At 63.7% G+C, this 114,577-nt stretch carries 99 protein-coding genes, 1 tRNA gene and 2 riboswitches (1 of these 102 cut by a window edge); of the genes, 45 read left to right on the top strand and 55 right to left on the bottom strand.

Annotated features, from left to right (window positions below; all coding sequences use genetic code 11):
- Positions 1-1,382 (bottom strand): FecR domain-containing protein (locus BUA05_RS14550; protein ID WP_143150297.1); only part of this gene is annotated, 1,382 nt, incomplete at its 3' end.
- 174 nt (positions 1,383-1,556) lie between these two features.
- On the opposite strand from BUA05_RS14550, the gene BUA05_RS09880 reads away from it, so the two are divergent.
- Positions 1,557-3,167 carry a ShlB/FhaC/HecB family hemolysin secretion/activation protein gene (locus BUA05_RS09880; RefSeq protein WP_072674703.1) on the top strand — a complete coding sequence of 537 codons (1,611 nt, stop codon included), beginning with the start codon at positions 1,557-1,559 and terminating at the stop codon, positions 3,165-3,167.
- 33 nt (positions 3,168-3,200) lie between these two features.
- Here BUA05_RS09880 and BUA05_RS09885 read toward each other — a convergent pair whose 3' ends face one another.
- The 3 genes from BUA05_RS09885 to BUA05_RS09895 form a co-directional block, all read right to left on the bottom strand.
- Positions 3,201-4,010, bottom strand: coding sequence for an SDR family oxidoreductase (locus BUA05_RS09885; RefSeq protein WP_072674705.1), 810 nt, complete (start codon positions 4,008-4,010; stop codon positions 3,201-3,203).
- Between the two features lie 3 nt (positions 4,011-4,013).
- Entirely contained in the window at positions 4,014-5,153 is a 1,140-nt protein-coding gene (locus BUA05_RS09890; RefSeq protein WP_072674706.1) for an acyl-CoA dehydrogenase family protein, read from the bottom strand.
- Positions 5,154-5,304: 151 nt separating this feature from the next.
- On the bottom strand, positions 5,305-6,513 hold the full coding sequence (locus tag BUA05_RS09895; RefSeq protein ID WP_072674707.1) for an acyl-CoA dehydrogenase family protein: 1,209 nt from the start codon (positions 6,511-6,513) through the stop codon (positions 5,305-5,307).
- 214 nt (positions 6,514-6,727) lie between these two features.
- Between BUA05_RS09895 and BUA05_RS09900 the strand changes: the two genes are divergently transcribed.
- The 6 genes from BUA05_RS09900 to BUA05_RS14785 all read left to right on the top strand — a co-directional run bounded on the left by BUA05_RS09900 (position 6,728) and on the right by BUA05_RS14785 (position 13,113).
- On the top strand, positions 6,728-8,224 hold the full coding sequence (locus tag BUA05_RS09900) for an MFS transporter (RefSeq protein ID WP_245790163.1): 1,497 nt from the start codon (positions 6,728-6,730) through the stop codon (positions 8,222-8,224).
- Positions 8,225-8,315: 91 nt separating this feature from the next.
- Entirely contained in the window at positions 8,316-9,650 is a 1,335-nt protein-coding gene (locus BUA05_RS09905; RefSeq protein WP_072674708.1) for an acyl-CoA dehydrogenase family protein, read from the top strand.
- Between the two features lie 132 nt (positions 9,651-9,782).
- Positions 9,783-10,871, top strand: a complete 1,089-nt coding sequence (locus BUA05_RS09910; protein ID WP_072674709.1) for a Zn-dependent alcohol dehydrogenase — start codon at positions 9,783-9,785, stop codon at positions 10,869-10,871.
- Positions 10,872-10,886: 15 nt separating this feature from the next.
- On the top strand, positions 10,887-11,957 hold the full coding sequence (locus BUA05_RS09915; RefSeq protein ID WP_072674710.1) for a phosphotransferase family protein: 1,071 nt from the start codon (positions 10,887-10,889) through the stop codon (positions 11,955-11,957).
- A gap of 115 nt (positions 11,958-12,072) precedes the next feature.
- A complete protein-coding gene (dapD, locus tag BUA05_RS09920) occupies positions 12,073-12,909 on the top strand; it encodes a 2,3,4,5-tetrahydropyridine-2,6-dicarboxylate N-succinyltransferase (protein ID WP_072674711.1) in 837 nt (278 codons plus the stop codon).
- 51 nt (positions 12,910-12,960) lie between these two features.
- A complete protein-coding gene (locus BUA05_RS14785; protein ID WP_169711464.1) occupies positions 12,961-13,113 on the top strand; it encodes a hypothetical protein in 153 nt (50 codons plus the stop codon).
- On the opposite strand, the gene BUA05_RS09925 is transcribed toward BUA05_RS14785, so the two are convergent.
- A complete protein-coding gene (locus tag BUA05_RS09925; protein WP_072674712.1) occupies positions 13,114-14,406 on the bottom strand; it encodes a dipeptidase in 1,293 nt (430 codons plus the stop codon). It abuts the gene before it with no gap.
- Positions 14,407-14,471: 65 nt separating this feature from the next.
- Here BUA05_RS09925 and BUA05_RS09930 point away from each other — a divergent pair, with 65 nt between their 5' ends.
- Together BUA05_RS09930 and BUA05_RS09935 are read left to right on the top strand one after the other, a co-directional pair.
- Positions 14,472-14,939 (top strand): cupin domain-containing protein, encoded by a 468-nt coding sequence (locus tag BUA05_RS09930; RefSeq protein ID WP_072674713.1) that lies wholly within the window; start codon positions 14,472-14,474, stop codon positions 14,937-14,939.
- Positions 14,936-15,322 (top strand): DoxX family protein, encoded by a 387-nt coding sequence (locus BUA05_RS09935; RefSeq protein WP_072674714.1) that lies wholly within the window; start codon positions 14,936-14,938, stop codon positions 15,320-15,322. The genes BUA05_RS09930 and BUA05_RS09935 overlap by 4 nt, the downstream gene beginning before the upstream one ends.
- 97 nt (positions 15,323-15,419) lie before the next feature.
- Here BUA05_RS09935 and BUA05_RS09940 read toward each other — a convergent pair whose 3' ends face one another.
- Genes BUA05_RS09940 through BUA05_RS14555 form a run of 3 tightly spaced genes read right to left on the bottom strand, consistent with a single transcriptional unit; the run spans position 15,420 to position 16,541 of the window.
- Positions 15,420-15,671: an SWIB/MDM2 domain-containing protein gene (locus tag BUA05_RS09940; protein WP_072674870.1), complete on the bottom strand. Its 252-nt coding sequence runs from the start codon at positions 15,669-15,671 to the stop codon at positions 15,420-15,422.
- A 32-nt stretch (positions 15,672-15,703) separates the two neighbouring features.
- Complete coding sequence (locus BUA05_RS09945) at positions 15,704-16,291, bottom strand: YbhB/YbcL family Raf kinase inhibitor-like protein (RefSeq protein WP_072674715.1); 588 nt, start codon at positions 16,289-16,291, stop codon at positions 15,704-15,706.
- Positions 16,284-16,541 carry a hypothetical protein gene (locus tag BUA05_RS14555; RefSeq protein WP_143150298.1) on the bottom strand — a complete coding sequence of 86 codons (258 nt, stop codon included), beginning with the start codon at positions 16,539-16,541 and terminating at the stop codon, positions 16,284-16,286. Before BUA05_RS14555 ends, BUA05_RS09945 begins: the two co-directional genes overlap by 8 nt.
- On the opposite strand from BUA05_RS14555, the gene BUA05_RS09950 reads away from it, so the two are divergent.
- Positions 16,540-18,021: a S41 family peptidase gene (locus tag BUA05_RS09950; protein WP_072674717.1), complete on the top strand. Its 1,482-nt coding sequence runs from the start codon at positions 16,540-16,542 to the stop codon at positions 18,019-18,021. The two genes, BUA05_RS14555 and BUA05_RS09950, sit on opposite strands and share 2 nt — an antisense overlap.
- A gap of 10 nt (positions 18,022-18,031) precedes the next feature.
- On the opposite strand, the gene BUA05_RS09955 is transcribed toward BUA05_RS09950, so the two are convergent.
- The 3 genes from BUA05_RS09955 to BUA05_RS09965 all read right to left on the bottom strand — a co-directional run bounded on the left by BUA05_RS09955 (position 18,032) and on the right by BUA05_RS09965 (position 19,600).
- On the bottom strand, positions 18,032-18,439 hold the full coding sequence (locus BUA05_RS09955) for a GFA family protein (RefSeq protein ID WP_072674872.1): 408 nt from the start codon (positions 18,437-18,439) through the stop codon (positions 18,032-18,034).
- A gap of 29 nt (positions 18,440-18,468) precedes the next feature.
- A complete protein-coding gene (locus BUA05_RS09960) occupies positions 18,469-18,909 on the bottom strand; it encodes a COG3650 family protein (RefSeq protein ID WP_072674721.1) in 441 nt (146 codons plus the stop codon).
- A 121-nt stretch (positions 18,910-19,030) separates the two neighbouring features.
- Positions 19,031-19,600: a fasciclin domain-containing protein gene (locus tag BUA05_RS09965; RefSeq protein ID WP_072674723.1), complete on the bottom strand. Its 570-nt coding sequence runs from the start codon at positions 19,598-19,600 to the stop codon at positions 19,031-19,033.
- Positions 19,601-19,808: 208 nt separating this feature from the next.
- Between BUA05_RS09965 and BUA05_RS09970 the strand changes: the two genes are divergently transcribed.
- Positions 19,809-21,041, top strand: coding sequence for an FAD-binding domain-containing protein (locus BUA05_RS09970; protein WP_072674725.1), 1,233 nt, complete (start codon positions 19,809-19,811; stop codon positions 21,039-21,041).
- Positions 21,042-21,056: 15 nt separating this feature from the next.
- On the opposite strand, the gene BUA05_RS09975 is transcribed toward BUA05_RS09970, so the two are convergent.
- The 3 genes from BUA05_RS09975 to BUA05_RS09985 all read right to left on the bottom strand — a co-directional run bounded on the left by BUA05_RS09975 (position 21,057) and on the right by BUA05_RS09985 (position 22,041).
- Positions 21,057-21,407, bottom strand: a complete 351-nt coding sequence (locus BUA05_RS09975) for an HPF/RaiA family ribosome-associated protein (protein ID WP_245790164.1) — start codon at positions 21,405-21,407, stop codon at positions 21,057-21,059.
- A gap of 91 nt (positions 21,408-21,498) precedes the next feature.
- A complete protein-coding gene (locus BUA05_RS09980) occupies positions 21,499-21,744 on the bottom strand; it encodes a hypothetical protein (protein WP_072674727.1) in 246 nt (81 codons plus the stop codon).
- 84 nt (positions 21,745-21,828) lie between these two features.
- Positions 21,829-22,041, bottom strand: a complete 213-nt coding sequence (locus BUA05_RS09985; protein ID WP_072674728.1) for a cold-shock protein — start codon at positions 22,039-22,041, stop codon at positions 21,829-21,831.
- Positions 22,042-22,660: 619 nt separating this feature from the next.
- Here BUA05_RS09985 and BUA05_RS09990 point away from each other — a divergent pair.
- The 4 genes from BUA05_RS09990 to BUA05_RS15030 all read left to right on the top strand — a co-directional run bounded on the left by BUA05_RS09990 (position 22,661) and on the right by BUA05_RS15030 (position 24,776).
- Positions 22,661-23,143: a YaiI/YqxD family protein gene (locus tag BUA05_RS09990; protein ID WP_072674730.1), complete on the top strand. Its 483-nt coding sequence runs from the start codon at positions 22,661-22,663 to the stop codon at positions 23,141-23,143.
- 68 nt (positions 23,144-23,211) lie between these two features.
- Positions 23,212-23,901, top strand: a complete 690-nt coding sequence (locus BUA05_RS14560) for a DUF5343 domain-containing protein (RefSeq protein ID WP_072674732.1) — start codon at positions 23,212-23,214, stop codon at positions 23,899-23,901.
- Positions 23,888-24,364: a TIGR02391 family protein gene (locus tag BUA05_RS10000; RefSeq protein ID WP_072674734.1), complete on the top strand. Its 477-nt coding sequence runs from the start codon at positions 23,888-23,890 to the stop codon at positions 24,362-24,364. The genes BUA05_RS14560 and BUA05_RS10000 overlap by 14 nt, the downstream gene beginning before the upstream one ends.
- Before the next feature lie 277 nt (positions 24,365-24,641).
- Complete coding sequence (locus BUA05_RS15030; protein ID WP_281247021.1) at positions 24,642-24,776, top strand: hypothetical protein; 135 nt, start codon at positions 24,642-24,644, stop codon at positions 24,774-24,776.
- A gap of 81 nt (positions 24,777-24,857) precedes the next feature.
- Here BUA05_RS15030 and BUA05_RS10005 read toward each other — a convergent pair whose 3' ends face one another.
- From BUA05_RS10005 to BUA05_RS10030, 6 genes are all read right to left on the bottom strand, one after another.
- Complete coding sequence (locus tag BUA05_RS10005; RefSeq protein WP_072674736.1) at positions 24,858-25,415, bottom strand: DUF3833 family protein; 558 nt, start codon at positions 25,413-25,415, stop codon at positions 24,858-24,860.
- Positions 25,412-26,008, bottom strand: a complete 597-nt coding sequence (locus BUA05_RS10010; RefSeq protein ID WP_084662584.1) for a c-type heme family protein — start codon at positions 26,006-26,008, stop codon at positions 25,412-25,414. The genes BUA05_RS10005 and BUA05_RS10010 overlap by 4 nt, the downstream gene beginning before the upstream one ends.
- Positions 26,009-26,030: 22 nt before the next feature.
- Positions 26,031-27,935 carry a phosphomethylpyrimidine synthase ThiC gene (gene thiC / locus BUA05_RS10015; RefSeq protein ID WP_072674738.1) on the bottom strand — a complete coding sequence of 635 codons (1,905 nt, stop codon included), beginning with the start codon at positions 27,933-27,935 and terminating at the stop codon, positions 26,031-26,033.
- Between the two features lie 236 nt (positions 27,936-28,171).
- A complete protein-coding gene (locus BUA05_RS10020; protein ID WP_072674740.1) occupies positions 28,172-29,128 on the bottom strand; it encodes an MBL fold metallo-hydrolase in 957 nt (318 codons plus the stop codon).
- Positions 29,129-29,160: 32 nt separating this feature from the next.
- The gene (locus BUA05_RS10025) at positions 29,161-30,453 is read right to left on the bottom strand and encodes a metal-dependent hydrolase family protein (RefSeq protein ID WP_084662597.1); all 1,293 of its coding nucleotides are present in this window, start codon (positions 30,451-30,453) and stop codon (positions 29,161-29,163) included.
- 111 nt (positions 30,454-30,564) lie between these two features.
- Complete coding sequence (locus BUA05_RS10030; RefSeq protein WP_084662585.1) at positions 30,565-31,575, bottom strand: MipA/OmpV family protein; 1,011 nt, start codon at positions 31,573-31,575, stop codon at positions 30,565-30,567.
- 194 nt (positions 31,576-31,769) lie between these two features.
- Between BUA05_RS10030 and crtY the strand changes: the two genes are divergently transcribed.
- From crtY to BUA05_RS10065, 7 genes are all read left to right on the top strand, one after another.
- Positions 31,770-33,047, top strand: coding sequence for a lycopene beta-cyclase CrtY (gene crtY, locus BUA05_RS10035; RefSeq protein ID WP_084662586.1), 1,278 nt, complete (start codon positions 31,770-31,772; stop codon positions 33,045-33,047).
- Positions 33,044-34,612, top strand: coding sequence for a phytoene desaturase (locus tag BUA05_RS10040; RefSeq protein ID WP_072674741.1), 1,569 nt, complete (start codon positions 33,044-33,046; stop codon positions 34,610-34,612). The genes crtY and BUA05_RS10040 overlap by 4 nt, the downstream gene beginning before the upstream one ends.
- Positions 34,613-34,665: 53 nt before the next feature.
- A complete protein-coding gene (locus tag BUA05_RS10045; RefSeq protein ID WP_072674743.1) occupies positions 34,666-35,094 on the top strand; it encodes an endonuclease domain-containing protein in 429 nt (142 codons plus the stop codon).
- Positions 35,091-35,672 carry an LOG family protein gene (locus BUA05_RS10050; RefSeq protein WP_072674745.1) on the top strand — a complete coding sequence of 194 codons (582 nt, stop codon included), beginning with the start codon at positions 35,091-35,093 and terminating at the stop codon, positions 35,670-35,672. The genes BUA05_RS10045 and BUA05_RS10050 overlap by 4 nt, the downstream gene beginning before the upstream one ends.
- Positions 35,673-35,680: 8 nt before the next feature.
- Positions 35,681-36,631, top strand: a complete 951-nt coding sequence (locus BUA05_RS10055) for a phytoene/squalene synthase family protein (RefSeq protein WP_072674747.1) — start codon at positions 35,681-35,683, stop codon at positions 36,629-36,631.
- A 94-nt stretch (positions 36,632-36,725) separates the two neighbouring features.
- Positions 36,726-38,669, top strand: coding sequence for an acetyl-CoA carboxylase biotin carboxylase subunit (locus tag BUA05_RS10060; RefSeq protein WP_072674749.1), 1,944 nt, complete (start codon positions 36,726-36,728; stop codon positions 38,667-38,669).
- Between the two features lie 99 nt (positions 38,670-38,768).
- Positions 38,769-40,322, top strand: coding sequence for an acyl-CoA carboxylase subunit beta (locus BUA05_RS10065; RefSeq protein WP_072674751.1), 1,554 nt, complete (start codon positions 38,769-38,771; stop codon positions 40,320-40,322).
- 82 nt (positions 40,323-40,404) lie between these two features.
- On the opposite strand, the gene BUA05_RS10070 is transcribed toward BUA05_RS10065, so the two are convergent.
- The gene (locus BUA05_RS10070) at positions 40,405-41,667 is read right to left on the bottom strand and encodes a multidrug effflux MFS transporter (RefSeq protein ID WP_072674891.1); all 1,263 of its coding nucleotides are present in this window, start codon (positions 41,665-41,667) and stop codon (positions 40,405-40,407) included.
- A gap of 127 nt (positions 41,668-41,794) precedes the next feature.
- On the opposite strand from BUA05_RS10070, the gene dinB reads away from it, so the two are divergent.
- Positions 41,795-42,943 carry a DNA polymerase IV gene (dinB, locus tag BUA05_RS10075; protein WP_072674753.1) on the top strand — a complete coding sequence of 383 codons (1,149 nt, stop codon included), beginning with the start codon at positions 41,795-41,797 and terminating at the stop codon, positions 42,941-42,943.
- Here the strand turns inward: dinB and BUA05_RS10080 are convergent.
- The 7 genes from BUA05_RS10080 to BUA05_RS10110 form a co-directional block, all read right to left on the bottom strand.
- Positions 42,940-43,413: an NUDIX hydrolase gene (locus BUA05_RS10080; protein ID WP_072674755.1), complete on the bottom strand. Its 474-nt coding sequence runs from the start codon at positions 43,411-43,413 to the stop codon at positions 42,940-42,942. The two genes, dinB and BUA05_RS10080, sit on opposite strands and share 4 nt — an antisense overlap.
- On the bottom strand, positions 43,413-44,051 hold the full coding sequence (locus tag BUA05_RS10085) for a 6-phosphogluconolactonase (protein ID WP_072674757.1): 639 nt from the start codon (positions 44,049-44,051) through the stop codon (positions 43,413-43,415). The genes BUA05_RS10080 and BUA05_RS10085 overlap by 1 nt, the downstream gene beginning before the upstream one ends.
- An 88-nt stretch (positions 44,052-44,139) precedes the next feature.
- Positions 44,140-44,601 (bottom strand): Dps family protein, encoded by a 462-nt coding sequence (locus tag BUA05_RS10090; protein ID WP_072674758.1) that lies wholly within the window; start codon positions 44,599-44,601, stop codon positions 44,140-44,142.
- Positions 44,602-44,722: 121 nt separating this feature from the next.
- A complete protein-coding gene (locus tag BUA05_RS10095; RefSeq protein WP_072674760.1) occupies positions 44,723-45,286 on the bottom strand; it encodes a hypothetical protein in 564 nt (187 codons plus the stop codon).
- A 16-nt stretch (positions 45,287-45,302) separates the two neighbouring features.
- Entirely contained in the window at positions 45,303-46,658 is a 1,356-nt protein-coding gene (locus BUA05_RS10100; RefSeq protein WP_072674762.1) for an alkaline phosphatase PhoX, read from the bottom strand.
- Positions 46,659-46,668: 10 nt separating this feature from the next.
- Positions 46,669-47,724, bottom strand: a complete 1,056-nt coding sequence (locus tag BUA05_RS10105) for a phytase (protein ID WP_072674764.1) — start codon at positions 47,722-47,724, stop codon at positions 46,669-46,671.
- 13 nt (positions 47,725-47,737) lie between these two features.
- On the bottom strand, positions 47,738-50,569 hold the full coding sequence (locus tag BUA05_RS10110) for a TonB-dependent receptor (RefSeq protein WP_072674765.1): 2,832 nt from the start codon (positions 50,567-50,569) through the stop codon (positions 47,738-47,740).
- A 194-nt stretch (positions 50,570-50,763) separates the two neighbouring features.
- On the opposite strand from BUA05_RS10110, the gene BUA05_RS10115 reads away from it, so the two are divergent.
- From BUA05_RS10115 to BUA05_RS10135, 5 genes are all read left to right on the top strand, one after another.
- Positions 50,764-51,558 (top strand): SDR family oxidoreductase, encoded by a 795-nt coding sequence (locus BUA05_RS10115; RefSeq protein WP_072674766.1) that lies wholly within the window; start codon positions 50,764-50,766, stop codon positions 51,556-51,558.
- A gap of 126 nt (positions 51,559-51,684) precedes the next feature.
- Positions 51,685-52,758 carry an NAD(P)-dependent alcohol dehydrogenase gene (locus BUA05_RS10120; protein ID WP_072674768.1) on the top strand — a complete coding sequence of 358 codons (1,074 nt, stop codon included), beginning with the start codon at positions 51,685-51,687 and terminating at the stop codon, positions 52,756-52,758.
- A 256-nt stretch (positions 52,759-53,014) separates the two neighbouring features.
- Entirely contained in the window at positions 53,015-54,025 is a 1,011-nt protein-coding gene (locus BUA05_RS10125) for a DUF6733 family protein (protein ID WP_072674770.1), read from the top strand.
- A 312-nt stretch (positions 54,026-54,337) separates the two neighbouring features.
- Positions 54,338-55,303, top strand: coding sequence for a TorF family putative porin (locus BUA05_RS10130; protein ID WP_084662587.1), 966 nt, complete (start codon positions 54,338-54,340; stop codon positions 55,301-55,303).
- A gap of 127 nt (positions 55,304-55,430) precedes the next feature.
- Positions 55,431-57,704, top strand: a complete 2,274-nt coding sequence (locus BUA05_RS10135) for a penicillin acylase family protein (protein ID WP_084662588.1) — start codon at positions 55,431-55,433, stop codon at positions 57,702-57,704.
- Positions 57,705-58,213: 509 nt separating this feature from the next.
- On the opposite strand, the gene BUA05_RS10140 is transcribed toward BUA05_RS10135, so the two are convergent.
- On the bottom strand, positions 58,214-59,626 hold the full coding sequence (locus BUA05_RS10140) for a helix-turn-helix domain-containing protein (protein WP_072674773.1): 1,413 nt from the start codon (positions 59,624-59,626) through the stop codon (positions 58,214-58,216).
- 195 nt (positions 59,627-59,821) lie between these two features.
- Here BUA05_RS10140 and BUA05_RS10145 point away from each other — a divergent pair, with 195 nt between their 5' ends.
- The 5 genes from BUA05_RS10145 to BUA05_RS10165 all read left to right on the top strand — a co-directional run bounded on the left by BUA05_RS10145 (position 59,822) and on the right by BUA05_RS10165 (position 65,944).
- The gene (locus BUA05_RS10145; RefSeq protein ID WP_084662589.1) at positions 59,822-60,664 is read left to right on the top strand and encodes a helix-turn-helix transcriptional regulator; all 843 of its coding nucleotides are present in this window, start codon (positions 59,822-59,824) and stop codon (positions 60,662-60,664) included.
- Between the two features lie 898 nt (positions 60,665-61,562).
- Entirely contained in the window at positions 61,563-63,026 is a 1,464-nt protein-coding gene (locus BUA05_RS10150) for an MFS transporter (RefSeq protein WP_084662590.1), read from the top strand.
- A gap of 25 nt (positions 63,027-63,051) precedes the next feature.
- Positions 63,052-63,828, top strand: coding sequence for an acetoacetate decarboxylase family protein (locus BUA05_RS10155; protein ID WP_072674905.1), 777 nt, complete (start codon positions 63,052-63,054; stop codon positions 63,826-63,828).
- On the top strand, positions 63,825-65,087 hold the full coding sequence (locus BUA05_RS10160; RefSeq protein ID WP_072674774.1) for a 3-hydroxyacyl-CoA dehydrogenase NAD-binding domain-containing protein: 1,263 nt from the start codon (positions 63,825-63,827) through the stop codon (positions 65,085-65,087). The genes BUA05_RS10155 and BUA05_RS10160 overlap by 4 nt, the downstream gene beginning before the upstream one ends.
- Positions 65,084-65,944 carry a TauD/TfdA dioxygenase family protein gene (locus BUA05_RS10165; RefSeq protein WP_072674776.1) on the top strand — a complete coding sequence of 287 codons (861 nt, stop codon included), beginning with the start codon at positions 65,084-65,086 and terminating at the stop codon, positions 65,942-65,944. Before BUA05_RS10160 ends, BUA05_RS10165 begins: the two co-directional genes overlap by 4 nt.
- A 4-nt stretch (positions 65,945-65,948) precedes the next feature.
- Here the strand turns inward: BUA05_RS10165 and BUA05_RS10170 are convergent, their stop codons facing one another.
- Together BUA05_RS10170 and BUA05_RS10175 are read right to left on the bottom strand one after the other, a co-directional pair.
- Positions 65,949-66,197 (bottom strand): wax ester/triacylglycerol synthase domain-containing protein, encoded by a 249-nt coding sequence (locus BUA05_RS10170; RefSeq protein WP_143150299.1) that lies wholly within the window; start codon positions 66,195-66,197, stop codon positions 65,949-65,951.
- A 1-nt stretch (position 66,198) separates the two neighbouring features.
- Positions 66,199-68,700 carry a TonB-dependent receptor gene (locus BUA05_RS10175; protein ID WP_084662591.1) on the bottom strand — a complete coding sequence of 834 codons (2,502 nt, stop codon included), beginning with the start codon at positions 68,698-68,700 and terminating at the stop codon, positions 66,199-66,201.
- Positions 68,701-68,830: 130 nt separating this feature from the next.
- Between BUA05_RS10175 and BUA05_RS10180 the strand changes: the two genes are divergently transcribed.
- Positions 68,831-69,820 carry a LysR family transcriptional regulator gene (locus tag BUA05_RS10180; protein WP_072674780.1) on the top strand — a complete coding sequence of 330 codons (990 nt, stop codon included), beginning with the start codon at positions 68,831-68,833 and terminating at the stop codon, positions 69,818-69,820.
- A gap of 368 nt (positions 69,821-70,188) precedes the next feature.
- Here BUA05_RS10180 and BUA05_RS10185 read toward each other — a convergent pair whose 3' ends face one another.
- The 3 genes from BUA05_RS10185 to BUA05_RS10195 form a co-directional block, all read right to left on the bottom strand.
- On the bottom strand, positions 70,189-71,418 hold the full coding sequence (locus BUA05_RS10185; protein ID WP_072674782.1) for a tyrosine-type recombinase/integrase: 1,230 nt from the start codon (positions 71,416-71,418) through the stop codon (positions 70,189-70,191).
- A 202-nt stretch (positions 71,419-71,620) separates the two neighbouring features.
- Positions 71,621-71,694: transfer RNA gene (locus BUA05_RS10190), tRNA-Gly, on the bottom strand.
- A gap of 186 nt (positions 71,695-71,880) precedes the next feature.
- Positions 71,881-73,842 carry a hypothetical protein gene (locus BUA05_RS10195; RefSeq protein ID WP_245790165.1) on the bottom strand — a complete coding sequence of 654 codons (1,962 nt, stop codon included), beginning with the start codon at positions 73,840-73,842 and terminating at the stop codon, positions 71,881-71,883.
- 174 nt (positions 73,843-74,016) lie between these two features.
- Between BUA05_RS10195 and BUA05_RS10200 the strand changes: the two genes are divergently transcribed.
- Positions 74,017-76,155 carry a trypsin-like serine protease gene (locus BUA05_RS10200; protein ID WP_086616489.1) on the top strand — a complete coding sequence of 713 codons (2,139 nt, stop codon included), beginning with the start codon at positions 74,017-74,019 and terminating at the stop codon, positions 76,153-76,155.
- A gap of 67 nt (positions 76,156-76,222) precedes the next feature.
- Here the strand turns inward: BUA05_RS10200 and BUA05_RS10205 are convergent, their stop codons facing one another.
- Positions 76,223-76,459, bottom strand: a complete 237-nt coding sequence (locus tag BUA05_RS10205) for a hypothetical protein (protein WP_072674787.1) — start codon at positions 76,457-76,459, stop codon at positions 76,223-76,225.
- Between the two features lie 44 nt (positions 76,460-76,503).
- The gene (locus BUA05_RS10210) at positions 76,504-78,489 is read right to left on the bottom strand and encodes a TIR domain-containing protein (protein ID WP_158093677.1); all 1,986 of its coding nucleotides are present in this window, start codon (positions 78,487-78,489) and stop codon (positions 76,504-76,506) included.
- A gap of 194 nt (positions 78,490-78,683) precedes the next feature.
- Between BUA05_RS10210 and BUA05_RS10215 the strand changes: the two genes are divergently transcribed.
- Positions 78,684-80,063: a M24 family metallopeptidase gene (locus BUA05_RS10215; RefSeq protein ID WP_245790166.1), complete on the top strand. Its 1,380-nt coding sequence runs from the start codon at positions 78,684-78,686 to the stop codon at positions 80,061-80,063.
- On the opposite strand, the gene BUA05_RS10220 is transcribed toward BUA05_RS10215, so the two are convergent.
- A complete protein-coding gene (locus BUA05_RS10220; RefSeq protein ID WP_158093676.1) occupies positions 80,060-81,019 on the bottom strand; it encodes an SMP-30/gluconolactonase/LRE family protein in 960 nt (319 codons plus the stop codon). The genes BUA05_RS10215 and BUA05_RS10220 overlap by 4 nt on opposite strands.
- Before the next feature lie 153 nt (positions 81,020-81,172).
- Here BUA05_RS10220 and BUA05_RS10225 point away from each other — a divergent pair, with 153 nt between their 5' ends.
- The 3 genes from BUA05_RS10225 to BUA05_RS10235 all read left to right on the top strand — a co-directional run bounded on the left by BUA05_RS10225 (position 81,173) and on the right by BUA05_RS10235 (position 84,957).
- Positions 81,173-82,666: a CoA-acylating methylmalonate-semialdehyde dehydrogenase gene (locus tag BUA05_RS10225; RefSeq protein WP_072674790.1), complete on the top strand. Its 1,494-nt coding sequence runs from the start codon at positions 81,173-81,175 to the stop codon at positions 82,664-82,666.
- A 92-nt stretch (positions 82,667-82,758) separates the two neighbouring features.
- Complete coding sequence (locus BUA05_RS10230) at positions 82,759-83,601, top strand: NTP transferase domain-containing protein (protein WP_072674792.1); 843 nt, start codon at positions 82,759-82,761, stop codon at positions 83,599-83,601.
- A gap of 24 nt (positions 83,602-83,625) precedes the next feature.
- The gene (locus BUA05_RS10235) at positions 83,626-84,957 is read left to right on the top strand and encodes a lipopolysaccharide biosynthesis protein (protein ID WP_072674794.1); all 1,332 of its coding nucleotides are present in this window, start codon (positions 83,626-83,628) and stop codon (positions 84,955-84,957) included.
- Here the strand turns inward: BUA05_RS10235 and gcvPB are convergent.
- The 14 genes from gcvPB to BUA05_RS10305 form a co-directional block, all read right to left on the bottom strand.
- Positions 84,954-86,510, bottom strand: a complete 1,557-nt coding sequence (gcvPB, locus tag BUA05_RS10240) for an aminomethyl-transferring glycine dehydrogenase subunit GcvPB (protein ID WP_072674796.1) — start codon at positions 86,508-86,510, stop codon at positions 84,954-84,956. The genes BUA05_RS10235 and gcvPB overlap by 4 nt on opposite strands.
- Complete coding sequence (gene gcvPA / locus BUA05_RS10245) at positions 86,507-87,883, bottom strand: aminomethyl-transferring glycine dehydrogenase subunit GcvPA (RefSeq protein WP_072674798.1); 1,377 nt, start codon at positions 87,881-87,883, stop codon at positions 86,507-86,509. Before gcvPA ends, gcvPB begins: the two co-directional genes overlap by 4 nt.
- 53 nt (positions 87,884-87,936) lie before the next feature.
- Positions 87,937-88,764: a Cut8/STS1 family protein gene (locus tag BUA05_RS10250; protein WP_072674800.1), complete on the bottom strand. Its 828-nt coding sequence runs from the start codon at positions 88,762-88,764 to the stop codon at positions 87,937-87,939.
- The gene (gene gcvH / locus BUA05_RS10255) at positions 88,761-89,132 is read right to left on the bottom strand and encodes a glycine cleavage system protein GcvH (protein ID WP_072674802.1); all 372 of its coding nucleotides are present in this window, start codon (positions 89,130-89,132) and stop codon (positions 88,761-88,763) included. Before gcvH ends, BUA05_RS10250 begins: the two co-directional genes overlap by 4 nt.
- Positions 89,133-89,136: 4 nt before the next feature.
- Positions 89,137-90,294 (bottom strand): glycine cleavage system aminomethyltransferase GcvT, encoded by a 1,158-nt coding sequence (gene gcvT / locus BUA05_RS10260; RefSeq protein ID WP_072674804.1) that lies wholly within the window; start codon positions 90,292-90,294, stop codon positions 89,137-89,139.
- 64 nt (positions 90,295-90,358) lie between these two features.
- A riboswitch (glycine riboswitch) is annotated at positions 90,359-90,472 on the bottom strand.
- Positions 90,473-90,570: riboswitch (glycine riboswitch) on the bottom strand.
- A 78-nt stretch (positions 90,571-90,648) separates the two neighbouring features.
- Complete coding sequence (locus BUA05_RS10265; RefSeq protein ID WP_072674805.1) at positions 90,649-91,599, bottom strand: sulfite exporter TauE/SafE family protein; 951 nt, start codon at positions 91,597-91,599, stop codon at positions 90,649-90,651.
- Positions 91,600-91,602: 3 nt separating this feature from the next.
- A complete protein-coding gene (locus BUA05_RS10270; protein WP_072674807.1) occupies positions 91,603-92,796 on the bottom strand; it encodes a serine hydrolase domain-containing protein in 1,194 nt (397 codons plus the stop codon).
- Positions 92,797-92,827: 31 nt separating this feature from the next.
- Entirely contained in the window at positions 92,828-95,509 is a 2,682-nt protein-coding gene (metH, locus tag BUA05_RS10275; RefSeq protein ID WP_072674809.1) for a methionine synthase, read from the bottom strand.
- Positions 95,510-95,628: 119 nt separating this feature from the next.
- On the bottom strand, positions 95,629-96,675 hold the full coding sequence (locus BUA05_RS10280; protein ID WP_072674811.1) for a homocysteine S-methyltransferase family protein: 1,047 nt from the start codon (positions 96,673-96,675) through the stop codon (positions 95,629-95,631).
- Positions 96,672-97,601 (bottom strand): methylenetetrahydrofolate reductase [NAD(P)H], encoded by a 930-nt coding sequence (gene metF / locus BUA05_RS10285; protein ID WP_072674812.1) that lies wholly within the window; start codon positions 97,599-97,601, stop codon positions 96,672-96,674. The genes BUA05_RS10280 and metF overlap by 4 nt, the downstream gene beginning before the upstream one ends.
- Positions 97,598-98,581: an ArsR/SmtB family transcription factor gene (locus BUA05_RS10290; RefSeq protein ID WP_178139174.1), complete on the bottom strand. Its 984-nt coding sequence runs from the start codon at positions 98,579-98,581 to the stop codon at positions 97,598-97,600. Before BUA05_RS10290 ends, metF begins: the two co-directional genes overlap by 4 nt.
- A 114-nt stretch (positions 98,582-98,695) precedes the next feature.
- Complete coding sequence (galK, locus tag BUA05_RS10295) at positions 98,696-99,859, bottom strand: galactokinase (protein WP_072674814.1); 1,164 nt, start codon at positions 99,857-99,859, stop codon at positions 98,696-98,698.
- Complete coding sequence (locus tag BUA05_RS10300; protein ID WP_072674816.1) at positions 99,856-100,890, bottom strand: UDP-glucose--hexose-1-phosphate uridylyltransferase; 1,035 nt, start codon at positions 100,888-100,890, stop codon at positions 99,856-99,858. The genes galK and BUA05_RS10300 overlap by 4 nt, the downstream gene beginning before the upstream one ends.
- On the bottom strand, positions 100,890-102,377 hold the full coding sequence (locus BUA05_RS10305) for a sodium:solute symporter family transporter (protein ID WP_245790167.1): 1,488 nt from the start codon (positions 102,375-102,377) through the stop codon (positions 100,890-100,892). Before BUA05_RS10305 ends, BUA05_RS10300 begins: the two co-directional genes overlap by 1 nt.
- A gap of 105 nt (positions 102,378-102,482) precedes the next feature.
- Between BUA05_RS10305 and BUA05_RS10310 the strand changes: the two genes are divergently transcribed.
- Positions 102,483-104,588: an alpha-galactosidase gene (locus BUA05_RS10310; RefSeq protein WP_158093675.1), complete on the top strand. Its 2,106-nt coding sequence runs from the start codon at positions 102,483-102,485 to the stop codon at positions 104,586-104,588.
- Positions 104,585-106,498: a beta-galactosidase gene (locus BUA05_RS10315; RefSeq protein WP_072674819.1), complete on the top strand. Its 1,914-nt coding sequence runs from the start codon at positions 104,585-104,587 to the stop codon at positions 106,496-106,498. The genes BUA05_RS10310 and BUA05_RS10315 overlap by 4 nt, the downstream gene beginning before the upstream one ends.
- Here the strand turns inward: BUA05_RS10315 and BUA05_RS10320 are convergent.
- Positions 106,495-107,445 (bottom strand): NAD(P)H-binding protein, encoded by a 951-nt coding sequence (locus BUA05_RS10320; protein ID WP_072674821.1) that lies wholly within the window; start codon positions 107,443-107,445, stop codon positions 106,495-106,497. The genes BUA05_RS10315 and BUA05_RS10320 overlap by 4 nt on opposite strands.
- Positions 107,446-107,625: 180 nt before the next feature.
- Here BUA05_RS10320 and BUA05_RS10325 point away from each other — a divergent pair, with 180 nt between their 5' ends.
- The gene (locus tag BUA05_RS10325) at positions 107,626-108,444 is read left to right on the top strand and encodes a sulfite exporter TauE/SafE family protein (RefSeq protein ID WP_072674823.1); all 819 of its coding nucleotides are present in this window, start codon (positions 107,626-107,628) and stop codon (positions 108,442-108,444) included.
- A 32-nt stretch (positions 108,445-108,476) separates the two neighbouring features.
- Positions 108,477-109,607: a pyridoxal phosphate-dependent aminotransferase gene (locus BUA05_RS10330; RefSeq protein ID WP_072674825.1), complete on the top strand. Its 1,131-nt coding sequence runs from the start codon at positions 108,477-108,479 to the stop codon at positions 109,605-109,607.
- A gap of 22 nt (positions 109,608-109,629) precedes the next feature.
- Here BUA05_RS10330 and BUA05_RS10335 read toward each other — a convergent pair whose 3' ends face one another.
- On the bottom strand, positions 109,630-110,682 hold the full coding sequence (locus tag BUA05_RS10335; RefSeq protein WP_072674827.1) for a BLUF domain-containing protein: 1,053 nt from the start codon (positions 110,680-110,682) through the stop codon (positions 109,630-109,632).
- Positions 110,683-111,069: 387 nt separating this feature from the next.
- A complete protein-coding gene (gene glmM, locus BUA05_RS10340) occupies positions 111,070-112,407 on the bottom strand; it encodes a phosphoglucosamine mutase (protein ID WP_072674829.1) in 1,338 nt (445 codons plus the stop codon).
- 98 nt (positions 112,408-112,505) lie between these two features.
- Here glmM and BUA05_RS10345 point away from each other — a divergent pair, with 98 nt between their 5' ends.
- Positions 112,506-113,789, top strand: coding sequence for a dicarboxylate/amino acid:cation symporter (locus tag BUA05_RS10345; protein WP_072674831.1), 1,284 nt, complete (start codon positions 112,506-112,508; stop codon positions 113,787-113,789).
- Positions 113,790-113,863: 74 nt separating this feature from the next.
- Positions 113,864-114,472: a superoxide dismutase gene (locus BUA05_RS10350; protein ID WP_072674833.1), complete on the top strand. Its 609-nt coding sequence runs from the start codon at positions 113,864-113,866 to the stop codon at positions 114,470-114,472.
- Positions 114,473-114,553: 81 nt separating this feature from the next.
- Here BUA05_RS10350 and BUA05_RS10355 read toward each other — a convergent pair whose 3' ends face one another.
- On the bottom strand, positions 114,554-114,577 hold the end of the coding sequence (locus BUA05_RS10355) for a sigma-70 family RNA polymerase sigma factor (RefSeq protein ID WP_072674835.1). 606 nt of this gene lie beyond the right edge of the window; the window shows 24 of its 630 coding nt (coding positions 607-630); the start codon falls outside the window, past its right edge; its stop codon occupies positions 114,554-114,556.

Raw genomic sequence — 114,577 nt, forward strand, 5'->3', positions numbered from 1 at the left:
CCGTTGCCATTGCCGCCGCCATTGCCATTGCCGTTGCCACCGCGGCCGTCATCATCATCGCGGTCATCATCGCGGTCATCATCGCGGTCGTCGTCGCGGTCGTCGTCGCGATCATCGTCACGGCCATCGTCGCCGTTATCATTGCCGCCGCCGTTGCCGTTGCCGTTGCCGTTGCCGTTGCCGCCGCCGTTGCCGTTGCCGTTGCCGTTGCCGTTGCCGTTGCCGTTGCCGTTGCCGTTGCCGTTGCCGTTGCCGTTGCCGTTGCCGCCGCCGTTACCGTTACCGTTACCGTTACCGTTACCGTTACCGTTACCGTTACCGTTACCGTTACCGTTGCCGTTGCCGTTGCCGCCACCGTTATTATTCGCGTTGCCTTGGCCGTTCACGTTGCTCTCGCCCTGGCTCTCGCCATTGACCTGAGCATCACCATTGCCATTGCCATTGCCATTGCCATTGCCATTGCCATTGCCATTGCCACCGCCGTTATCGGCCGACGCGCAATTGCCGCGGAAACAGGCATTGTCATCCCCGCCACCTTCTTCCGGATTGCTGAAAGGAGGAGCCGATCCGCGTGCGGTGTTGTCGGCTGCCACCGCCGCCGCGAGGACAGCCACCTCGCCCGAAACGAACCCGTTCGAATAGCCTCTCAGGTCTCCTGGCGTGCTGGCAATAGTCTGCTCGATCCGCGATCCGCCACGTTCAGGCAGGGCGGCTGGCTCTGGTTGCATGGTCGCGCGGGCAGGCGCCGCTGCCGGAGCGGCTGCCGCAGGAGCAGCGGCCGGAGCGGCGGCCGGACGCGCAGGAGAATCGATCACCCTGCGTCCCTCACCCTCGACCACCAGCCGCATCGTGTCGGCCGCGGCCACCATCGCCACCGCGCCCGGCAGCACCAGTTCGCGCGCGCCGCCATCGGGGGTCGACGCTTCGACCGCGCCCTCTGTCACCTGCAAAGTCGCACCATCCTCGCCGACGGCAATGATGAAAGTCGTGCCCTTCACCACCGCCGCAAGATAGGGGGTTTGCACGCCGAAATGCGGATCGGCCTGCTTGCCGATGTTGAACAGCGCGCTGCCATAGTCCTGAATCACCTGGATGATCGAACGGCTGCGCGCTTCCTCGGGTATGCGGATCTGCGCGTTCTGCCGCAGCGTCACGAATTCGCGCCCGCGCACCAGCACCGCCGATGAACGAGCCTGTGTGCGCACCTTGGCGCCAGCAGCGATGGCCTGACCATTGGTAGCCGGACGCTCTCCGCGAGTGTCGATGACCAGCACCGTTCCCGTGGTCTCGCTAATCGTCCACGCACCCCTTTCGGCGAGCGCAGGCGTGCCAGCGAACAGCATTACAACCAATGGCAAAAACAGGCGCGACAACAAGCGCATAACGATCTCCTTGCCTGCCCGTTACTACCAGACTTACTCTAATGATCTTTACGTGGTTGGTGAATAAAACGTTAAGCTGACTATTGATTAACTTTTGTAACCTAAGCCGTGGCGTCGTTGCATGGGAGCGCCCGGTTCTTGCGTTGGGTTAAGATTGCTGCATTTGGACCACTTTTGCTCGCCGGTCATGGACTGGCGGCGCAGGATGCGTTCGACCGCACCAATCCATCGCAGCAGGTCACGCGTGAGCGCCCCGTGGATACCATCGAGCAACCGATCCGGATCGAGATGCAGCCGGTGCTCCGAATCCCGGAATCGAATCGGACCGGCGCTGATCTTGCGGTTGGCGCGATTGTGATCGATGGGCTTGAAGTGCTTGAACGCGCCGATTTCGCCACCGTAATTGAACCTTTTGCCGGGCGGATGCTCGACGACCGCGAACTGCGCCGTCTCGCGGATGCCATCGCCGGCCACGCCCGCGAGCGTGGCTTTATCCTGGCGACCGCATGGATCCCCGAACAGGCGCTGGCCGGCGGGATGCTGCGCATCCGGGTGGACGAGGGCACGATTGACGATATCCGGGTCGAAGGGTCGGATGATCCTGTCATCCGCGGCCAGTTGCAGAACCTGTTGAATGGCAGGCCCGTCACCCTCGCAGCGCTGCAACGCGAAATTCTGCTGGCCGACGATCTGCCGGGCGTCTGGATCCGCGCAACCCGGTTTGAACGCGACGGTGATAGCCGCATTCTCGTGGTCGATGCCCGACGCGAGAGCTTTGCCGGCTCGGCGCTGCTGGCGACTGACGGGACCAAACCGGTCGGCCCGATCCGGACACGGATCGATCTTGATGCCAATGGCCTGATCTCGCCGCGCGACCGGGTCGATCTCAGCTTTTCGACCACCCCGCTCGATCCGGAAGAACTGGCCTTTTTCAGCGCCCGCTACAGCGTGGTGGTCAATGATAGCGGCACCAGCGTTGGGCTGTTCGGCTCCTATTCACGCACCGAGCCGGGTGCCTATCTCGCCAACCGCGAACTGCAGGGCGAATCGTGGCGGGGCGGCGTGAGGATGCGCCATCCGCTGATGCGCTCCGTAGAACGCAGCCTGTGGCTGGAGACGAGCGCGGAGCTGCAGAATTTGCGTCAGGACAGTTTCGGCCTGCTTGCCCGACAAGACCGGATCGCCCTTGCGCGGGTGGGCCTTTACGGCTTCGGCCCCGTGGCCGGAGGAACATTGCAAGGCCGCGCCACCATTACGCAGGGTCTCGACATCCTTGGCGCCACGGCGCTGGGCGATCCGCTCGCCTCGCGCGGCGATGCTCCGCCCGACTTCACGACCCTTTCATGGTGGCTGAACTGGCGGCGCGGACTGGCCGCGCGGGTCAGCCTTTCACTGGCGGCGAGCGGGCAATTCTCGACCGAACCATTGCTGATCGGAGAAAACTTCGCGCTGGGCGGCAATGCCTTCCTGCGCGGCTATGATTTTGCCCAGCGCATCGGCGATCAGGGCATCGCCGGAGTGGGTGAGCTGCGTTACGACTGGCCCGACGCGCTCGGCACGCTGAGGCGCCTGCAGCTCTATGCCTTTGCCGATGGCGGCACGGTGACAAACCTTGCAGACGGGCGCGGCAGCGGCACGCTCGCTTCCAGCGGCGCGGGATTCCGGGCCGATGTCACCCGCAGTCTCGACTTCGATCTCGAAATCGCCGTGCCACTGACCGAGGATCGCTACGATACCGACGACAGATCGCCGCGCATCAACCTGCGCGTGAGCCAGTCGTTCTGATATTGCTGCCCGCCGGACGGCAGGTAAACAGGTTCAGCCCTTGCCGCCCGGATCGGCAAAGTGGCTGGGAAGGTGCGCGTTGACGACACCGCCATCCACCGTCAGCGTTTCGCCCACCACATAATCGCCTGCGCGGCTGCACAGATAGATCGCGGCCGCCGCCATGTCTTCCGCCGTGCCGATACGCTTGGCCGGGATGCCCGAAGCCGATGCATCGGGCGCGTCCTTGGCGGCCTTGTTCATCTCGGACGGGAAGGCGCCCGGAGCGATCGAGGTGACGATGATATTGTCCTCGACCAGCCGCGCCGCCATGCGCCGGGTCAGCTGGATCACCGCCGCCTTGGAGGCCTGATAAGCATAGGTCTCCCACGGATTGATCCGCTGCCCGTCGATCGAGGAAACATGGATCACCTTGGCCGGATGGCCTTGCTTGCCGCCTTCGACCAGCAAGTCGTGGAGCTTCTGGGTCAGAAAGAACGGAGTCTTGACGTTCAAGTCCATCGTCCGGTGCCATCCCGCCTCATTGAATTCGAGGTAAGGCTGGCCCCAGGCGGCACCCGCATTGTTGATCAGGATATCAAGCCGGGTCTCGCGTGATTTCAGCGCGTTGGCAAGCCCGACCATGCCATCCATCTGGGAGAGATCGGCCGGGATGCCGATGACGCGATCGGCACCGAATTCGTCGATCGTCTCCTGCATCTGCTCGACCTTGCGGGCCGAGATGTAGACCCGCGCGCAACCGGCGGCGAGCAGGCCTTCGACGAACATCTTGCCGATGCCGCGCGAACCGCCAGTGACCAGCGCGATGCGCCCTTCGAGGCTGAAAAGTGATTGAATATCCATGTGTCAGTATCCACTCAAGGTCGCCACGCGGCCCGCGTGGAAATAGGCATCGCCCAGGAATTCGGCCAAGGCGCGATCGCGCTTCATGTAAAGGCCGATGTCGTATTCGTCGGTCATGCCGATGCCGCCATGCATCTGCACGCCTTCCTGCACCGCGAGACGCGCTGTTCTGGCGACCTTGGCCTTGGCGACGCTGGTCATCAGATCGGCCTGTTCGCTTCCGGCATCGAGCAATTGCTGTGCCTTGATGGTGACAGCACGGGCAATCTCAACTTCGGAATAGAGGTGGCTGGCGCGGTGCTGGAGCGCCTGAAATTCGCCGATCAGCTTGCCGAACTGCTTGCGCTGCTTGAGGTAATCGACGGTCATGTCCATCGCCCCGCTGGCAACGCCCACGCCCTCTGCCGCTGCGCCGATACGGCCGGCCAGCAGCATTGCATCAAGGACATCGCGCCCGCCGTCGATCTCGCCGATCACGGCATCGCCATCGAGCTCGACACCGTCAAATCTGGTGTGGGTCGCCATGGAAGAATCGAGCAGCCGCACCGCATCATGGCTCATGCCGCTGGCATCCTTGGGCACGGCGAACAAGGTGATGCCATCCGCATCCTCGTCCGAGCCCGATGTCCGCGCGGCGACCACGATCATGTCGGAGCTGCTGCCATGGATGACGAAGCTCTTGGCGCCGGACAGCTTGAACCCGTTGCCCGATTTTTCTGCGCGGGTGGCGATGCGGCCGGGGCGGTGCTTGGCGGTTTCGTCGATGGCGACGGCAAACACGCTATCGCCCGCGATCAGGCCCGGCAGGTAGCGGCCCTTCAAGTCATCCGAACCATGCTTGAGCGCAGTCGCAGCCATCACCGAAGATGTGAGGAACGGCGAAGGGGTAAGGTTGCGCCCGATTTCTTCGAGCACGATCCCGGCTTCGACATGGCCCATGCCCAGCCCGCCGTCGGCCTCGTCCACCAGCATCCCGGTAAAGCCCATTTCGGCCATCTGCTTCCACAAGCCGTGGCCGAAGCCGTCCTTGCAATTGCGGTCGCGCCAATGGCGCAGCTGTTTGGCGATGTTGCCTTCTTCGGCCATGAAGCTGCTGGCGGTATCGGCCAGCATGGCCTGATCGTCATTGTGATACAGGGGCATTTACGTTCTTCTCCCAATTCTCCCCTCCCGCCTGCGGGAGGGGCAGCGAGACTTGCCAGCTTGCTGGCTAGTCGCAGCGGGGTGGGCTTTCGAGCGGTTGCGCCTGCCCACCCCAGACCCCTCCCGCAAGCGGGAGGGGAGAATGACGTGCTCAGGCTCCCGGCAGATCGAGAATGCGCTTGGAAATCACGTTGAGCATGACTTCCGAAGTGCCGCCCTCGATCGAGTTCGCCTTGGTGCGCAGCCAGCCGCGGGCAGGCTTGCCGCCGCCGGTATCCTCGCTCTCCCATTCAAGGCTGCGCGAACCGCCGACCGCCATCATCAATTCGTGGCGGCGCTTGTTCAATTCGGTGCCGACATATTTCATCATGTTGGGCTGCGCGGGATGCGCCTTGCCGACCTTGATTTCGTCCAGGAACTTCTCGCCCATCGCGGTGTAGGCCAGCGCATCGACATCGAACAACGCCAGTTCGGCGCGCAGCACCGGGTCGATCTCGTCACCGAGTTTCGCCGCGTGGCGCTTCATCATCGCGCCGATTGCCGCGGTGCGATCCCCGCCGCCCGCGCCCGAAATCATCTCGCGTTCGTGGCCGAGCAGATACTTGGCCACATCCCAACCGCGATTGACCTCGCCGACATAGGCCGGGCAATCCTCACCATAGGATTTGGGCACCGCGACATTGTCGAAGAAGGTTTCGCAGAAGGGCGAATTGCCGCTGATCAGCAGAATCGGCTTGGTCGTCACCCCTTCGCTTGCCATGTCGAACAGCATGAAGGTGATGCCCTTGTACTTGTCTTCCTTGTTGGTGCGGACAAGGCAGAAAATCCAGTCGGCCTGATCGGCATAGGACGTCCAGATCTTCTGGCCGTTCACGACCCAGTGATCGCCCCCCGCCGGATCAACAACTTCTTCGCCAAAGGTCTGCAAGGAAACCAGATCGCTGCCTGAACCGGGTTCCGAATAGCCCTGGCACCAGCGGATTTCGCCGCGGGCGATTTCATTCAGGAAACGCTGCTTCTGCCCTTCGGTGCCGAAATGCAGGAGCGCGGGGCCAAGCATCCAGATGCCGAAGCTGCTGAGCGGCGGGCGCGCATTGATGCGGCTCATTTCCTCGCGCAGCACCTTGGCTTCGGCAGCCGAAAGGCCAGCGCCGCCATAGGCCTTGGGCCAGGCGGGCACGGTGTAGCCCTTGGCCAGACAGGCGTCGAACCACGCCTTTTGCGCAACATTCTTGAAGGTCGCGCGGCGGCCGCCCCAATAGACGTCGTCCTCGTCGCGCACCGGCTCGCGCATTTCGGCCGGGCAGTTGGCTTCCAGCCACGCGCGCGTTTCGCTGCGGAATGTTTCCAGATCGGACATTGCGCCGATTCTCCTCTCGATTGGCTCCCACTTGACGCTTACGTTATCGGCATTTGGATGGCCGCTGCAAGCGATCTTCGTCGGCGCGGCGATGCCGTAACGTCAGCAGTGATGCGATTGACGAGCCGCGCAATCAGTCTAGGTTCGAAACCGAAAACGGGAGAGAGACATTGCCGGGAATCACCGGGCTTGCTGCTGCAAGAGACCGCTGCGCGTGAGCAGTGGCGCAGGCATCATAGCGGGCAAGCTGCCGATGCGGCTGAAGCTGATTCAGGGCTTTGGCGCGGTGGCGTTCGGCGTCAAGGACAACGGCTTTTCGTTCTTCCTGCTGATCTTCTACAATCAAGTGCTGGGCATGGATGCCAGCCTTGTCAGTCTGGCGCTGCTGATCGCGCTGCTGGTGGATGCGGTGGTCGATCCGATCCTCGGCAACCTGTCCGATCGCACTTACACCCGCTGGGGCCGCCGCCTACCGTGGCTTTATGCCGCCCCCATCCCGCTCGCCTTTGCGTGGGTCATGATGTGGAGCCCACCCACAGGCGAAGCACCGAGTTTCGGCGGACTGGTGATGATTGCCATTGCGGTGCGCGTGCTGCTGTCGGCGTGCGAAGTGCCTTCGGTCAGCCTCGTGCCGGAAATCACCGCCGATTACGATGAACGCACGACACTCTTCCGCTATCGGGCTATGGGCGGGTGGATTGGCGGACTTGGCATGATGGTGCTGGCCTACACTGTGTTCATGCCGGGGCCGGAAGGCCTGCTGCAGCGCGAGGGCTATTATGCCTTTGGCATCTTCGGCGCGATATTGATGGCGGTTTCGGTGATCGGCTCGGCAATCGGTCAGCACAGTCTGGTGGCCCGCCTGCCGGACGCCAAGCCTGCTCCCTTCACCATCAAGGGCGCCTTCGCCGAAATCCGCGAGGCATTTTCCGAACGCGCCTTCCTGATCTTTGCTGCAGGGGGCCTGGCGGCCTATATCCATCAAGGTCTCAATTTCTCGATCACCAATTATATCAATCTGTTCGTCCTACAGCTGACCCGCGGTCAGCTGATGTTCTTCCCGCTGGTGCTGTTTGGCGCAGTGGTGCTGATGTTCGTGACCATCGGGCCGCTGCACCGGCGCTTCGGCAAGGCAAAGGCCGCCGGGCTCGGCATGATTACCGGCACAGTGCTGGGGATTATGCCTTACACGCTGCTGCTGCTGGGGTTCTGGCCCCTGCCCGGCACCACGGCTTCGGCAGCCGCGTTTTTCGCGTTTGCGATGATGGCAACGGGTCTCGGCATCATTTCGCTGGTGTCGGCCACATCGATGATCGCCGAGATTGTCGAATCCTTCGAGGAACGCACCGGCAGGCGCGCGGAAGGATCGTTCTATTCGGGTAACTGGCTGGTGCAGAAATGCGCGACCGGAGCGGGGATTTTCCTTTCCGGGCAGATCATCGCATTTTCGCAGCTTGCCACCGATGCCGTTCCCGGCACCGTGCCGCAAAATGTGCTCACCAGTCTGATCCTGTCCTATGGCAGCGCCATGCTGGTGCTGGCGGTGATTTCTGCATGGTGGTTGGCGCGCTTTCCGATCACCCGTGAGGAGCACGAGGAGCGGGTCAACCGGCTGGCGGAACGCAGGGCGCGGGACAATCGCGATGCCGTAACGACAACCACCGATGGGCTATTTCTGGCCGCGGACGGAGTGCCCGCGCCCCATAAATGAGAGCTTGGCGCGGCCTCCACGCTCTGCCACGGTCACCCGCAGATTCGCCAGACATTTGGTTGCATTTAAGGACGAGAGAGGAACTACTCCCATGGATTTCGAACCCACCGAACGGCAGGTTTACTGGCGCGACCGCGTGCGCGATTTCATCGCAGCCCATGTGCGCCCCAACATGGCAGTCTATGACCAGCAGGACCACGAGGGCGACCGCTGGAAGGTGCTTCCCATCGTCGAAGAAACCAAGGCCAAGGCCAAGGAAGCCGGCATCTGGAACCTGTTCATGCCGCCGCGCAACGACAGCCATCACCATGTCGATGATACCTTCGAATTCGAAGGGCCGGGCCTCACCAACCTCGAATATGCGCTCTGCGCCGAGGAAATGGGCCGCATCGGCTGGGCGAGCGAGGTGTTCAACTGCTCCGCGCCCGACACCGGCAACATGGAAGTGTTCCACCGCTACGGCACCCGCGAACATAAGGAAGCCTGGCTGCGCCCGTTGATGAACGGCGAAATCCGTTCCGCCTTCCTGATGACCGAGCCGTTTACCGCATCGTCAGATGCCACGAACATCGAGACCCGGATCGAGCGTGACGGCGACGAATACGTCATTAACGGCCGCAAGTGGTGGTCTTCAGGCCTCGGCGATCCGCGTTGCAAGATCGCAATCGTGATGGGCAAGACCAATCCCGATGCGCAGCGTCACGCGCAGCAATCGCAGATCCTGATGCCGATCGACAGCCCCGGAGTGAACATCCTGCGCCACCTGCCGGTGTTCGGTTATGACGATGCCCCGCATGGCCATATGGAAGTCGAGATGGTGAACGTCCGCGTCCCCGCCTCGAACATCCTGCTGGGCGAGGGCCGCGGGTTCGAGATCGCACAAGGGCGCCTCGGGCCGGGCCGCATCCACCACTGCATGCGCACGATCGGCGCAGCGGAAGAAGCGCTGGAAAAGATGTGCCGCCGCCTGCAGGAACGTGAAGCCTTCGGCAAGCCGGTGTACAAGCATTCGGTCTGGGAAGAACGCGTCGCACGCGCCCGCATCGATATCGACATGACCCGTCTGCTCTGCCTCAAGGCCGCTGACATGATGGACAAGGTCGGCAACAAGGCGGCCAAGCAGGAAATCGCGATGATCAAGGTGCAGGCCCCGAACATGGCGCTGCGGATCATCGACGATGCGATCCAGGCCCATGGCGGCGGCGGCGTGTCGGAAGATTACGGTCTTGCCCGGAGCTACGCCAACCAGCGCACCCTGAGGCTGGCCGACGGCCCGGACGAAGTCCATGCGCGTTCGATTGCACATATCGAATTCGCCAAGCACGCTCCCCGTCCCGGCCCCACCGCCAATGCCTTGCGCGGCGATCATGGCCGGGCCGCTGAGCCGCAGAGCTTCAGCTCTGGTGACATGGGCGTGGCGCGGTAGACGCACCACCTCCAACACCGTTCGTGTCGAGCGCAGTCGAGACGCCTTGGCACGAACGGTTCTCGAACGCCCTGGCCTAACCGCCCGCCTGATCGGCGGGCGGGGGCTCGAACCGAATGGAGATTTGGATTAATGGCAAAAGCCGCGATCCTTGAACGCCCTGGCGAAAGCCTGACCATCGCCGAGGTCACCTATGCCGAACCCGGCCCGCATGAAGTGCTGATCGACACAAAGGCCTGCGGCCTTTGCCATTCGGACCTGCATTTCATTGACGGGCATTATCCCCACGCCCTGCCCTGCATTCCGGGGCACGAGGCGGCAGGTGTGGTGCGTGCGGTGGGCAGCGAGGTGCGCACGGTCAAGCCTGGGGACCACGTCGTCAGTTGCCTTTCCGCGTTCTGCGGGCATTGCGAATTCTGCGTCACCGGCCGCATGGCATTGTGCCTTGGCGGCGACACCCGCCGGGCCAAGGGTGATGCTCCGCGCATCGCCTTCGCCGATGGCACGCCGGTGGCCCAGATGCTCAACCTTTCGGCCCTGTCGGAACAGATGCTGATCCATGAACACGCCTGCGTCGCGATTGACAAGGACATGCCGTTCGATCGCGCGGCGGTGCTCGGCTGCGCGGTCACCACGGGGGCAGGCACGATCTTCAACGCCTGCAACGTCACGCCCGGCGAAACCGTGCTGGTGGTCGGCTGCGGCGGGGTGGGCCTTGCCGCGATCAACGCAGCGAAAATCGCAGGTGCGGGCAAGATCATCGCCGCCGATCCGCTCCCCGAAAAGCGCGCGCTCGCAGAAGTTCTGGGCGCGACGCACACGGTGGATGCGCTCGATCCCGACGCTGCGAAGCAGATCATCGCAATCTCCAATGGCGGGGTTGACTGGGGGATCGAGGCGGTCGGCCGGCAGGCCTCGGCTGATCTCGCGGTGGCAGCGCTCCGCCGGGGCGGTACAGCGGTCATCCTCGGCATGATGCCGCTTGATTGCAAGGTCGGTCTGTCGGCGTTCGATCTGCTCGGCGGCAAGAAGCTGATGGGGGCGTTGATGGGGATGAATCACTTCCCGGTCGATTTGCCGCGCCTTGTTGATTTCTACCTGCGCGGGCTGCTTGATCTCGACACGATCATCGCAGAGCGCATCCCGCTCGATCAGGTCAATGAAGGCTTCAACACGATGCGCGCCGGCCATTCGGCCCGCAGCATCGTGGTGTTCGACTGATGGGTATCGATTTCGATGGATATTGATTTTGACAAGGAAATGGTCGGCACAGTCGCAGTGACCGAAAAGGACGCGCTCGATCTGGGGGCGCTGACCGATTGGTTCGAAGCCAACGTCGAAGGCTTCACCGGCCCGATCAGCTACACCAAGTTCAAGGGCGGGCAATCCAACCCGACCTACCGGATCGACACCCCCGGCGCGTCTTACGTGCTGCGCCGCCAGCCCTTCGGCAAGCTGTTGCCATCGGCCCATGCAGTCGACCGCGAATATGCCGCGATGACGGGCCTGCATCCCACCGGCTTCCCCGTCCCGCGCACCTATGGCCTGTGCGAAGATCCGGCGGTGATCGGGTCGAAATTCTTCGTGATGAGCATGGCCGATGGCCGCAGCCTGTGGAACGGCGCGCTGCCCGGCATGTCCGCGGACGAGCGCCGCGCGCATTATCATGCGCTGATCGATACCATGGCCGACCTCCACCTCAACCAGCCCGAGCGCATCGGGATGGGCGATTATGGCAAGCCGACCGATTATTGCGCGCGCCAGATCGCCCGCTGGACCAAGCAGTACAAGCTTTCCGAAACCGAGCTGATGCCGGAAATGGAGCGGCTGATCGAATGGCTGCCCCAGACCATCCCGCCGCAGCACGGTTCCAGCGTGGTGCACGGCGATTACCGGCTCGATAACGTCATCTTCCACAAGACCGAGCCGCGCATCATCGCGGTGCTCGACTGGGAGCTTTCGACGCTGGGCGATCCGATTGCCGATTTCAGCTACCTGATGCTCAACTGGTTCCAGCCCGCCGATGGTCGTGCGGGGCTGATGGGGCTGGAACTTGAGGCGCTGGGCATCCCCACGGTCGAGCAAGCGGTCGAACGCTATGTCGCGCGCACCGGCTATCCCGTGCCGCCGATGGACTGGTATTTCGCCTATAACCTGTTCCGCCTCGCCGGGATCATGCAGGGCATCAAGAAGCGCGTGATCGATGGCACCGCCTCATCCTCCCATGCGCAGGCCATGAGCGAACGGGTGCGCCCCTTGGCTGAACGGTCTTATGAATTCGCCCGCGCTGCAGGCATGCCTGCGTAATCGGATCTTGCGTTCAGTCGTGCTTGCGGCCCTGCGAACCGGCTGCGTAACGCTTGCGGTAGCCCCCGGGCACGGCTAGCAGCGCGCCATTGCCGATTTCGTGCCGGAGGAACCCATGAGTGACAAGCTGATCGCCACCATCGAAGACGCATGGGAAACCCGTGCCGATCTGACTTCGACCAGCGATTTGCGCCACGCGGTCAGCGATGCGCTCGTCCTGCTGGACAGCGGCGAGGCGCGCGTCGCCGAGCCGGATGGGAACGGCGGCTGGACCGTCAACCAGTGGCTCAAGAAGGCCGTGCTGCTTAGCTTCCGTCTCAATGACAACCGGGTGATGGAATATGCCGCCGCGGGCGAATCCGCCTATGACAAGGTGCCGCTGAAATTCGCCGGCTGGGGTGAAAGCCGCTTCCGCGAGGCCGGTTTCCGTGCCGTGCCCGGCGCGATCGTGCGGCGCGGCAGCTTCATCGGCAAGGGCGCTGTGCTGATGCCGAGCTTCGTCAATATCGGCGCCTATGTCGGCGAGAACTCGATGATCGATACCTGGGCGACCGTCGGTTCCTGCGCGCAGATCGGCGCGAATGTCCATATCTCGGGCGGCGCCGGGATCGGCGGCGTGCTCGAACCGTTGCAGGCCGAACCCGTCATCATCGGTGACGGCGCGTTCATCGGGGCGCGTGCCGAAGTCGCCGAGGGCGTGCGCGTGGGCGAAGGCGCGGTGCTGTCCATGGGCGTCTATCTGGGCGCTTCGACCAAGATCGTGAACCGCGAAACCGGCGAGATTCATCGCGGCGAAGTGCCGCCCTATGCGGTGGTCGTCCCCGGATCGCTGCCCGGCAAGCCGCTGCCGGATGGAACACCCGGCCCCAGCCTCTATTGTGCAGTGATCGTCAAAACGGTGGATGCGCAGACCCGTTCCAAGACCGGAATCAACGAACTTCTCAGGGACTGATCCGGAACATCCCTGCTTGCCCTCCGTTGGTTGGGAAGGAAAGGAGGGATCATGACCGACCCCAAAGAACCTGTCCGCATCGAGGACGAGGATGGCCGGGCTGCCAGAACGCCTGGCACCCTTCGCTATATTCTGGGCATCAGCCTGGCTATGGCCATCATCGCAATGAGCCTGGTATGGATTGTCCCGGCGCTGACGCGCTGATCAATCGTCTGCGGGCATTGCGATCAGCGTCTCGAACGGCGCTGCATCCCTTACGCTTGCGGCATAGGCTTCCGCCTCGCGCATCACGCGCAGGGCGTTGCGGCTGGCGATCATTTCGAGTTCCGCCTGCGAATAGCCACGCCGGGCCAGCTCAGTGAACAATTCGGGATAGCCGCGCACATCCTCGAATCCGACAGGGCCTGATGGCATTCCGTCGAAATCGCCGCCGATGCCGATCGATTCCACTCCGGCGACTTCGCGGATGTGGTCAATATGGTCGGCCATGTGAACAACCGTGGTGACAGGTTCCGGGTTGGCCTCGTCCCACGCTGCCATCGCCGCTGTGACCGTTTCCGGCTGCCCCTGAAACAGCGCCCTTTGCCGCGCCTGCTCGGCGTCCCGGCGGGCGGACCACTGGCGGCGTTCCTCGTTCAGGAAGGCGGGCAACGCCACCACCATCACGATCCCGCCATTATAGGGCAGCCGCCGCAGCACCGTGTCCGGCACGTTGCGCGGATGACCATTGATCGCGCGCGCGCCCGAATGGCTGAAGATCACAGGTGCGCGTGCCACATCGAGCGTATCAAGCATGGTCGCCTCGCTGACGTGGGAAAGATCGACCAGCATCCCCAGCCGGTTCATCTCGCGCACGACATCCTCGCCAAAGTCGCTAAGCCCGCCATGCGCCGGGGTATCAGTCGCCGCATCGGCCCAGGGCGTGTTGCTGTTGTGGGTCAGCGTCATATACCTTGCGCCAAGCGCATAGAGCTGGCGCAGCACCGCAAGGCTTGATCCGATCGAATGCCCGCCTTCCATTCCCAGCAACGAGGCGACCTTGCCCTCGGCCATGGCGGTTTCGACCTCGTCGGCGGTGGTGGCATAGCGCAGGCCTGCGGGATAACGCGCGATCAGACGCTTGGTCACGTCGATCTGTTCGATCACCTGTTGCACCGCCTCGGCCTCGTCGGGATTGGAAGGGACGTAGACCGACCAGAATTGCGCCCCGACCTTGCCTTCTGCCAGACGGGCCAGATCAGTGTGCAGCGCGCGGCCTTCGGGATGACCCTCGCCGCTATTGGTGGTGTCCTCGAAGTCGAAATCATTGATCTGGTTCGCGCGCCGTGATCGCAACTGGTTGGGAACGTCGTTATGCCCGTCGAAAACCGGGGCCGCCTCAAGCGCGGCATTGGCAGTCGCAACGGCAGGATCGACAACCGCATCCTGCGCGGCGAGCGGACTTGCCAGCAGCAGGCTTGCAGCCAGGACGGTAAGCGAAGGCGCGAAAAGTTGCATGGGGCAGGTTCCCGAAGCTAGAGCGCCCGCACCCTGAAAATAAGGGGCAGGCAAGGACGTAACGCATGGATGATAGCGCGGCAGCACTGATCGAACAATTGGGCCTCGCCGCCCATCCCGAAGGTGGGTGGTACCGCGAGACATGGCGCGGGGCGGCGATCGCGGCAGGACAGCACAATCCCCGCGCGGATGGCCGCGCTAGCGGGACAGCAATCATCTTTCTGCTGCAAGCCGGTGAGGCTTCGCACTGGCACGTGGTCGATGCCGCGGAGCTGTGGCTGTGGCAGGCGGGCGATCCGCTCGAATTGCGGCTTGCGGCAAGCGATGAAGGCCCGGTGCGCTCGGTCATACTCGGCAGCGATGGGGAGGCAGGCCAGCAATTGCAGGGATTGGTCGCACCCGGCGAATGGCAGGCCGCGCGCCCTGCTGGTGAACCGCGATACGGCTACAGCCTCGTCTCCTGCGTGGTGGTGCCAGGCTTTGACTTTGCCGGGTTCACCCTTGCACCATCTGGCTGGGAACCGGGCGCTTGATCACGTCAGCGCTGCGCTGGCTGCTGGCGGCGTTCTATGCACTGGCGGGCGTGATCCACCTTGTCCGGCCCGAACCATTTCTTGCGATCATGCCAGCCTTCGTCCCGGCGCCGGAAGCGGTTGTGTTATGGACCGGGGTGGCTGAGATAGCAGGCGCGATCGGGTTGTTGCAGCCCTGCTCCTTGGCCCTGCGGCGCTGGGCGGGCTGGGGACTGGCGCTGTATGCGCTGTGTGTGTGGCCGGCCAACATCAACCACTTCGTGCTGGACATGGCGCGCGCCGACGGCGGTCTTGGCCTTGCCTATCATGTGCCGCGCATGGTTGCGCAGCCCGTGATCATCTGGCTTGCGCTATGGGTAAGCCGCGGCCCCGCTGCGGATTGACGCCTGACCAAAGCACAACGGCGCACGGCCCGTAATGGAACCGTGCGCCGCTGATGTCAGGCAAAGCCACAGGGCGCCAAAGCGACGCCCGGTACGCTTACTTGAGGTGCTTCGAGACCGCAGCGGTCATCTTGAACATCGAGATCTGGTCCTTACCGATCACGGCGCCAAGCTTGGCGTCAGGATTGATCTGACGCTTGTCCTTGCTGTCCTGCAGGCCATTGGCCTTGATGTATTCCCAAACTTTCGAGGTGACCTGAGCGCGGGTCAGCGGACCCTTGCCGATCACCGCTTCGAGTTCACCGGAAAGTTGCACCGGCTTCTGCAGTGCGTTGGTTGTGCCAGCCATCATCTACTCCCTTGTCTTCAGTGGCAGGTAAATCAAAATTCGTCGTCTTCCCAGCCCGCATCATCCCCCGCGCCGCCGGTGAAGGTGGCGTGGAGCACTGCGCAGGCCGTAATCGTCCCTTGCAATGATGCGAGCAGTTCCGCCCGGCTCGCGCCCGGCATAAGCACGAGCGGCAGGTCGGTAGCGAAAATCTGGAACAGGTAATGCCGCGTCTCGCCCTGCGGCGGATCGGGCAGCAGCCATTCGGAATTGCCAAAGGCATTCTTGCCGGTGCGCGGCGGAACCCCGCCCTCAAGCAGTTTGCCACGCTGGGGGGCAAGACCCCACACCAGCCAGTGGCACGCCGGCTCCCCTCCCGAGGCCGAGGCTTCCTCGACCACGATAACCAGTTCGTGCGAACCCGGCGGCGGCGCGCTCCATTCGAGCGGCGGGGCGACCGCATCCTCTTCCCCGGCGGTGAAGCTGGGATCGAGTTCATCGCCCGCGCGAAATGCAGGGCTGGTCAGCGCAAAACCTGCGCGCCCGAAGGTATCCGCACCGCCAAGCGCTGCAACCGCAAGGCCAGAATGGCGCGCTGGCGCAGGAATGTGGGGAGCAAGCCAGGCCGGAAAATCAGTCATGATTCTGTCGCTTCATCCCGTCGGTGCTAGTCCCTTCGGCGGCGAGAAACGAGACTTGGGCAAGCGGTTTTCGCCGGATTCTGAGGAAAACCCTGCGAATGCAGGCAAAAACACCACAGATTTGGCTTTTTTTGATGGTGCGCACGCGGGTTCTTGCCCCTGCGAGCGAGAAAATGCATCCCAGCAACCGTTCCGGCAGCCGTCCGGTGACACCGCCACTACCTATCCCCCCGGAGTCGCGCTCAGCCATGACCATCACCCGCACCGCAATCAGCATCGCCTTGGCCACCGCGCTGGCGGCCTGTGGCGGGGGCGGTTCCTCAACCGCACCACCAATTGCTGGAGGGCAGGTTCCGACACCTTCACCGACCCCGGCACCAACCAGTTCGGTCTGCAGCCTGCGCGCGCAGCAGGATTTTGCCGATAGCGTCATTAATGAATGGTACCTGTTCCCCAACCTGCTGGCCAATGCCAATCCGGCGGCATTCAACGACCTGCAGAACTATCTCGATGCACGCGTCGCCCCGGCGCGCGCGCAAAGCCGCGATCGCTTCTTCACCTTCGCCACTTCCATTGCCGAAGAAAATGCGCTGATCAATTCGGGCGCGAGTGCCGGGTTCGGCATCCGCCTGTTCTATGACACCGCGAACAACCGTGTGTTCGTGGTCGAAGCTTTCGAAACCGGCAACGGCTTTGGTGCCGGGCTTGACCGGGGGAGCGAACTCACCGCGATCGGCACCACCAGCAGCAACCTGCAGAGTGTCTCCGGCCTGATGGCGAGCGGTGGGCCGCAGGCGGTGGTCAACGCGCTCGGCCCCAGCACTGCGGGCACCGCGCGGGTGCTGCGCTTCGTCCAGCCCGGCGGGGCGACGATCGAGCGCAGCATCACCAAAAGCGATTTCGCACTCGATCCGCTGTCGGATCGCTACGGCGCGCTGGTGCTTGATGATGGCGGCAAGCGGGTCGGTTATCTCAACCTCAGAACCTTCATCATAGCCAATGCCAGCGATCAGCTGCGCGCAGCCTTCGGCCAGTTCGGCGCGCAGGGTGTGACCGAACTGATCATCGATCTGCGCTATAATGGCGGCGGTCTGGTCGATGTGGCCGATACGATGGGCGACCTTTTGGGATCGGGCCGGATCGGACAGGTGTGGAGCCGCACGGTGCTGCGCGCGTCCAAGGCGGACGACAACGAAACCCGTCTGTTCCGCAACGAGGTCAATGCTATCGCGCCCACCCGTATCGCCTTCATCACCAGCAGTGCCAGCGCCTCGGCGAGCGAGCTGGTGGTCAATTCGATGATCCCCTATCTCGGCAACAATCTGGCATTGGTCGGCGAAAATACCTTCGGCAAGCCGGTCGGCCAGTTCGGTTTTGATCTCGAAGCCTGTGACTTGCGCGTGCGTGCCGTCACCTTCCAGACGGTGAATGCCGATGATCAGGGCGAATATTTCACCGGGCTTGCCAGTGTCGTGCCCAATAGCTGCCGCGCCGAAGACGATTTCTTCCGCCCGCTTGGCGACCAGCGCGAAGCCTCGATCGCCGCCGCGCTCGATTTTCTTGGTGGGCGCGCATGCACCCCGATTGCCGGAACCGGCAAGGACGATATTGCCGGCGTCGATTCCGATTCCCCCCAAAGCGCAGCTGCGGTTCGTGACCTGCCGCGGCACGAGGCGCTGCGCCCGCGCCGCCCCAGCCCTGCCCAGATCGATATTCCCGGGCTGTTTTGATCAGGTCTGGTCAGAGCCCATGCGGCACCGTCTCGAAACCGGGAATGTCGCCCAGATCGACCCAATCCTGCTTGCTTTTGGTATAGCAATGAAAGGCGGGCTTCAGGATGCTGGTATCGTCCAGCGTCCCGGCCTTGATGAACATCATCCCCGGCGGACTTTCCACACGGGTGAAGACCGGCGATCCGCAGGTCCCGCAGAATTGCCGCCGCACGGTCGCCCCGCTGTCGCCGGTATCATCATAGGTGGTCACCTCGCCCTCGCATGCCACCGCGTCTTCAGGCACGCCGATAATCACCGACAGGCTGCTGCCCGCCTGGCGCTGGCAGTTCTTGCAATGGCAGGTGACGCACAACAGCGGATCGCTCTTGCAGGTATAGCGCACCTTGCCGCACAGACAGCCTCCAGTCATGGTCATGGCTTCTTCCCCCTTATCCTCGCGCCATGTCACGGCGCTTCATCGCCGGTGAACGGCTGACCGGTGGTATAGCCGCAGCCCATCAATGTCTCCCCGCCCAAAGCGATAGTGGCAAGGAAGGGAAAGCTGCGGTTGCTCATCCCGTCACTGCAATCGCCCGGCGTGAGCGTGGCCGTGAAGGCCCTGCCATCGAGATTTCCGGAAAAGCCGAGCCCGTTATTGCCGGCAAACCGATTGACGGCAAAACGCGTGCCGCCGGGGTTCTCGGGCGTCATCCACACCGCCTCGCCATCAGCGATCCGGACGTTCCAGAACGGTTCTGTTCCGGCAAGGGTGACGATTTCTTCGGGCGCGACAGCATCAAAGGCGCGCCCGCCGGGATCGATCGCATCATTGCCTGACGAACAGGCTGCAGGCAGCAGACCGGCCAGCCAGACGAAGTGGTACAAAGAGCGAAGGCGGGCGGGCATGGCAGACTCCTGTTGGCCAGAATTCTAGACCGCCCCCAGTCCGATGGCAAAGGCCGCATTGCAAAGGGGCGGCCCCGCCTTCGCGAAGTCCACCCCTGCAATCACGTCAAAGCCGATCCGCCTATTGCGGCATCATCACCGTGTCGATCACGTGGATCATGCCGTTGGAGGCCACCACATCGGTTTCCGTCACCTTGGCGGTGTTCCCGGCTGCATCGGTCAGCACCACGCCGCCATCGGCGATGGTTGCAGTAAAGGTGCCGCCGCCAACGGTGGTCACGGTGTAACCGGCATCTCCCGCTTCCTCGATCGCCGCAGTCAGCGTGGCAGCGTCAACCCCGCCTTCAACGACATGATAGGTCAGGATCGACGTGAGCGTTTCGGTATCCTCGGTGGTCAGCTTTTCCACCGTGCCTTCGGGCAGCTTGCCAAAGGCATCATTGGTCGGCGCAAAAACCGTGAAGGGGCCGGGGCCTGACAGCGTCTCGCCCAGTTCGGCAGCGGTCACTGCGGCAACCAGCGTCGAGAAGGTTTCGTCGCCTTGAGCAACTTCGACAATGTTGCCGTTCGCGGTAGCATCTTCGCTCACGGCGATTTCGTCGGCCGCAGTTTCATCGGCAGGAGTTTCGCTGCCACAGGCGACCAATGCCAGCGCAGCCGCCGAAGCGAGAGTGAAATGAATGATTTTCATGGATATAATCCCTGATTACGCCCGAAGGCCGTGGTTCGTCCTGATGTAATATCGCATCAGCAGTGACGGGGCGTTGCTCAACAATGAAGCCACCCGGGCCTTGTTGAAATGAACGGGAGCGCCGGATGTTCCGATGTTTCGCGGCCGTGCCTTGCTGGCACCAAAGCCCAACCCGGAACTTTGCCCGGGCGGTCGGGTTCCTTGTGCCATGGATTGGACCCCGACCCGTGCGCGCGGCCATGCGCGCCTCGCCGAGTTTCTGCCCGCTGCGGGCAGCACCTATGCCGAGCAGCGCAACCACGACGATGGTCCGGCCACCGAAGGGCCGAGCAATGTCTCGATGCTTTCGCCGTGGCTCCATGCCGGGCTGCTAAGCGAGGCCGAGGTGCTCGACACAGTCCTGGCACAGCACAGCCCGCGGGCGGCCGAAAAATTCGTCGCCGAAGTGTTCTGGCGCATCTATTTCAAGGGCTATCTCGAACAACGGCCGTCGATCTGGTCAGGCTATTGCGAAGGCCGCGACGCCGCGCTGGCTGCGGTAGAGCGCAATGCGGGAACGCCAATGGCCTACGCCGAAGCCACTGAAGGACGCACCGGGATTGCAGCTTTCGATGTCTGGGTGCGAGAACTGGTGGAGACTGGCTATCTCCACAACCACGCCCGGATGTGGTTTGCGAGCATCTGGATCTTCACCCTGCGGCTCGACTGGCAGCTTGGCGCGGATTTTTTCCTGCGGCACCTGATCGACGGTGATGCCGCTTCGAACACGCTATCGTGGCGCTGGGTTGCGGGGCTGCACACCAAGGGCAAGCACTATCTTGCGCGGGAAGACAATATTGCTCGCTATACCAGCGGGCGTGAACGTGGTCCGCTGGCTGCAGCAGGGTTGGCGCGAAAAGCCGAGCCACTGCATGAGCCAGCCGATTATCCCCGCAACCTGCCCGACCTTCCCCGGGCGATTACGGCGGCTGACCTCAAGCAACCGTTCGCCTTGCTGCTGCATGATGAAGCGGCGCATCATGCCCCGCTGGCACTGCCTGAAAGGCCTGCACTGGTCATCGCCGCCAGCCGCGCACACGCGCGCTCGCCCGGCGATGTCGGCGCGCCTGCTGCCGGTTTCACCAGCGGAGCAATCGCCGCCGGCATGGCAGAGGCCGCCGCGGAATTCGGCTGCCCGGCGGTCGAATGGCGCGCTGGAGAAGCGCTGGAACCGCTGCTCGCCGAAGCCGGGATTGACCGCATCGCGCTGCCGTATCTGCCGACAGGGTGGACCCGCGACGCGTTGTCGCCCGGGCTTGGCGCGCTTACAGAGCAGCACCGCATCATCACCTTGCTCAACGATCTGAACCGCGCCACCTGGCCCTTTGCCAAAGCGGGTTTTTTCGGCGTTGCCAAGCAGATCGACGCGCTGCTGGGGGAATGCGGAATCGGAGGCGGATAAGGCCCCCGGGAAAGTTCAGATGGCCTTGTCGGGCGAGGGATCGTGCCGGTGCCGCTCGGCCTTGCCGAACACGCGTTCCAGCCGCTCGGCCATGGTATTTGCCGCAATCCGGGCCGCCGCATCGACTTCCGCCGCCTTGCCGGTCACGCTGATCGGACGTCCGCCGCGCGGGCGTGCCTCGATCGTGCAATGCTTGTCGTCGCCGCCATGCTTGCGCCCGTTCACATCGGTCACATGGACCTCGATCCGGGTCAAGCGTTCCTCGAACCGTGCCAGCCGGTGACGCACCTGCTGTTCGATCCGCTCCGCCACGTTCTCGGTTCCCATCACCGAACTATCGGTATTGAACTGGAACTGCATGGTCATGGGGCTCTTCTCCTGTGCGCGTTATGCTTTTGTTGATGCACGCAATATGGAGAGGACAGGGCGGCGTGGCCAGCCCTAAAAGCGCTGTGTCTCAGCTTTCGGAATGTTCGATTTCTTCGGCCTCGGCCGCTTCATCGGCTTCGGCCGCGCGCTTGTCGGCGCGCACCTGTTCGGCCTTGGCGCGCTGCACCGCAGTCTTGCGCGCCTGTTCGGCCAGCCCGCGCCAGGTCTTTTCCGAGCGCAGCTCGCGCTCGCGCACATTGTCCAGCACGGCAGCCTCGGCGAGTGCCGCCGCTTCGTCCGCGCGTTCGCAGTAGAATTCGTAGGTCTGGGCCATGGGGTATCCTGCCGGAGAAAAGGGATGGGCGGGAAGTCTGAAGGTGGCCGGGATGCACAAGGCACCCCGGCCCCCGGTATTCGGTCAGTCAGCCGCCGAAAGGTTCACGGCGCTTTCCTTGCCATTGCGGCCGCGCTCGAGTTCGTAGTTGAGGCGCTGGTCCTTATCGAGGCTGTGCATGCCCGCTGCCTGCACGGCAGTGATATGCGCGAAGCTGTCGGACGAACCATCATCCGGCTGGATGAAGCCATAGCCCTTGTCGGCGTTGAAGAACTTTACGGTTCCAGTCTTGCTCATCAGATGTCCCTTTCAAGAACAATCAAGTAACCCGCCACACCATGCGGCGGGGAAGTGCGTCAAATCGTCCGATGAAAGGAAGTCGTCGTCTGGTTTACGCCGGGGCCGGTGGGCGATCATGCGATCAGCCCGATGGCAAGCGGCGGAGCGCAAATTTCGAAGTCCGTCGCAAATTTCGACGTCAGCATGCAGCTTGTAACACAGATGGCGGGTTTCTCCTAATTTGTGGTGTGCTCGTGTGTTGGGTGGTTGTTTTCCGCACGCCCTCCGGTGTGCGAAATCCTCGCTCCCTTTGGTCGCTGCGGGCGGCCGGTCGGCCTTGCGGCCCCTTGTCGGCACCGTTTGGTTGTGTGTGTTGGGAGGGGCGCAGCGGCAGAGGGACGCAGCGTGTAGGAGACACATGTTACACAGTCCAGGAACAGAAAAGCTGAGCGGGCGATGGGGGTGCAGAATCGCCGTGACAGCACGCCGCGCGGCGCAGGCGGCGCGCGAGTCGGGGCGGCGGGCGGGCGTGAACGGCATCGGGGCAGGATGGCGCGGATCGGGGGCTGTAGGAAAGGGGATTGCGATGCGAGGCTTCCCATTTACCGCGCCCGCCGCGCTGGGCTAGGCTGGCCCGATGTCACCTGTCACTATCCTGATCGACGCCGATGCCTGCCCGGTGAAGGACGAGATCTACCGCGTCGCCGACCGTTACCGCGCCGAAGTCCGCGTGGTCAGCAACGCCCCGTTCCGCATCCCCGACAACCCGCGGATCAAGCGCGTGGTGGTCAGCGACGGGTTCGACGCGGCCGACGACTGGATCGCCGAGGCTGCCGAGGCTCTGCCCCCAAAAACCTGCGTGGTGATCACCGCCGACATATTGCTGGCCGACCGCTGCCTGAAAGCGGGCGCGCAGGTGCTGAAACACAATGGCGAGGCGTTTACGGCGGCCAGCATCGGCGGAGCAATTGCGACCCGCGCGATCATGGCCGATTTGCGCGCCGGGATGGATGGCGTGGGAGGCGGGCCTGCGCCGTTTAGTAAGGCGGACAGGTCGCGGTTCTTGCAGGCGCTGGATCGGGTGCTGGTGGGGTTGGGTGATGAGGGGTCAATTCTGTGAATTCAAGTGCCGATCCCATTGCAAGGAACCTACCGCATGATAAGTAGCTGTAATACAGGGGTTCAACTATGGCGCATCCTTATGTTCCGAGTGGCGGGATCCTTCAGTCCGCAATCAACCAATTCCGGCAGTCCTTCCCGAAAAAGGTAGACTCGGAGACTTTGAAAAAATTGGGAATCGCGCCGGGAAATGAAAATGGCGTTATAAATGTTCTGAAATTTCTCGGCCTCACTGATGGTGAGAATACTCCAACCGAAGCTGGCCGAAATCTTTTTAGTTCTCATAGCGATAACGACTTCGGCGAAAGTCTCACAAAATGTGTCGAAACTTCTTACTCAGATTTATTCGACCTTCGCGCAGACAAAGCCTGGCAAGCCAGTCAAGATGAATTGATTTCATTCTTTCGTAGATCAGATGGATCGAGTGCTGTTGTAGGAAAGCGGCAGGCCATAACTTTCCAGACGCTCGCGTCACTAAGTGGGCAGCGCAACGAAGAAGTGTCTGCAAGGGCGCCGCGAAGCCCAAAGAAAAACTCAAATGACGAGGGCTCAAGGCCTTCTGCGAAGAAGAGGCCGGAGAAGAACTCGCCAGCGCAGAACCCCGTTGATCAACATGGTTATACGCACACCAATACGGTGCAGCCAAATGTCGCACTTACGGTTAGGGTGGAGGTAAATCTCCCAGCGAATGCCTCCAAGGAGGCTTACGACAGCATCTTTGCCAGCATTAAAAAGAATCTAATTGATGGAGCCTCTTGATCAATTTGAGTCTATCGTTCGTAGGGTTTCGTTCTTCACCAATGAACCGGCGGAGGACGAAGGGGATCGTCATCCGTTCGTTGTCAGAGATATTCATTCTGATCTACCAGCCAAGGTAAAGCGCCTGTTTGATGATGCGCATTACGCTGAAGCTACATTTGAGGCTTACAAGTTTTTGGATAAGTCGGTTGCCAAGATTGCAGGGTCGCGAGACTCAGGCCAGAAACTAATGATGACCGTATTTTCCGATAGCAGCCCCATAAAGCTAAATAGTCTCACAACTGAATCCGAAAAAGACGAGCAAAATGGTTATAAGTTTTTGTTTGCTGGTGCTATCGCAGCAGTTAGAAATCCGCGCGGTCATGAATTTGATTTCAATGATACTTTAGAGAGTTGTCTAGATCACCTTAGTTTGGCTTCTCTTCTGATCCGAAAATTGGAGAATTCAGGATATACACTTTGAAGGCATCTCGGCTGTAATAAATTTGATTCGCCGACATACCGCCCTCCGCGCCCCCCCTTCCCTCTGCGATCTCTGCGTGAAACCCTGCGACGGTTACGGGGAAGCACGAGGGTGACGGATCAGGCGCACCTACCCCTCCCCCATGCTGCGGATGACCCCTCCTTCGACAGGCTCAGGACAGGCCTCCCCGTGCCGGGTAGCCTACCCCCACATTGACACCACCCCCCATCAGGCCCACGCCCGCGCCGGGGCATCTCGCCTCTGATCGGAACACCTCATGGCCAAGGGCCAACAGAAGAAAAGCCGCGAAGCGCGTAAGCCCAAGGCGGACAAGGGGCCAAAGACCAACGCCAGCCAGCCCAGTGTAAAGCCCGGCGGGATCAAGGGGCTGGAGAATATGAAGAACAGCTAGACTGCGCGTCGCCCCCACCCCCCACCCCTCCCGCAAGCGGGAGGGGAGTGTGTCCCCGGCCTCTCCCCACAACAGCAGCTATCACGGCTGGCGGATGATATCCTCCACCAGCACCGCCGCCGTCACGCCCAGCTGGCTGACCTTGAGCACATTATGCGCGCGCTGCGCGTCTGCCGATAGCGTGAGTTCCTGCCGCACCTTGAAGCTGCCCTTCATGCGGTATTCGATCACCATCCGGTTGCCCTCACTGCGCCCGGTGACCGGCCCGATCGCGTCGGTCAGGCTGCCTTCGTAAAATCCCGGCGCGATTTCGGTCAGGCGCCATTGGCGGGTGCGCGGGCGCTTGTCGCCTTCATGGATGGTCTGATCAATCACCAGCACGCGGCGCGGGGGGGCATCCCAGCTGGCTTCGTGGCGCGGCTCGATCAAGATCCTCCCGCTGCTCTCCACCCGGACCGGCACGGGATCGGACAACGCCTTGTCGAGCGTCCCCGTCCCCGCGCTTGTCCCCACGAAGAAGGTGAAGGGATCGAAGCGCGGGGCTTCGGCGCGGGGCACGGGCGCAAAGCCCTCCGGCGTGGAGACGCAGGCGGCAAGGGTCAGCGCCAGCGAGGCGACGAGGCCGGCGCGCAGGCTCATTTCAGGAACCGTGCCGCATCCCAGCTCACCAGCAGCGCGCCGCGCAATTCGCCGGGCTGGAACCCGGTGGCGAGGTCGGCGGGGTAGAGCTGATCAATATGCGCCTTGAGGTCGGGGTCGATATTGGTGCCGTGGCACACCGAGCACGGCTGTTCCTGCATCGGGATGGCGGAGAGGAAATGCACCCTGGCGTCCGCGCCCTCGCCGGTCTGCACGATCTGGCGATTGGGCTTTCCCTCCACCACCGGCGCGGCGGCGAGCGCGGCGTAGGCTTGGGCGAGGTCATCGGGCACGCCCCCTGCCGGGTTGCGGTGCTTTGCGGCGATGCGGCTGACCTCGGCCCCGCTTGCCTCCGATTGGGCCGCGGCGATGGCGGGGGCGGCCTGCTGGCAGACCGAGACCCCGCCCTTCGCCCCGCCGGCAGCAATGGCCGCCTGAAGCTGGGCCTTGAGTTCGGCCTGAAAGCTCTGCGCAATCGGCACCGAGGCCGCGATCACGGCGGCTTCGTCAAGCGTGGGCGCGGGGGGCTGGGGCTCTCCTGCGCAGCCCACCAGCGCCGCCAGCGCGAGCGCGGCCCATCCGTGCTTGATCATCGGCGTTCCTTCCTTGTGTGCGTCAATCGTGCTCCCGGTCCCCTGCCCCGACGTAAAGCTGGCTGCCGATCTCGCGGTACTTGGCGCTCATCTCCTCCATGCCCTTGATCGCGGCCTGACGGCTCGCCTCGGCGGTGTCGGCGCCGAGTTTCTCCGAGGCGAGGAAGCTTTCGGGGCTGGAGTTCTGCTTGGCGGCGAAATCGCGGACCTCCTGGCTGATCTGCATCGAGCAGAACTTCGGCCCGCACATCGAACAGAAATGCGCCGACTTCGCGCCTTCCGCCGGGAGCGTCTGGTCGTGGTACTGCTCGGCCGTTTCGGGATCGAGGCTGAGGTTGAACTGATCGCGCCAGCGGAATTCGAAGCGGGCTTTGCTCAAGGCATCGTCGCGCACCTGCGACGCCGGATGGCCTTTCGCCAGATCCGCCGCGTGGGCCGCCAGCTTGTAGGTGATCACGCCGACCTTCACGTCGTCACGGTCGGGCAGGCCCAGATGCTCCTTGGGCGTGACGTAGCAGAGCATCGCCGTGCCATACCAGCCGATCTGTGCAGCGCCGATGCCGCTGGTGATGTGGTCATATCCCGGCGCAATGTCGGTGACGAGCGGGCCGAGGGTGTAGAACGGCGCTTCGCCGCACACCTGCAGCTGCTTTTCCATGTTCTCCTTGATCTTGTGCATCGGCACGTGGCCCGGCCCTTCGATCATCACCTGCACATCCTGCGCCCAGGCCCGGTGGGTGAGTTCACCCAGCGTGTAGAGTTCGGAGAATTGCGCTTCGTCGTTCGCATCCGCGATGCTGCCGGGGCGCAACCCATCGCCAAGGCTGTAGGCGATGTCATACGCCTTCATGATCTCGGTGATCTCGTCGAAGTGTTCGTAGAGGAAGCTCTCCTTGTGGTGGGCGAGGCACCATTTCGCCATGATCGAGCCGCCGCGGCTCACGATCCCGGTGACGCGCTTGGCCGCCATCGGGACATAGGCGAGCCGCACGCCCGCGTGGATGGTGAAGTAGTCGACGCCCTGTTCGGCCTGCTCGATCAAGGTGTCGCGGAAGATTTCCCACGTCAGCTCCTCGGCCACGCCGCCGACCTTTTCCAGCGCCTGATAGATCGGCACGGTGCCAACCGGCACGGCGGAGTTGCGGATGATCCATTCGCGGGTGTCGTGGATGTTGCGGCCCGTGGAGAGGTCCATGATCGTGTCGGCGCCCCAGCGGGTCGCCCACACCATCTTGTCGACCTCGCTCGCCACGTTCGAGGCGACAGCGGAGTTGCCGATATTGGCGTTGATCTTGACGAGGAAATTGCGCCCGATCGCCATCGGTTCGCTTTCGGGGTGGTTGATATTGTTGGGGATGATCGCGCGGCCCCGAGCGATTTCATCGCGCACGAATTCGGGCGTGATGATGGTCGGGATTTGCGCGCCCCAGCTTTGCCCGTCGCGCACCATGTCAGCCGCGATTTCGCGACCCAGATTCTCGCGTTCGGCGACATATTCCATTTCCGGCGTGATGATGCCTTGGCGCGCATAGTGCATCTGGCTGACGTTCATGCCAGCCTTGGCGCGCAAGGGACGCTTGACCGCATTGGGGAACTGCGGGACGCCGCCCGAACGATCCGGGCCAAGCTGGCCGTTATCTTCAGGCTTGATCTCGCGCCCGTCATAGGCCTCAACATCGCCGCGCGCCATGATCCAGTCACGGCGCAGCGGGGCGAGGCCGGCGTTGATGTCGATCAGCGCCTCGGGATCAGTATAGGGGCCGGAGGTATCGTAGACCCGGACGCTCGGCTCGCCGCCTTCAAGGTCGATCTCGCGCATGGCGACGCGGATACCGCTGCCGGTGCGCGCGCCGACGTAGACCTTGCGGCTGCCGCGAATGGGGCCGGTGGTGACGCCGATTTCGACGGGGCTATTGATGTCGGCCATGTCTGCTCTCTCCTCATGGCGGATGGAGCGTGGGCACATTGGTTCAAACGACCAGCCCACTCCCTCCGCCGATGTTAATCGGTTCAGGTTCAACGGGTCGGGCGATGCTAACCGCCCCTCTCAGCATTTTCCGTGTGGCCGCTCAGTCAAGCGGTTCGCGGATGGCACGCTCCCCGGGGATGGATGGAGTGTAGGCGAAGCCAAGGCAGGCATCAAGCGCCGCTTGAGGCTGGCCGCTACCTGCCGCGTGACAGGCAATAGCGATCACCGCGCCGCGCGATGTTGAAGCCGCGCTCAAGCACCTGCCTGCTCTGCGCGCTGGCGGGATCGCGGATCGGGTTGGTGTGGTTGTAGTGGATGAAGTGGACCTTTGCGCGTTGTTCAGGCGCGAGGTGCCGGAGCAGATCCATCGTGTCCGTTACGCGCGGATGGGGAATTTCCGACATATCGCGTCCGGGCAATTCGTTGTCGTCCCAGAAGGTCGCGTCGATGAAGACAAGGTCATGCCCGCGAATCTGGTCGATCAGCGTAAGGCCGGTCATGGTGTCCCAGCCCTGCCAGCGATCAATGTCAGGCAGATACAGCGCGCTGCCCGAACCGGGCATGATCCCAAAGCCGACGGTTTCCGAATATTCATCCCGATGCGGCGCCAGATAGGCGGCGACCCACAGGCGCTTGTCTTGCTCGTTCGGATTCCATGCGGCCTGCAAGTCTTCAAGCGAACGCAGGTCGATATTCCCCAGCGCCACCAGCTGGCTCCACGGCCCGTTATCGCGCAGGAAGGCGGCCAAGCGCGGCATGGCATAGACCGGCACGCCCTTGGCCCCCGCCGCCTCGCGCCCCAGCCACGCCAGCCCGAGATAATGCCCGATATGTGCATGGGTAAGGAAAATGCCGTCGATCCCCAGCCCTTGCGCGGGCGGGGCGATGGCATCGAGCATGGCCAGCTGCTCGGTGATCGCGGGCGTGGCGTCAAACAGGTAACGCTTGCCCGCCTTGCGATCGATCAGGGCGAGCGAGGCAGGCAGCAGGCGCGGCTCCGTTTCGCCCGCATGGCCGATCTGCGGGGCACCGGCATCCTGTCCTGCGCCCAGCACCACGATCTCGGCGGCGCAGGCAACAGACGGCGGTTCTGCCGGGGCAGCGGCGGAAGTAAGCGGCGCAAACGTGAGTGTCAGGGCGGCGAGCGTCATGGCACGACGCCCCAAACTCACGCGATCACGCCTCACTCGATCACCCGCCCCCGCACCATCACGAAGTCCACTTCCTCCAGCACCGTCACATCGGCCAGCGGATTGCCATCGACCGCGATGATATCCGCCGAATAGCCGGGCGCGAGCTTGCCGATCTGGCTCTCCATCCCCAGCACTGTGGCAGCGCCGGTGGTGGCGCTGGCCAGCACTTCGCGGTCACTCATGCCCTGTTTGCGCATCAGGCCCAGTTCCTCGGCGTTGCGGCCATGCTGGAACACGCCGGCGTCGGTGCCGAACACAACCGTGACACCATGTTCGCGGGCGCGGCTGACCAGCGTGGCCATCAAGGGCTGCACGGCGCGGATCTTGTCCTCGACCACGGGGGTGTAGACGCCCTTGCCCAGCCCTTCGCTGACGCCTTCCAGCGCCATCAGGGTTGGCACCAGCACGGTGCCATTGGCCTTCATCGCGCGTGCCGCGGCTTCATCCAGATAGGTGCCGTGTTCAATCGAATCGATGCCCGCTTCGGCGGCCTGCTGGATGCCGCGCGCGCCGTGGGCGTGGGCCATGACTTTCAGGCCAAGGCTGTGCGCGGTGTCGGCGATGGCCTTCATTTCCTCGGGCGTGAAGTGGGCTTCGAGGCCCCGGCCCTGCTGCGAAAGCACACCGCCGGTCGCGGTGATCTTGATCACGTCGGAACCGTTCTGGCTGGCGAGGCGCACCTTGGCCGCGCACTCGATCGCGCCGGTGCAGGTGAAGCCAGAATCGAGCAATTCGTTCACTTCAGGGCGGAAGCCGTTGACGTCGGCGTGACCGCCGATGATCGCCAGCGCCGGGCCAGCCGCGACAATGCGCGGTCCCGGTATCACGCCTTCCGCCGTGCCGCGCCGCAGGGCAAAGGCGGTTTCGGTGCCGCTGCCCGCTTCGCGCACGGTGGTGAAGCCTGCACGCACGGTGACGAGGGCATTCTTGGCGCCGACCACCACGCCCCATTCATCCGGCTCGGTCGCTTCCTTCCAGAAATCGCCGCCCGGATCGCCGGTCAAATGGGTGTGGAGATCGATCAGGCCGGGCAGCACGGTCTTGCTGCCGAGGTCGATTTCGCGGTCGGCGGTGACGCCATTGGCAAGCGGGCCGGTGCCGGGGGTGATCGACACGATCCTGCCGTCGGTGACAATGATTGTCGCCGGGCCGCTTGGCTCGCTCGCGGCGTCGGTGATGACGCTGCCTGCGCGGATCGCCACGGTTTCGGCGGCCAGCGGCGCGGCCAGCACCGTGCCCAGCGCCCCCGCAAGACCTGCCATCCAGCGCGTTGTTACGATCATCAATTCTCTCCCCGCAAACACTGCGAACCCGCGCCTGTGATGCGCCGCGTCAGTCGCCAAGGCAAGCCCCGCCACGCAATTGCGCGAACCGCGCAAGCCAGCGCGCGCGAACTAGAACGTGTAACCAAGCCCCAGGCCGACCAGGAACTGGTTGGGGCTGCCGCGCAGCGCCGTGTAGGGATTGTCCGCCCCGTCACCGATCATCCGCGAATAGCCGGTCAGCCCGTAGACATTGAGCCCGCCATTAAGCGCATTGCCATCCAGATCGACGGTTACGATCGCCAGCGTGCCGATGCGGTTGAGGCCCCCGTCGGCGGCAAACACCGGCAGCCCGCTGGCCGCGCTTTGCGCCGGGCTGACCGAGAAATAGTAATCGGCAAAATTGTCATCGATGATCTCTGCCGTTGCGCCGACCTGCACCAGCATCCCGCGCCCGATCGGGGTGGCATAGGTCACACCCGGTTCGATCACGCGGCCTTCATGCGCGCCCAGCACATCCCAGCGGACATTGGCCGAAACCGTCAGCGAATCGAAGCGGTTCAATATCCCGGGAAAGCTGAGACCGGCATTGAGTCCGACTTCGAGCGCATTGTCGAGCCGCCCGGCGGCGTTCACCACATCATCGCCGCTATCGACCGCGCGGTCGTTGCGGAACCGGAAGGTCGGGCCAAGCGAGACGGTCGGCGTCTTCTTGCGCGACACCAGCGTCGGCTGCGGCGACAGGAAATCGAGCGTCAACCCCGCCGCTGCCGGACGAAAGCCGACCCCGCCAACCCGGCCGACGATCAGCGGCAGCGGGAAGAACTGGAAATTGTCCGAACCCGCATAGGTCGGCACCAGCCCGGCACCAAGGCCGATGGTCGCCCAGTTCTTGTCAAACACGGTCTTGAACGGCGGCCCGCCCGCAGGGGCCGCGCCCGGGGCGCCTGCCGGCTGATCGGGTTGTTGCGCAGGCTGCGCTGCGGCCGTGCCCGCCGCAGCCAGATCGAACGCGGCGACTGCGCGCGCCTCGGCATCGGCCTCGCCCTCTGCATGGGTTTCACCGGCGAAAGCGGGCGCTGCACCGAAGATGAACAACCCAGCGCAAAGGGCAAGCGGCGAGGCGGCGATGAAGGACTTCATGATGCGATCCTCAGGTTAGGCCTTGATTCAGGGCTTGGCGGTGATGCGAACACTTCTCAAAAACAGCGATGCGCCCTTATGTTCCCGCGCGTGATGTTGCAACATGCTTTCATGCTCAAAAACCCGGTAAACACCCGGCCAACCCCCGCCGCATCATTGCCGTTCGGGTCGGGCTCGCCTAGGGCTGGAAACGCATGAACGAGTCACGGCAAAATCCCGCACCTGACAGCGCCGCACCTGACACAGCTGCCCCGCATGATGTGATCATCGTTGGCGGCGGACTTGCCGGCGGGCTGATCGCGCTGGCGCTACACCGCCACGCGCCCGATTGCCGGTTCCAGCTGGTCGAGGCCGGGCGCACGCTGGGCGGGCATCACCGCTGGAGCTGGTTTGCCACCGATACCCGCCCCGCGGCGCAGGGGCTGATGTCGGGCTTTGCGCTGAATGGCTGGGATGAAGGCTATGACATAACCTTTCCTCGCCTTGGCCGCACGCTGCCGACCTCTTACCGATCGCTCGCCAGCGCCGAATTTCACCGCGCATTGACCGCCGAGCTTCCCGCTGACCGCGTGCTGCTGGAGACCAGGGCAGCACAGCTTGATGCGGGCGGCGTGACGCTGGCCGATGGCACGCGGGTGGCAGCCAGACGCGTGATCGATTGCCGCCCGTTCCGTTCGTCAAATCACCTTGCCGGCGGGTGGCAGGTGTTCCTTGGCCAGCAGTTCCGCTGCGAAACGCCCCACGGCCTCACCCGTCCTGTTATCATGGATGCCAGCGTCGATCAGATTGCCCCGCATGGCAACGGCGCGGCCTACCGCTTCGTCTATGTCCTGCCGCTGTCGCCGACCGAGGTGTTCATCGAGGATACCTACTACGCCGATCAGCCGAAGATGGATGCCGAGGTGCTGAAAGGCCGGGTCGCCGAATATGCCCATCGCAACGGCTGGAAGGGCGAGGTGGTGGATCAGGAAGCGGGCATTTTGCCGGTGATTTCGGGCGGGAACTTCGCTGCGGCGCAGGCAGAGATCGCCATTCCCGGCGTCGCGCTGGCGGGCGCGCGCGGCGGGTTTTCGCATCCGCTCACCAGCTACACCCTGCCCTTCGCTGCCGATAATGCGCTTGCCATCGCGCAGGCGATCGCGGCGCGTCCCGACCTTTCGGGCCATGAACTCGCCGCCTTCTGCGCGCGCCGGGCGAAACGCCACTGGCGCGCCACCGCCTATTACCGGATGCTCAGCCGGATGCTGTTCGAGGCGGCTGAACCGGACAAGCGGGTGGTGGTGTTCGAACATTTCTACGCGCTCAGGGGCCAGCTGGTGGAACGCTTCTATGCCGGCCGTTCGACCTGGCCCGATCGTCTGCGCATCCTTACCGGCAAACCGCCCGTAACTATCCCGCGTGCGATCCGTGCGCTGTTTTCCTCAGGTAAGCCCCTGGACACCAAGCCTCTCAAGATGGAGACCCCGGCATGAACGCCGATGTGAAGATCGACCTTTCGGGCAATACGGCTGCAAAAGGCATCCACCCGGCGCTGGCAGAACGCTATGCCGGGCGCAGCGCCTGCGTGATCGGGGCGGGCTTTGGCGGGATGGCGCTGGCCCTGCGGTTGCAATCGGCGGGCATCGCCACCACCGTGATCGAAGGCCGCGACAAGCCGGGCGGCCGCGCCTATTTCTGGGAGCGCGACGGCTTCACCTTCGATGGCGGGCCGACGGTCATCACCGACCCCCCGTGTCTGAAGGAATTGTGGGAGCTGACCGGCCACGACATCGCCGAAGATGTCGAGTTGATGAAGGTCATGCCGTTCTATCGCCTCAACTGGCCCGACGGCACCAATTTCGAATATTCGAACGACGAGGAAAGCCTCAACGCCGAAATTGCCAAGCTCAATCCGGCGGACGTGGCAGGCTATGCCCGCTTCCTCGAATATTCGGCGCGGGTCTATGAAGAAGGCTATCTCAAGCTTGGCACCAAGCCGTTCCTCGATTTCAAGTCGATGCTGAAAGCCGCCCCTGCCCTGATCAAGGAACAGGCATGGCGCAGCGTCTATTCGATGGTGTCGAGCTATATCGAGCACCCCAAGCTGCGCGAAGCCTTCAGCTTCCATTCGCTGCTGGTGGGCGGCAATCCGATGAACACCTCGTCCATCTACGCCCTGATCCACAAGCTGGAAAAGGACGGCGGCGTGTGGTGGGCGCGCGGCGGCACCAACCGGCTGATCGCCGGCATGGTGCGCCATTTCGAACGGCTGGGCGGCACGATGCGCGTCGGCGATCCGGTGGTGCAGGTGCATACCCTCGGCACCAAGGCGACCGAAGTCGAAACCAAAAGCGGCTTTCGTCAGCGGTTCGATGCGGTGGCGAGCAACGCCGACATCATGCATTCCTACAAGGACCTGATGTCGGGCTCCGCGCGCGGCAAGCAGATGGCCAAAAGCCTGAACCGCAAGAGCTTTTCCCCCTCGCTCTTCGTGGTGCATTTCGGGTTGGAGGGCACCTGGCCCGGTATCCCGCACCACATGATCCTTTTCGCCAAGCGGTATAAGGGCCTGCTTGACGACATCTACAAGAACGGCGTGGTGCCGGAAGATTTCGCGATCTACCTCCACCACCCCACCGTGACCGATCCCAGCATGGCGCCTGAAGGCAAGAGCACCTTCTACGCGCTCGTGCCGGTCAGCCACATGGGCAAGATGCCGCTGGATTGGGACGATGTCGGGCCGAAGCTGGAAAAGATGATCCTCGACGAGCTTGGCCGCCGCCTGATCCCCGACATCCACGACCGGATCATCACCAAGTTCAGCTACGCGCCCAAGGACTTCAAGCAGGACTTGAACGCCCACATGGGCAGCGCCTTCAGCCTTGAGCCGGTGCTGTGGCAGAGCGCTTACTTGCGCGGCCACAACCGTGACGATGTGATCGACAATTACTACCTCGTCGGTGCGGGCACCCATCCGGGCGCAGGCATCCCCGGCGTGGTGGGGAGCGCCAAGGCGACCGCCGGGCTGATGCTGGAGGATCTGGCGAAGGTGAGTTGAAATCCTCCCCTTAAGGGGAGGGGGACCGTCCGTAGGACGGTGGAGGGGCGAGCATGATCAGAGGCCAAAGCAATACGGTCAAGCTCGCCCGCAAACTCCGCAGCGAAATGACCCCGCCGGAAGTTGCCTTGTGGCAGGCGTTGCGCAAGCGCCCCGGCAGCCACAAATTCCGCCGCCAGCACCCTGCCGGTATCTACATGCTCGATTGCTTCTGTGCCAAGGCGCGGCAGTCAATCGAGATCGATGGCAAGGCGCATGATAACACCGCGGTAATGGCAAAGGACGCGGCGCGCTCGCAATTCTTGCACCAACAGGGCATCGCCACCACGCGCATCCCGGCGAAACTTGTGCTTGAAGATATTGAAGCTGTGGTTCAGCGGCTGGTGCAGATTTGCGATGAAAGAATGGAACGCATGACCTGTTCGCCCCTCCACCATGCTGCGCATGGTCCCCCTCCCCTTGCACGGGAGGATCGCGTGTGAAACGTCTCGCCGTCTATTGCGGTTCGGCTTCGCCCGATGACCCGCGCTACATCCAGCTCGCCTATGATGTCGGCGCGGAGCTCGCGCAGCGCGACATCGGGTTGGTCTATGGCGGAGGCAAGCTCGGGCTGATGGGCGCGGTCGCCAAGGGGGCGAAGGATGCGGGCGGCGAAGTCATCGGCATCATCCCCGAACACCTCGTCAAGGCCGAAGTCGCCAACCACGATTGCGACGAATTGATAACCGTCAGCGGTATGCACGAACGCAAGCAGAAGTTCACCGATCTTTCGGATGGCTTCGTGACGCTTCCTGGCGGGGTCGGCACGATGGACGAATTGTGGGAGGCGATGAGCTGGTCGCAGCTGGGCTATCACTCCGACCCGGTGGGCGTGCTCAACGCGTTCGGTTTCTATGACGATCTGCTCGCCTTCAACGCGAAGATGGCGGCAGTCGGCTTCGTCCGTCCCGCGCATCAGAACATCCTGATCGCAGCAACTTCGATCCACGAATTGCTGGCCAAGATGGCGGCCTATCAGCCCCACACCCCGATCTTCCGCATGAAGGCCGAGGAGCTGTAAGCCTCGCCATGCCAGTCGATCCCGCCACCCGCGCCGCGCTGGTTGAACATGCACGGCTGTCGATCAAGAAGGGCTCGCAGAGCTTTTCCGCCGCCGCGCGCCTGTTCGACCGCGAAACGCGCGAGCGTGCGTGGCTGCTGTATGCCTGGTGCCGCCGCGCGGACGACATTGCCGATAACCAGGACATGGGCGGGGAGTTGGGCGACCAGTCCGATCTGGGCGAGCGGCTTGCATTGATCCGCCGCCTGACCGCTCTGGCGTTCGCAGGTGAGCCGACCGGCGATCCGGCCTTCGACGCTCTGGGCGTGGTCGCCGCCGAGGTGGGTCTGACCCCGCAGATGGCCGAGGATGTCATCGCCGGGTTCCAATTGGACGCGGAAGACTGGCGCCCGCGCACCGAGGCCGATATGCTGCGCTATTGCTACCACGTGGCGGGCGCGGTGGGCGTGATGATGGCGGTGGTGATGGGGGTTTCGCCTGACGATCAGGAAACGCTCGACCGGGCGAACGACCTTGGCCTTGCCTTCCAGCTGTCCAACATCGCCCGCGATATCGTGGAAGATGACGCGGCGGGGCGGTGCTACCTCCCTGTCATGTGGCTGGTCGAGCAGGATATCGAGCCGGGCCAGCACACCAAACCGCACCACCGCAAGGAACTCGCCGCGATGGCGGCAAGGCTGGTGGCCTTGGTGGAAAAGCACGAGGCGGCAGCGCGGGTGGGCGCGGCCAAGCTCCCCTTCCGCAGCCGCTGGGCCGTGCTGTCTGCTGCGCGCATCTATGGCGCAATCGGGCGCAAGGTCAGAAAGCGCGGGCCGGAGGCGTGGAATTCCCGCACCTATGTGCCGCGCGCGGAAAAAGCGCTGTATGGCGTGCGTGCGTTTCTCTCGGCGGTGATCAACCGCGAGAAGATTCCGGAGGGCGGGATCGACTGGGGCATCGCGGATTACCGGCCGCACTAGCCCAATTCCGTTCGCCTCGAGCGAAGTCGAGAGGCCGGGTCCAGGTGTCTCGACTACGCTCGACACGAACGGAGGGCGCGGCTAACCCCCACCCATGATCACCAAACTCCTGATCGCCAATCGCGGCGAGATCGCCTGCCGCATCATGCGGACTGCGCGGACAATGGGCGTAGCGACGGTCGCGGTCTATTCCGATGCCGATGCCAAGGCGCTGCACGTGCGCCAAGCGGACGAGAGCGTGCATATCGGCCCCTCGCCTGCGGCCGAGAGCTATCTGGTGGGCGCGAAGATCATCGCGGCGGCGCAAGCGACCGGGGCTGATGCGATCCATCCGGGCTATGGCTTCCTCTCGGAGAACGCCGACTTTGCGCAGGCCGTGATCGACGCAGGCCTCATCTGGGTCGGCCCCAAGCCTGCCAGCATCCGCGCGATGGGCCTGAAGGATGCGGCCAAGGCGCGGATGATCGAGGCGGGCGTTCCCGTGACGCCGGGCTATCTCGGTGCGGATCAATCGGTGGAGCGGCTCACGACGGAAGCCGAAGCCATCGGCTACCCCGTCCTGATCAAGGCGGTCGCAGGCGGCGGCGGCAAGGGGATGCGCAAGGTCGATGCCCCCGATGACTTCGCCGCGTCGCTGGAATCCTGCCGCCGCGAGGCCAAGGCCAGCTTCGGTAATGACGAGGTCTTGCTCGAAAAATGGATCACCTCGCCCCGCCATATCGAGGTGCAGGTGTTCGGGGACAGCCACGGCAACGTCGTCCACCTGTTCGAGCGCGACTGCTCGCTCCAGCGCCGCCACCAGAAGGTGATCGAGGAAGCCCCCGCCCCCGGCATGGACGCAGCCACCCGCGAGGCGATCTGCGCTGCCGCCGTACGCGCGGCGAAGGCGGTCGATTACGAGGGTGCGGGCACCATCGAGTTCATCGCCGATGCCAGCGAGGGACTGCGCGCCGACCGCATCTTCTTCATGGAGATGAACACCCGCCTGCAAGTCGAACACCCCGTCACCGAGGAAATCACCGGGGTCGATCTGGTCGAATGGCAGTTGCGCGTGGCGAGCGGGGAGGTGTTGCCGAAGCGGCAAGACGAGCTGTCGATCAACGGCCATGCGATTGAAGCGCGGCTTTATGCGGAGGACCCGGCGAAGGGGTTTTTGCCGAGCACGGGGCGGCTTGATCATTTCGACCTCGGGCATGAGGGTCGGATCGAGACCGGGGTCGAGGAGGGCGACGAGATCAGCCCGAACTACGACCCAATGATCGCAAAACTGGTCGCTCATGGCAATGAGCGGGAAGCGGCGCGCGAGCTTCTGTTGGAGATGATCCAGTCCGCATGGGTCTTTCCAGTCAAGTCGAACGCAGCTTTTCTGGCTAGCTGTCTGAAGGATGAGTCTTTCATTTCGGCAGACCTAGACACCGGGTTGATCGAGCGGCGAGGAGAAACGCTGACCGAAATCGACGTTCCGAAGGTGGCGCTAGGTGCAGGGGCGCTCGCTTATCTTGAACCTCATCTCCCCACCAAGATCCTCGCTCCTTTGACCGATGCTTCCGGGCAGGTGGGTTGGGCGCCGGTCGGCAAGGATCGATTCAACTCGATGTTCGGCTTTCGTCTGAACGGCCCGGCAAACCGCAAGGTTCGGTTGTCCGTCGATGGACGCGCTGAAACGGTCGATCTCGACCACACCGGCATCCAAAAACCCAGCCAGCGCAACTGGCGCAAGAAAGGCGTCTGGGTTCAGAAAGGCGAGAGCCTTTCCCACTATTTCGCAGCGGAACCTCGTGCAGAACGCGGCCAAGCCTCCGCCGCCGATGGCGCTATCATCGCGCCGATGCCGGGCAAGGTCATCGCGGTCGATGTGAGCGAAGGCCAGACCGTCACCGCCGGGCAGCGGCTGCTGGTGCTCGAGGCGATGAAGATGGAACACGCCCTCACCGCGCCCTTCGACGGGGTGATCGAGGGGCTGGCGGTCAGCGCGGGCGGGCAGGTGCAGGTTGACACAGTCCTGTGCCGGGTGGTGCCTGCTGCCTCAGAAGAATAATACGTCACCCCAGCGAAAGCTGGGGTCTCAGGCCACCTCGCGCTACGCCGCCCTAGATCCCAGCTTTCGCTGGGATGACGATTTGCATAAGGGTTACCAATGACCTGGGCCAAAGAACTCAAAGAACTGCGGCAACGCGAGGCGCTCGCCGAGCAGATGGGCGGCGCGGACAAGGTTGCGCGGCAGCATGGGCGCGGGAAAATGGACGCCCGCGCGCGGCTGGCGGCGCTGTGCGACGAAGGTAGCTTCCGCGAAATCGGCAAGATTGCGGGCTCGGCCAAGTATGACGCCAACGGCGACCTTGCCAGCGTCACCCCCGCCCCCTTCCTGTTCGGCAAGGCCACCATCAACGGCCGCCCGGTGGTCGCCACCGCCGACGATTTCACCATCCGCGGCGGCGCGGCGGACGCGGGGATTGCGCGCAAGATGGTGCAGGCCGAGATGATGGCGCACCAGTTGAAACTGCCGATCATCCGCATGATCGACGGCACCGGCGGCGGCGGCAGCGTGAAGACGCTCGAAAAGATCGGCGCGACCTATATCCCCGCCGTGCCCGGCTGGGGCGATGTGGTGACCAATCTCGACACCGTGCCGGTGGTGGCGCTGGCGCTTGGGCCGACAGCGGGCCTCGGCGCGGCGCGCACTGTCGCCAGTCACTACTCGATCATGGTCAAGGGCCTCTCGCAGATCTTCGCCGCTGGCCCCGCCGTGGTCGATGGGCTGGGCGAGGCTTACAAGGGCGGCGCGGCCAATCACGAGGAGGCCAAGGAGGCGCTCGGCGGATCGGCGATCCACACCCGCAACGGCGTGGTCGATGACGAGGTCGCCAGCGAGGCCGAGGCCTTCGCCCGCGCGCGGCATTTCCTCAGCTTCATGCCCGAATATGTCGGCCAGCCTGCAAGGCGCTCGGCTTGCGATGACCCCGCAGACCGGCGCGAGGAGGCGCTGCTCAGCCTCGTGCCGCGTGATCCGAAGCAGGTCTATTCGATGCGGCGCTGCATGGAGATGGTGTTCGATTCCGGCACCGTGTTCGAGATCGGCAAGCACTGGGGCCGCGCCGCGATCACCGCGCTGGCGCGATTGGATGGCTGGCCGGTCTGCGTCATCGCCAGCGATCCCAGCTATCTAGGCGGATCGTGGGAGGCCAGGACCAGCGAGAAAGTCGAACGCTTCGTGCGCCTCGCCGACCAGTTCCGCCTGCCGGTCGTGCATCTGGTCGATAACCCCGGCTTCATGATCGGGCGCGAGGCAGAAATGGCGGGGACGATCCGCTACGGCGTCAATGCGATGAACGCAATTTACCGCGCCACCGTCCCGCTCGCCAGCATCGTGCTGCGCCGCGCCTATGGCATTGCCGGGAGCGCGATGAGCAATGCCGATCGGTATCAATACCGCTATTGCTGGCCGAGCGGGGACTGGGGGAGCCTGCCCATCGCAGGCGGGCTGGAGGTCGCCTACAAGGCCGAGCTGGAAGCCTCGGACGATCCGGCGGCGCTGCTTGAGGAGATCCGCGAACGGCTCGGAAAGGTCACCTCGCCGTTCCGGTCAGCCGAACGCTTCAATGTCGAGGACATCATCGACCCGCGCGACACGCGGCCGCTGCTGTGCGAATTCGCCGGACTGGCGTGGCGGCGGTTGGAGAGTGAGCAATAGTCCCACCCCCAGCCCCTCCCGCAAGCGGGAGGGGAGCGAGACTTAGCGAGCCGCAGGCGAGATTAGTCGCAGCGGGGTGGGCCTACTCCGCAGGCGCGCTTCCCATACCCGCCTCGGCATCGCTCGGTCCGAACAGCTTGCCCTTTTCGCTCACCAGCACCAGCACCAGACAGGTGAGGCCCGACGCCAGCAGTGACAGCGCCAGCGGCTGTGCCGTGCCATCGAAGGCATAGCCGATCGCCCCGCCCAGCAGCGCTGCCATGGTCATGCGCACGAACCCGTGGGCCGAACTGGCCGCGCCCGCGATATTGAAGAAGGGGTTCATCGCGATTGCGCCGAAATTGCTGCCGATAAAGCCCAGCAGCGCCATGTTGATCGCCATCAGCGGCACGAACACCCACAGGCTTTCGCCCGGCTGGAAGGCAAAGAACACCTGCGCGCCGCTGACCGCGATGAACACGAACAGCGCGGCGTGACTGACCCGCCGGGCGCCGAAGCGTTCGACAATGCGCGAATTCGACCAGCTCGCCACCGCCATCGACCCGGCGCAAATCCCGAACACCAACGGGAAGATGTCGCCCGCGCCAAATGTCTCGGTGATCAATTGCTGCGAGGAGTTGATGAAGCCGAACAGGGCGCCAAACACCAGCGCAGAACCGAAGACGTAACCGACCACGCTGGGCAGGGCGAGCGCGCGGGTCATGTTGACGGCGATGGTACGCAGATGGATCGGCTGGCGGTTGTCGGGCGCAAGGCTTTCAGGCAGGCGCAGGTGCACCCATGCGCCCACGGCTACGCCCATCACCGCCATAAAGCCGAAAATCGCGCGCCAGTCAGCCACCAGCAGGATCGCCTCGCCGATGCTGGGGGCAACGGCGGGCACCATCAGGAAGATCACGAAGATCAGGCTCATCATCCGCGCCATCTTGTCGCCACCCACCCGGTCGCGGATGATCGCGGGCGGCAGGGCAACGGTCCCGGCCGCGAAGAATCCCTGCGCCGCGCGCACCGCAATCAGCGTGTCATAGGTGGGCGCAATCGCGCTCAGCAGTGACAGCAGGATATAGACCAAGATCGATCCCAGCAGGATCGGCCGCCGCCCGAACCGGTCAGCCAGCGCTCCGGGCAGCAGCGCGCCGATCCCGGCGGTCAGCAGATAGACCCCGATCACGAACTGGCGGGCATTGCCATCCACCCCGAGATCAACCGCAAGTTCATCAAGCGCCGGGAGAATCGCGTCGATGCCGAAAGCGTTCAAGGCCATCAGCAGCGCCATCATCCACAACAGCTCGGTTTCGCCGATCACCTTGCGGACGGACGTGGACGGGGCAAGCGTGGTGGCCATGGTGGGCCCATTGCCGATTGGTTCGCCCGATGACCACTGTTCTTTTCGCATATGCACAAAATCGTGAGCGGGCATGAAAGTTCCGGCAATGGTTCCTTCACGCGCGCCAAGCCTCTATTTTACCCGGATGGACCGTGATCCGCCGCCAATCTCAGGGGACGATGACGTTGCCCAGGACCATCCGGGGCTGCGCAAGATCATCCATGTCGACATGGATGCCTTCTTCGCCAGCGTCGAACAGCGCGACAATCCGCAATTGCGCGGAAAGCCGGTTGCCGTCGGCGGGGCAGGCGGGCGCGGGGTCGTCGCCGCTGCAAGCTACGAGGCGAGGTTGTTCGGGGTGCGCAGCGCCATGCCATCGGTCACCGCCAGCCGGTTGTGCCCCGATCTGGTGTTCGTGCGCCCGCGCTTTGATGCCTACAAGCAAGCAAGCCGCCAGATCCGCCTTGTGTTTGAACACTTTACCCCGATCATCGAACCGCTGAGCCTTGACGAGGCCTATCTCGATGTCACCGATGACCGGCTCGGGATCGGCAGCGCCACCCGCATCGCCCAGCTGATCCGGCAGGAAATTCGCGCCAGAACGCAGCTGACCGCCAGCGCGGGGGTGAGTTACAACAAGTTCCTTGCCAAGCTCGCCAGCGACCAGAACAAGCCCGATGGCTTGTGCGTGATCCGTCCGGGCGAAGGGTCGGCCTTTGTCGCGGGCCTGCCGATCCGGCGGTTCCACGGCGTCGGGCCGAAGGCGGAGGAGCGGATGCAGCGGCTGGGCATTGCGACCGGCGCCGATCTGGCGGGACGGGACATCGCGTTTCTGCGCGAACATTTCGGCAGCATGGCCGATTACCTCTACCGCGCGGCGCGGGGGATCGACCTGCGCCCCGTGCGCGCCCACCGCCTCCGCAAATCGGTTGGCGGGGAGCGCACCTTTGCCGAGGATATCGGCAGCGGCGCGATGCTGCGAGAGACGCTGGAGAACATTATCGACATCGTGTGGGAGCGGATCGAGGCGGCGGGCAGCGAAGGTCAGCCGGTGCGCGGGCGGACGGTGACGCTGAAGCTCAAATTCAACGATTTCCGCATCATGACCCGCGCAACTTCGCTGCCGCACTGGGTTGCGGGCAAGGACCAGTTCGCCGAAGCGGCGCGCGCGCTGCTGGAGGCGGAACTGCCGCTGCCTGATCCGATCCGGCTGATGGGGCTGACGCTCGGCAATTTGGAAGGGGCGCAAGACGAAAAGCCGCCGCGCGATACCGCCCAGCTATCGCTGCTTTAGCCTGTCCCCCGCGCCTTCCACGCCGCGATCCGTGCGCGGGTGGTGCGGCCCAGCGGCTCGGGCAAGGAATGCGAGGGGAAGAACCGCGCCTCCACCACCTCGCGGCCATCGGGGCGCGGATGCTGGTTGCAGATCGCCGCGAACAGGTGCGCGGTGTGGGGCGAGCCGGACAGCACCTCCTCCAGCGTGCCGATCGGCTCAAGCCGGGCAAGTTCGATCCCCAGTTCCTCACGCACCTCGCGCCGCGCGGCCGCCTCAGGCTCTTCGCCGCGATTGATACCGCCGCCCGGCAGGCCCCAGACGTCGGGGCCATAGGAATGGCGCAGCAGCAGCACGTCGCCGCCAAGGTTGGTGATGATGATGCTGACCCCGGCAATCGGCACCTTGCGCCAGCGCCGCCAGCTATGCCGCATCCCATGCGCCAGCGGGAGCAGAGCGCGGTGGAGCGGGGCGGGCAGCAATGCGGGCATCAGGTGAACACGGTGACAGGAATGCCCCTTGCCGCTGCAATCCGCAGCAATCGCGCGACGGGAAGATCATGCTCGCCGCGCATCGCCACCTCGAAAGTGCTGCGCTTGTCCGCCGCGCCGCCAAGCGTGAACAGAATTGCATCAGTGTCCGTTAGCGCAGGCAAGGTCAGCGTGATGCGGTCGAACGGTGCATGGGCAGGCAGGGGATCGGGGGTCAGGCGGCGGATCATCCGCGGATCATCGTCTGCGGGATCAGTGTTGGGAAACAGCGATGCGATGTGGCCGTCCGGCCCCATGCCGAGCCATGTCAGCGCGAAATGCGGCGGCTTGTCGCGTTCGGCAAGCGCATGCACCTCGGCCCCGGCAGGCTCCAGAAGGGCGCGCATTTTTCCGGTATTCGATGCCGCGTGATCCTCGGGCACGATCCGGTCGTCATTGGGCCACACCACCATCGCGCTCCATGCGGGGCCGGGGTCCCGTTGGACAAGCTTTTCGAGGATCGGAAAGGGGGTCGATCCGCCCGGTATCGTGATCGCAAACCTGCCACCGGCATGGCGATTGGCGGCAGCCAATCGGGCGTCCAGCCAATCAGCAATGGTGGCCACGCCCGCGCTTTCGATCACATCTGCAGTTTCCATCCCCCATCAATAGCAAAAGGGCCGCCCCCCGTCAGCGGGAGCGGCCCCTTTTTTTTGATCGCGCGCAGGCTTGCCAGCCGGGCAGCGATCAGCCGAGCAGCGACTTCAGGAACCACACACGCTCTTCGGCCATGTCGGTCCAATCGTCCAGCAGCCCGTCGGTGGCATTATCGCCCGCCTGTTCGGCCAGCGGCTTCATGCCTTTCAGCCGCTCGACCATCGCCTGGTTGTCATCGCGCAGTTCGGCGATCATGTCCTCGGCAGACAGCGCGGTGCTGTCCTGATCCTTGACCTTGGTGTGCTGCGACACCGAGCCGATCGAGGTCAGCGTATCGCCGCCCTGTTTGCGCACGCGTTCGCCGATGGCATCGATCTGGTCACGGATTTCAAGCGCCTGTTCATCGAACAAGAGGTGAAGATCGCGAAAGCGCGGGCCCTTGACGTGCCAGTGAAAATTCTTGGTCTTGACGAAAAGCGCAAAATGATCCGCCAGAAGCCCGTTGAGTTCGGCAATCAGTGCAGCTTTCGAATTGGTCTTGGTATCGGCCATAATTTTCTCCGTTATTGTCATGTAGGCGGCACTGTGCTGCCGCTTAGGTGTCTATTCTTATAACGGATCAGAAGTGTTTGAGTTTCGCAATTATACTATTCGTCATGATCGAACAAAGCGATCAAGGCGCAGCGTAACGAGCGTTCAATCCGATGAAGATCGCCGCAAGAATAAGGCACACCGCCAGCACCCGCCGCACTGTGCGCAGCGGCAGGCGGACCAGCCCGGCAGCGCCCAGCGACCAGCCCATCGCAATCGCCGCCCCGCCCCCCAGCGCTCCGCCCAGTGCGGCGGTGGCGGACAGGCTGGCCTGCGCGGCGAAGGCGAAGATGGCAAACCGCGCACCGTCGCCGATCTGGCGGGCAACCAGTACGATGGCAATGGCGCCGAGCGAGCGGGTCGGTTCGCGCGGTTCTTTCAGCTTTACCGGCCAGGCCAGCTCGAACCCGGCAATCGCCAGCGCAAAGGCAACCAGCATCTGCGCTGCACGCGCCGGGAGCATGGCGGCAAATTCGGCCCCCACCCATGCCATCACGGCGGCGGTCAGACAGGCCGAAAGGATGCCGAGCAGGAGCAGCGGCCAACCGCGCCCAAGCGCATCGGCCCAGCGCGCCACCAGCCATTGATCGCGCCCGCCCAGCGCCAGCGCAAAGACCAGCAACAGCGAAAACAGGAAGCTGTCCATGGCCCGGGCCTGCGCCTCAGGCGGCCCAGGGACCGGTGATCGCCAGCGTGGCGGTGGGGGAATAGGCGTTGACGAACAGCCATTTGCCATCGGGCGAAAAACACCCGCCCGCAAGCTCGCTCTGCGTGCGCAACCGCGCGAATGCATAGGCGCGGCCATCAGGCGTGATCCCGCGAATATGGTTGTCGACCACGTCGGTATATTGATCCTCGCACACGATCAGGTGGCCATTGGGCGCAACTGTCAGGTTGTCGCCATAATTGAACTGGTCGGTATTCGCGCTTTCGAAGAACAGCTCGACCATGTCGGGCGCGCCTGCAAGCCCGGGCGTCAGTTTGAGGATTTGCCCCAGCTGCGCAGCCCCGCCGCTGGTGGCGCAGGCATACACCTCGCTGCCACCCATGTGCAGCCCCTCGCCCCGCGCGATCAGCGCCGCGCCCTTTGCCGCAGCGCGCTGGCGCAGATCATCCCCGGGCGCCTCGACCCCGTCCAGATCGGCCCAGCTTACGCGATATTGCTGACCCGGCGCCATTGCCGGCGAAGTCCAGTTGCGGGTATCGGCCAGCCCTTCGATCACCATCGCCTGCAAGCGCCCGCCTTCGGCCAGCTTGCCCGGAACCCTCGGCAGAAAGCGGTACAGCACCCCATCGTCGCGGTCCTCGGTCATGTAGACGATCCCGGTGGCCGGATCGACCGCGGCGGCTTCGTGATTGAAGCGGCCCATTGCAGTCAGCGGCACGGCATCGACCAGCCCGGTTGCGCTGGCGGGGACTTCGAACACCCAGCCGTGGTTGCGCTCCAGCCCGTCGCCGTAACGCTGGCCCGGCCCGGTCGGCGCTTCCTCGCAGGTCAGCCAGGTGCCCCATGGCGTAACCCCGCCCGAACAATTGCGGATCGTGCCACCAAGGCTGCGGAACTGGCGCGTGACCGCCAGCGTGCCTGCGTCGAGCACGATATTGGTCGTCCCGCCGGGAACGAAGACGCCATTGCGCTTGCCGAAACCTGCAGGGATGCTGCCGCCTGCGTCGTGCTGCGGCTGCAATTCGTGGTTGCGCACCAGCGCAATGGCCCCGTTCCCGAGGTCGAAACAGCCCATCCCGTCGGCCCGGTCAGGCACGGTGCCGCCATCATCCATCGCATCCCCCAGCCGCGAGATGACGCGGTAGGAAAAGCCTTGCGGCAGATCGAGGAAACCCGCCGGATCGGGCACCAGCGCGCCGTAACCGGCAAAGCCCCCGCCCGGCACCGGCGCGCGCGCCGTGGCCGCAGGGCCGCGGGTCATGCAACCGCTGGCGGCGAGTGCGGCAAAGGCCGAAGCGGTCGCGCCAAGAAAGCGTCGACGGTCAGAAGCGATAATGCGGGGAAAGGTCATGCCGCCCAGTTTACTGGCCCGCCTCCAGCGCGGCAAGAATTTCATCCCAACGTGCATATTTGAAGTTCTGGGCTTGCGGCGGGTTCACCCCATCCTGCGCGATGAAGATGCCACCGGGAAAATCCGGCCCGAAATCGCGATTGTCGAGCTCGATCCCGTCGGTTTCCTCGGTGCTGCCGAACGGGCCTGCCGCAATGCGGAAACGGCCAACCGGGATCACGCCCGGCAAGCGGTAGACCGCATAGGCATTGTCCCCTTGCGAGGAAGCGACGAGATAGCCGCCACTCTCGCCCTCGGGCGCGATGGCGAGGCCTTCCAGATCGGCGACCAGCATCCGGTTGTCGACCGGCGCGACCAGCCGCTTTTCGCCCGTATTCATGTCGATCGCCCAGATGCCAGTGGCTTCCTCGCCGATATAGAGCGTGGCCGTGCGCGGATCGGCGATGCAGCCTTCGGGCTGGCTGGCAACCGTCGCCAACGTGGTGGTGGCCGCTACGAAATCCGCGCCCGTCCCCCCGGACGTGCCGGTTCCGGCCAGCGTGGTGCGGTAGATGGTGCCGTTCTTGGGCGCACTGAACACCACCACCTCGTCCTTGCCCGCAGGCCTGGCGATGCAGATACCGTAGCCCTCGCCCGGCCCCACGGCGATCCGACCCGCAGGCGCAAGCGAGGCAGTGGCGGGATCGAGCAGCGCGAGGAACAGGTGCGCGGTGGCGAGATCGGCACGGTCGCTGGCGATCACCAGAATGCGACCGTGCTCGATCTCCACCAGATCGACATTGTTCATGCCGGGCGCGGGAAGGAAGCTCTTCTGCGCGCCCGTGAGATCATAGACGTAAAGCCCGCCCTTCTTGTCGGTGCCGACGATCAGGCTCGCCGCCGGATCGGCCGGATTGCGCCAGATCGCCGGATCGTCGGCAGCATCCTCGTTGCTGGTGCCGACCGGCACTGTCTCCGCGCGGGCGGTGACAGTGACGGCGGGATCGCCGGTGATCGCGGGCACGCTCGCGCAGGCAGCTGCGATCCCGAGCGTGACGAGCGCGAATCCGTGGAAGGGTCTGATCATGACATGCACCCTATCAGAACGTGAGCCGCACGCCGCCCTTCATCGTCCAGTTGTACTTTTCGAATTGCAGCACGTTCTGGCGCCCGCCCTGGCGGTTGAAGGCGAAAAACTCCGCATCGTTGATGTTGATCCAGTCGAAGAACACCTGAAAGTTCTTGTTGATCGTGTAGCGGCCCGAAAAATCGAGCTGGAACAGGCTGTCGACGATCCGATCCTCTTCAACGCTCCCTTGCACTTCATCAAGATAGAGGTCGCGATAGGTGCCGGCAAGACGCAGCGAGACCGGCCCCTTTTCGTAGCCGAGCACCCCGTTGAAGGTGTGCTTGCTGGCGCTTGGCAGAGTGATTTCGCGGAAAGTCGGCGTATCGGTAATCCCGCCAATATTGCCATCGGAAATCAGACCCGTGGCATCGGTGAAGGTGTAGTTGGCCTGCACCAGAAAGCCCGACAGGAAACCGGGGAGGAAATCGAGTTGCTGCGAGAAGCCGAGTTCAATACCGAAGATTTCCGCAGTCTGCCCGTTCAGGGTCGTGTCCAGCCGGGTGATATCGACCCCCAAAATCGGATCGGGATCGGTAATCCGCTGGCCGAAGATGAAATTGTCGATTTCCTTGTAGAACAATCCGGCCGTGATCGCCCCGTTGTTCGACATGTAATATTCGATCGTCGCATCGAAATTCCATGCTTCATAGGGCACCAGATCGGGGTTGCCGGCCTCGGCCTCGTCATCCTCGATCACGATCCGCGGCGCGAGGTCGCCAATGTTCGGGCGCACCAGGCTGCGATAGGCGGCGGCACGCATGATCAGGTTGGGCTGCGCCGCGTATCGGATGTTGAGGCTGGGGAGCCAGTGGTCGTAATTGCGCTCGATTGCGGTCGGGCTGACGATCACAGTGTCGTCCGCCGCGATGCCGCCGCCCGGCAGGGTCCCGTCTTCCACGATCAGCTGCACAAGATTGCCCGTCAGGCGGTTGTAGGTCCGTTCATAACGCACCCCGCCGATCACCAGCAGCTTGTCGCTTTCCCAACGGCCCAGCAGGTAGCTGGCGAAAATGTCTTCATCGACGGTGAAGTTCTCGACATTGCTGGCAAGGGCTGTGTCGATGTCGTTGAGTTCAAAAGCCCCGCGATTGCCATTGAAGAAGTCGGTCGCCTCGGTGAAGCCGGGGAGCGGGGCCAGATCCAGACCGGGAAGCCGATAGGTCTGCGGCGCACCCAGCACATCGGCCAGCGTCAGATCGTCATTCTCCCAGAATTCGAAGCGTCCGGCAAAGAACTTCTCGCGCCAGCGCGCCTTGGCCCCGCCCTGGATCGTCAGCGTTCCGGCGTCGCTGTAGATTTCGTAGCCAAGATCAAGCCGGGCGGCGAATTCTTCGTCCTCACCCACCGAACCGGCGGTGAACTCAACCGAGTCCAGCCCGTAATTACCGGGGTTGAGGAAGCCTGCGCTGTTGCCGGTTACCGAGTAGAGCGGAATGCGCGGGTTGCCGTAATCGAACCCGATTTCGAGGCCGGAATCCTCGAAGTTGCCGTCAAACCGGGTCGGGTCGAGCGAACCATCCTTGACCTCTGACGATTTCGCCCAGCTGACGGCATAATCGGCCTTGAGCGCGCCGAACCGGCTTTCGCCGCCGAACACCAGGGTGCGGATGCGGCTCGATTCAAGCCGGTCCTTGACGCGGCGGCGAATTTCGATCTCGGTGCCTTCATCATCAAACACCGCATTGGTGCCGCTGCCCGAAACGTTGGCATCTTCGAGCCGGAAGATCACGTCACGGCGGAATTCCTGATCATTGAATTCGCTATAGACGCCCTTGAGGTAGAGTTCGGTGTGCCCACCAACCCGCGCATCGAAGCCAAGCGTGGCGCTGATGCGTTCGCGCTCCACGTCATAATCGCGGTACTGCACTTCTTCGGCGTAGATCAGGCCGCCGTCTTCCTGCCAGCCATCGGCTTCGACATTGTCGCTTTCAAACTCGCGGTTGTAGTATGACAGGCCGCCGGTGACGCCGAAATTGTCAGAGAGCTTGGTGGCGAAATCAAATCCGACATCGGGGGTCAGCTGGCCCGAATAATCATTATAGCTGCCTCCGATCCTGGCGACATAGAGATCTTTGTTGCGATCAAACGCGCTGGTGGTCTTGATCTCGATCGAGGCACCGATGGTATCGCCGTCCATGTCCGGGGTGAGCGACTTCTTCACTTCGATCGATTCGATGATGTCGGACGAAATCACGTCGAGCGCGACGCCGCGTTCGTCGATCCCCGGCGCGGGCACGCGCACGCCGTTCAATGACGTGGCGTTGAGGTTGGGATCAAGCCCGCGCACGGTCACGAACCGGCCTTCGCCCTGATCGTTCAGCACGTTGATGCCGGGCAGGCGGCGCAGCGATTCGGCCACGTTCTGATCGGGAAACTGCCCGATCGAATCGCGGGTCAGCACGTCGGATACGCCATCCGCCGCCCGCTTGCGCGACAGCGCGGATGCAAGGCTGGCGCTCTGGCCGACCACGAGGATCTGCGAGCCTGCATCGCCAAGGGTGAAGTTCTGGCGAACCATGCCCTCAGCCGGGACATCGACGGTAAACCGCACCGGCTCGGCCCCGACATAGCGCGCGGTGATGGTGTAGCGGCCTTCGGGCACATCGTTGAAAACAAACGCCCCATCGCCGCCGGTCACCGTCCGGCGGTTCAATTCCTCGATCACCACGTCGGCAGCGCGCAGGCCGGCGGTGTCACTGGCATCGGATACGGTCCCGGCGACCTCCCCGGCGAAGGCAGGCACAGCAAGGCTGGCAGCAAGCGCAAGCGCGGCGGTGCCCGATGCAAGACGGATGCGAATCATGAATTTTCCCCTGTCAGTGCCCGCGCCAGCGAGCGGTGTCAGGCACGCCCCCTAAGCGGCAGCGGTGACAGGCGAGCGAACAGCCGGTGACCGGATCTTGACCGCAAAGAGGCAGGATTGTCTCAATTGAGAGGGTGGCGCGGGAGCCGCGAACGGCTTAGCCCATGGGGGCAACGGCAAGGGAGACGGCGTCAATGAAGATCGAAGCGGGCATGGCAGCAGTGGTGACAGGCGGGGCCTCGGGCCTCGGCAAGGCGAGCGCAAAGGCCTTTGCCGATGCGGGCATGAAGGTCGCGATCTTCGACATCAATGATGAGGCGGGAGAGGAACACGCGGCGGCAATCGGCGGCACCTTCCACCATGTCGACATCATGGACGAGGCATCGGTGGAGGCCGGATTCGCCGCCGCCCGCGCCGCCCACGGACAGGAACGCGTGACCCTGCACTGCGCGATGGCAAGCAAGCGCGGCAAGACGCTGGGCTGGGACAAGGAAGCAGGCGCCTATAAACGTCTTTCGACCGATGATTACGCCTTTGGGGCGCAAGGCATTCTGGTTGCCAGCTACCGGGTCGCGTCGATTTCGGCCCTCGGCATGGCCAATGCCGATCCGGTCAATGATGATGGCGAGCGCGGCTGCATCATCCTCACCGCCAGTGTCGCGGCGCAAGACGGGCAGATCGGGCAGGTGATCTATGGTTCGTGCAAGGCCGGGGTGAACGGGCTGGTGCTGCCGATGGCGCGCGATCTGATGGATATGGGCATCCGCGTCAATTCGGTCATGCCGGGCATCTTTGCGACCCCGCTGATGCTGGGGATGAAGGATCGCAACCCGCCGATGTGGGCGCAACTCAACGCATCCGTCCCCTTCCCCAAACGCCTCGGCGAGCCGGAGGAATTTGCATCGCTGGTGCTGGAGATCGCCCGCAACACCTACATCAACGCCCACCAGTTCCGCTTGGATGGGGCAATCCGCATGCCGCCGAAATGATCGCTCACGGCTAGCTGGCTTCGCCAGCGCCTCCGCGGGGGCGGCCTACCGGCCGACGGGCACCAGAATACTTTGGCGCCCTTGCGAACCCTGCGGGTTCGGTATCGCACATGAAGGAGATCTCGCATGACCACTGCCACCAACGAATACCCCGCCAAGGCCTATGGTGCGACCGCGCCCGATAGCGGGGTCGGCCCGATGCAGATCACCCGCCGAGGCCTGCGCAATGATGATGTGCTGATCGAGATCACCCACTGCGGCATCTGCCATTCGGACCTGCACTCGGCGCGCAATGATTGGGGCGGGACGACCTATCCGATTGTGCCGGGCCACGAGATTGTCGGCATCGTCAGCGCGGTGGGCGACAGCGTCACACGCCACAAGGTGGGCGACCGGGTGGCAATCGGCTGCATGGTCGATTCCTGCCTCGAATGCAGCCATTGCGAGGCCGATCTGGAGCAATATTGCAAATCCGGCGGGATGACCGGCACCTATAATGGCAAGGACCGGCGCGACGGATCGCCGACCTATGGCGGCTATTCGGAACGGATCGTGTGCCGCGAAGAGTTCGTGCTGAAAGTCCCCGCCAACCTGCCAAGCGCCGAAGCCGCGCCGCTGCTGTGCGCCGGGATCACGTCTTACAGCCCCTTGCGGACATGGAAGGTCGGGCCGGGCAGCAAGGTCGCGGTCGCCGGCCTTGGTGGGTTGGGCCACATGGGGGTCAAGCTGGCCGCCGCGATGGGAGCCGAAGTCACCATGCTTTCCCGCTCCGAAAGCAAGCGCGCCGATGCCGAAAAGCTCGGTGCCCACGCCTTCCTCAATACCGAGGACAAGGACGCGATGAAGGCGGCGCGCGGCACATTCGACATGGTGCTCAACACCATCCCGGTGCGCCATGATGTCGTGCCCTACCTCCACCTGCTGCGGATCGACGGGGTGCAGGTGCTGGTCGGGCTGATCGGGATGATGCCCGAACTCCACACCGGTGTGCTGCTGGGCCGCAAGGTGCTGACCGGCAGCGGCATCGGCGGGCTGGCCGAAACGCAGGAGATGCTCGATTTCTGCGCCGAGAAAGGCATCCTGCCCGACATCGAGGTGATCGCGATGCAGGACATCCAGACCGCCTATGATCGCATGGAAGCAAGCGACATCAAGTATCGCTTCGTCATCGACATGGAGAGTTTGCGCGCCGGGTCATGATACCCGCTAACCTATCTTCTTCTCTTCATATCTTCGTAGATACAGATAAACGAATATAGTAATATAGAAGTAATTGTAATTGTCTCATTGCTGCAACACAAGACAAGCAATGTGATAGACATAAACAGCAAAATAATTGTGCAGGGCGAAGGCGATGATAATGGATTTCATTGCCGCGCATGAAGCTCGAACGTAACAAGAGGCAAAGCACGGCACGCAGGCGGAACGATCCCACCTCTCTCAAGGAGCGTTCCACATGAATATTCGTTTTGCATCCGCTGCTTCGGCGCTGGCCGTCGCCGGTGCCCTTTCGGCCCCCGCCCTCGCGCAGGCCCCCGCCGCCGCATTCGAAGCAGCTGCCCCGGTGATGCTCACCGAAAAGGCCGCCGCCAACCTCGCTGGTAGCTCGGCTGTGCCGGTGCTCGATGCCGCGACCAACGAAGAATTGACCGGCATCACCATCGCGGCTGCGGGTGAGGCAATCCCGGTGATCGTCACTGCGTCCGGCGCGACCCCGGGTCTCGCCGCAGGCACCGGCGAAGTCGTCGTGACCAGCGCTGCCATTGCCGCCGCCGCTCAGGATGGTGGCACCGGCGGGCGTTCAGACTCCTTTACCGTCACACTCAATCAGGATTCGTTCTTCGGCTTTTATCCGGCGTTCAACGGGCTGATCCCGGTCAGCGAGAATGTCGATTTCAGCTTCTACGGCATCATCTGGACCACCGACGCCTTCGGCACCGGCCTGGGTTCGGACCTGTGGACCGAATTCGGCATCGGTGCTGCGATCTATAGCGGGAATTTCGTCATCAAGCCGCAGATCGGCCTCACCAACGGCGCGTTGCTGTCGGGCGGTGCGCGGGATCCGAATGGCGTTCCGGCCGGAACGGGCGGCAATTTCGCCGACGGCATCGTGCCTAGCCTGACCGTCAACTATTCCGACGATACTTTTGAGGCGGAATATTACGGCGGCTACTACGCCGCGCTGCGCAACCGTAACGACGACGCCGCGCTCGACTTCCTGCACACCTGGATCAACGCGGGCTACAAGTTCAGCGACAATGTCTCGGCTGGTGCGCATTACGAACTGCTGAGCAACACGCGCAACACCTTCCCCGGCGGATCGACCGCAGTCGCCTACCAGTGGTTTGGTCCCTATGTGCAGTTCAAGACCAGCAACGGCTTCTTCGCGCGCTTCACCGCTGGCGCCGATATCGAAGGCGGCAATGACGGCGATTTCTACAAGCTGACCGCAGGCTTCACGTTCTGATCCCACCTCAGTCGCTTGAAAGCAGGGGGCGCTGCTGCCGGGTACGGCAGCAGCGCCCCTTTTTTATCGCTGCAACGCTTTGCGAGGCACCACAAGGCCTTATCTTCGATTCTTCGTATCTTCTTATCTTCAGAGTGTTGCAGTTAAGTCACGCAATAAGATAATGTGAAGCCGCCCTGTCACATAACCTTTGTGCGCGTCCTGAACTTGGACGAAGTAGATTGTGCCGCGACAGGAAACCGAGTGTTCGAATAAAAATTCCTGCGCGGCACGCAGGTGGAACGATCCAGTCCTCTCTTTGGAGCGTTCCTTATGTTAATTCGTTTTGCTTCGGCTGCTTCGGCCGTCGCTTTCGCTACGTGTCTTACCACCCCCGCGCTTGCCGATGAAGCGGAAGCCGTCAGCATGGGTCCGACGCTCGAAACCGCAGCCCCGGATGCCGACAGCGCGCCGAAATTCGGGCTTCGCGCGATCGAACCGGTCGACCTTGCCACGGCCAGCCATGTCGAGGATGCCGAACCGGCGATCACGGTCTCAGGTTCGGCTACGCTGGTGTCCGATTACCGTTTCCGCGGTGTTTCGCAGACCGACGAAGGCATGGCGATTCAGGGCGGCTTTACCGTCAGCCATGCCAGCGGCTTCTATGTCGGAACCTGGGGTTCCAACCTGTCGGGCTGGGGCACCTTCGGCGGCGCCAATATGGAACTGGACATCTACGCCGGCTTCGCGTTCCCGGTCGGAGAGGGAACGCTTGATACAGGCGTTACCTGGTTCATGTACCCCAGCGGTGCCGACACCACCGACTTTGCCGAGCTTTATGCCAAGCTTTCGGGCGATATTGGCCCGGTGTCGTTAACCGCTGGCATTGCCTACGCCCCGTCGCAGGAAGCGCTGGGCAATGTCTTTGCCACAGGCGCCGCTGCTGCGGCTGGTATCCCGACCGATCCGGGCGACAAGGAGGACAACCTCTACCTTTCGGGCGACGCCGTGTACGGCATCCCTGACACCCCGCTCAGCGTCAAGGCGCACCTTGGCTATTCAGATGGCAACCCCGGCCTCGGCCCCAACGGCACCAGCATCGCGCCGACCGGGACCTATTTGGACTGGCTGATCGGTGCGGATTTCGAGGCGACCCCCGGATTGACGCTTTCAGTCGCTTATGTCGATACCGACATCTCCAACACCGAAAGCGCTTACCTGCTGCCGAATTTTGCGAAACTGGCGGGCGGCTCGATTGCCGATGCCACCGTGGTGTTCTCGGTTACCGCATCGTTCTGATCGCGACTGTGATGATAGATTGAGGGGGCGTCCGGCAGTTCTGGCCGGGCGTCCCTTTACTTCAAGGCGCGGTTGCCGATAGGTTCCTTCCGATACCCGGCCGACGGGAATGCGGAGAGGAACACCGATGCGGATTACACTTCTGGCAAGCAGCCTTGCTGCGCTGCTGCTGGTACCTCAGGCACAGGCACGCAGCCAGTATGAGGCGACCATAACCCGCACCACTTACGGCATCCCCCATATCGAGGCCGATAGCTGGGGCGGCGTGGGCTACGGCGTCGCCTATGCCTATGCCGAGGATAATCTGTGCCTTCTGGCCGAAGAATTCACCACCGTTGCGGGTGATCGCTCGCGCCATTTCGGGCCGGACAACACCGCGGTGCTGGGCTTCCAGCAGGTCGATAATCTCAATTCCGACGTGTTCTTCCGGGCCATGATCGATCTGCCGGCCCTGCGCGCCGGATTTGCCGATCAGGGGCACGAGGCGCGCGGGCTCGCGCAAGGCTATGTCGCGGGCTATAACCGCTTTCTGAAGGATGCGGGGCCGGATGGCATCCCCGCCGAATGCCGCGGCAAGGCGTGGGTGCGCGCAATCAGCCTTGATGACGTGCTGCGCCTCACTGAAAAACAGATGCTGCTGGCAAGCTCGCTGGCGCTGGCGCCGGGTATCGCCGCTGCCTCGCCGCCGGGCACAGCCAAAAAGCAGGTCGCGCAGGCCCTCCCGCGTCCTGGAGAACTGGGCCTTGGCAGCAATGGCTGGGCCTTCGGCGGTGATGCGACGGCCGACGGGCGCGGCCTTGTGATCGGCAACCCGCACTTCCCGTGGAACGGACCGAGCCGCTTCTGGCAGCTCCACGTTACCGGGCCGGATGGCTATGACGTGATGGGCGTGGGCATTGCCGGAACCCCGATCCCGACTTTGGGCTTCAACCGCGATGTCGCATGGACCCACACCGTCACCGCCGCGCGCCATTTCACGCTGCATGCGCTGGTGCTCGATCCCGCCGATCCGACCCGCTACATGCTGGATGGTGAAAGCGTCGCGATGGAGCCGCGCAATGTCACCGTGCCGATGCCCGAAGGCGCGGCCGACGTCACCCGCACGCTTTATGCCACCCGCTTCGGCCCGGTCTTCGTCGCGCCGGATTCGGGCGTGATCTGGAGCGCGAGCGCAGCCTATGCGGTGCAGGACGCCAATCGCGGCAATGGCCGCGCCATCGACACGTGGCTCAGGATCGGCCAGGCCCGCAGCGTCGGCGAGATCAAGGCTGCGGTCAGCGAAACACTCGGCATTCCGTGGGTCAACACCATCGCCTCCGACCGGCACGGCGATGCACTTCACGCCGATATTACTGCGGTGCCCAATGTCTCGGCACAGCTGATCGCTGCCTGTTCGACCCCGCTCTCGCCCCTGTTTGCGCGGCTGGCGACACTGCTCGACGGGTCGCGTTCCGAATGCAACTGGCAGGTCGCCGAAGGCACGCCCGAACCCGGCCTGATGCCCGCCAGCGATCAGGCTGCGACCATCCGTCGCGATTACCTCACCAACAGCAACGACAGTTACTGGCTCAGCAATCCGCGCCTGCCCCACTCCGCGCTTTCGCCTGTTCTTGGCAAGCATGCCGAATCGCTCAGCTTGCGAACCCGTTCCAACTTCACCGAGACAGAGGCCCTGCTGGCTGCGGGCAAGGTCGATCACGCTCGCGCCAAGGCGATGGCCTTTGCCAACAAGAGCCTGGCCGCCGACATGGCAATCGAACCGCTGCTGGCGCTGTGCGCCGCCACAACGGAGCCTTCCGCCGAGGCCGCGCGCGGCTGCGCAGCACTGGCCGGATGGGACCGCCGTTACGAGGCGGACAGCCGCGGCGCGCAGGTGTTCCGTGCCTTGTGGGCCAAGATCGGCCAGCGCGGCGACCTGTGGCAGGTTGCCTTCGATCCCGCCGATCCGGTCAATACCCCGCGCGATCTGGCGACTGAGGGGAGCACAGGCGACAAGCTGCTAGCCGCGCTGGGTGACGCGGTGAACGAACTCGATGCCGCTGAAATCGCGCTCGATGCGCCGTGGGGCGAGGTTCAACGCTGGATCGCGAACGGCGAGGCGATCCCGATCCACGGCGGCCCCGGCACGGCGGGTGTGCTGAACTATCAGGATGCGCGCCCTGCGCCCGCAGGCGGGCTCGTGCCGGTGCACGGCACCAGCTACATCCAGATCGTCGGCTTCGACGAGAACGGCCCGGTGGCCGACGCGATCCTCTCCTATTCGCAATCGACCGATCCCGCCTCGCCGCACTTCGCCGACCAGACCCGCGCCTATGCTGTCAAGCAGTGGCACCGCTTACCGTTCACGCCCGAGGAAATCGCTGAACAGGCCATCGGCGAGACCAGACGCATCGCGGAATAGCAGGCAAGCCTCGCCTGCAATGACCCACATCGGGTCAATCGCCCCAAGGAGGCGCGATGATCCGGCATAGAAGTAGATCGGAGTCCGCAGGGAGGGGGCTGAACCGCTGCATCAGCCGGTTGGCACGGTGCAACCCGGGGCCGCCTGCGCCCTTTCCTTGTCAGCCTGTCGTCCGCAGCGAATTGCCGGTGCAGGCCCGCATGCACATGCATGTCGGCGTGCTGGTGCCTGAAGATCTCAGACAATTCGTGACCGATGATGAAATCCTCGGGAAGATGTTCTTGCACATGGTGATCCTTGCCAAGCAGGAAGCCATCGGCACGAGCTGCGCGGCCTATGATCTCGACCAGAAACGCATGGTCGCCCTGATGTTCCGCACCCTGCAACCGCTGTCCGAAGGCGTCGACAATGAAGCGGCCGGCTGGCGGCATGACCCGATCCTGCCCGCGCGGTTTTGCGCGCGCGCTGACCATGGCCGGATGCCTGCGCATGACCGCAGGATCGGCGCGTCAGCGCGACATTTCGTAAGGCACCACGCCGCGGCGGAACAGGTCGACCGCGATGGTCTGGTCGCTGGGCGGGTAGGCGCGCTGGTCGCAATCAGCGCGCGGACAGATGCGGCACGAGACACCGATCGGGGTCGCCGCCTGCGCTGATACGGTATCGATGCTGTCGGCATAGACGAACTCGCTGGCGTGGCGAACCTCGCAGCCAAGCGCCACGGCATAGCGCCGGGGGTTGCGATCGAACCGGCCCGAAGCCTTGACCAGCCCCTTGGCGATCGAGACATAGCGTTGCCCGTCAGGGGTCTCGGCCAGCTGGACGAGGATGCGGTCGGGAATCGCCGCCGCCTCGTGCACGATCCACAAGGGGCATGCGCCGCCGAACCGGGCGAACTGGAACCGGGTGGCGCTGTGGCGCTTGGTGATATTGCCCGCCATGTCGACCCGGCAGAAAAAGATCGGCAGGCCCCGCTCGCCTTCGCGCTGCATGGTCGAAAGCCGGTGGCAGGTCTGCTCGAAACTGGTCTGGTAGTGCAGCGCCAGCCGGTCGACATCGTGGCGGAACGCGCGCGCGGCCTTGCGAAAATGGCCATAGGGCATCAGCACCGCGCCTGCGGCATAATTGGCAAGGCCGATGGTCAGCAATTCGCGCGCGACTTCGCTGCGCAGCCGCGCTGCATCGGCGGTGTCGCGGATCGCATCGCCCAGCGTCGTGGCGGCAACATGATAGGCGATCTGGAACCGGATGCTGGCGGCCGGCTGGCCGGAATCGATCCGCAGCACGCCTTCGCCCGCATCGAAGCTGCGCAGCGCATCGGCTGGGCTGATGTCGACAGTGATCGCATGCTCTTGCCTGAGATGCGCGCGCAAGGCTTCGGTGGTGGGCACCGCGTCCTGCCCGGCAATCGCGGCGATCAGCTGTTCGGCGGCGCGATCAATCAGGTCGACATAATTGTTCGAAAGGTGAAACCAGTCGCGCACTTCCTCCCACGGCAGGCGCGCGCCTTCGTGGCTATCGACGGCCAGCGCTTCGTCGACCATTTCGAGCCGCTGGTTGGCCCGGCGCAAGGCCCCGTGCAGTTCCACAAAGCGGCGCGCGAAGGCCGGCTGCTGTTCCGCCAGCCGGGCGATGGTGTCAGGGGGCGTGGGCGTATCGAAGATCGGATCGGCCACCGCCTCGCGCAGCAGCAATGAAAGCTGTTCGGTATCCTCGCCCGGAAAATCCTGCCATTCGAGCGGGAACAGCCGCGCCACCCGCTCGATCAGCCGCGGCGTCAACGGGCGGTCGTCATGTTCAAGCTGGCTGAGATAGGACGGGCTGATCGCCAGCTGTTGCGCCAGATCCGCCTGCTTCAGCCCGCGCCGTTCACGCAGGATGCGCAATTGCTGACCTGCAAATATCCTCTGCCGATTGCCCATGAGGCGACTCTACTTTGCAAATATTCACTTTGCAAATTTGCAAATTAACATTGGACTGTCACCCCTGCATGCGCAAACCCGACAATGTCGGAGCGGGAATCGGTCGCGCGCACCTGTGCACAAAGCCGGTTCACTCCATTCCGCCCCGGCGCGTACATACTGGAAATTGCAGATTTTCGTTCAGGGAGATCCCGCTTGGCCACCAACGTTCTCGAACTTCGCCGGTTCGATCCGCCTGCCGCATCGGACGACCTGCCCGGTGATGTGACCATTGGCGAAAATCCCGACATCCGCCGCGCCGCGCTGGTGCTGGCGCGTGCGGCCAGCCGCCATGGCCTGCGGATCATGGTCTGGCACGATCTTGCAACCCTCGCACCGATGACCGATGCGCAAGGCGATCCGCTCAACGCGGGCGTGTTTGGCTGGCAGGAACACGATCTCGCCGCCTGGCATGATCGCGACAGGATGCTCGCCTCCCCCGTGCTGCGCGCCTGCCGGGTCGAGAGCGAACCGTTCTGGATCAACCGCCACGGCATCCGGACACGCTGGCCCAACCGCCTGCTCGACCCGATCGAACGCGACGATTTCGAGCAGCGCGCCGCGGTCAGGGCCGCGATCATCCTGCCCGTCCACCTTCCCTTCGCACAGGTCGCCGCCGCCGTTCTCACCAGCACCGATCCGGCACAGGAAGATCTGTCAGAAGAATTCGCCCGCTGCGCCGGAACCCTCGCCGAAGCGGTGCAGCGGTTTGTGCGTGGCTATGTCATGGTCACCCGCGATGAACGCTATCTGCCCGGTGATACCCTGCTTTCCAGCCGCGAAATCGAATGCCTGAGCTGGGTCGCGCACGGAAAGACCGATTTCGAGATCAGCATCATCCTGGGTTGCAGCCATGCCGGGGTGCGTTACCACATCACCCGTGCCTGTGCGAAACTTGGTGTGGTCAACCGCGCGCAGTCGGTGTTCCGGGCCAGCCAGCTGGGATATCTCGGCCCGGCGACCCCGGCGGCATGCGGGCCGCAGCTGCGCCCGGCATGATCGCTGACACGCAGGATCGGCCCGGTCGGTAACGCGGCAAACAGGATTGTGTCAGGCGGTTGCGGCAGACGGCGCTGGAGCGGTGAAGGGAAGCCAATTACTCAAGCAAACAACTGTACTTATTCAATTTTCCAAAACCTGAAACATAAAAGGCCCCCAATCTGGCCCCCACCTGCCAGCGCTTCTGTGGAAAAACGCGAGATTAGGAGGGACCTTCGCGCCTATCGCATCCCTTCGTAAATAGACTGCTAGACTTTGGTTGTCACCGGTCCGATTGGCAACTCAAATGTGAGTAGAGCGCGGCTTTAAGAGACAACAGACGAAAGAATTCGGTGGATCTCAAACAACTCGCTCATCGATCAAGGATTTTCATTTACTTTCAGATTTTTACAAGACTGCGAGTTGTCTGCGGATCAGCGGAAACCCGCTTAACTCGTAGACGGGTGTGTTTCGCCCAAACAGGTATTCCATAAATATATCAGGGACTTAAATCCCGAATTCGCGGGGTACGGTGTGCTCGCCAGATTTCCATTTGCGCGCGGTTTGCCAATCGCTCGCAGATCTTTCGGCTTAGCCACTCCGGACGACACCTGTCGTGAAGCAGCCGCGCGGCGATTGAGCGCAGCAAATGACTGCTTTGCGCCCCAATCCCGGTCATTCGAGTGGTCGCGCTTCTCGTCTGAAAGCTGTCGCTGGTTCAGGCTAGCCTCCCTGGCCGCTACGCGCCCCAGTTTTTGATATTGGCATTCAAGTCCTCAAGCCCCAATAGCTGTCAAAATCATCTCACATTTGGTTAGAGAATGTAACCTTGTTGTAGAATTTGGATAGGAAGATAGTCTGCATCATTCGGCGCTTCATCGGATCTTTTTGTTGAACTCAAGATGTCGCGTCCCAAAGCATGAGTGCGGACGAAATGACTGGAAATAGAGTACCCATTCTCACGAAGCTGGCCTACGGCTTTGGAGCAATCGCTTATGGCGTGAAGAACAACGGCTTCGATTTCTTCCTGCTGTTGTTCTACTCGCAAATTCTGGGTGTGGATGCCGAACTGGTCGGGCTGGCACTGCTGATCGCGCTGGTGTTTGACGCCTTCTCCGACCCGTTTGTAGGATATCTCAGCGACAATACGCGCAGCCGTTGGGGCAGGCGCCACCCATGGATGTATTTTTCCGCAATTCCGGTCTCGGTCGCCTATTTTTTCTTGTGGTCGCCGCCTGAGACGCTGACCAACAATGAGCTGTTCTTCTACCTCGTGGGCCTCTCGATCCTGATACGCACTTTGATTACGCTGTATGAGGTGCCCAGCTCCGCTCTCGCCCCCGAACTGACGCGCGATTATGATGAGCGTACGCGCCTGATGGCATGGCGGACATTCTTCGGGTGGATTGGCGGAACGCTGATCGCCGCGTTCACCATGGCCGTCATCCTTGCGCCGAGCGATGCCAATCCGGAAGGACTGTTCAACCGCGCCGGCTTCACAACCTATGGTCTGATCGCATCGGTGATGATGTTTACATCCATCATGGTGACGAGCCTCGGCACGCACCGGGCGATCCCAACCCTCCCCAAGGCACCGGTCACCGAGACCAAGCGTCTGGGGGCCATTTTCGGTGAGATTTTCGAGACGCTAACCAGCAAGTCGTTCCTCGCACTATTTCTGGCGACGATAATCTCGGCTGTCGCGACGGGCCTTGCGATGAGCCTCAATCTTTACCTCAACACCTATCTGTGGGGCTTTACACAGGAGCAGATCAGCATTCTCATCCTCGCCTCGCTGGTGGGCGCTGCCGGATCAGTAATCATTGCGCCGCTGTTCACCCGCGTGTTCGGCAAGCGCAAAGGAGCAATCATCGCGGCAAGCGCGACGCTTTTCCTGTCTCCGGTGCTCATCGCATTACGGCTCGGCGGGGTTCTCGAACCGATGCCGACCGACAGCCCGTCATTCCTGCTGCCGTTGATCTTCACCGTGGCTGTGATCGAGATGACCCTCACGATCACCTTCCAGGTGCTCATGTTCTCCATGATTGCCGATCTGGTCGAAGAAAGCGAAGTGCGGACCAAGCGCCGGTCCGAAGGCGTATTCTTCGCCGCGATCACCTTCTCGGCTAAAGCCACACAGGGATTGGGCATTTTCGCCGCTTCGCTGGTGTTGGCCTATGTCAGTTTCCCGGAAGGTGCAAAGCCTGGGGAAGTCTCAGAGGACATCGTACTGGAGTTTGGCCTGACTTATCTTATCGCAATCCTGACCTTGTCGATTGCCCGGATATTCTGCGTCCGCCTCTACCGTATCGACCGAGAAGCGCATGAACGCAATGTAGCTCAAACCACCGCAATCGACCAAGGACCCGCCAGTGACGTTTGAACGAGATCCAGCCAAGAGTTACATGATGCCAGCGCATTTCGGGGCGCGCTACACCGGCCCCAATACGTCCGGCTGGTACCGCGACGTGACTGCAATGGTGGTGCCCTATGTCACGGATCGCACCAAGCTGGCCGCGCTCTTACCGGATGGTTTCGAGCCTGCGGAAGACCCGGTGATCTCTGTCTACTACGCGTGCAACAAGCAGATCGATTGGCTGGCAGGGCGCGGTTACAACATGATCGGCGTCAATGCGGATGTGATCTACAATGGAGAAGGCGAGAGGCTTGCCGGGACCTATGCTCTCGTCATCTGGGAGAACCTGGCCGATCCTATCCTGACCGGGCGCGAATTGCAGGGCATCCCCAAGGTCTTCGCGGATATTCCCGACCACAGCATCAGTGGCGACGTTTGGCGCTGCAACGCGAGCCACTTTGGCCATGCGATAGTCGGCATGGAAATCTCCGCCCTACGCGCGCCGGAGCTTGAGGAGATTGCCGCTGCGCAGAAGGCAAAGGAGGGCCAGGACAACCCGATGGGCTGGCGCTACATCCAAAAGGCAGGGGCGCCTGATCCCGCACTAGACGAATACACTACATTCCCGAGCGAGAACCACTTGAGCCAAATCATGCTGGGTGAAGGGAACGTAGACTGGAACCGGCTGACTTGGGAGCAGAACCCGACCCAGTTCCATATCGTCAACGCGCTGGAGCAACTGCCCATCGTCGAATATCGCCCCGCAATGATTACACGGGGTGCGACCAATCTGGTGTTGCCGCAACGCCCGACCCGTGTGCTGCGATGAGGCCGGGCGATCCTGGCCATGTCTGCTTTATCGGCGCAGGCACAATGGGCTGCTATAACGCTCTGCTCGCCTCGTTGGCGGGCTATGATGCAGTCATCTACGATATCTCGCGAGAGACGCTGTTTGGCGTGCCGCAAACTATATCTGCGATGGGTGCACAAATGGTCGCGGCAGGTCTGCAGGATACTGACGCGGTCGAAGTGGCAAAATCACGCATAGCGACACAGCACGACCTGACTGCCGCGCTCTACGGCGCGAAGCTCGTGAGCGAATCCATTTTCGAGAATCTCGAAGTCAAGCGCGAGTTGTTTGCTGATCTCGATGGCCGCTGTCGAAGCGATGTCATCATCACCACCAACAGTTCCTCGTTGATGGTATCGGATATCGAAGATGCGCTAGGCGACGGGAGCCGTTTTGCCGCTCTTCACTCGCATCTGGGCGCTATGCTGTTCGATATCGTGCCCGGCCCCCGAACCGCACCCGGGACAACGGCAGCGCTCAAGGAATACGTGTCAAATCTTGGCGGCATCTCGCTCGTTCTCAACAAGGAGAACAAGGGCTATGTCTTCAACGCAATGATCGGCCCGGTTTTGGCCACCGCTATGCTTCAGGTTATCGATGGCGCAGCAAGCATGGAAGATGTCGACCGTGCTTGGATGAAGCGCACCGGATCACCAATGGGGCCGTTTGGCATGATGGACCTGTTCGGCACAGCGCTGATTTACGACAGCTGGAAGCACCGCCCCGCAATGCCCGACCAGCCGTTGATGGACTTGATGAAGCGTAAGGTACTGTCCTTCCTCGCGCCGATCGTTGGTACGGGCAGGCTCGGGATGAAATCAGGCCATGGGTTCTACACCTATCCCGACCCGGCATACAGCCGCCCCGGCTTCCTCAACGGGTATCCGGAGACCAGCGGTGCCGACTACGCGCTGACATCTGCCTGGACACAAAATGCCGCGCTGATCGCAGCAAATGACGTGGCCGAACCGCATGACATCGACCGCGCTTGGATTGCGGCCACCCGTCAGGCGAAGGGGCCCTTCGCCATTCTCGATGATATCGGGCTGGAACGTGCGCTCACGCTATTCGCCGTGACTGGCCCATTGGCGGGCATTGAGAACATTGCGAAGGTCAGCGGCTGCCTGCTCGGGAAACTCGGCGAAGGTTGTCCCGGAGCAGCAGGCGGCAAGGGCTTCTACGACTATCCCGAACCGGCTTATGCCGAAGCAGGCTTCGTAGGAGGAGGCGCAATTTGAAAACGCGTGAATGGTCCGAGCATTGCGGTTCGCTGGTGGAAAACTTCCAACTCGCTCAGGCGAGGGATGACGAGATCGATAAGCTGCGCACCTTGCTCGCGGCGCGCGGCGTGCTTTTCTTCCGCGATCAGGATTTGCCGCCGGCCGAGCACCTTCGTTTCGCGCGGCGATTTGGCGAGATCGTCCTCAACAAGTTTTTCATGCCGGTTCCAGGCTTCCCCGAAATCGCCGAGGTCCGAAAGGAAGCCGACCAGACGACCAACATCGGGGGCGGCTGGCACACCGATCATAGCTATGACGAGGCACCGGCACTTGGTTCGATCCTTGTTGCGCGCATACTTCCGGAAAGCGGCGGCGACACACTGTTCGCAAATATGCATTCTGCCTCGGCCGCGCTGCCCGACGATCTGAAGCGACGTGTTGCAAAGCTGATCGCCGTCCATTCCAACGTTCACATCTATGGGCGCGGCGGGTATTACCAAGGCACAGACCTCGGCAACTCGCTGAAAGGCACAGACGATGTTGGCTCCGCCAAGCACCCAGTAATTGTGCGTCATCCGGCTACCGGCGGCGAAATACTCTATGTAAATCCGGCCCATACAACCCACATCGAGGGACTTGACGAAGACGAGAGCGGCGCGCTGCTAGAGCAGCTCTATGACCACGCATTGCGACCTGAATTTCAGTGCCGTTTCGATTGGCAACCCGGATCGGTGGCAATCTGGGACAATCGCTCGACCTGGCATTTTGCCGAGAACGACTATGACGGGGAACGCCGCCTGATGCACCGGATCACCCTTGGCGGCGCACCATTCCCATCCAATGACGGCGAAACAGCCAGCAATAGCGGAGCCTGACTGCCTATAGCGTTCCTCGACCGTATCGATCCCGAGCTGCGACCCAATAGGGGTAATCCAGCGGCACCAGCCGCTGCCGCATAGTCTTGGAGAACGGCAGGCGGGCCTCGATGAAACCGAGAATGTCCTTGAAGCGTACGAAACCGTCCTGTGCGGTCGCCGGATCATAGGTCATGATCGAGCCGATATGCATCGGCGCGTTTCGCTGCTCCAGCGCCACGAATGACGCATCGAGGCCCTGTAGCTGTCTCAATTCAGAACCTGAACTGGATCTCGGCTCCGAAGCTGCGCGGCGGCGTGTAGCTGAGCGTACGGCCAAAGGCTGACGAGCGGCTTCCCTCAAGCGCATCGGCACCGTCATAACCGAGTGTGTCAAACACGTTCCGGACATATCCGATCAGGCGGATGTTCTGGTTGTCGGTCACATAGGTTACTCGCAAGTCGACCTGATCCCAGCCCGGCACGCGATAGTTGGGATTGTCGAACACCCCGTAATAGGCATCAGACCGGTAGACATAGCTACCCGCCAAGAACAGGTTCCCGCTGGAGACAGGAACATCAACCAGGCCCGAAAGCGAAAGCTTGTGCTTGGAAGTCGCTGGCAAACGATTGCCATCGATATCGACCAAATTGTTCCCCGGAAGGTTCGGATCGTCGAACAGCAGGTTCGTTTCCGTGATCCTGGCATCGAGATAGGCATAATTAGCGTTCAACTCGAACCAGTCGGTCGGCTCCCATGCCGTCTCGAATTCCACGCCGGTCGACTTGGAAGTCGGAATGTTGAACAGATTGCCCAGACCAATCCCGCCGGTTTCAACTTCGATCGGAACCTGCAGTCCGTCATAGATGTAGTGAAACGCGGTGACGTTCAGCGTCAGCCCGTAAGCGGGTTGGCTCTTGATCCCAATCTCGAATGCGTCGACCTCTTCCTTGTCGACCACCGCATTGGCCGAGTACACGCCAAGATTGAAGCCGCCCGACTTAATGCCGCGCGAATAGCTGCCGAAAATCAACGTGTCGGGATTCGGCGCGTAATCAAGGCCGAGCCGCCATGAAAGACCGCTCCAGTCATCCTCGAATGACCGTGTCTGGGCGCCCGAGCCGGTCAGGCTTGGAAATACCGTGTTCAGCACCGGAACGGTCACGTCCAGCGCTGGGGTGAACGCTCCGCAGCCGAAACCAAAACAACCTGCCGGATTCAGCGTCGGGTCCGTCGGATTCCATCCGACCAGCCGGAACGATTCATTGCCCTTCTTCTTGTCGCGCGAATAACGCAGACCGACGGTGGCCGTCAGATTCTCTGCGACCTCGAAATCGGCCTGACCAAAGGCGGCGAGGGCATCCGTCTTCAGGTCGCTTCTTCCCTCATAAAAGGAGCGCCGAGGATTTGCAGCACAGCTAGCGGCGACCGCACCTCCCGGACCTGTGCACAATGGCGCCGCCATTGCCGCGCTCAGATTATCCGAGCCGTCGCCGTCGACAAATTGGGTGATCGGCTGCGAGAAATCTTCCGAGTATTGATAGAGGCCAACAATCCAGTTGAATGCCCCTTCGTCACTGTTCGAAAGGGTGATCTCGTTGCTGTAGTAGCTCTTGTCCTCGATGTACTCCTGCACATAGGTTGGATTGTAAGTGTAGGTGAACGCGGCAAAGGCGGGACTAAGCGCGGCCAGCGTGCCCGCACCAGTGGTAACCGAATCCACGCTCGTGAAATCGTAGTCGGATATCTGCTCGTAGAAGTACTGCGAATACCCGCCGACATATTTGAGTGTCACACCGCCCAGATCAGCCGTTAGTTGTGCCACGATATTGTGGTTATCGGTGAGCTTCTGGCTGGCACGCGTATTGGCATCGAACGATCGCGGATCAGTGACGCCTGGCGAGGCAACGGTATAGCCGAACGCTGCATTGGGAACGAGACCTTCTGCCAAAACGTCAGTCGTTGAGAATGCCGTCGCAAGACCTCCTGTGCGGTTATGGTCGTCCCATTCGGCATGTGAGTATTTGAGCCAGAGCTCGGTCGAATCAGAGATGTCCCATTCGAGCTGCCCTTCCACGAGAAAGCGGTCGAGCGTGCCTTCACCCTTCAGCCCCGAAACATTGGTATAGGGTTCATCGAAAAAGCGTGGACCAACCTGGACGCTCACGCGCGCCTTCAACCCCTCGGTGATAGGTCCCGAAAGATAGCCCTCCCCGATCCAGAAACCGAGACTCTCGACCGTTCCGCGCACTTCGCCTTCAAAGGTCTCGGTCGGCCTTTTGGAAACGACATTAAGCGAACCGCCAATCGAGTTGCGTCCATAGAGCGTGCCCTGCGGTCCGCGAAGCACTTCGACCCGCTCAACGAACATGGGTGTCTTGGATGCTTCCGCCGCAGAGGCGGTATAGAATCCGTCATTATAGGTCGCGACACCCGGATCGGTGCCGATGATATTGGTCAGCCGCCCGACACCGCGGATCGAAAGCCGGTCGAGCGACGCGGAAAAACTCAGGCCCGGCGTGAAATTCGACATGTCCTGGATCGTGCGGATGCCGAGCTTGTCACGATCTTCATCGCTAAAGACGGAAATAGCGACCGGCACATCTTGAACGTCCTGCTCGCGGCGCTGCGCAATGACGATGATGGGATTACCTTGGCCGCCAGTTGGCGTTTCGGCCGTATCTTGGGGTTGCCCCTGCGCCTGATCCTGCGCCTGTGCGGGCATCGCCATGATGATCGCGCCCAGTGAAACGGCCGAAAATAGTGTCTTAGTCATTACCCACTCCCCCAAAACTGCCCGGCGCGATGTCACAAGGACTCAAGCAAGACCGGTTGCAGCTTGGGGATGGTCAAGCTATCAACTTTGAGCAATAAGGATAGATGCTCTATCCAAAGGAGGTTCCGAGATGGATGAGCTATGGCGGTACCGGCAACTGATCACCCTGGCTGAGATGGGCAATTACAGAAGGGCTGCCGACAGACTCGGGATCACCCACGGAGCGCTAAGCCAGACGGTCGCCAAGTTCGAAGATCAGTACGGTACGCAATTGTTCGAGCGCAAGAAGCGACGCACCGTTGCCACGCCCTATGGAGAACGGTTACTGCATGCGGCTCGGGAATCCGTCGAGCTTGTTTCGCAGGCTAGGCGTGACATGGCGCTCATGCAGAATTTGAAGATCGGCCGCCTGATTGTCGGCGTCGATACGGCCATCGCCGAGGGGCTGCTCGCCCCCGCTCTTGCTGCGTTGCTGAAGAGCTTTCCCGAGCTGCAGTTCACTACCCTGGCGCGCAATTGGCGGACAATGGAGGAAGATCTGCGCTCGGACAGGATCGACATGTTTATCGGCCTATCGCCAGATCGACGGAGCGACAGTTTCGATTACCGGGAGTTTCCTCTTGTCCCGCCGATTTTCGTGTGCCGATCTGACCACCCACTGATCCGCAAGGGCGCATTTGAGGTTTCGGATCTATTGATTCACCCATTTGGAGGTAGCGAAGTGCCTGATTCGCTGCTCAAGCAGTTTGTCGAAGCGTTTCCGGCACAGTTCAAATCCATCTCATCATTGCGCGAAATTTTTCTCACGGCTCACGAGCTGGGCTTGCTGCGCCAGCTCCTTACCAGCACTGACATCGTAGGATTGCTGCCAGAGGCGGTAATCCGGTCCGAGCTCGATGCCGGGAATGTACGGATTTTGGCTCGCCTTGACGATGTGATGGAATCTGAAATCAAGGGCTCGATCGTGACCCGACAGGATCGTTCGCTTCCTCCGGCCGCATTGCGTTTGTCTTCCCTTGTTGAAGACATGGCGCTTCGGGGCTTCGGCGCCTACCAGTCTCGCGATCATATTGAGCGCCAGATCGACCTACCAGTCGATGGGAAGGATAGGGCGCGATGAGGTAGAATTGATAGCAGCACGCATCTCTTTAAAGCAGACAGCCTGCTATCGGCCCATAAGCAGCCTCAAACGCCAGCGAGGCTCAAAATCCACTGGGAAGTGATTGTTGCCACATCAGCATGTTGCCTCGCCTATCTGGACCGTCCTTCGCAGCTTAGAACAGGAGCACACCCTACCCCGCAATTTCGGGATATAAGCCTTTGTTTCTGAATTGAAATAGCGTTTTGGGTGGAATCAACCCGTCTACGAGTAGAGCGGGTTTGCGCCGAACCGCAGACCACTCACGTTGCCATAACTTACTACAATAAATAGATACTTTCACTTGCTGTCACGGGTTGCAGAAGGGTTGCGGTTTTTGGCGCAATCGGTTAGCGTTTCGCTGCCTTGATCGGCACCACTTGCGAGCCCTCACAGAGCTGATCGAGGTAGTCGCTCCACCACTTCATCATTTTCACGCGCTCTTTCCAGTGAGCTCCGCGATGATAGGCTGCGCGGACCTTGTCGCTGTCGCCGTGCGCAAGGGCGCGCTCAATTGCGTCGGGGCTCCACTTGCCGCTCTCGTTTAGCAAGGTGGAGGCCATCGCGCGGAAGCCGTGGGCGGTCATTTCGTCGGTGGTGTAGCCTAGACGGCGCAAGCCAGCGTTGATCGTGTTATCGCTCATGGGACGCCTGCGGGTTCGAACTGACGGAAACACATAGCCAACCGGACCGGTCAGCCTATGGGCATCTTCTAGGATCGCAATGGCTTGGCTTGAGAGCGGGACGAGGTGATCCTTGCGCATCTTCGTCTTGCTCGCCGGGATCGTCCATAAAGCGCCATCGAAGTCGATTTCGCTCCACTCGGCATGGCGAAGCTCGCCCGGCCTCACGAACACATGCGGAGCAAGCTGCATTGCCAATTTGGTGACAGGTTGACCTTCGTACCCATCGATAGCCCTGAGCAGCTCGCCAGCCTCGACGGGATCAAGAACCGCACCGTAGTGTGTCACGGTAGGGTTCATCAGCGCGCCTCTCAAGTCGCGCGTCGGATCGGACTTGAGGCGCGCTGTAGCAACCGCATAGCGGAACACTGAGCCTGCCAGTTGCAAGGTTCGCTTCGCGCTTTCCAGCTTGCCCTTACTCTCGATCCGGCGAACGGCTGTCAGGATGTCGGCAGGCTCGATGTCGGCGATGGGCAGATTGCCAATCGAACTGTTGAGGACCGACAGTAGGTATTCGCAGCGCTTCGCCGTTGCGGGTGCCCAGGCTCGTGAGCCATCGTGTTTGCGCTTCTCGCAAAATTCAGCGGCGATAGAAGCGAATGTATTCTCGGCACCAAGCTTCTTACGCGCCTTCTCACGCTGTTTCTCGCGCGAAGGGTCCTTTCCCTGCGCCAGAGCCTCGCGTGCAGCATCGCGCCTTCTACGGGCCTCTGCTAGCCCGATTTCCGGGTAGGTTCCGAGCCCCAGTTTCTTCTCGCGTCCATCAACGCGGTACTTCATGCGCCACAATCTGCCGCCACTTGGCTGAACCAAAAGGAAGAGCCCTAGCGAATCGCCCAATTTGTAAGCTTTCGCCTTCGGTCTAGCCTTGCGAACGGCAACGTCTGTTAATGCCATATTTTCAGACCTTTACCCGGTGCGTGGCCCCCAGTTTGGGGGCCACTCGAATTGGCGGAAACCTGTGTGGCCCCCAATGTGGCCCCCAAATCAGCGAGATTTGGCGGGACTAAGCGGGCAAATGCAGGACAAACGAACGCCAGAAGCCCTATGGTTTCCAAGGGTTTTATAGCGTTTCCGGGATGTTTTGGGAAGGCGGCGCTGGAGCGGGTGAAGGGAATCGAACCCTCGTCGTCAGCTTGGGAAGCTGCTGCTCTACCATTGAGCTACACCCGCAATTCTGGGTTTGATGTCACCAGATGCGCGTTCTTGACAGTGCCGTTGAGTGGCATCCGCAAAGCGGGCGCTGTTTGCAACGCGGGCTGCGGGCGGTCAACGGATTTTTTGGGTCCGCAGGCACCATTGCGCTTGCAACCGGCACCCTGTCCGCACCCAGTTTAGACGGGCCGCTCAGGCAGCCGTTCAGGCGGGTAAGGCGAGGTGCTTCGCGCCGAAGACCGATTGCCAGCTCTCGATCTCTTCGACCACCGCCTCATCAAGCGCGTGCATCAGGTCTGCGGCGGCGGCATAGGTCAAGCCGCTTTCCGCTCCAGCCAGCAGCAACGTGATGCGGGCCTCGATTTCGCGCAGCTTTTCCGCCGCCACCCGCGAGATCGCGCCGAAGCGCTCGAAATCACCGAAATAGCGGATCCCCGCAAGGTTCGCGCCGAGCGTCGGGAAGGCGACACCGAGGAAGGTGAACAGCGGCGAAAGCTCGGCGGCCAGCGCCTTGGGCAGGAATCCGGCAACCCCGGCGAACTTCAGCAACAGATAGGCCAGCACCGATACTACCGCGAGCACGAAGCATGCGCCCGCCGCCCGGTCGAGCCGGTGATGCACCTTCTCCAGCCGGTGCGCCTTGGCCTCATGATAGGCGCGCTGGGTGACGACGTGCGGCAACGCCACACCGGTCAGGGCGGCGCGCAGATAGGCGCGGGTTAGGCGCGCGCGTGGCAGGCCCACCGCCCGAAGGGCGTGGCGGGCGAAATGCTCGGGCCATTCGCCGCCTGCCTGGCCCCCGCCGGTTCTGGGCCAGCGACCCGTCGGACGCGAGACGCCGAGCAGCAGCAAGCCGGGCGCATGCCGCAGGTATTCGGCAACGCGCCGCAATTCGAACCAGCGCCGGTGCCAGCCGCGCCGCGAACCTGCGGCTGTCAAGCCAAGGATCCCGACCAGCAGCAGCAGCTCGACCGTGGCAAAGATCCACTTGAGCTCCCCCAGACCTGCCGGAAGGAACGCCAGCCCGATGATCACCGCCAGCGCCGCCAGCACGAAGTTCACGCACATCCCGCTGCGATAGGCATCGGCCAGACGACTGGCGATGCCATCGGCCCAGGCGAACATCGGCAGCACTTCGCCGCTCAGCCGCGCCGTCACCCGTTGATCACCGCCGGGCATGGCCGCAGCCGCCTGCACCAGACCCGTCGCGCTGCCATCGGCAATCGCTGCGGGTGCCTCGTAATCGACCCGAAGCGAACCAAACGCGCCGCCCGCGCCGCCGAACAGCCGCTCGATCCGCCGATACAGCCCGAAGCCGCGGGAACTGCGCGGACGCCACGCCTCACGTTCGAGCTGCGCCGGGCTCCAGCCTTCCACCACCACCGCAGCCCGGATGATCGCTTCGAGCCGGGCAAGGTCAGGCGCACTGCCATCAGCCTCGTCACCGGGCTGGAAAAGCTCTTCTGGGCGGGTCAGGATCGACCAGCGTCCCGGTGCGCCGGGATCAACCAGCAGCACCGGCGTGCCCATCGCCAGCGCGGTGGCGACGGTATGGCCGGTACCGCCGGCCAGATTGGCGATCTTCCCGTCCCACACGGCGACGACAAGATCGGTGCGTTCGATCATGACCCGCCCCGCCAGCGCAACATTGCCTGAGACAAGCGCTTCAAAGGTGCGGGCAGCCGCGCGGTCGTCCGGATCGGCTAGCATGGCCAGCAACAGCGCCTCGACCTCGGCATCGCGGTCGGCCAGTTCGAACATGTCCGCCTGCGCGGTGATCGCCCGGATCGCGGCGGCGCGCGCTTCTGCCTCGCGGTCGGCGGCGGGATCTCCGCGGCACAGTGCTGCGGCATCGGCAGGGGTCGGTGGATGGGCGTTGATCGCAAGGTTGAGGTCAGCGCCGAAGGGCAGCGGCACCACCAGCTGCCAGCCCCGCGCCAGCGCCAGCTCGGCAGCGACCTGATCGGTGCCATCCACCAGCAGGCTGTGCAACCGCAGCGGCGCGTGCGTTCCGGGAAGGCCTGCCGCGATCCCGTCGATCCGCGCAAACAGATCCGCCAGCGCGGTGGCGATCGCCTCGCCATGGGCAGAAAACGACGGATTGGTGGCCCGATGGCCGGTGATGCCCAGCGCAAGAAAAGGCTGCCAGTCAGCTGCGAGGTTCACGGAAGGCAAGGGGGGCATGGGCTGGCTGTCTCTCCTTGCCGGTCAGGCCGTGTCGGGGCCGACCTTAACGCCTAGTCTTGCAGGCTTACAAGGGGCGATCCGCACCATGCCCGGTTTGACCATGAACGCGGTAAAGCGCATTGTCATCGCGGGGAAGCGGGAGGATGCGCGGTGGTGAAAGGGATTGCGATAGTGGTGGGGGCGTTGCTTGCTCTGGCGGCGGCATCGGTGCGGGCTCAGGTGCCGCACGAATATCCCTCGGGAACTCTCGCCTGGACGCGCGCGGATCCCGACAAGCCGGTGGAACTGGACGCGCGCGAAGCAGCCGAGGCCGCGCAGGCTGAAATCGCCTGTAATGCCGGAGACCTCGCCGGATGCGCTGCGCTGGGCCGCGCTTTCCGCGATGGCGCAGGCAGGCCGCAAAACCGCCCGGTGGCCGAATTACTATTTCGCCAGGCTTGTGATGGTGCCGAGGCGACGGGCTGTTTCGCGTTGGGCGCGCAATTGCGCAAACTGGAAGACCCGGACGCACAAGATGAGGGGCTGATCATGCTGCAGCGCAGCTGCACTCTCGGCTCGGCAGAGGCGTGCGAGGCGGCAGCAGCCATCATCAGCGCCGTAAACGCGCGGGCCGACGAACGGCGCCAGCTGGAAGGCGAGTGCCGGGCCGGGCTCACCGAATCCTGCAAGCGGCTCCTGTTCGAGCATATCGGCGAGGAAGGCGAACTGACGCCCGAGGTGCGCGATGTACTCGATGATGGCTGCCGCACAGGCTCTGCCCAGTCATGCCAGCGATTGGGCGAAGCGGCGTTCATCGAAGGCAGCGGCTCGCCCGAAAACCGGATCGCGGCGCTGACGCTGTTCGATCGCGCCTGCGAACGCGATTCCTTCTACTGCTTCTTGCCGACGCAGATCCGCGCGCGGCCCACGCTGGCTGAAAATTGCGAGCGCGGAGTGATGGCCGATTGCATCGCTCTGGGGCAGCTCTATTCCGCAGAGTTCTCGCTGCTCTATTCTCCGGCAGAAGCCATGATGCTGCTCGGAAAAGCCTGCGAGGCGGGCGAGACCGAGGTCTGCCGCGATGCGGCATCAATGGCGCTCTATCAGATCTCCCCTCCGGCGGAGACGCGGGCGGAAGAGTGGTACGCGACCGGCTGTGCGGACGGCATCGAAGCCGATTGCGTGGTCCTCGGCCGGCGCCTGACCGATGAAACCCGCCCGTCGGCGGAACGGACGCGCGGCTATGCCTTGCTTGCCGGTGTTTGCGAAATCGGGTTTGGCAAGGTCTGTGACGATCTCTACCAGCGCGCCGGAACCGATCCCGAGGCGCCGCTGCTGATCGCCGACAACCGCTTCGGCCCGCCGACAGCGCCGACCGACGGGGCCGAGGAGGCCCGCCGGGTGGCGGCAGCGCTCGCCGAGGAGGCGGCCGCCGCGCAATTTGATCCTTGCACACGCACCGCGGTGACTTTCCGCGGCGTAGTCTATCTCGACACGATCTGTGATCCGGTGGAGCGGATCGTCATCGGCTACCGGCTGCGTCCTGGGCAAGCGCCGTGGCAGGCGCTGCTGTGGCGACCCGCGCGAATGGGCGAGCTTGATGTCGCACCCGGCAAGCGCGTGGCCTGCGGCGGCTCGCTGATCGCCTCGGGCTGGATCCTCACCGCTGCCCATTGCATCGTCGACAAGAATCGCAAGTCCACACTCGAGCGTGGACACCGCATCCGGCTGGGGGTCTATAATCCGCAGGCCGACGAAGGGGTCAGCTATCCGATTCTGGGTGCCATCGCGCACCCCCGCTACCATGAGAAAAGCCGCGCCTTCGATATTGCGCTGATCCGCTATGATCCGCGCGCCGGGAAAAAAGGGGCTGCGACCAATTCCATCGCCCGCATCCGGATTGATCCGCTGCCGCTCGACGAGCGCGAGATCAAGGACGGGATGCCGGTCTACACCTATGGCTGGGGCCTGACCTCATACAGAGGGCAATCGAGCGATCACCTGCGCGGCGCGAGGATGCAGCTGGAAGATCCCGAGGTCTGCACGGACCGGACCGAGTTCCGGGGTCGGTTGCTTCAGGATGCCGTACTGTGTGCCGGGGCGCCCGATAAATCACAGGCCTGCGATGGCGACAGCGGCGGACCGCTGATCACCTATGGCGACGGACGCAATATTCCAACGGTTATCGGGGTGGTCAGCGCAGGCGAGAAATGCGGATCGACCGGCGTACCCAGCCGCTATACCAGGGTCGCCAAGGTGCGCAGCTGGATCGACGACGTGCTGGCTGGCCGCCTTAGCGTGCCGCGTCTCTAGTCAGGCCGGCCCGGCAGCAGTGCCGGGCCGCACCCGCAGGAGATAGCTATTCGACAAAGCCTTCGGCTTACTGTGCCGACGGCAAAATCGGATTGGTGTTGGTTTCGGTGCCTTCCGCGGCAGCCGCAGCAGCGTCGAGCGCGGCGGCGTCATCGTCCGTCATTTCCTCTTCCCCGCCGATGTCCTCGACAGGTGCGGCCTCGGTTGCCTCAGCCGGGGCTTCTTCGGCCGGAGCCTCGCCCCCGCAGGCAGCCAGCGTCAAGGCAGCGCCGGCGATAACTCCGAAGGTCACGATCTTCTTCATGTGCAATTCCCCGTTTGTCTGCCCTCCATGGGCCACATGGTCTATCACGAGGAGAGCTGCGAAAGCAATTCCTCAAGCGCGGGCTCGCCGCGCAAGGGATCGAGCAATGGATCGTTGGGCGCGAACAATACGCCCGGATCGCCCGAGGCATAGGCCCTTGCAACCCGTGCTAGGGCGGCCTGCACCTCGCCGCGCTGCGCCAGCACCTGCGCCTGCTGGTACAGGGCAGCATCGCCATATTGCTCGATAATCGCTGCGAAAGCAGCGTCCGCCGCCGCGCGATCGCCCAGCCTGTGCAAGGCGATTGCCGAGGCAGTCAGCGTGTAGATCGGTATCCGCTCCGCTTTCGCAGCGGCCAGCGCGCCTGCGGCATCGCCCTGCATCAGCCGCGCATTGGCAATCGCGAAATGGGCGCTTACGAGACTGGGATTGAGTTCGAGCGCGCGCTCCATGCGGGCGATCACCTTGGGATAATCTCTCGCAAACAGCGCGATATAGCCCGCCGAACGGAACGCGCGGGCATTGAGCGGGTCGAGCACAATGACCTGTTCGATCATGCGGGTCGCCGTGTCCTGCTGCTCACCATAGGCATAGAAGGTCGCGATCTGGCGCAGCGCATCGGCATCGCCGGGCGCGAGCTTTTCCGCCGCCTGATAATGCGGCATCGCCTCGGCGCGTTTGAGCTGACCGTTATTGAGCGCGAAACCGAGCGCCAGATGACTTTGGGCCAGCCGTTCTTCCAGCGTGATGGCGCGCTCGGCAGCAGTGATCGCTGCCGCATAGAGCTCACGCGCCTCGGCGGCATCATTGGTGGCGTTGGCAATGCCCGACAGCATGGTCGCGCGCATTGCATGGGCCGCGGCGTATTCCGGATCGGCCGCAATCGCCGCATCGAACTGGATCAGCGCGCGCCGGTCGCTCTCCACCCCGGCAGACAGGTCATACAGCGCATGGCCGCGCAGGAATGCCTCGAAGGCTGCCACATTTGCGGTGCCGCCAACGGCCTGCTGCGCGACAAGGCTGCTGTGCGCCTCGGTTTCGCCAACGGTCTGCGCCACCAGCGACAGGGCGACCGTCTCGGCTATTTCCGATTGCAGGGCGAACACATCTTCCAGCGGCCGGTCATAGGTTTCCGCCCAGCGCACCATCCCGCCATTGATTTCGACCAGTTCGGCCGAGACCCGCATCTGCATCTCGTCGCGCTGGACGCTGCCGCGCAGGATGTGATCCACCCCAAGCGTACGGCCGATCGCGAAATCATCCTCGCCCCCGATCATGCCGGACGACGTGGGTGCGGCCACTCTGAGCCGCGGATTGCGCACCAGCACCGCGCGCAGTTCGTTGGACAATCCGTTGGAAAACCAGGCCTTGCCGACATCGCCCGTCAGGTTGGCAAAGGGCAGCACCACCATCGAAATGGCCTGCGCCGAACCTGTGCCCAGCAGGCCGGATTGCCACGCCCCCAGCAGTGCGGCACCGCCAGCAAGGCCCGCGCCGCCGATCATCACCGCCCGGCGCGAAAGCGCGGAACCCGAAGGTGATGCCAGTGTCGCAGCCAGTGTCGGGGCAGCAATCGCCTCGGACGATCCGGCTGCGGGCGCGGCCTGCCCCGCTTTGGTCCTGACCGCGGCCAGAACTCGTTCGGCCTGCGCATCGCCCGGATCACCCGACCAGCCCGCAATGTCGAGCAACTGGAACTGGCGAAAGCCGAGCGGGGCCATGGTGCCATCGAGCGACAGCGGCACCAGACAGCCGCGCTCGCGCCCGCGCTGTGCCTCGTCACGCACCCAGTGCGAAGCGACCGCGGTCCGCGACCACAGCACCACCACGCAAGCAGCCGATTCGAGCGCGGTTTCGGTGGTCGCCAGATAATTCTCGCCGCCTTCGAGCCGCCCGTCCCACCACACGTCGAAACCGGCGCCCTCAAGCAGCGCGATAACCGGGCGCGCGTGTTCAATATCGCCGCGCGAATAACTCAGGAAGATCGGGGGACGGCGCCCTGCGATGGCATCGCTGCTGTCCGTCGCCATTGTTCCATCCCCGTGTTCCATCCCGCCTTGCTACATCGAAACCCGCGGCCTCGCAAAGCAATCACGTGTTCCGCCATGCGCAAAATCGCCTTGTGCTGGTGGGCGGGGATTCTTCCGGGCGTTCCGGCCGGGCTTGCACTGGCTGGCGCGCCGCGCCAGTGTCGCGGCAGACCACAGACAGGGGAGCGGCGGCGATGATCATGGCACCACGGGCAAGGCAGGCGGGACTGAGCATACTGCTGGCGGTTTTCGCCGCATTACCCGTGCCGCTGGCCGCCGCAGACGCGCCGATTGCCATGAGCCAGACCGAGCAGGCGGCCCCGGCCATGCCGCCGATCCTGTCCCCGCGCGAGCGCGCGGCGGTCGAGAACCGCATACTTGCCGGGCGGCTCGACAGCATCATACCCGCGATCATGCGCGAAGAGGGCATCGACCTGTGGCTGCTGGTGGCGCGCGAATATTTCGAGGAGCCGGTGGTCGCCACCATGCTCGATGCCGAAAACATGCACGCCCGCCGGCGCACGATCCTGATCTTCCACGATCCGGGCGAGGGGCAGCCGGTGGAGCGGCTGACGGTGAGCCGCTATGGTCTCGGCGGCCTGTTCGCGCCGTCATGGAACCCGGAAGACCAGCCGGACCAGTGGCAGGCCGTGGCCGAAATTATCGCGGCGCGCGATCCGCAAAAAATCGCGATCAATTCCTCGGACCTCTCCCAATTCGCCGATGGCATGACGCTGAGCCAGCACGACCGCTTCATGTCGGCCCTGCCCTCAGCCCTGCATGAACGCGTGGTCACGGGCGAGGGTCTGGCGATCCGCTGGCTCGAAACCCGCACGCCTGCCGAGATGGAGCTTTACCCCGCCATCGTGCGCACCGCCCATGCGGTGATCGGCGAGGCGTTTTCGCGTGACGTGATCACGCCGGGCGTCACCACAGCGAGCGAGGTGCAGTGGTGGTATCGCGGCCGGCTGATGCAATTGGGTCTCGATCCGTGGTTCCATCCCTCCGTGGCGATCCAGCGGCAGGGCGCGGACGGCATGCTCGAAGGCGACGCGGTGATCCGGCCCGGCGACCTGTTGTGGACCGATTTCGGCATCACCTACCTCAGGCTCAACACCGATACACAGCATCTCGCCTATGTGCTCAAGCCCGGCGAGACCGAGGCACCCGCAGGGTTGCGGGCGGGGCTGGAAAACAGCAACCGGGTGCAGGATTTCCTCACCCGCGCCTTCAAGGTCGGGCGCAGCGGCAATGAAGCCCTCGCCATCGCCCGTGCCGATGCGCTTGCGGCCGGATTGGAACCGTCGATCTACACCCACCCGATCGGCCATCACGGCCACGGCGCGGGGCCATCAATCGGGTTCTGGGACAATCAGAACCCCGATCCGCGTGGGGAAGGCCCGATCCGGGCGAACACGGCATGGTCGATCGAGCTGACATCCTACGCGGCGGTGCCGGAATGGGGCGGGCAGCGCGTCGATTTCCGCACCGAAGAAGACGCCTTCTTCGATGGCGGCACTGTGCGCTATATCGACGGACGCCAGACCGAAATCACGCTGATCCCGTCGGACTAACGGCGGCTGGATGAGCCGATCCCGCGCGCGCGGGTCTTGACCCGGTACACGTCGCCAAGCGCGGTGATGTAGAGATCGGACAGGTCCGGCCCGCCCCAGGCGATGTTGGTGGCGCGCTTGGGCGTTTCGAGCCGCGCCAGCAGCGTGCCGCCGGGCGCAACCGCGCAAACCCCGCCGGGGCAGGTGGTGAACACCCGGCCCGCGCTGTCCACCCGCACCCCGTCGACCGAGCCCTGTGCGCCCTCGCGCTTGAGATCGGCAAACAGGCGGCGGTTGCTCGCCGAACCATCAGCGGCGATATCATAGGCCCACAGGGTCTGGGTCGCGCTGTCGCCGACATAAAGCACGCGCTCGTCAGGCGAGAGGGCAAGGCCGTTGGGCCGTTCCAGCGCATCGTCGATCAGCACCATCTTGCCCGAAGCCTCGTCGAAGGCGAAGACGCCCGAAAAACCCACCTCGTTGCTGCGCTCGACCCCCTGATAGGCGCTGCGCAGCCCATAGGGCGGATCGGTGAACAGGATCAGCCAATCGCTGCGCACGATCACGTCATTGGGGCTGCTGAGATGGCGGCCCTCGAACGCCGCGACCACCACCTGCCGCCCGTCTTCGGGCGTCCAGCGGGTGATCGTCCCGCTGCCGTGTTCGGCGTTGATCAGGCGGCCTTCACGATCAAACGTATGCCCGTTGGCAAGCGCGGAAGGGGTGTAGAGCACGTCCGGCGCGCCGCCGCCCGGGGTCAGGACATAAACCGTGTCGCCGGGAATATCGCTGAAGATCAAGCGTTCCCCGTCCCACGCCGGGCCTTCGGTGAAGGTGAAGCCGTCCGCCACCTTCTCAAGACTGGCAGGGATGAACACATCATCATCGGCCAGCGGCACGGCTTCGGGCACCTGCGCCAGCGCGCCGCCGGCCACCAGCATGGCCAGACCTGCAACATACCCCAATCCTGCGCGCATCTCGCCTACTCCCTGTCCGTGATCTCTGGTCCGTGATTGCTGCAACCTGCCCCGTCCCGCGCGCATAGGCCAGCACTTTTGGGGAGAGCCGCGCCCTTGCCAGCATCGGCCAGCATCGCCATTGGGAAGACCAGAGACAGGAGACCTTTTCCCATGCGTCAGATCGGCCATTTCATTGTCGGCGACAGCCCCGCCCCTTCGCGCAAACATCAAATCTGGAACCCCTCGACCGGCGAAGTGCAGGCCGAGGTCGCCTTGGGCGACGCCGCGCTGCTGGCGCAGGCCGTGGCAACCGCCAAGCGCGTGCAGCCCGCCTGGGCCGCCACCAACCCGCAGCGCCGCGCACGGGTGATGTTCGCCTTCAAGGAACTGGTCGAGGCCAACATGCAGAGCCTCGCCGAAATGCTCTCGTCCGAGCATGGCAAGACCGTGCCCGATGCGCGCGGCGATGTGCAGCGCGGGCTGGAAGTGATCGAATATGCCTGCGGGTTGCCGCAGATCATGAAGGGCGAATATACCCACGGCGCAGGACCGGGGATCGATGTCTTTTCGATGCGTCAACCGCTCGGCATCGGGGTGGGCATCACCCCGTTCAACTTCCCGGCGATGATCCCGATGTGGATGTTCGGCATGGCGTGCGCGGCGGGCAATGCCTTCATCCTCAAGCCGTCCGAACGCGACCCCAGCGTGCCGGTGCGGCTGGCCGAACTGTTCCTTGAAGCGGGCGCGCCCGAGGGGCTGTTGCAGGTCGTGCATGGCGACAAGGAAATGGTCGATGCGATCCTTGACCACCCCGATATCGCCGCGATCAGCTTTGTCGGTTCCTCCGACATCGCGCAGTATATCTATGCGCGCGGCACGGCGAACAACAAGCGGGTGCAGGCCTTCGGCGGAGCCAAGAACCACGGCATCGTGATGCCCGATGCCGATCTCGATCAGGTGGTCAACGACCTGGCGGGCGCGGCCTTTGGTTCGGCGGGCGAACGTTGCATGGCGTTGCCGGTGGTGGTGCCGGTGGGTGAGGACACCGCCAACCGGTTGCGCGAAAAGCTCATCCCCGCAATCCATGCCCTGCGCATCGGCGTGGCCAATGATCCCGATGCGGATTACGGCCCGGTCGTCACGCCCGAACACAAGGCCCGGATCGAACAGTGGATCACCGTGGCCGAGGAAGAAGGCGGCGAAATCGTGATCGACGGGCGCGGGTTCACGCTTCAGGGCCATGAAAAAGGCTTCTTCGTCGGCCCGACCCTGATCGACCACGTGACCCCGCAGATGACATCCTATCAGGAAGAAATCTTCGGCCCCGTGCTCCAGATCGTGCGCGCCAAGGATTTCGAGGAAGCCGTGCGCCTGCCGTCGGAACATCAATATGGCAATGGCGTCGCGATCTTCACCCGCAACGGCCACGCCGCGCGCGAATTTGCCGCGCGGGTCAATGTCGGCATGGTCGGCATCAACGTGCCGATCCCGGTGCCGGTCGCCTACCATTCCTTCGGCGGGTGGAAGCGTTCGGGCTTTGGCGACATTGACCAGTACGGCACCGAGGGCCTGAGGTTCTGGACCAAGAACAAGAAGGTTACCCAGCGCTGGCCCGATGGTTCGCAGGATGACTCCAACGCCTTTGTTATCCCGACCATGGGGTAAGACGCCTGGGGCCTGCGCTGCCCCGGCCTGAAACCCGGCACATCCCTTCGCGCTTGGCTTTTGCTGCCCATTGCGGCTAAAGGCCGCGCGTTATGGGGAACGACATCAAGGTGACCGCGCTGGTAATGGCGGGCAAGCGTTCGGGCGTGCTCGATCCACTCGCCGAACGTGCCGGCGTCTCGCAGAAGGCGGTGGTGCCGGTCAATGGCACCCCGATGATCGAGCGTGTGGTGGCGCAGGTTGCCGCGTGCCCTGCCGTGGGCGCGATCCGCGTGGTCGCGCATGACGAGGGCGAAATCGCCCGCCTGCCGACCATCGCCGCGCTTATCGCAGAAGGCCGCCTTTCTATGGTAGAGGGCCGCTTCAACATCGTCGACAGCGTGTTTGCCGGGGCGCAAGGCGCGGATTTCCCGCTGCTGATCACCACCGCAGACAACTGCCTTGTCACCCCGGAGGGATACGCCGAATTCATCGCCAAATGCCTTGAAGCGGGCGCGGGCGGCGCGGCGGCACTGGCGCGGCGCGAGGATGTGCAGGCTGCCGATCCGATCGGCCAGAAACGCTTCTACGAATTCCGCGACGGGGCCTATTCCAACTGCAACACCTATTGGCTCGGCAGTGCGCAGGCGCTCTCCGCCGCCGAGATCATGCGCGACGGCGGGCAGTTCATCAAATATCCGCGCCGGATCATCAAGGCCTTCGGGCTGGTCAACCTGATCCGTTTCCGCATGGGCTGGGGTTCCAAGGAAAAGCTGTTCGCGCAGATCTCGCGCCGCTTCGGCTTCAAGCTGGTGCCGGTGGTGCTGGCAGACGGGCATTACGCCATCGACGTCGATAATCAGCGCACGCTGGATGTGACCGAGAAGATCCTGAGGCGCCGCGAGGGTGATCGCAGCGGCGGTGCAGCCGCACCGAACCCGGCGGCCTCTGGCTGATCTGGCCAGAGCCCACGAACACGCATGAAACGGCTGTTTTCCAACATGGGCTGGCTGCTGGGCGGGCGCGGCTTCAACGCTGTGCTGAGCCTTGCCTACCTTGCGCTTGCGACGCGGGCGCTGGGCACGATCGGGTTCGGCCATTTCGCGCTGATCGTGGCGCTCGGGCAGACGATAACGGGCATCGCCAATTTCCAGACCTGGCAGTTTATCGTGCGCTGGGGTGCCAATGGTGCCGCTGGCGCAGACGCAGGCGGCAGCATTGATCCGGCCAGCGCGGCTGAGGCCACTGGCTTTGCGATCGCGCTCGATCTGGTTTCGGTGGTGCTCGGCGTCGCGCTTGCAAGCGTGGTGGTGGCAAGCGCGCCTTACTGGCTTGAGGTGCCGCCTGACCTGTTATGGCTGGCCTTCGGCTATTGCGTGATCTCGCTCGCCGCGATCCGCACCACGCCGACCGGGATCCTGCGGCTCCATTTCCGCTATGCCAGCGCGACCGCGGCCGAGGCGGTGCAGCCGGTGATCCGCGCGCTGGGCGCTGGCCTCGCCTTCGTCCTGATGCCGACCGTCACGGGCTTCATCATCGCCTATGCCGTGGCCGAGGTTGCGGTAACCATCGCGCTGTGGCTGGTCGCCGCGCGCGTCCAGCCGATGAGCCTGCGTGCCGTGAGCCTGAAGGCCATCCCCGCACGCCACAAGGACGCATGGCGCTTCGTCGTCTCGACCAATCTTTCGGGCAGCCTTTCGATCGCGGGCAAGCAGGTGATGATCCTGCTGGTCGGCACTTTCGGCGGCGCCGCACTGGCAGGCGGTTTCCGGGTCGCGAGCCAGCTCGGTCAGGCACTCGTGTCGCTGGCGCAAACCGTGTCCAAGGCGATCCTGCCCGAGCTTGTCCACGCGCGCGAAAACGCGTTGGAGATCGCGCGGCGCATGGCCAATATCGCGGCGGTCGGCGGGGTGATCGCAGTGGTCACCGCACTGGTGTTCGGGCGCATGGGGCTGGAACTGATCGCGGGCGAGGAATTCGGCCTGTTCTACTGGGCGATGGTGATCCTTGCCATTGCCGGTGCGGTCGAACTGGTCGGCGCAAGCCTTGAATCGCTGCTGGTCTCGGCCGGAAAGGCGCACATCGCCTTCATCGTGCGTGCCGTGCCGACGGTGCTGGCATTGGTGCTGCTCGATGCGGCGATCGACTGGAACGGCGCCAAGGGCGCGGCCTTCGCGATGCTGGGATCCAGCAGCCTTGCGGTGATCGGCTTCTATGTCGCGATCCTCAACCTCAGCCAGATCCGGCTGGTGGTCGAACCGGAAGAAGAGAGCGGGACGGACACAAAGCCCGTCCCGCCTGCAAACCTCTAGCCTTCGAACGCCAGCTTGGGCTTCCGCGCCGCCGCCGTTTCATCCAGCCGCCGCCGGGGCGCATAGTAGGGTGCTTGCTTCAACCCTTCGTCCCCTGCCAGCGCGCGTTCCACCACAGCGCGGAAGGCGGTGATGAACTGGTCGATCGCCGCCTTGCTTTCGGTCTCGGTCGGTTCGACCAGCATCGCGCCGTGGACCACCAGCGGGAAATAGACCGTCATCGGGTGATAGCCTTCATCGATCAGGCCCTTGGCCACATCGAGCGTTGAAAGCCCGCCGGTGAAGTCCTTGTCGCCAAACAGCGCCTCGTGCATGCACGGGCCCGAGCCTGCAAAGGGCGCGTGGAGGATGTCTTCCATCGAACGCAGGATGTAATTGGCGTTGAGCACCGCGTCCTCTGCCACCTGCTTCAAACCATCGGCCCCATGGCTGAGCATGTAGGTCAGCGCGCGGGTGAACATGCCCATCTGGCCGTGGAAGGCTGTCATCCGGCCAAACGACGGCCCGCGCTCCTCGCGGTTTTCTTCCTCGACGAGGTAGAACGTCCCCGCATCGTCCTTGCGCACGAAGGGCAGCGGGGCGAAGGGCGCGAGCGCTTCGGACAAGACCACCGGCCCCGACCCCGGCCCGCCGCCGCCATGCGGGGTGGAAAAGGTCTTGTGCAGGTTGATGTGCATCGCATCCACGCCAAGGTCGCCGGGGCGCACCTTGCCGACGATGGCGTTGAAGTTGGCACCATCGCAATAGACATATCCGCCCGCTTCGTGGACAGCATCGGCGATTTCGCGGAAGTCCTTTTCGAACAGGCCGCAGGTGTTGGGATTGGTAATCATCACCGCCGCCACGTCCGGCCCGAGCCGCGCCTTCAAGGCCTCGACATCGACCCGGCCTTCGGGCGTCGCGGGAATATCCTCGACCCGGTAATTGGCGAAGGCGGCGGTAGCCGGGTTGGTGCCGTGGGCGCTTTCGGGCACCAGCACCACTTCGCGCGCATCGCCGCGCGCTTCGTGTGCGGCGCGGATGGCGAGGATGCCGCACAGCTCGCCGTGGGCACCGGCCTTGGGGCTCATCGCAACAGCGGGCATGCCCGTTAGCGTGCACAGCCAGCCGCCCAATTCGCTGATGACTTCCAGCGCGCCCTGCACCGCATTCTGCGGGCTGAGCGGGTGGACATCGGCAAAGCCCGGCAGCCGCGCGATCTTCTCGTTGAGGCGGGGGTTGTGCTTCATGGTGCACGAACCGAGCGGGAAGAACCCGAGATCGATCCCGTAGTTCTGGCGGCTGAGGCGCGTGTAATGACGCACTGTCTCCGGCTCGGTCAGCCCGACAAGGCCGAGGGGCTCGCTGCGTGCAAGACCGGCAAGACGGGTCGGCGCATTCACATCAACCGGCGGCAGATCAACCCCGGTCACCTCCGCGCGGCCAATCTCGAACAGGAGCGGTTCTTCGAGCATCAGCGCACGGTTGCCGGTGGTGGTTTGCGGGCCACTGTGCATCCCGTCTTCGGAAACGATCATCGCAGGCTTCCAGCCGGATTGGTTGGGAGCGTTCATTGCGCAGACTCCTTGATGCTGGCTTCAAGCTCGCGGGCGAGCACCTCGATATCGTCTTCCGTGGTGGTCTCGGTCACGGCGACAAGCAGCGCGTGCTCCAGCGCCGCCACACCGGGATAGAGCCGCCCGAGCGACACCCCGCCGAGCACACCGCGGTCCGCCATATCGCGGATGATCTCGCGCGCGGGCTTGCCCCCCAGCATCAGTGTGAATTCGTTGAAGAAGGCGGTGTTGAGCACTTCCACACCGGGCACCTTGGCCAGCCGGTCGGCAGCGAGGCAGGCGAGGCGGTGGTTTTCCGCCGCCAGTTCGCGCAGGCCGCGCTCGCCCAGCAGGGTCATGTGGACGGTGAAGGCGAGCGCGCAGAGGCCCGAATTGGTGCAGATGTTGCTGGTCGCCTTCTCACGGCGAATATGCTGTTCGCGGGTGGAGAGGGTGAGCACGAAGCCGCGCTTGCCCTCGGCATCGGTGGTTTCGCCGCACAGCCGGCCCGGCATCTGGCGCACATGCTTGGGATCGCGCACCGCGAACAGGCCGAGGTAAGGCCCGCCGAATTGCAGGCCGACACCCAGAGACTGGCCCTCGCCCACCACGATATCCGCGCCCATTTCACCCGGTGACTTGATCGACCCCAGCGCGACGGGTTCGGTGTTGACCACTACCAGCAGCGCGCCCTTGGCATGGGCGGCTTCGGCCACCGGAGTAAGGTCGCTGATCCGGCCGAGAATATCGGGGTATTGCACCACCACGCAGGCGGTGTCCTCGTCGATCCGCGCCATCAGGCCATCCAGATCGGGTTCGGCGGTGATCGCGGGTTGCGCATCGGCGATTTCGTCGCCGGTGAACTTGGCCATCGTCTTGACCACCTCGGCATAATGCGGGTGGAGCGCGCCCGACAGCACCGCACGCTTGCGGCGGGTCACGCGGGTCGCCATTGCCACCGCTTCCCAGCACGCGGTCGAGCCATCATAGAGCGAGGCATTGGCCACCGCGCAGCCATAGAGCCGCGCAACCTGCGTCTGGAATTCGAACAGCATCTGCAAGGTGCCTTGCGCGATTTCCGGCTGGTACGGGGTATAGGCGGTCAGAAACTCGCCGCGCTGGATGATCGTATCGACGCTGGCGGGAACATGGTGCCGGTATGCGCCCGCGCCGAGGAAGAACGGCACTTCGCCTGCCACCAGATTCTTCGCCGCCAGTTTCTTCATGTGGCGTTCGACCGCCATCTCGCTCGCATGCATCGGCAAATCGCGGATCGGGCCGTCAAGACGGGCGATTTCGGGCACGTCGACGAACAGATCATCGACTGTCGCAGCACCGATCTTTGCCAGCATCGCTGTCCGGTCGGTATCGGTCAGGGGAAGGTAGCGCATGGGGGAGGTGTCCGTGGCTGGTGTGGGTTTGGGGGGCGGAGGGGTTGAAAAGGTCAGGCGGAAGAAGGGGAAGAACCGGCAGCGCTCAGCTGGACCAGATCCGCAAGCGCGCCGGCAAAGCGCGCCGGGCCGGTGTGCGAAGTCCGCATCCATGGCGCGGCCCAGATGCGATATCCGGCATCACGGGCGCGATGGCAGAAGGCGTAATCATCGGACATCAGATGCCCGGTTTCTGGGTGAATGAGTGGCTGGAACAACGCGAAGAGATCGCCCTCGATCTGCCCGTCCATCATGTCCTGCGGATCGGGCCGAAAGCGCAGTTCGGGGTAACGCTGGCACAGGTCGGTGATCACGTTGCGCCGGATCATCATCAGGCCGGTGCCGATCCGCGCCACTTCAAGCGGCTGGTCAACACGCACGCCAGCAGCCGGATCGAGCGGTTCGAGCGCGAACACCCCCGAAAACCGTTCAAGCTCGGCAGGATTGGCCTTGCCCAGCCCTTTTTCGCAGGCTGAGGCCACCAGCTTCCAGTTCACCCGCCGCTTGGGACAGGGCGCGCCGACCACCGCCAGCCGGTCGTCCGCCTGCATCTGATCGATCAGTGTCAGCACCTGTTCGGGCACAAAGCCGATATCGTCGTCGACGAACAGCAGATGGGTTGCCGAAGAACGCAGGAATGTGCCCAGCAGGATGTTGCGCACCCGCGTGATCGAGGCATTATTGCTGAGATAGGCGAAGGAGCAATCGATCCCGCGCTGCTGCGCCGCGCCGATCAGGCCGATGATCGAACGCAGGTAATCGGCCTGCGCCCCGTCATAAAGCGGGGTCGCAACCATCAGGCTGCGCACCTTGGTGATCGTGACGGGCGGCTCACCGGTCATAGCGAGGCGACGAAGTCCTTGTAGGCGGCGTCGTCCATCAGCCCTTCAAGCTGGCTGCTATCCGCCATAGTCATGCGGAAGAACCAGCCGTCGCTTTCGGGCGCGGAATTGACCAGCGCCGGGTCTTCCTCAAGCGCGGGGTTCACCTCGGTCACTTCACCGGTGATCGGCGCATAGACATCGGATGCGGCCTTGACGCTTTCGACCACGGCGGCATCCTTGCCCGCTTCGATTGCGGTGCCGACGGCGGGCAGTTCGACAAAGACGATGTCGCCCAACTGCCCCTGCGCATAGTCGGTGATGCCGACCGTCGCGACATCGCCGTCGACGTCGATCCATTCATGTTCATCGGTAAAATAACGCGGCATCGGATCAGCTCCCTCGGAAATAGTTGTGCGGGACAAAAGGCGTGGGCGTAACCGTCGCGGCGAGGCGCTTGCCCCGCACTTCGACGTCGAGCGCGGTCCCGTGCGGGGCATGCTGGCTGGCGACATAGGCCATCGCAATCGGCGCTCCGAGCGTGGGCGAGAAACCGCCGCTGGTGACGATCCCGATCTTCTCGGCCCCGGCGAACACCTCGGCGCCTTCGCGGGCGGGCAGTCGGCCATCGAGCTTCAGGCCAACCCATTTGCGCGCCGTGCCCTGGTTGATCTCGCGGATGATGCGCTCGGCACCGGGGAAGCCGCCGCCCCCTTCTTCAACCGGCCTGCGGCGGCGCTTGTTGATGCCGAAGATCAGGCCCGCTTCGATGGGCGAGGTTTCGGGCGACATGTCATGGCCGTAAAGCGGCAGACCCGCCTCCAGCCGCAGCGAATCGCGCGCACCAAGGCCGATCGGCTTCACCTCCGGCTCGGCGCAGAGCAGGTCTGCGATTTCGGCGGCGGCATGAGCCGGGAGCGAGATTTCGAACCCGTCCTCGCCGGTGTAGCCCGCCCGCGCGATGGTGACGTCATGGCCCGCCAGCGTGAAGCGGCCGAACTTCATGAAGGTCAGCGCCTCCACCCCCCGCACATGCCGCGTCAGCGCCTCGGCCGCCTTAGGCCCTTGCAGCGCCAGCAGTGCGTAATCGTCCATGTGGTTGAGCGTGATGTCATCCGGCAGCGCCTCGCGCAGCGTGCCGATATCGTCCCACTTGGTCGCACCGTTGACCACCAGATAAAGCGCATCGGGCCAGCGCGAGACCATCAGGTCATCAAGCACGCCGCCATCCTCATCGAGCAGCAGCGAATAGCGTTGCTGGCCGAGCTTCAGTGTGGCAAGATCAATCGGCAGCACCGCTTCGACTGCGGCATCAAGGCCGGGGCCGGACAGCAGCAACTGGCCCATGTGGCTGACATCGAACAGGCCAGCGCTTTCCCGCGTCCAGTTGTGTTCGGCGACGATCCCCCCGAACGGGCCGGTGTACTGGATCGGCATTTCGTAACCCGCAAAGGGCACCATCCGCGCGCCCTTTGCCCGGTGCCACGCATCAAGCGGAAGCGCATCAAGCGGCAGGTCTTCGACATGGTCTTCGGCATCGTGATCGGTCACTTGGATTCATCCCGGCAGCAGAAAGTCGGCAGTCCGACGAGGCTCTTGCGAGCACCGCCACGATCCTGCCCCCTCTGTCGGGTGACCTGAGAGACTGGACCCTCGCAGCAAAGACGCGCGAGGGGCTTACCCCTTCGGTGGCTGCGGATGTTCATCCGAAGCGCTTTCCAGAGTGTCACGCAGCCGAGCGGTCCGTTGGCCTGAGAGTTTCCGGGGCGGTTGCTCCTTCGGCGCCTTTGCCCCGCAAAGGGCATCGGGCTCTCCCGCTCGCCTGCCCGCACGAGAATCACTTCGCGCGCGGAAGACCCATCAGCCCTGCGCGAAATGCTGCACCGCGTCAATCGGGCCACGCCCCTATTTCGCGTTCAACCACAGCAAATACAGCGCCGAGAGCACGATCCAGCTGCCGTCGAGCGTCTTTAACCGCTTTGCCCCCAGCCACAGCGCGATCGGACGCGCAAGGAATCCCCCCACCGCCGCCGCCGGCGCGGCGAGCAGCACCACCTCCCACAGGATCGTACCCGCACCGATATGCCAAACGACGCCGCTGATGCAGCTGACCGCCGAGATCACGCAGGCCGCGCCGGTGCACAGCAGCACCGGGTAGTGGCGGATGAACAGGTAAAGCGCGACCAGTTCCCCCACCCCCACCGAAAACAGTGCGGTCAGCACGCCGCCCGGCACCGCCAGCGCCAGCAGCACGATCAGATCGCCGCGCGCCAGCTGCGTCCGCTCAGATCGGGCTGCGTTGACAGTCCAGGTCGCGGCGATCAGCGCGCAGCCGAGCAGAATCGAGAACGCCTTGTAGGCATAGAGCACATCGCGCTGATCGAAGGTGGTCAGCCGCTGGGTCGCCAACAACGCAGGCAGCGAGAACGCCAGCACTGCCAGCACCACTGTGGCGAAATCCTTGAGCCGCACCTGCGCTTCCAATGGGCCCGGCACAGGCTGGTGCAGCAGCCGGTCGGCCCAGCGCAGGCTGCCCATGCTCATGCCGAAGCTCTGGATGCCCATCGACACGCCGACCACCGCCAGCGGCGAAAGGCTCATCACGCCCAGTTCGCGCAGGGCGTTGAACACAGGCACGAACACCACCCCACCCCCGGTGCCGGAGGTGTTGGCAATGATCGCGCCGATAACGCCGACGCCGGGCAGGAACCACAACTTCGCGAGCAGCGCCGGATCGGCAGGCGCAAGCGCCCACAGTGCGGCATAGGCAGCGAACAGAACCGCGCCGCCTGCCCATACGATCCGCCCGGGCGGAACCGCACCGCGCACTGTGGTGGCCTCGGCCAGCGTGGTCACGACCTAGCTGTCACCTTCGGCCCGCAAGGCTTGCGCACGCTGCATCAGCGCCTTTTCGCGGGACGTGAACCCGCCGGTATCCTCGCCGCCCGCCGGGGGCGGGACTTCGGTGATGAAATAGACAAATCCTTCCCGGCGGACGGGATCGATCCAGAGTCCGGATTGCAGCCCATAGGCCTCGCCCGAATGGCCCAGCCGGACGCGTTCATCGCCGAACAGGTCATCGAGGCAGCCCCTATGCGGGGCCGGGATCAGCTGCATCGCAAGGCCATAGGCGCAGAAAAACTCCTGCCTGTCATCGCGATCCGCACGAAAGGGGCCAAGGCGGGCTGCGAGCATCGTGTCATCTTCATCCCCCTCGCCCTCGGGCGTTAGCAACGCCTGCCCGATCCGCGCCAGATCCATCATCCCGATCCGCACCCCGCCCTGTGGCGAGAAGACCGAGGCATTGGTGCCGGGGACATAGGCATCGAGATCGCAGGCGACACCTTCGGCAACCGGGACGGTGCAATTGGGCGGCAGGTCTTCCGGCGCGTCGCGCGCGACTTCCCCGGTGTCGCGGTAGAGCGTCACCGCGCGCGCCTGCATGTCGGCATCGCAGCCCACCCAGTTGAGGCAGGCCTTCACCGCCAGCGGCGCGAATACCAGCCGTTCGACCAGCCGGTCATAACGTTCGCCGCTTGCCGCTTCGAGCGCGGTGGCAACGATGGGCGAGCCGAGATTGGCATATTCGAACGCCGCATCGCCCGGAGCGCCGGTCTCGCGCCACGCCGCAGGGTCAGTGACCTTGGCCTCGAGACTCTCGCCCAGCGGGATGATGTAGCCTGCCGCGTCCGACAGCCCGGCGCGGTGCGACAAGATGTGTGTCAGGGTGACGGGCGCATCGGGGTGATAAGGCGAGCGCAGCTGCCAGCCGAGATAGTCCGACACGTCGCGGTTCAGATCGAGCTTGCCCTCGTCCACCAGCCGCAGCGCGGCGATCGCTATGATCAGCTTGGAAATGCTGGCGATCCGCACCGGATCATTGGCTTCAACGGCGCGACCCGTTTCCTTGTTCGCCAGGCCTTCGACAATCAGCGAACGGCTCGATTCGTCATCGAAGGCGACAACGACTGAAGCGGGCGGGGCTGCATCCTGCGCGGCGGCAGGAGCGAGCGGGGCGAGAAGCGCGAAAGCGACAAGGAAGCGGCACAGCATCCCCGCCTTATTCCCGCAAATCCCCGCCCGATCAATCAAGGTTGGGCCTGAGCCAGCGTTCGGCCGTCGCCAGATCGATCCCGCGCCGCGCGGCATAGTCCTCCAACTGGTCGCGCCCGACGCGGGCCACGCCGAAATATTGCGCCTCCGGATGGCCGAAATAGAACCCCGAAACCGCCGCTGTCGGCCACATGGCAAAGCTTTCGGTGAGGGTCAGACCGGTGTTGGCCGGCGCATCGAGCAAATCGAACAGGATCGGCTTGAGGCTGTGATCGGGGCAGGCGGGGTAGCCCGGCGCGGGGCGGATGCCGCGATATTCTTCCTTGATCAGCGCCTCGCAGGTGAGCTGTTCGCCTGGCGCATAGCCCCACAAGGTGGTGCGCACGTGCTGGTGCAGGGCTTCGGCAAAAGCCTCGGCAAAACGGTCGGCCAGCGCCTTCAGCAGGATATCGGAATAATCGTCCTTGTCCGCCTGGAACCGCGCCGAATGCGGGTCGATCCCGTGGATGCCGACCGCAAAGCCGCCGATCCAGTCGCCATTGGGGTCGATGAAATCGGCAAGGCACATATTGGCCCGATCACGCGATTTCTTCACCTGCTGGCGCAGCATCGGGAGCCGCGCGCTGTGCTTTCCGTTCGCCTCGAGCGAAGTCGAGAGACCTTGCACCGGTGTCTCGACTTCGCTCGACACGAACGGCGAAAGGACAATATCATCCCCATCGCGCCCGCAGGGCCACAGGCCCGCCACGCCGCGCGCGGTGAGCCATTTTTCGGCGATGATCTGATCGAGCATCGCATTGGCATCGGCGAATAATTGCGTCGCGGTCTCGCCCACCACCTCGTCGGTGAGGATCGCGGGATAATTGCCGTGGAGTTCCCAGGCGCGGAAGAACGGGGTCCAGTCGATGAAGGTGCGCAGGTGTTCAAGGCTCCAGTCGGGGAACACGTGCACACCCGGCTGTTCGGGCGGGGCGGGTTTTTCCGCCATGTTGGCGGGGAAGGCATTGGCGCGCGCCTCGTCCAACGACAGCAGCGCGCTCACCGTCTTGCCCGCGCGGGCATCGCGCACGCCGATATACTCGTCCTCGACCTCGGCGACGTAGCTATCGCGCTGGGTGTCGGACAGCAGCTTTGACGCCACCCCGACCGCGCGGCTCGCGTCGAGCACATGGATCACCGGGCCTTCGTAAGCCGGGTCGATCTTCAGCGCGGTGTGCACCTTCGACGTGGTCGCCCCGCCGATCAGCAGCGGCATGGTCATCCCGGCGCGCTGCATTTCCTCGGCCACGGTCACCATCTCGTCGAGCGAAGGGGTAATCAGGCCCGACAGCCCGATCATGTCGGCCTTGTTGTCATTGGCCGAAGCAAGGATCGTCGGCCACGGCACCATCACGCCGAGGTCGATCACGTCATAGCCATTGCACTGCAACACCACGCCGACAATGTTCTTGCCGATGTCGTGCACATCGCCCTTCACCGTGGCCATGATGATCTTGCCCTTGGCCTTGCGTTCCTCCTCGGGGAGCAGGTCTTTTTCCGCCTCGATATAGGGGATGAGATGGGCGACGGCCTTCTTCATCACGCGGGCCGATTTCACCACTTGGGGCAGGAACATCTTGCCGGAGCCGAACAGATCGCCGACCACGTTCATGCCGTCCATCAGCGGGCCTTCGATCACTTCGATCGGACGGCCCCCGCTTGCGGCGATGGCGGCGCGCATGATTTCGGTATCGTCGACGATATGCGCGTCGATCCCCTTGACCAGCGCATGTTCGAGCCGCTTTTCCACCGCCCAGCCGCGCCATTCCTCGGCGGCTTTCTCGTCAGCGACGCTCTTGCCCTTATAGCTTTCGGCAAGGTCGATCAGGCGCTCGGTCGCGTCTGATCGGCGCATCAGGATCACGTCCTCGCAGGCATCGCGCAGGGCGGGGTCGATCTGGTCGTAGACGTCGAGCTGCCCGGCATTGACGATCGCCATGTCGAGGCCCGCCGGGATCGCGTGATACAGGAATACCGAGTGCATCGCGCGGCGCACGGTTTCATTGCCGCGGAAGCTGAATGACAGGTTGGACAGGCCGCCGCTGGTCTTGGCATGGGGGCACTGGGCCTTGATTTCCTCGACTGCTTCAATGAAGTCCAGCCCGTAGCGGTTGTGTTCCTCGATGCCGGTGGCGACTGCAAAGATGTTGGGATCGAAGATGATATCTTCGGGCGGGAAGCCCTCTGCGACCAGCAGATCATAGGCGCGCTTGCAGATTTCGATCTTGCGCTCTTTGGTGTCCGCCTGCCCAACCTCGTCGAAGGCCATCACGACCACCGCCGCGCCGTAATCCATGCAGATGCGCGCCTGTTCGAGGAACTGCGCCTCGCCTTCCTTCATGCTGATCGAATTGACGATCGGCTTGCCCGAAACGCATTTCAGCCCGGCTTCGATCACGTGAAATTTCGACGAGTCGATCATCACCGGCACGCGCGCGATGTCCGGTTCGGCGGCGATCAGCTTGAGGAACGTCGTCATGGCGTGAACCGCATCAAGCAGCCCTTCGTCCATGTTCACATCGATCACCTGCGCGCCGTTTTCGACCTGCTGGCGCGCGACTTCGACGGCAGCGGCGTAATCGTCCGCCATGATCAGCTTCTTGAACGCGGCACTACCGGTCACATTGGTGCGCTCGCCGATATTGATGAAGCGCGAGGAGGAGGTCTGGGTCATAATCTCGAATGCTCAATTTCCGTTCGTGCTGAGCTTGTCGAAGCACGGCACCTTCTTTTCTGACCCCGTGCCTGAAGAAGGACGGTCCTTCGACAGGCTCAGGACGAGCGGGAGTGGAATCAGGCCGCCACCGTAAACGGCTCCAGCCCCGCCAGCCGCATGGCTGGCTCAGGCGAAGGCACTGCGCGCGGCTCGGACTTGGCGACGGCCCGCGCAATCGCGGCGATGTGCGCCGGGCTCGATCCGCAGCACCCGCCGAGGATATTGACCTGGCCGTGATCGGCCCAGTCCTTCACCAGCCCCGCCGTCGTATCCGGCAATTCGTCATATTCGCCCAGCTCGTTGGGCAGGCCCGCATTGGGGTAAATCATCAGCAGCGTGTCGGCGATCTGTGACAGCACCTTCACATGCGGGCGCAATTGCTCCGCGCCGAAGCTGCAATTGAGGCCGATGGTCAGCGGCTTGGCATGGCGCACGGCGTACCAGAACGCCTCAACCGTGTGGCCCGACAGATTGCGGCCCGAAAGATCGGTCAACGTCATCGAGATCATCAGCGGAATGTCCCGGCCCGTCTCGCGCTCCAACTGCTTGACCGCCATGATCCCGGCCTTGGCGTTCAAGGTATCGAACACGGTTTCAATCAGGATGAAATCCACCCCGCCTTCAACCAGCGCGGCGGCCTGTTCCCTGTAGACCGCGACCAGATCGTCAAAGGTGATCTCGCGGTAGCCGGGGTCTTCGACATCGGGGCTGAGCGACAACGTCTTGTTGGTCGGCCCGATTGCGCCTGCAACAAAGCGGGGCTTGCCGTCCCTCGCCGCATATTCATCCGCCAGCGCGCGGGCAAGCTTGCCGGACGCCACGTTGATATCGCGCACAAGACCTTCGGCGGCATAGTCCGCCTGACTGATGCGGTTGGCCGAAAAGGTGTTGGTCGACACCACGTCCGAACCCGCGTCGAGATAGGCGCGGGTAATGTCGCCGATCACATCGGGGCGGGTCAGCGCGAGGATATCATTATTGCCCTTCTGATCGGCGAGCAGGCCCAGATCGCCCGCGTAATCGCCTTCCGTCAGCTTGCGGTTCTGGATCTGGGTGCCAAACGCGCCGTCGAAAATCAGCACGCGCTGCGCGGCGGCGTCGAGCAATTGCTGGCGGGCAGTCATGCGGCTTCTCCGACGGGACGTTTGCCGAGCATATGGCAGATCGCATAGGCCAGCTCGGGACGGTTCAGGGTATAGAAGTGGAAATCACGCACGCCGCCTGCATAAAGGCGGCGGCACAGCTCAGCAGCGACCGTGGCGGCGACCAGCTGGCGGGCGGCAGGCATTTCATCCAGCCCTTCGAACAATCCGTCCATCCATGCCGGGATCGCCGCACCGCAAGCGCTGGCGAACTTGCGCGCCTGCGCGACATTGGTGACGGGGAGTATTCCGGGCAGGATCGGCGCATCAATCCCGGCAGCCGCACAGGCATCGCGAAACCGGAAGAAGGCCTCTGCCGAGAAGAAGAACTGGCTGATCGCCCGGCTGGCGCCGGCATCCAGCTTGCGCTTCAGATTGTCGATATCGTCCTGCGGGCTCAGCGCATCGGGGTGGGTTTCGGGATAGGCGGCAACCGAAATCTCGAAATCGGCGATCTGTTTGAGCCCGGCAACCAGATCCGCTGCGCTGGCATAGCCATCCGGGTGCGGGGTGAAGGGCGCGCCCGGCTCGCCCGCGTCCCCGCGCAGCGCGACGATGTGGCGCACGCCTGCGTCCCAATATTGTTCGGCCACCTCGCGGATTTCCGCCTTGGACGCGGCCACGCAGGTGAGGTGCGCAGCGGCTGGAAGTCCCGCTTCGGCGATGATCCGTGCGACCGTCGCATGGGTGCGCTCCCGCGTCGATCCGCCCGCGCCATAGGTCACAGAGACGAAGTTCGGCCCGAGCGGGCGCAACTGCGTGACCGCGTCCCACAACTGGGCTTCCATCTTCTCGCTCTTGGGCGGGAAGAATTCGAAACTCACCGCAACATCGCCCGGCAGGCCGGAAAACAGCGGCGTGTCGGTTGCGGTGCGGTATTCGTGGAGCTGGTTGAGCGTCGGGGTCATCGGGCAGATTCCAAAGCGGCAGTTTTGGGAGAGGCGCTAGCGGCGCGGCGTTTGCCGATCCATATCTTGACGATCAGCTCACCCCCGTCGAGCGCGATCGGAGTGCTGGCGGTGAACCCGGCGCTGCGCAGCAATTCGGCCATCTGCCGGTCGGCAAAGCCCAGCCGTGCGTGCTGATGGCGGATGCGCAGTTCCTCGTGATCATGGCTGGCGAAATCGACGATCGCGATGCGCCCACCCGGCCTGAGCACACGCGCCGCCTCTGCCAGCGCGGGCGCGGGATCGGGGGCGAAGTGCAATACCTGGTGCAACACGACGGTGTCGAAACCGGCATCGGCAAAAGGCAAATCGGCAAAATCGCCCTGCACCAGCTCGATCTGCGCGGTCGGCAGATGTTGCAGCTTGGCCCGCGCCACGCGCAGCATTTCAAGATTCTTGTCGAGCGCGACGATGCGTTCGGCCTGTTGGGCGAACAGCTCGGCCATGCGGCCCGTGCCGGTGCCGATATCGAGCACCTGCCCGAGTGGTGCATCGGCCAGTGCCTCAGCCAGACGGTGCTCGACCTCGGCGTCGGGGCTGTGAAGCGCGCGCAGTTCGTCCCACTCGCTCGCGTGGCGGGCGAAATATTGCCCGGCAACGGTTTCGCGCGCTTCGCGGATCGCCGCGAGTTTGCGGCGGTCGGCCGTGCACAGCGCCGCAAAAGCGGGCTCCTCGGCCTCGGCCATGGCGAGCAGGTGCTGGACCATTTCGACCACCGGCCCGCTCGCCTCGCTCTGGCGCAGGAACACCCAGCTGCCCTCGCGGCGGCGTTCGGCCAGCCCGACATCGCACAATATGCCGACATGACGCGAAACGCGCGGCTGGCTCTGCCCGAGCACCTGCGCGAGTTCGCCCACCGCCAGCTCCATTGCCGAAAGCAGCCGGGCGATGCGCAAACGGGTCGGGTCGGCGAGCGCCTTGAAGATATCCTCGATCAGCATTGCCGAGAACATATAAAGATATTTTTATATCTGTAAATCACCTGTGTGAGGCCGGCGCTGACAAGATGTCGATTGATTGCCCGGCCTGTCCGCCGCCGCAAGCGATCTGGCCCTCTAGCACGAGATCCGGGCAGCCCCTGCCGCAGGCCGGAACGCTGCGATCCGAGCCGGGTTTTCAGCCTCGCGATTATGGCCTTCGACCGCCGCGGCAATCGCCGGGGCTGCGGCAGCATCGCTGACCGCGACCAGGCACCCGCCAAAGCCCGCCCCGGTCAACCGCACGCCGCCCGCATCGCCAAGCGCCGATTGCACCTCCGCGGCCAGTTGATCAAGCGCCGGGAGCGAGACGCCGAAATCCCCGGCCAATGAGCGATGCCCCGCTTCCAGCAGGCGCGCCAGCGCGGCGGCATCCCCGCTGGCGAGCGCGGCAGCGAAAGGGGCTACCCTGCCGATTTCGGACACGACATGGCGCGCACGGGCATGAAGCGTTTCGTCCATCCCGCCCCGGCCCGCCTCCAGCTCTGCCGCATCGAGATCGCGCAGCGCTGCCACGCCGAAATGCTGCGCCGCCGCCTCGCATTGCGCACGGCGTTCGTTGAAAGCGCTTGTCGTCAACTGGCGGCGGATGCCGGAATCGATCACCGTTATGGCCAGCCGCGGATGGATCGGCACCGCGCGCGTTTCCAGCGAACGGCAATCGAGCAGCAGCGCTGCCCCCGCGGTGCTCGCCGCCGAGGCCATCTGATCCATGATCCCGCAGGCACAGCCGACGAAGTCGTTTTCGGCCGCCTGCGCAATCCGGGCAATCTGGGCGGGGGTCAGGGCAAGACCCGAATGTTCCGATACCGCCAGCGCTGTCGCCACCCCGAAAGAGGCGGAGGAAGACAGCCCCGCCCCGATCGGCACATCACCCGCCACCGCGATCCGGGCCGGTCGCACGCCATGCCCTCCAGCCTGAATGAAGTGCACCACCCCGCGCACATGGTTCTGCCAGTCGCCATCGATCCGGCCGGCGGGAGCATCAAGGACGAAGCTGTCACGCGCGCCGGCCCCCATGTCGAGCGCGACTGCCTCGAACCGGGCCTTCTCGCTCTCTCCCAGTGCCACGATGGTTTCGCGGTCGATGGCGCAGGGCAGCACGAACCCGTCATTATAGTCGACATGCTCACCGATCAGGTTGACCCGTCCCGGCGCCGCAAACAGCTGCGCCGGGTCAGCGCCATAGGCGGCGCGGTAGCCTGCAATGACGCGGGCGATCAGCGCTTCCCGCCGGTTCATGGAAGGCTCCGGTAATGCACCGTGCCGCTGACGCTGCGCAGCATTTCGGCGGCGCGTTCAGGCGTCAGGTCGCGCTGGGGTTCGGCCAGCATCTCGTAACCGACCATGAATTTTCGCACCGCAGCCGAACGCAGCAGCGGTGGGTAGAAATGCGCGTGGAGCTGCCAATGCGCGATATCAGGCATCCCGAACGGTGCGCCGTGCCAGCCCATTGAATAGGGAAAGCTGGTCTGGAACAGGTTGTCGTAGCGGGTGGTCAACGCCTTGAGGATGCTGGCGAGGCTATCGCGCTGGCTGCTTGCAAGCTGCGGCATGCGTTCCACCTTGAAGCGCGGCAGCAGCAGCGTTTCGAACGGCCATGCGGCCCAGAACGGCACGATCGCAAGCCAATCCGCGTTCGCTTCAACCACCCGCTCGCCCTGCTCAAACTCGCGCTCGGCGGTGTCGAGCAGCAGCGATCCGCCATGCCACTCGCGATATTGGCGCAGATGCTGGTCTTCGCGTGACACCTCGAGTCCCCAGTGCTCCGTCGCCCACACCTGTCCGTGCGGGTGCGGGTTTGAGCAACCCATCATCGCGCCCTTGTTCTCGAAGATCTGCACGTTACCGAAGCGCTGGCCAAGCTCCTGCGTCTGGGCGGCCCACACTTCGACGACTTCGCGGATGGCCGAAACGGGGAGTTCCGGCAGGGTTTTTGAATGGTGAGGTGAAAAGCACAAGACGCGGCACAGCCCCCGCGCCGTTTCTGCGCGAAACAGGGGGTCATGATTGCTCTCGGCATGTCCCTCGTCCAGCAACGCCGGGAAGTCGTTGTCGAAGACATGGACGCCATCATATTCGGGGTTCACCGCCACGCCCTTGCGGGTGTTGCCGGGGCACAGATAGCACTGCGGATCGTAGGACGGGGCAACCGGTGCGGGTTCGGTTTCCTCCCCCTGCCACGGCCGCTCCAGCCTGTGCGGAGAGACCTGCACCCATCCGCCAGTGAGCGGGTTGAAGCGTCGGTGCGGCTTCGAAAAATCGACCGCCATCACAACGCCTCAGCCTCTGGTTTTGCACCCGCAAATACCATGCGCGGCGCGAACACGGCCCGCCCGCCCAGCACGAAGCGGTTGACCGCCAGCGCCGCCATGATGCTCGTCACCAGCGTCACCACCATGAAATGGATGTAATGCAGGGTGATGATCCCGGCCGGCTGAAGCTGGAAGGTGAACAGCCCGTACAGCGCCACGCCCCACACCACCCCGGCAATCGCTGCCGGAGCGCTAACGCCGCGGAACAGCAGCCCCGCGATGAAGGCCGACAGGATCGGCATCGACAGCAGACCGTTCAATTGCTGCAACAGGTTGATGATGCTGGTGGCGGATTGATACATCGGCACCAGCATGATCGCGACCACCGCCAGCAAGCTCGAAACCACGGCGGAAAGCCTCCAGTGGTTTTTGACCTCGCCGATGAACTGTTCGTGGAAATCGACCGCGTAAAGCGCCACCGAGGAATTGAGCACCGCGCTGAAGGTGGTGATTACCGCCGCGCCCACCATGGCCGCAAACGCGCCCGAGAGCCACGGAGGCAGAATCTCTGCCACCAGCCTGCCATAGGCCGCATCGCCAATGTCCCCGAACAGCTTGAAGGCGATGATGCCGGGGATCACCACGATCGGCGGCACGATCAGGATGCGGATGATGGCCGCCACCATCACGCCCTTCTGCGCCTCGCGGATGGTGGGCGCGGCCATCGCCTTTTGCGTGAGGTTCTGGTTGGTCGACCAGTAGAAGATCTGGATGAAGATCATTCCCGTCAGCAAGGTCTGCCACGGGATCGGGCTGTCGGCTGCGCCGATCATGGTCAGCCGCTCGGCCGGGACGCCGGTGACGATGTCCCAGTCAACCGCCGCCAGCCCCAGCACGACAATCAGCATGGCAAGGCCAAGGATGCCGACGCCGGAATAGGTGTCCATCACCGCCACTGCGCGCAGGCCGCCGAAGATCGTGTAGGCGGCAGAAATCACGGCAAGGATAGTGGCAAAGGCCAGCAGCGGCACACCCTCGCCGAACAATGCACGCATGAACAGGCTGCCCGAATAGAGCGCGGCGGGAAGATAGATCAACACGTTGCCCGCAAGGAACAGGCCGGAAATCAGTGTGCGGATGCTGCGCCCACCGTAACGCTTCTCCAACAACTCGGTCACGGTGGTGCACTTTTCGCGGTAATAGATCGGCACAAACACGAAGGCGAGGATCATGAGGCCCAGAAACCCTGCGATTTCCCACCACGCCAGCAGCAGCATCTGGTTGCCGTTCATGCCCACCAGCTGATCGGTCGAAAGGTTGGTGAGCGTGATCGAACCGGCCACGAACAACCACGACAGCTTGCCGCCCGCGAGATAGACATCCCTGGACGAACCATCATGGGATGCGCGGCGAATGGTCAGCCAGGTCGCCAGACCGACAGCTGCGGTCAGACCGATGCACACCGCGATCTGGACAAGGCTGGCGGTCGGCATGGCATCGAACATCGAGGGACTTCCCGCTTATGATTTGCGCGGTTACAGCGCATTGGTGCGTGACGGGCAAGCCTGACGGCGATGTTCATCACCGGTGCCGACGGGGGAGGACTCTGCGTGGACTATGTCAGGCTCGATGGTGCCGCGCTGACGCTGGTGTTCGCCTGTGTGCGGGGCGGAACGGCTGATCTGACCTATTGCGGCGCGCGGCTACCCGAGGATGAGGTGATTGCCGACCTCGCCGCCGCCGGCGCGCGCGGACTGCACGAAAGCCAGCCTGACATTGCACCGCGCCCCGGCCTGCTGCCCGAACGCAAAGGCGGATGGAGCGGGACGCCCGCCATCGAACTGCGACGCGGCGGCCAAAGACTGGAGACCGACTTCAAGGCGAAAGACTGGTCGGCCGGCAGCGCCAGCATCGAGATCACCTTCAGCGATCACAATCTGGGCGCCGATGTGGTCGTGATCTGGCGGATCACGAAGAGCGACGTGATCGAGGTGGAATGCACCATCACCAACCTTTCCCAGCAGGAACTCGATCTTGTCCGGCTCGCAGCCGTGTCCCTTCCCGTGCCGCGGCGCTTCGACGAGATCACCAGCTTTGCCGGCCGGTGGGCGGGCGAGATGCGCGAAACCCGCCGCGAGCTGGCACCCGAAGGCTTTTCCCACAAATCGGCGGGCGGCAAGCCGGGCTTTGGCGGGGGCAACTGGCTGATCCTGCACGACGGGGCGAGCGGCGAGGTTCTGGGCGCTCACCTTGCGTGGAGCGGTGATTACCAGACCTGCATTGATTGCGATCCACCGGGCAGCGCCGATGGGCGCGCCGTGTTGCAGATGGCGGCTGCGGGGGATGCCGGGTTGGGCTGCCTGCTCGCAGCATCCTCGATCAAAACGCCAAAAGCGGTGCTGGCGCTGGCCCCGGACCGTTCAGCGCTCGCGCAGCGGCTTCACACCTATCTCCGCGCAGAGATTCTGCCCCGGCGTGAAGACTGGAGCCCGCGTAAGGTCCACCTCAATTCGTGGGAAGCACTCGGCTTCGACCTTTCGCAAGACAAGCTAATGGCGCTGGCCGAAAATGCAGCGGCGCTCGGCATCGAGCGCTTCGTGCTCGACGATGGGTGGTTCGGTGGGCGGCGGAACGACCAGACCAGCCTTGGCGATTGGACGGTTTCGGCGGACGTGTTCCCGCAAGGCCTTGGCCCGCTGATTGACCATGTCCACACGCTCGGCATGGACTTCGGACTGTGGATGGAACCCGAAATGGTCTCACCCGACAGCGATCTCTACCGCGCGCATCCCGACTGGTGCCTGCATGTCGATGGGCGCGATCGGCCGACAATGCGCGGGCAGTTGGTGCTCGATCTTTCCCGGCCCGAGGTGGCGGATTACCTGTTTGCCGCGCTCGGCGCCCTGCTCTGCGAGCACCGGATCGCCTATCTCAAATGGGACCACAATCGCGATCTGTTTCCCGCTGGCGGCAGGCAGACGGGGCAGACCGTCGCCCTTTACGCCTTGCTGCGCCGCTTGCGCGATGCCCACCCCCTTGTCGAGATTGAAAGCTGTTCGAGCGGCGGGGCGCGGATCGACTACGGCATCCTGCGTTTCTGCCACCGCGTCTGGCCGAGCGACAACAACGATGCAATCGAACGGCTGCGGATCATGCGCGCGTGGTCGCAGTTTCTGCCATTGGAAGTGCTCGGCAGCCATGTCGGCCCCTCCCCCAATCCGATCACCGGGCGCAGGCTGGCAATGGATTTTCGCGCCAAGGTGGCCTTGTTCGGGCACATGGGGGTCGAGGCTGATCCCGAGCGGATGAGCGAAGCCGAACGCGCCATTCTTGCGGCGCATATCGCGCTCTACAAGGCATGGCGCGGGGTGCTGCATCAGGGCGCGCTGCACCGGCTCGATCATCCCGATCCTGGCGTGACCGGGCTGATCGCGGTGCACCGTGACGAAGCGCTGGCGCTGGTGGCGCAGACTACCTTTTCGCCGGTGTTCGATGCTGCGCCCGTCCGTCTCGCCGGTCTGGAACGGCACGCACGCTACCGGGTCACCCTGCCCGAACCATGGCCGGGGAAGGCGCGGCATTATCTCGCCAATGCCGGGCAATGGCGCCAAGGCCTTGTCCTGTCCGGCGCCGCGCTGATGCAGCACGGCATAGCCCTGCCCCTCACCCACCCTGAAACCGCGTTGCTGATTGCGCTGGAGAGATTGCCCGCATGAAACTCGGTTGCTGCTATTATCCCGAACACTGGCCTGAGGCGATGTGGGCCGAAGATGCTCGCCGCATGGCCGCAATGGGCCTGTCGCTGGTTCGCATCGGCGAATTCGCCTGGAGCCGGATCGAACCCCAACCGGGCCACTACGACTGGGGCTGGCTTGACCGCGCGATCGCAACGCTCGCGGCAGCTGGCCTCAAGATCATTCTCGGCACGCCGACTGCCACGCCGCCGAAATGGCTGGTCGACCGGATGCCCGACATGGTCGCCATCGATGAACAGGGCCGCCCGCGAGGCTTCGGCTCGCGGCGGCATTACTGCTTCAGCCACGAAGGTTACCGCGCCGAGTGCCGCCGGATCGTGACCGCGCTAGCGGATCGCTACGGCGATCACCCCGCCATCGTCATGTGGCAGACCGACAATGAATATGGCTGTCATGACACGGTGCTGAGCTTCTCCGCAGCCGCAGCAGCCGGTTTTCGCGATTGGTTGCAGGCACGTTACGGGACGGTTGCTGCGCTCAACACGGCGTGGGGTAATGTGTTCTGGAGCATGGAATACCGCGCCTTTACCGAGGTCGATCCGCCGCATCTGACCGTGACCGAGGCGAACCCCGCGCACTGGCTCGATTACCGCCGCTTTGCCTCGGATCAGGTAGCAAGCTTCAACCGCGAGCAGGTGGATATCCTGCGGCGGCTTTCGCCCGGCAAGGACATCACCCACAACTTCATGGGCTTCTTCACCGAATTCGATCACCACACCGTGGGCCGCGACATCGACGTGGCGACGTGGGATTCCTATCCGCTCGGCTTTCTGGAACAGTTCTGGTTCTCGGACGCGGAAAAGCACGCCTATCTGCGGCAGGGCCACCCCGATATCGCCGCCTTCCACCATGATCTTTATCGTGGGTGCTCCGCCAAGGAATCTGGCGCCCGCTGGGGGGTGATGGAACAGCAGCCGGGGCCGGTGAACTGGGCGCGCTTCAACCCCGCGCCGCTGACCGGCATGGTGGCGCTGTGGACGCTGGAGGCCGCCGCACACGGGGCCGAGTTCACCAGCTATTTTCGCTGGCGGCAGGCGCCTTTCGCGCAGGAGCAGATGCACGCCGGCCTCTTGCGCCCCGACAGCAGCGAGGCCGAGGCTGCGGATGAAGTGCGCGCAGCGGCGGCGGTGCTTGCCGACATCGGGCCTCAGCCTGCGACGCAGGCTCCGGCGGCCTTGGTGTTCTCCTACGAGGCAGCATGGGCGATCGGCATCCAGCCGCAGGGCGCAAGCTTCAGCTATCTGGAGCTGGTGTTCGAGGCCTATTCGGCGCTGCGGGCACGCGGGCTGGATGTCGATATCGTGTCACCGGACGCCGACCTTGCAGGCTATGCCATGGTGCTGGTACCGACCCTGCCGATCGTGCCGGAAGGGTTCGCGGCAAAGCTCGCTGCACTGACCTGCCCTGTGCTGACGGGGCCGCGTTCCGGCAGCAAGACGGACAGCTTCTGCATCCCCGAAGGCCTTGCGCCGGGCGTGCTGAAGCCGCTGATCCCGCTCACCGTCACCCGCGTCGAAAGCCTTCGCGACGGGGTGACCGAAACGGCAGAAGGCTTCGCCGTCACCCGCTGGCGCGAGGATGTGGCGAGCGAGCTTGTGCCGGAACTGACCGACGCGGCGGGGCGCGGGGTGGTCTACGCCCACGGGCACATCCGCTACTGCGCGATCTGGCCCGACCGCGCGCTTCTGCGCCTGCTGGTGGAGCGCATGGCGGGCGAGGCGGGCGTGCCGCTTCTCGATCTGCCCGAAGGCATCCGGATCCGCCGTACGGCAAGCCACGTCTTCGCCTTCAATTATTCGGCCGAGCCGGTCTGGGCCCCGCAGGTCGGCGAGGTGCTCGCGCCAGCCGGCTGGCACATCGCCCCACGTTAGCTTTCCGCCAGCAGCCGCCGGTAGTGGTCTGAAAGCGTCTCGCTGCCGTATTCGGGGGTCAGGCCGGCGGAATATTCCCCCGTGTCGGGATCGAGCACCAGCATGGATTCAGTCGCGTAGTAGCGCGCGATGCGGGCATATTCGGCTTTTTCGGCGAACCAGCCGGAAACCCCCGCTCCCAGCGCCAGCACCCGCTCGGCCCAGGTGAACAGCCGCGGCGAGACCGACTTGAAGCGCGGCGGCTTGCCCGCCAGTTCGAACAGCAATTCACCCTGTTCGCGCAGGGAAATCGCCGGGCCGGGGCCACCAATGGGGAAGATCCGACTGCGGGTGTCCGGGTTATCGATGCAACGGACAATGAAGCGCGCCAGATCATCATCGCTGATCGGCTTGCAGCGCGTAAGCTCGCCATCGCCGAAGATCAGGAACGGCTTGCCCGCCTTCACCCGCTTCACCTGCCCTGACAGCGACTTGAAGAAGGCGGTGGGGCGCACGATGGCGTAATCGATCCCGCTCGCCGCCAACCGCGCTTCGAACGCGAGCTTGGCGTGCTGGAAGGCCAGCAGCGGCTTCTGCACACAGATCGCCGAGAGCAGGATGAACTGCCGCGCACCGGCGCCCTGTGCCGCATCGAGCAGCGCGACATTGGCGGCGAAATCGATCGCCTCGGCATCCTTGGGCGCGCCGCTGCGCGAGGCGATGCAGGAGATCACGACATCGGGCGATGCCGCTGTCATCACGCCTGCCAGCGCATCGCAGTCCGACAGCGCGACACAGACTATCTCTGCCCCGGAAAGCGCCGCCAAGCAGGTCTCGCCAGCGCCGGGCCGAAGCAAGGCGGTAACCGCGTGACCATCAGCCACCAGCCTGCGGACCACGGCCCGCCCGATCGTGCCGGTGGCCCCGGCAACGAGAATGCGGCGGACAGCATCTGCATCTTTCATCATCGCACGCACCCTAGCGCGCTGCGGATGTCGGTCAAATGGGCCGACGCACCCAGATGCAGATCAGGCAGCAGTCCCAAGCGCGCCACTGTCGCATGGGGCATGCGGCATGGGGCATTTACCCCATGCCGCAGTGCAACAATTCGCTTGGAGATAGAACCGGCGGGCCTATTCTCGTCCTTCATGGAATTGCTTTCCCCAATCGCCTTTGCGCTCCCGGCTTTGCTCGTCGCCGGTGCAGCCGCCGGCTTTGCTGGCGGGCTATTCGGTATCGGCGGAGGGTTTGTTGTCGTGCCCGCGCTGATGTTCCTGCTGCCTGTGCTCGGCGTTGCGCCGGAGCAGACGGCGCATGTCGCGGTCGGCACCTCTCTTGCATCGATCATCTTCACATCGATCCGGGCGACCGGCAGCCATGCCCAGCGCGGGGCGGTGGATTTCGACTTGCTGAAAGGCTGGGCGATCTGGGTGATGCTGGGGACAGCCATCGGCACGGTCCTGGCCGATCTTGTTTCCGGCGCGCACCTCGCTCTGATCTTTGGCACCGGGGTCCTGGCCTTTGCGGTCTATTTCCTGCTGCCTGCCCGGCAGGGAGAGCCGCTGTTTGCCGCCCTGCCTTCGGGCTTGCCGCGCGCCGGGATCGCCAGTGCGCTGGGCGCCTTTTCAACCTTGCTCGGGATTGGCGGCGGCACCCTGACGACCTTGACGATGACCGTCTGCGGCACACCGATCCACCGCGCCATAGGCACGGCTGCCGGAATGGGCGCGGTGATCGCGATCCCGGCCACCATCGGCTTTATCCTGATCGGGTTTGGCAAGAGCGGGCTTGGCTGGGGCGCGCTGGGCTATGTCCACCTGCCCGCCGCCGCTGTGCTGATCGCGACATCGGTCCTGTTCGCGCCGTTGGGCGTTGCAGCAGCGCATATGCTTTCGCCGGTCATCCTGCGCCGGGTTTTCGGCCTGTATCTCACTTTCATCGGCGTCTTGATGATCGCCAAGTTCTGACTCCGTGCCAACCTGATCAAGAGGAACTGCCCATGTCGACCAGTCGCCGAACTTTTCTTGCCGGTGCCGGTATCGCCGGCGGGCTGGGAACCCTGCCGCTGTCCGGACTGGGCGCGACGGTAACAACCGCCGCTGCCGAGCCCCATTTCGGGCCGAAGATCGGTCAGGCGCTGCTGAGCCGCAATGAAAACCCCTATGGCCCTGCCCCATCGGCGCTGCGCGCCATTTCCGAAACCGCGAAGATGGGCTGCTATTATGCCGACCGCGGCCTCCAGCGTCTCACCGCGATGATTGCCGAGCGGCACAATGTCATGCCCTCACAGGTCGTCGTCGGCGCAGGATCAACCGAGATCCTCTGCGCCATTTCGCTCGCCTGGGGGCGCGAGGGCGCGATCCTGTGCCCCGATCTGTTCTGGGATACCACGGTTGTCTATGGCGAACGGCAGGGCGTCAGCTCGATCCGCGTGCCGCTGGCGGCGGATATGAATGTCGATTTGCCCGCCATGGCAAGCAAACTCGCAGACGGCGTGGCGCTGGTGCAGCTCTGCAACCCCAACAATCCCACCGGAATGCTCATCCCGTCAGACGCGTTGCGCAGCTTTGCCGCAAAGGTAAGCCCGCACGCGACCTTGCTGGTGGACGAGGCCTATAACGAATTGACCGACCGGCCTGAAGATAACGCGATGATCGATCTGGTGCGCAGCGGCGCCGATGTGATCGTGTGCCGCACGTTCTCCAAGATCTACGGGATGGCGGGCCTCAGGGTCGGCTATGCCATCACCAGCGAAGCCAACGCGCAGCGCATCCGGTCGCACCTGATGAGCTTTGGCGGCAATCTCGCCGGGCTGGCAGCGGCGATTGCAAGCTATGACGACACGCCCTTCCTCGACCAGTCGCGCGCCGCCGTGCTGGAAGGGCGCGCGATGATTGTCGATGCCGTCAGCAGAGCCGGATTGACCGCGCTGCCATCACAGACGAATTTCGTGTTCGTCGAAGTGCCCGATGCTGACGCACTGCGTGACGCCATGGCGCAGCGCGGCATCGCGATCAGGGGGGCTTACGGGTCGTGGAAGGGCTATTCCCGGGTCAGCACCGGGAAGCTGGAAGACGTGGCCCGTTATGCCGGCGCTCTGCCCGAACTGGCGCAGCAGCTCTGGGCCTGATCGGGCCGCCGGGCGGCGACACTCAACCTTTGCGGCGTTGCTGCACAAGCTCTGCAATGCGGACACTGGTTCCCGCAAGGCTCTTGCGCGCATGATCGGCCCCGACGGAAAGCGCCGTGGCGGCAGCTTCGGCGAACAAGCGCCCACCGACCGAGATCACCGTGGGGTGTTCGGTCGCGACCATGCGGCTATGCTCGATGGTGCTGCGCAGCTGGGCGATGGTGTGCCGGCGCAGCAGCGCATCGGAAAGGCCGATATCGACCGCATCGGGGCGCTGGGCGCTCATCTGGTTGGTGAGCGCTTCCTCGCTTTCGGGGAATGCCAGATCAACCTGCCACCCGTCGTCAAGGAACTGATCGGCCAGCAGCGTGGTCCCCAGCATGTGCTGTTCGCCGGGGGCGGTGGCCAGCAGGATGCGGTAATGGCTGTTGCTGATGGTGTGAGACGAGGTACTGTAACGCACCGCGTGTCCTGCCAGCTGCAACATGCTGAGCCCGATCGTCAGATCGATTTCGCTGCACCTGTCATCAAGCCACGCATCGCCCAGAGCCCGCGCCGCCGGTTCGATCAGCAGCGACAGGATGGCATCGCTGGTCCAGCCTTGATCGGCAAAGGATGCGATGGAGGCGTTGATGCCGAGATCATCGGCATTGAGTGACAGCTCCACCAAGCGGACGACATGCTCGGCCACGGCGGGCGGGACGGAGGCTGCGATCCCGGCTTGCCGGTGCGCTTTGTCGAACCGGCCATCAAGCAGCAGGTCCCAGTCCGAAAACAGCCGGGCGCTTACCAGATGTTCGCTCAGAACCTCGATCTGGTTATGCCGATCATCCTGCTTGATCGACGACCACAGCGCTCCCAGCGCATCTGGCGGGCCTTCGAGGGTCTGGAGAAAGCAGCCGTCCTCGAACAATAGCATGCCCGTTACGTCGAGACTGCGGTTGCGGGCCCGCGCGCGGTTGACCAGCAGGTCAAGGTCGGTTGTGCTTGGATCTGCCGTGGCGTGGCTTTTGTAGGTCAAAGAGGCGATCCAGTCGGATGTGCCCTGTTCGCCGTCATTCGCTTGCAGTACCATGTTGCCATCCCTTTGCGGGACGAGGAAGCACGGCAATCAGGGCGTGCCAGAGCAACGCCGAGCAGTCCGGCAGACGATCCCCATCCGCCAAAATGTTACGCCCGTCAGCCCGACACGGTCAGTGACCGGCCAATGCCTTCGGGCGCAGATTCGCAGTGGGCCAATTCGCAACCCGATCTGCTGAACCCTCCCAAGCATCGGACGCTGCATCAGAATCGTCAAGCGATAAGCGGATCAGGGCCGTTGATTGAGAACCATGCCCCCGGCAAGATTGACGGATTCGGCCGGTTTCGCAGCACGCCAGCCAATGTCCGGTATCGGGATCTGCACCAACATGCTGGCCCGCGTGCCGACTCGGCGCGACCGGGGCGGCTGGACAGGGTGCAATCAAACCGCTGCCCTTACCGCCTCACAGATGGCGTCCACCACCTGTTCGACCTGCGCCTGATCGTCGCCCTCGGCCATCACCCGGATCACCGGCTCGGTGCCGGATGGACGGATGACCAGCCGGCCCTTGCCCGCAAGTTCGGCCTCGGCTGCCGCGATCACCGCCTGCACTGCCGCATTCTCAAGCGGCTGGCCGCCTTCGTAGCGCACGTTCTTCAAAAGCTGCGGCACCGGCTCGAACACGTGCAGCAATTCGCTCGCCGGAAGGCCTGACCGGACAAGGCTTGCCAGCACTCTGAGCGCCGCGACCGTGCCATCGCCGGTGGTGGCGTGATCAAGCAGGATCATGTGGCCCGATTGTTCGCCGCCGACATTGAACCCGCCCGCCTTCATCGCTTCGAGCACATAGCGGTCGCCCACCTTGGCTCGTTCGAGCGTCAGGCCTCGCGTTGCCAGATAGCGTTCGAGCCCGAGATTACTCATCACTGTCGCCACGATCCCGCCGCCGCTCAAGGCGCCTTTCTCATGCATCCGCCCGGCGATCAGCGCCATGATCTGGTCGCCATCGACTGCGCGGCCTTTCTCGTCCACCACGATCAGCCGGTCGGCATCGCCATCCAGCGCAATGCCGATATCCGCGCCTTCCTCGACCACTCTGGCCTGCAATGCGGCAATCGCGGTTGATCCCACGCCGTCATTGATGTTGATGCCATTGGGTGTGACGCCCAGGGCGACCACATCCGCGCCCAGCTCCCAGATTGCCGAAGGGGCCACCTGATAGGCCGCGCCATTGGCGCAATCGACCACCACCTTGAGGCCATCGAACCGCACTTCGGCACTCACCGATTGCTTGATTGCATGGATATAGCGCCCGCGTGCATCCTCGATCCGGCGGGCGCGGCCGATGCGTTCGGCGGGGGCGAGTTCGACCTCGGTTTCCATCAATCGCTCGATCTCGGCCTCGGCTGCATCGCCGAGCTTGAAGCCGTCGGGGCCGAACAGCTTGATGCCATTATCAGCGAACAGATTGTGGCTGGCAGAGATCATCACGCCCAGATCGGCGCGCATTTCGCGGGTGAGCAGAGCAATGGCGGGCGTGGGCAACGGGCCGGTCATGATCACGTCCATGCCCACACTGGTAAACCCGGCCACCAGCGCGCTTTCCATCATGTAACCCGACAGACGCGTGTCCTTGCCGATAACCACGCGGTGCCGATGTCCGCCGCGCACGAAATAGGTGCCAGCCGCCTGCCCCACCCGCATTGCGGTGGCCGCAGTCATCACTCCGGCATTGGTGCGGCCCCTGATCCCGTCGGTTCCGAACAGCTTGCGTGCCATGAATTCCCCTGTCCCGTTCCTATGGCGAGATTGTCTCGCGCTTCTGGCGCGGTTATCGCGCAAAGGGAAGGGCGTAGCGCCCACGGAAGGACAGGATTTTGCTGCAAGACGACACCTCGCCCGGCGGGGAGCGCAAGTTTGCGCTGGTAACGATCCGCCTGCCGGTGGCGCTGACCTTTGCCGCGCTGGTCGGCGGGTTGGTGCTGGGCATGGCAGCGGCGAACCTGGGCCTGCCGCCATGGATCGAACAGGTCGCCCGGCTGGTCGGAACCCTGTGGCTGCGTGCGCTTCAGATGACGATCATCCCACTGGTCGCCGCACTGCTGGTGCTGGGGCTGGCGCAGATGGTCGCCGCCGCGCGCGCCGGACGGGTGGCGCGGGTGTTCCTTGCGCTGGTGGCCGCGGTGCTGGTGGCAAGCGGCAGCTTTGCCACCATCGCCATGCCGCTGCTGCTTGATGTGTTTCCGATTCCCGCCAGCGCCAGCGCGTTTCTGGCCGAGGTGCCCGAACAGACAGGCGAGGTGCCGGGCATCCTCGATTTCCTTGGCGGGATGATCGCACCCAACATCATCGCCGCTGCCGCCGAAACCGCGATGCTGCCGCTGACGATTTTCTTCGCGCTGTTCGCGATCGCCATCACTCGGTTGCCGGGCGATCAGGGCGAACGGCTGCTGGCGTTCTTCCATGCGCTTGCCAACGCCATGCTGGTGATCATCGGCTGGGTGCTGCGCGCCGCGCCGGTCGGCGTGCTGGGTCTTGCCTTCGGGGTGGGTCTGAAAAGCGGGGGCGGGGCGTTTGCGGCGCTCGGGCATTATATCCTCAGCGTTTCGGCGATCGGCAGTTTCGTGCTGTTGCTGGCCTATGCACTGGCCGGGTTGCTGGGCGGGATCGCGCCGTGGCGCTTTGCTGCCGCCGTACTGCCGGCACAGGCGGTGGCGCTGTCCACCCAAAGCTCGCTCGCCAGCCTGCCCGCGATGCTCGACAGTGCCAACCGGCTGGGTCTGCGCACCAGCACGGCAGAATTCGTCCTGCCGCTGGCGGTGGCAATCTTCCGCGCCACCAGCCCGGCAATGAACCTTGCCGTAGCGCTCTATGTCGCCGCACTGGCAGGCGTCGAGATCACCCCTGCGGTCGCCATCATCGGCATTCTCGTGGCGCTGGTGATCAGCGTGGGATCGGTCAGCCTGCCCGGCTCGATCAGCTTTGTCATATCGATCGGGCCGATTGCCTTGGCGATGGGAATCCCGATCGAGCCGCTGGCACTGCTGGTCGCGGTCGAGATGCTGCCCGACCTGATGCGCACGCTGGCCAACGTCACCATGAACGTTGCTGTCACATGCGCGGTTGACCGTTCATCGCGCCGCGTTAGTGGCACGTCGTGACACTGCAACCCTTCGCCCGCACAAGCGTTGTTGTTAAGGAAATACCCATTCACCCCAAGCCTACGGAGGACACGATGGCTTTTGCACTTTCCCCGCTCCCCTACCCTGCCGACGCGCTCGATCCGGCCATTTCGGCCGAGACGCTGTCGTTCCATCACGGCAAGCATCACCAGACCTATGTCGACAAGATGAACGCCGCGATCGAAGGCACCGCCCACGCGGATGCTTCGCTCGAAGCGATCATCGCTGCATCGCGCGGCAGCAACCAGGGCCTGTTCAACAATTCGGCGCAAACCTGGAACCACGCCTTTTACTGGCATTCGATGGCACCGAGCGCGACCGCGCCTTCGGCTGACCTTGCGGGCAAGATCGACGAAGCCTTCGGTTCGCTCGATGCGCTGAAGCAGCAATTGAAGGATCGCGGCGTCGGCCATTTCGCCAGCGGATGGGTGTGGCTGGCCGAAAAGGACGGCAAGCTTTCGATCGAGGAAACCCACGATGCCGATACGCTGGCCGACAGCGGTTTCAACCCGCTGCTGGTGCTCGACGTGTGGGAACACGCCTACTACCTCGATCACCAGAACAAGCGCCCGGCCTATCTTGATGCCGTGGTCGAAGGGAAGCTGAACCTCGCCTTTGCGTCCGAGAATCTCGCACGCGGCACGGTATGGGCCTACGCCTGAGGCTTTCGGCTGCGATCCGGTTTCCCGGAGGCCCGCCAGCAGCGATGCGGCGGGCCTTTCGCGTTTCAGGCCTTCAGGCCTTCAGGAACGCATGCTCGAAAGATT

The sequence above is a fragment of the Erythrobacter sanguineus genome (assembly GCF_900143235.1).
Taxonomy (GTDB): Bacteria; Pseudomonadota; Alphaproteobacteria; order Sphingomonadales; family Sphingomonadaceae; genus Erythrobacter; species Erythrobacter sanguineus.

What these genes read in the sequence shown, in the direction of transcription:
- BUA05_RS10055 (WP_072674747.1), top strand. Translation starts at nt 35,681, where the DNA reads ATGCCAGTCGATCCCGCCACCCGCGCCGCGCTGGTTGAACATGCACGG.
- BUA05_RS10030 (WP_084662585.1), bottom strand. Translation starts at nt 31,575, where the DNA reads ATGAAGTCCTTCATCGCCGCCTCGCCGCTTGCCCTTTGCGCTGGGTTG.
- BUA05_RS09915 (WP_072674710.1), top strand. Translation starts at nt 10,887, where the DNA reads ATGGATATTGATTTTGACAAGGAAATGGTCGGCACAGTCGCAGTGACC.
- BUA05_RS09990 (WP_072674730.1), top strand. Translation starts at nt 22,661, where the DNA reads ATGTCACCTGTCACTATCCTGATCGACGCCGATGCCTGCCCGGTGAAG.
- BUA05_RS10350 (WP_072674833.1), top strand. Translation starts at nt 113,864, where the DNA reads ATGGCTTTTGCACTTTCCCCGCTCCCCTACCCTGCCGACGCGCTCGAT.
- BUA05_RS10215 (WP_245790166.1), top strand. Translation starts at nt 78,684, where the DNA reads ATGATCATGGCACCACGGGCAAGGCAGGCGGGACTGAGCATACTGCTG.
- BUA05_RS10210 (WP_158093677.1), bottom strand. Translation starts at nt 78,489, where the DNA reads ATGGCGACGGACAGCAGCGATGCCATCGCAGGGCGCCGTCCCCCGATC.
- BUA05_RS10020 (WP_072674740.1), bottom strand. Translation starts at nt 29,128, where the DNA reads ATGACGCTCGCCGCCCTGACACTCACGTTTGCGCCGCTTACTTCCGCC.
- BUA05_RS10005 (WP_072674736.1), bottom strand. Translation starts at nt 25,415, where the DNA reads ATGAGCCTGCGCGCCGGCCTCGTCGCCTCGCTGGCGCTGACCCTTGCC.
- metF (WP_072674812.1), bottom strand. Translation starts at nt 97,601, where the DNA reads ATGACCCCGACGCTCAACCAGCTCCACGAATACCGCACCGCAACCGAC.
- BUA05_RS09890 (WP_072674706.1), bottom strand. Translation starts at nt 5,153, where the DNA reads ATGCCCCTGTATCACAATGACGATCAGGCCATGCTGGCCGATACCGCC.
- BUA05_RS09945 (WP_072674715.1), bottom strand. Translation starts at nt 16,291, where the DNA reads ATGACTGATTTTCCGGCCTGGCTTGCTCCCCACATTCCTGCGCCAGCG.
- BUA05_RS10040 (WP_072674741.1), top strand. Translation starts at nt 33,044, where the DNA reads ATGAACGCCGATGTGAAGATCGACCTTTCGGGCAATACGGCTGCAAAA.
- thiC (WP_072674738.1), bottom strand. Translation starts at nt 27,935, where the DNA reads ATGGCCGACATCAATAGCCCCGTCGAAATCGGCGTCACCACCGGCCCC.
- BUA05_RS09950 (WP_072674717.1), top strand. Translation starts at nt 16,540, where the DNA reads ATGACCATCACCCGCACCGCAATCAGCATCGCCTTGGCCACCGCGCTG.
- BUA05_RS10280 (WP_072674811.1), bottom strand. Translation starts at nt 96,675, where the DNA reads ATGACTGCCCGCCAGCAATTGCTCGACGCCGCCGCGCAGCGCGTGCTG.
- BUA05_RS09940 (WP_072674870.1), bottom strand. Translation starts at nt 15,671, where the DNA reads ATGGCTGGCACAACCAACGCACTGCAGAAGCCGGTGCAACTTTCCGGT.
- BUA05_RS10060 (WP_072674749.1), top strand. Translation starts at nt 36,726, where the DNA reads ATGATCACCAAACTCCTGATCGCCAATCGCGGCGAGATCGCCTGCCGC.
- BUA05_RS10205 (WP_072674787.1), bottom strand. Translation starts at nt 76,459, where the DNA reads ATGAAGAAGATCGTGACCTTCGGAGTTATCGCCGGCGCTGCCTTGACG.
- BUA05_RS10335 (WP_072674827.1), bottom strand. Translation starts at nt 110,682, where the DNA reads ATGGTACTGCAAGCGAATGACGGCGAACAGGGCACATCCGACTGGATC.
- BUA05_RS14785 (WP_169711464.1), top strand. Translation starts at nt 12,961, where the DNA reads ATGACCGACCCCAAAGAACCTGTCCGCATCGAGGACGAGGATGGCCGG.
- BUA05_RS10140 (WP_072674773.1), bottom strand. Translation starts at nt 59,626, where the DNA reads ATGGGCAATCGGCAGAGGATATTTGCAGGTCAGCAATTGCGCATCCTG.
- BUA05_RS10065 (WP_072674751.1), top strand. Translation starts at nt 38,769, where the DNA reads ATGACCTGGGCCAAAGAACTCAAAGAACTGCGGCAACGCGAGGCGCTC.
- glmM (WP_072674829.1), bottom strand. Translation starts at nt 112,407, where the DNA reads ATGGCACGCAAGCTGTTCGGAACCGACGGGATCAGGGGCCGCACCAAT.
- BUA05_RS10090 (WP_072674758.1), bottom strand. Translation starts at nt 44,601, where the DNA reads ATGGCCGATACCAAGACCAATTCGAAAGCTGCACTGATTGCCGAACTC.
- BUA05_RS09975 (WP_245790164.1), bottom strand. Translation starts at nt 21,407, where the DNA reads ATGACCATGCAGTTCCAGTTCAATACCGATAGTTCGGTGATGGGAACC.
- BUA05_RS10305 (WP_245790167.1), bottom strand. Translation starts at nt 102,377, where the DNA reads ATGTTCGATGCCATGCCGACCGCCAGCCTTGTCCAGATCGCGGTGTGC.
- BUA05_RS10125 (WP_072674770.1), top strand. Translation starts at nt 53,015, where the DNA reads ATGAATATTCGTTTTGCATCCGCTGCTTCGGCGCTGGCCGTCGCCGGT.
- BUA05_RS10025 (WP_084662597.1), bottom strand. Translation starts at nt 30,453, where the DNA reads ATGATCGTAACAACGCGCTGGATGGCAGGTCTTGCGGGGGCGCTGGGC.
- BUA05_RS10330 (WP_072674825.1), top strand. Translation starts at nt 108,477, where the DNA reads ATGTCGACCAGTCGCCGAACTTTTCTTGCCGGTGCCGGTATCGCCGGC.
- BUA05_RS10225 (WP_072674790.1), top strand. Translation starts at nt 81,173, where the DNA reads ATGCGTCAGATCGGCCATTTCATTGTCGGCGACAGCCCCGCCCCTTCG.
- BUA05_RS09930 (WP_072674713.1), top strand. Translation starts at nt 14,472, where the DNA reads ATGGATGATAGCGCGGCAGCACTGATCGAACAATTGGGCCTCGCCGCC.
- BUA05_RS09985 (WP_072674728.1), bottom strand. Translation starts at nt 22,041, where the DNA reads ATGAGCAAGACTGGAACCGTAAAGTTCTTCAACGCCGACAAGGGCTAT.
- BUA05_RS14560 (WP_072674732.1), top strand. Translation starts at nt 23,212, where the DNA reads ATGGCGCATCCTTATGTTCCGAGTGGCGGGATCCTTCAGTCCGCAATC.
- BUA05_RS09925 (WP_072674712.1), bottom strand. Translation starts at nt 14,406, where the DNA reads ATGCAACTTTTCGCGCCTTCGCTTACCGTCCTGGCTGCAAGCCTGCTG.
- BUA05_RS15030 (WP_281247021.1), top strand. Translation starts at nt 24,642, where the DNA reads ATGGCCAAGGGCCAACAGAAGAAAAGCCGCGAAGCGCGTAAGCCCAAG.
- crtY (WP_084662586.1), top strand. Translation starts at nt 31,770, where the DNA reads ATGAACGAGTCACGGCAAAATCCCGCACCTGACAGCGCCGCACCTGAC.
- BUA05_RS10085 (WP_072674757.1), bottom strand. Translation starts at nt 44,051, where the DNA reads ATGGAAACTGCAGATGTGATCGAAAGCGCGGGCGTGGCCACCATTGCT.
- BUA05_RS10290 (WP_178139174.1), bottom strand. Translation starts at nt 98,581, where the DNA reads ATGCTGATCGAGGATATCTTCAAGGCGCTCGCCGACCCGACCCGTTTG.
- galK (WP_072674814.1), bottom strand. Translation starts at nt 99,859, where the DNA reads ATGAACCGGCGGGAAGCGCTGATCGCCCGCGTCATTGCAGGCTACCGC.
- BUA05_RS09980 (WP_072674727.1), bottom strand. Translation starts at nt 21,744, where the DNA reads ATGGCCCAGACCTACGAATTCTACTGCGAACGCGCGGACGAAGCGGCG.
- dinB (WP_072674753.1), top strand. Translation starts at nt 41,795, where the DNA reads ATGGACCGTGATCCGCCGCCAATCTCAGGGGACGATGACGTTGCCCAG.
- BUA05_RS10010 (WP_084662584.1), bottom strand. Translation starts at nt 26,008, where the DNA reads ATGATCAAGCACGGATGGGCCGCGCTCGCGCTGGCGGCGCTGGTGGGC.
- BUA05_RS10155 (WP_072674905.1), top strand. Translation starts at nt 63,052, where the DNA reads ATGCCAGCGCATTTCGGGGCGCGCTACACCGGCCCCAATACGTCCGGC.
- BUA05_RS10175 (WP_084662591.1), bottom strand. Translation starts at nt 68,700, where the DNA reads ATGACTAAGACACTATTTTCGGCCGTTTCACTGGGCGCGATCATCATG.
- BUA05_RS09910 (WP_072674709.1), top strand. Translation starts at nt 9,783, where the DNA reads ATGGCAAAAGCCGCGATCCTTGAACGCCCTGGCGAAAGCCTGACCATC.
- dapD (WP_072674711.1), top strand. Translation starts at nt 12,073, where the DNA reads ATGAGTGACAAGCTGATCGCCACCATCGAAGACGCATGGGAAACCCGT.
- BUA05_RS10300 (WP_072674816.1), bottom strand. Translation starts at nt 100,890, where the DNA reads ATGGCGGTCGATTTTTCGAAGCCGCACCGACGCTTCAACCCGCTCACT.
- BUA05_RS10320 (WP_072674821.1), bottom strand. Translation starts at nt 107,445, where the DNA reads ATGATGAAAGATGCAGATGCTGTCCGCCGCATTCTCGTTGCCGGGGCC.
- BUA05_RS10135 (WP_084662588.1), top strand. Translation starts at nt 55,431, where the DNA reads ATGCGGATTACACTTCTGGCAAGCAGCCTTGCTGCGCTGCTGCTGGTA.
- BUA05_RS10185 (WP_072674782.1), bottom strand. Translation starts at nt 71,418, where the DNA reads ATGGCATTAACAGACGTTGCCGTTCGCAAGGCTAGACCGAAGGCGAAA.
- BUA05_RS10100 (WP_072674762.1), bottom strand. Translation starts at nt 46,658, where the DNA reads ATGACCTTTCCCCGCATTATCGCTTCTGACCGTCGACGCTTTCTTGGC.
- gcvPB (WP_072674796.1), bottom strand. Translation starts at nt 86,510, where the DNA reads ATGAACGCTCCCAACCAATCCGGCTGGAAGCCTGCGATGATCGTTTCC.
- gcvH (WP_072674802.1), bottom strand. Translation starts at nt 89,132, where the DNA reads ATGCCGCGTTATTTTACCGATGAACATGAATGGATCGACGTCGACGGC.
- BUA05_RS10105 (WP_072674764.1), bottom strand. Translation starts at nt 47,724, where the DNA reads ATGATCAGACCCTTCCACGGATTCGCGCTCGTCACGCTCGGGATCGCA.
- BUA05_RS10235 (WP_072674794.1), top strand. Translation starts at nt 83,626, where the DNA reads ATGAAACGGCTGTTTTCCAACATGGGCTGGCTGCTGGGCGGGCGCGGC.
- BUA05_RS10270 (WP_072674807.1), bottom strand. Translation starts at nt 92,796, where the DNA reads ATGCTGTGCCGCTTCCTTGTCGCTTTCGCGCTTCTCGCCCCGCTCGCT.
- BUA05_RS10110 (WP_072674765.1), bottom strand. Translation starts at nt 50,569, where the DNA reads ATGATTCGCATCCGTCTTGCATCGGGCACCGCCGCGCTTGCGCTTGCT.
- BUA05_RS09885 (WP_072674705.1), bottom strand. Translation starts at nt 4,010, where the DNA reads ATGGATATTCAATCACTTTTCAGCCTCGAAGGGCGCATCGCGCTGGTC.
- BUA05_RS09905 (WP_072674708.1), top strand. Translation starts at nt 8,316, where the DNA reads ATGGATTTCGAACCCACCGAACGGCAGGTTTACTGGCGCGACCGCGTG.
- BUA05_RS14555 (WP_143150298.1), bottom strand. Translation starts at nt 16,541, where the DNA reads ATGGCTGAGCGCGACTCCGGGGGGATAGGTAGTGGCGGTGTCACCGGA.
- BUA05_RS10230 (WP_072674792.1), top strand. Translation starts at nt 82,759, where the DNA reads ATGGGGAACGACATCAAGGTGACCGCGCTGGTAATGGCGGGCAAGCGT.
- BUA05_RS09960 (WP_072674721.1), bottom strand. Translation starts at nt 18,909, where the DNA reads ATGCCCGCCCGCCTTCGCTCTTTGTACCACTTCGTCTGGCTGGCCGGT.
- metH (WP_072674809.1), bottom strand. Translation starts at nt 95,509, where the DNA reads ATGACCCAGACCTCCTCCTCGCGCTTCATCAATATCGGCGAGCGCACC.
- BUA05_RS10000 (WP_072674734.1), top strand. Translation starts at nt 23,888, where the DNA reads ATGGAGCCTCTTGATCAATTTGAGTCTATCGTTCGTAGGGTTTCGTTC.
- BUA05_RS10180 (WP_072674780.1), top strand. Translation starts at nt 68,831, where the DNA reads ATGGATGAGCTATGGCGGTACCGGCAACTGATCACCCTGGCTGAGATG.
- BUA05_RS10150 (WP_084662590.1), top strand. Translation starts at nt 61,563, where the DNA reads ATGAGTGCGGACGAAATGACTGGAAATAGAGTACCCATTCTCACGAAG.
- BUA05_RS10220 (WP_158093676.1), bottom strand. Translation starts at nt 81,019, where the DNA reads ATGCGCGCAGGATTGGGGTATGTTGCAGGTCTGGCCATGCTGGTGGCC.
- BUA05_RS10070 (WP_072674891.1), bottom strand. Translation starts at nt 41,667, where the DNA reads ATGGCCACCACGCTTGCCCCGTCCACGTCCGTCCGCAAGGTGATCGGC.
- BUA05_RS09955 (WP_072674872.1), bottom strand. Translation starts at nt 18,439, where the DNA reads ATGACCATGACTGGAGGCTGTCTGTGCGGCAAGGTGCGCTATACCTGC.
- BUA05_RS09965 (WP_072674723.1), bottom strand. Translation starts at nt 19,600, where the DNA reads ATGAAAATCATTCATTTCACTCTCGCTTCGGCGGCTGCGCTGGCATTG.
- gcvPA (WP_072674798.1), bottom strand. Translation starts at nt 87,883, where the DNA reads ATGCGCTACCTTCCCCTGACCGATACCGACCGGACAGCGATGCTGGCA.
- BUA05_RS09970 (WP_072674725.1), top strand. Translation starts at nt 19,809, where the DNA reads ATGGATTGGACCCCGACCCGTGCGCGCGGCCATGCGCGCCTCGCCGAG.
- BUA05_RS10080 (WP_072674755.1), bottom strand. Translation starts at nt 43,413, where the DNA reads ATGCCCGCATTGCTGCCCGCCCCGCTCCACCGCGCTCTGCTCCCGCTG.
- BUA05_RS10130 (WP_084662587.1), top strand. Translation starts at nt 54,338, where the DNA reads ATGTTAATTCGTTTTGCTTCGGCTGCTTCGGCCGTCGCTTTCGCTACG.
- BUA05_RS10160 (WP_072674774.1), top strand. Translation starts at nt 63,825, where the DNA reads ATGAGGCCGGGCGATCCTGGCCATGTCTGCTTTATCGGCGCAGGCACA.
- BUA05_RS10325 (WP_072674823.1), top strand. Translation starts at nt 107,626, where the DNA reads ATGGAATTGCTTTCCCCAATCGCCTTTGCGCTCCCGGCTTTGCTCGTC.
- BUA05_RS10045 (WP_072674743.1), top strand. Translation starts at nt 34,666, where the DNA reads ATGATCAGAGGCCAAAGCAATACGGTCAAGCTCGCCCGCAAACTCCGC.
- BUA05_RS10095 (WP_072674760.1), bottom strand. Translation starts at nt 45,286, where the DNA reads ATGGACAGCTTCCTGTTTTCGCTGTTGCTGGTCTTTGCGCTGGCGCTG.
- BUA05_RS10115 (WP_072674766.1), top strand. Translation starts at nt 50,764, where the DNA reads ATGAAGATCGAAGCGGGCATGGCAGCAGTGGTGACAGGCGGGGCCTCG.
- BUA05_RS10120 (WP_072674768.1), top strand. Translation starts at nt 51,685, where the DNA reads ATGACCACTGCCACCAACGAATACCCCGCCAAGGCCTATGGTGCGACC.
- BUA05_RS10250 (WP_072674800.1), bottom strand. Translation starts at nt 88,764, where the DNA reads ATGACCGGTGAGCCGCCCGTCACGATCACCAAGGTGCGCAGCCTGATG.
- BUA05_RS10315 (WP_072674819.1), top strand. Translation starts at nt 104,585, where the DNA reads ATGAAACTCGGTTGCTGCTATTATCCCGAACACTGGCCTGAGGCGATG.
- BUA05_RS09895 (WP_072674707.1), bottom strand. Translation starts at nt 6,513, where the DNA reads ATGTCCGATCTGGAAACATTCCGCAGCGAAACGCGCGCGTGGCTGGAA.